Annotated in this window: 114 protein-coding genes, 1 tRNA gene and 17 pseudogenes (1 of these 132 cut by a window edge); 54 read left to right on the forward strand and 78 right to left on the reverse strand. The window is 44.8% G+C overall.

The genetic code is table 11. The annotated features are described in order from the left end of the window. Window positions 1-575, reverse strand: a 575-nt coding sequence (locus JEU20_RS02530) for a phage integrase N-terminal SAM-like domain-containing protein (RefSeq protein WP_342590443.1), incomplete at its 3' end; no start/stop codon positions are given. A 99-nt stretch (window positions 576-674) separates the two neighbouring features. On the opposite strand from JEU20_RS02530, the gene JEU20_RS02535 reads away from it, so the two are divergent. The 8 genes from JEU20_RS02535 to JEU20_RS14930 all read left to right on the forward strand — a co-directional run bounded on the left by JEU20_RS02535 (window position 675) and on the right by JEU20_RS14930 (window position 4,769). Continuing rightward, window positions 675-1,082, forward strand: a complete 408-nt coding sequence (locus JEU20_RS02535) for a GFA family protein (RefSeq protein ID WP_198243540.1) — start codon at window positions 675-677, stop codon at window positions 1,080-1,082. Between the two features lie 121 nt (window positions 1,083-1,203). After that, a complete protein-coding gene (locus JEU20_RS02545) occupies window positions 1,204-1,443 on the forward strand; it encodes a YdeI/OmpD-associated family protein (protein WP_245395065.1) in 240 nt (79 codons plus the stop codon). Between the two features lie 138 nt (window positions 1,444-1,581). After that, window positions 1,582-2,163 (forward strand): hypothetical protein, encoded by a 582-nt coding sequence (locus JEU20_RS02550; protein ID WP_198243541.1) that lies wholly within the window; start codon window positions 1,582-1,584, stop codon window positions 2,161-2,163. A gap of 194 nt (window positions 2,164-2,357) precedes the next feature. After that, complete coding sequence (locus JEU20_RS15760) at window positions 2,358-2,762, forward strand: ISAs1 family transposase (protein WP_245395066.1); 405 nt, start codon at window positions 2,358-2,360, stop codon at window positions 2,760-2,762. 19 nt (window positions 2,763-2,781) lie between these two features. Beyond that, entirely contained in the window at window positions 2,782-2,991 is a 210-nt protein-coding gene (locus JEU20_RS15765) for a hypothetical protein (RefSeq protein WP_245395067.1), read from the forward strand. Next, on the forward strand, window positions 2,984-3,364 hold the full coding sequence (locus JEU20_RS15770) for an ISAs1 family transposase (RefSeq protein ID WP_245395068.1): 381 nt from the start codon (window positions 2,984-2,986) through the stop codon (window positions 3,362-3,364). The genes JEU20_RS15765 and JEU20_RS15770 overlap by 8 nt, the downstream gene beginning before the upstream one ends. Window positions 3,365-3,468: 104 nt before the next feature. Beyond that, window positions 3,469-3,693 carry a hypothetical protein gene (locus JEU20_RS14925; protein ID WP_198245627.1) on the forward strand — a complete coding sequence of 75 codons (225 nt, stop codon included), beginning with the start codon at window positions 3,469-3,471 and terminating at the stop codon, window positions 3,691-3,693. Between the two features lie 464 nt (window positions 3,694-4,157). Next, the gene (locus JEU20_RS14930) at window positions 4,158-4,769 is read left to right on the forward strand and encodes a transposase (protein ID WP_245395069.1); all 612 of its coding nucleotides are present in this window, start codon (window positions 4,158-4,160) and stop codon (window positions 4,767-4,769) included. A 655-nt stretch (window positions 4,770-5,424) separates the two neighbouring features. Here the strand turns inward: JEU20_RS14930 and JEU20_RS02565 are convergent. Further along, window positions 5,425-5,643 carry a helix-turn-helix domain-containing protein gene (locus JEU20_RS02565; protein ID WP_198243542.1) on the reverse strand — a complete coding sequence of 73 codons (219 nt, stop codon included), beginning with the start codon at window positions 5,641-5,643 and terminating at the stop codon, window positions 5,425-5,427. Window positions 5,644-6,065: 422 nt separating this feature from the next. Between JEU20_RS02565 and JEU20_RS02570 the strand changes: the two are divergent. The 21 genes and pseudogenes from JEU20_RS02570 (at window position 6,066) to JEU20_RS15570 (ending at window position 16,384) form a co-directional block, all read left to right on the forward strand. Beyond that, window positions 6,066-6,814, forward strand: a pseudogene (locus tag JEU20_RS02570) (IS5 family transposase). Further along, window positions 6,799-7,125 (forward strand): hypothetical protein, encoded by a 327-nt coding sequence (locus tag JEU20_RS02575; protein WP_198243543.1) that lies wholly within the window; start codon window positions 6,799-6,801, stop codon window positions 7,123-7,125. Before JEU20_RS02570 ends, JEU20_RS02575 begins: the two are co-directional and overlap by 16 nt. Next, window positions 7,115-7,309 carry a hypothetical protein gene (locus JEU20_RS02580; RefSeq protein WP_198243544.1) on the forward strand — a complete coding sequence of 65 codons (195 nt, stop codon included), beginning with the start codon at window positions 7,115-7,117 and terminating at the stop codon, window positions 7,307-7,309. The genes JEU20_RS02575 and JEU20_RS02580 overlap by 11 nt, the downstream gene beginning before the upstream one ends. Continuing rightward, window positions 7,279-8,265, forward strand: coding sequence for an ImmA/IrrE family metallo-endopeptidase (locus JEU20_RS02585; protein ID WP_198243545.1), 987 nt, complete (start codon window positions 7,279-7,281; stop codon window positions 8,263-8,265). The genes JEU20_RS02580 and JEU20_RS02585 overlap by 31 nt, the downstream gene beginning before the upstream one ends. Window positions 8,266-8,368: 103 nt before the next feature. Further along, window positions 8,369-9,394, forward strand: coding sequence for an IS630 family transposase (locus JEU20_RS02590; protein ID WP_198243546.1), 1,026 nt, complete (start codon window positions 8,369-8,371; stop codon window positions 9,392-9,394). Between the two features lie 17 nt (window positions 9,395-9,411). After that, the gene (locus JEU20_RS02595; protein WP_198243547.1) at window positions 9,412-9,891 is read left to right on the forward strand and encodes a DUF4411 family protein; all 480 of its coding nucleotides are present in this window, start codon (window positions 9,412-9,414) and stop codon (window positions 9,889-9,891) included. A gap of 262 nt (window positions 9,892-10,153) precedes the next feature. Beyond that, entirely contained in the window at window positions 10,154-10,858 is a 705-nt protein-coding gene (locus JEU20_RS02600; RefSeq protein WP_245395070.1) for a hypothetical protein, read from the forward strand. Between the two features lie 326 nt (window positions 10,859-11,184). Further along, on the forward strand, window positions 11,185-11,343 hold the full coding sequence (locus JEU20_RS15555) for a DUF502 domain-containing protein (protein WP_342590497.1): 159 nt from the start codon (window positions 11,185-11,187) through the stop codon (window positions 11,341-11,343). Beyond that, window positions 11,304-11,459: a DUF502 domain-containing protein gene (locus JEU20_RS15560; RefSeq protein WP_342590507.1), complete on the forward strand. Its 156-nt coding sequence runs from the start codon at window positions 11,304-11,306 to the stop codon at window positions 11,457-11,459. Before JEU20_RS15555 ends, JEU20_RS15560 begins: the two co-directional genes overlap by 40 nt. Window positions 11,460-11,566: 107 nt before the next feature. Then, the gene (locus JEU20_RS02610; protein ID WP_198243259.1) at window positions 11,567-12,178 is read left to right on the forward strand and encodes a beta-ketoacyl synthase chain length factor; all 612 of its coding nucleotides are present in this window, start codon (window positions 11,567-11,569) and stop codon (window positions 12,176-12,178) included. 213 nt (window positions 12,179-12,391) lie between these two features. Then, window positions 12,392-12,586, forward strand: a complete 195-nt coding sequence (locus tag JEU20_RS14935) for a hypothetical protein (RefSeq protein WP_245395071.1) — start codon at window positions 12,392-12,394, stop codon at window positions 12,584-12,586. Further along, a complete protein-coding gene (locus JEU20_RS14940) occupies window positions 12,529-12,876 on the forward strand; it encodes a lysophospholipid acyltransferase family protein (protein ID WP_245395072.1) in 348 nt (115 codons plus the stop codon). The genes JEU20_RS14935 and JEU20_RS14940 overlap by 58 nt, the downstream gene beginning before the upstream one ends. A 50-nt stretch (window positions 12,877-12,926) precedes the next feature. Beyond that, a complete protein-coding gene (locus tag JEU20_RS02620) occupies window positions 12,927-13,184 on the forward strand; it encodes a phosphopantetheine-binding protein (protein WP_198243261.1) in 258 nt (85 codons plus the stop codon). Next, a pseudogene (locus tag JEU20_RS02625) lies at window positions 13,184-13,434 on the forward strand (acyl carrier protein). Before JEU20_RS02620 ends, JEU20_RS02625 begins: the two are co-directional and overlap by 1 nt. Before the next feature lie 37 nt (window positions 13,435-13,471). Beyond that, a complete protein-coding gene (locus tag JEU20_RS02630) occupies window positions 13,472-13,873 on the forward strand; it encodes a COG4648 family protein (RefSeq protein WP_245395073.1) in 402 nt (133 codons plus the stop codon). Window positions 13,874-14,151: 278 nt separating this feature from the next. Then, window positions 14,152-14,472, forward strand: coding sequence for a hypothetical protein (locus JEU20_RS02635; RefSeq protein WP_198243548.1), 321 nt, complete (start codon window positions 14,152-14,154; stop codon window positions 14,470-14,472). Then, window positions 14,445-14,690: a hypothetical protein gene (locus tag JEU20_RS02640; RefSeq protein ID WP_198243549.1), complete on the forward strand. Its 246-nt coding sequence runs from the start codon at window positions 14,445-14,447 to the stop codon at window positions 14,688-14,690. Before JEU20_RS02635 ends, JEU20_RS02640 begins: the two co-directional genes overlap by 28 nt. Before the next feature lie 45 nt (window positions 14,691-14,735). Further along, entirely contained in the window at window positions 14,736-15,029 is a 294-nt protein-coding gene (locus JEU20_RS02645; protein ID WP_198243550.1) for a hypothetical protein, read from the forward strand. A 242-nt stretch (window positions 15,030-15,271) separates the two neighbouring features. Next, window positions 15,272-15,660: pseudogene (locus JEU20_RS16010) on the forward strand (ApeI family dehydratase). Further along, window positions 15,657-16,070 carry a glycosyltransferase family 2 protein gene (locus tag JEU20_RS15565; protein WP_342590444.1) on the forward strand — a complete coding sequence of 138 codons (414 nt, stop codon included), beginning with the start codon at window positions 15,657-15,659 and terminating at the stop codon, window positions 16,068-16,070. Before JEU20_RS16010 ends, JEU20_RS15565 begins: the two are co-directional and overlap by 4 nt. Window positions 16,071-16,108: 38 nt before the next feature. Continuing rightward, on the forward strand, window positions 16,109-16,384 hold the full coding sequence (locus JEU20_RS15570) for a hypothetical protein (RefSeq protein ID WP_342590445.1): 276 nt from the start codon (window positions 16,109-16,111) through the stop codon (window positions 16,382-16,384). On the opposite strand, the pseudogene cysC reads toward JEU20_RS15570, so the two are convergent. Continuing rightward, window positions 16,346-16,983 (reverse strand): annotated as a pseudogene (cysC, locus tag JEU20_RS02660) (adenylyl-sulfate kinase). The gene JEU20_RS15570 and the pseudogene cysC sit on opposite strands and share 39 nt — an antisense overlap. A 7-nt stretch (window positions 16,984-16,990) precedes the next feature. Then, a complete protein-coding gene (locus tag JEU20_RS02665) occupies window positions 16,991-17,947 on the reverse strand; it encodes a DHHA1 domain-containing protein (protein WP_198243552.1) in 957 nt (318 codons plus the stop codon). A 78-nt stretch (window positions 17,948-18,025) separates the two neighbouring features. Between JEU20_RS02665 and JEU20_RS02670 the strand changes: the two are divergent. Then, window positions 18,026-18,316 (forward strand): annotated as a pseudogene (locus JEU20_RS02670) (sugar phosphate nucleotidyltransferase); the annotation flags it as partial. 16 nt (window positions 18,317-18,332) lie between these two features. On the opposite strand, the pseudogene JEU20_RS02675 reads toward JEU20_RS02670, so the two are convergent. After that, window positions 18,333-19,058: pseudogene (locus tag JEU20_RS02675) on the reverse strand (IS5 family transposase). A 422-nt stretch (window positions 19,059-19,480) separates the two neighbouring features. On the opposite strand from JEU20_RS02675, the gene JEU20_RS02680 reads away from it, so the two are divergent. From JEU20_RS02680 to brnA, 11 genes and pseudogenes are all read left to right on the forward strand, one after another. Further along, window positions 19,481-20,230 carry an IS5 family transposase gene (locus JEU20_RS02680; protein WP_198243554.1) on the forward strand — a complete coding sequence of 250 codons (750 nt, stop codon included), beginning with the start codon at window positions 19,481-19,483 and terminating at the stop codon, window positions 20,228-20,230. Between the two features lie 188 nt (window positions 20,231-20,418). After that, a pseudogene (locus tag JEU20_RS02685) lies at window positions 20,419-20,774 on the forward strand (DUF2846 domain-containing protein); the annotation flags it as partial. Window positions 20,775-20,909: 135 nt separating this feature from the next. Beyond that, window positions 20,910-21,202 (forward strand): annotated as a pseudogene (locus tag JEU20_RS02690) (hypothetical protein); the annotation flags it as partial. Between the two features lie 119 nt (window positions 21,203-21,321). Beyond that, window positions 21,322-21,675 (forward strand): helix-turn-helix domain-containing protein, encoded by a 354-nt coding sequence (locus JEU20_RS14945; protein WP_245395074.1) that lies wholly within the window; start codon window positions 21,322-21,324, stop codon window positions 21,673-21,675. 43 nt (window positions 21,676-21,718) lie between these two features. Then, the gene (locus JEU20_RS14950; protein ID WP_245395192.1) at window positions 21,719-22,297 is read left to right on the forward strand and encodes an IS630 family transposase; all 579 of its coding nucleotides are present in this window, start codon (window positions 21,719-21,721) and stop codon (window positions 22,295-22,297) included. Between the two features lie 144 nt (window positions 22,298-22,441). After that, window positions 22,442-22,927 carry a DDE-type integrase/transposase/recombinase gene (locus JEU20_RS02700; RefSeq protein WP_245395075.1) on the forward strand — a complete coding sequence of 162 codons (486 nt, stop codon included), beginning with the start codon at window positions 22,442-22,444 and terminating at the stop codon, window positions 22,925-22,927. Further along, window positions 22,924-23,340 (forward strand): Mu transposase domain-containing protein, encoded by a 417-nt coding sequence (locus tag JEU20_RS02705; RefSeq protein WP_198243557.1) that lies wholly within the window; start codon window positions 22,924-22,926, stop codon window positions 23,338-23,340. Before JEU20_RS02700 ends, JEU20_RS02705 begins: the two co-directional genes overlap by 4 nt. After that, a complete protein-coding gene (locus JEU20_RS02710) occupies window positions 23,337-23,534 on the forward strand; it encodes a hypothetical protein (protein WP_198243558.1) in 198 nt (65 codons plus the stop codon). The genes JEU20_RS02705 and JEU20_RS02710 overlap by 4 nt, the downstream gene beginning before the upstream one ends. Next, a complete protein-coding gene (istB, locus tag JEU20_RS02715) occupies window positions 23,521-24,261 on the forward strand; it encodes an IS21-like element helper ATPase IstB (protein WP_198243559.1) in 741 nt (246 codons plus the stop codon). Before JEU20_RS02710 ends, istB (JEU20_RS02715) begins: the two co-directional genes overlap by 14 nt. 140 nt (window positions 24,262-24,401) lie before the next feature. Continuing rightward, window positions 24,402-24,665: a BrnT family toxin gene (locus tag JEU20_RS02720; RefSeq protein ID WP_198243560.1), complete on the forward strand. Its 264-nt coding sequence runs from the start codon at window positions 24,402-24,404 to the stop codon at window positions 24,663-24,665. Further along, on the forward strand, window positions 24,655-24,891 hold the full coding sequence (brnA, locus tag JEU20_RS02725) for a type II toxin-antitoxin system BrnA family antitoxin (protein ID WP_198243561.1): 237 nt from the start codon (window positions 24,655-24,657) through the stop codon (window positions 24,889-24,891). Before JEU20_RS02720 ends, brnA begins: the two co-directional genes overlap by 11 nt. Before the next feature lie 498 nt (window positions 24,892-25,389). Here brnA and ssb read toward each other — a convergent pair whose 3' ends face one another. Further along, window positions 25,390-25,869: a single-stranded DNA-binding protein gene (gene ssb, locus JEU20_RS02730; protein WP_198243562.1), complete on the reverse strand. Its 480-nt coding sequence runs from the start codon at window positions 25,867-25,869 to the stop codon at window positions 25,390-25,392. A 2-nt stretch (window positions 25,870-25,871) separates the two neighbouring features. Then, window positions 25,872-27,311: an MFS transporter gene (locus tag JEU20_RS02735; protein WP_245395076.1), complete on the reverse strand. Its 1,440-nt coding sequence runs from the start codon at window positions 27,309-27,311 to the stop codon at window positions 25,872-25,874. 136 nt (window positions 27,312-27,447) lie between these two features. Between JEU20_RS02735 and uvrA the strand changes: the two genes are divergently transcribed. Beyond that, window positions 27,448-30,267: an excinuclease ABC subunit UvrA gene (gene uvrA, locus JEU20_RS02740; RefSeq protein ID WP_198243563.1), complete on the forward strand. Its 2,820-nt coding sequence runs from the start codon at window positions 27,448-27,450 to the stop codon at window positions 30,265-30,267. Here uvrA and JEU20_RS02745 read toward each other — a convergent pair. The 18 genes and pseudogenes from JEU20_RS02745 to JEU20_RS02825 all read right to left on the reverse strand — a co-directional run bounded on the left by JEU20_RS02745 (window position 30,264) and on the right by JEU20_RS02825 (window position 50,852). Continuing rightward, the gene (locus tag JEU20_RS02745; RefSeq protein WP_198243564.1) at window positions 30,264-30,959 is read right to left on the reverse strand and encodes a DUF2231 domain-containing protein; all 696 of its coding nucleotides are present in this window, start codon (window positions 30,957-30,959) and stop codon (window positions 30,264-30,266) included. The genes uvrA and JEU20_RS02745 overlap by 4 nt on opposite strands. A gap of 63 nt (window positions 30,960-31,022) precedes the next feature. Further along, the gene (locus JEU20_RS02750) at window positions 31,023-33,656 is read right to left on the reverse strand and encodes an ATP-binding protein (RefSeq protein ID WP_214657278.1); all 2,634 of its coding nucleotides are present in this window, start codon (window positions 33,654-33,656) and stop codon (window positions 31,023-31,025) included. A 47-nt stretch (window positions 33,657-33,703) separates the two neighbouring features. Further along, window positions 33,704-34,273: a YfiR family protein gene (locus JEU20_RS02755; protein ID WP_198243566.1), complete on the reverse strand. Its 570-nt coding sequence runs from the start codon at window positions 34,271-34,273 to the stop codon at window positions 33,704-33,706. A gap of 14 nt (window positions 34,274-34,287) precedes the next feature. Continuing rightward, the gene (locus JEU20_RS02760; RefSeq protein WP_198243567.1) at window positions 34,288-36,291 is read right to left on the reverse strand and encodes a TonB-dependent receptor plug domain-containing protein; all 2,004 of its coding nucleotides are present in this window, start codon (window positions 36,289-36,291) and stop codon (window positions 34,288-34,290) included. A gap of 109 nt (window positions 36,292-36,400) precedes the next feature. Then, entirely contained in the window at window positions 36,401-37,204 is an 804-nt protein-coding gene (gene truA, locus JEU20_RS02765; protein WP_198243568.1) for a tRNA pseudouridine(38-40) synthase TruA, read from the reverse strand. A 3-nt stretch (window positions 37,205-37,207) separates the two neighbouring features. Next, complete coding sequence (locus JEU20_RS02770) at window positions 37,208-37,684, reverse strand: L,D-transpeptidase (protein WP_198243569.1); 477 nt, start codon at window positions 37,682-37,684, stop codon at window positions 37,208-37,210. Then, window positions 37,684-39,021, reverse strand: coding sequence for a 23S rRNA (uracil(1939)-C(5))-methyltransferase RlmD (gene rlmD / locus JEU20_RS02775; RefSeq protein WP_198243570.1), 1,338 nt, complete (start codon window positions 39,019-39,021; stop codon window positions 37,684-37,686). The genes JEU20_RS02770 and rlmD overlap by 1 nt, the downstream gene beginning before the upstream one ends. After that, window positions 39,021-39,623, reverse strand: coding sequence for a YdbL family probable chaperone protein (locus JEU20_RS02780; RefSeq protein WP_198243571.1), 603 nt, complete (start codon window positions 39,621-39,623; stop codon window positions 39,021-39,023). The genes rlmD and JEU20_RS02780 overlap by 1 nt, the downstream gene beginning before the upstream one ends. Window positions 39,624-39,658: 35 nt before the next feature. Further along, complete coding sequence (locus tag JEU20_RS02785; protein ID WP_198243572.1) at window positions 39,659-41,329, reverse strand: AsmA family protein; 1,671 nt, start codon at window positions 41,327-41,329, stop codon at window positions 39,659-39,661. A 98-nt stretch (window positions 41,330-41,427) separates the two neighbouring features. Beyond that, a pseudogene (locus JEU20_RS15455) lies at window positions 41,428-42,189 on the reverse strand (IS1 family transposase). A 41-nt stretch (window positions 42,190-42,230) separates the two neighbouring features. Then, window positions 42,231-42,557 (reverse strand): hypothetical protein, encoded by a 327-nt coding sequence (locus tag JEU20_RS02795; protein WP_198243573.1) that lies wholly within the window; start codon window positions 42,555-42,557, stop codon window positions 42,231-42,233. Between the two features lie 129 nt (window positions 42,558-42,686). Continuing rightward, a complete protein-coding gene (gene cysM, locus JEU20_RS02800; RefSeq protein ID WP_198245814.1) occupies window positions 42,687-43,574 on the reverse strand; it encodes a cysteine synthase CysM in 888 nt (295 codons plus the stop codon). Then, a complete protein-coding gene (gene acnB / locus JEU20_RS02805) occupies window positions 43,574-46,150 on the reverse strand; it encodes a bifunctional aconitate hydratase 2/2-methylisocitrate dehydratase (protein ID WP_198245816.1) in 2,577 nt (858 codons plus the stop codon). Before acnB ends, cysM begins: the two co-directional genes overlap by 1 nt. A gap of 118 nt (window positions 46,151-46,268) precedes the next feature. Beyond that, window positions 46,269-47,279: an isocitrate/isopropylmalate dehydrogenase family protein gene (locus JEU20_RS02810; RefSeq protein ID WP_198243574.1), complete on the reverse strand. Its 1,011-nt coding sequence runs from the start codon at window positions 47,277-47,279 to the stop codon at window positions 46,269-46,271. A 94-nt stretch (window positions 47,280-47,373) separates the two neighbouring features. Beyond that, entirely contained in the window at window positions 47,374-49,065 is a 1,692-nt protein-coding gene (locus JEU20_RS02815) for a putative bifunctional diguanylate cyclase/phosphodiesterase (RefSeq protein ID WP_342590498.1), read from the reverse strand. A gap of 6 nt (window positions 49,066-49,071) precedes the next feature. After that, a pseudogene (locus JEU20_RS15460) lies at window positions 49,072-49,323 on the reverse strand (PAS domain-containing protein); the annotation flags it as partial. Window positions 49,324-49,403: 80 nt separating this feature from the next. Then, window positions 49,404-50,173, reverse strand: a pseudogene (gene istB, locus JEU20_RS02820) (IS21-like element helper ATPase IstB). Beyond that, window positions 50,130-50,852 (reverse strand): Mu transposase domain-containing protein, encoded by a 723-nt coding sequence (locus JEU20_RS02825; protein ID WP_198243576.1) that lies wholly within the window; start codon window positions 50,850-50,852, stop codon window positions 50,130-50,132. The pseudogene istB (JEU20_RS02820) and the gene JEU20_RS02825 overlap by 44 nt, the downstream one beginning before the upstream one ends. Before the next feature lie 48 nt (window positions 50,853-50,900). Here JEU20_RS02825 and JEU20_RS02830 point away from each other — a divergent pair. Then, a pseudogene (locus JEU20_RS02830) lies at window positions 50,901-51,648 on the forward strand (IS5 family transposase). Window positions 51,649-51,670: 22 nt separating this feature from the next. Here JEU20_RS02830 and istA read toward each other — a convergent pair. From istA to JEU20_RS02905, 16 genes and pseudogenes are all read right to left on the reverse strand, one after another. Beyond that, window positions 51,671-52,528 (reverse strand): annotated as a pseudogene (istA, locus tag JEU20_RS02835) (IS21 family transposase); the annotation flags it as partial. 231 nt (window positions 52,529-52,759) lie between these two features. Next, window positions 52,760-53,584: a DAHL domain-containing protein gene (locus JEU20_RS02840; RefSeq protein WP_198243577.1), complete on the reverse strand. Its 825-nt coding sequence runs from the start codon at window positions 53,582-53,584 to the stop codon at window positions 52,760-52,762. Further along, window positions 53,581-53,865: a cytochrome-c peroxidase gene (locus JEU20_RS14965; protein WP_245395200.1), complete on the reverse strand. Its 285-nt coding sequence runs from the start codon at window positions 53,863-53,865 to the stop codon at window positions 53,581-53,583. The genes JEU20_RS02840 and JEU20_RS14965 overlap by 4 nt, the downstream gene beginning before the upstream one ends. Then, on the reverse strand, window positions 53,865-54,554 hold the full coding sequence (locus tag JEU20_RS02845; protein WP_245395078.1) for a cytochrome-c peroxidase: 690 nt from the start codon (window positions 54,552-54,554) through the stop codon (window positions 53,865-53,867). The genes JEU20_RS14965 and JEU20_RS02845 overlap by 1 nt, the downstream gene beginning before the upstream one ends. A 57-nt stretch (window positions 54,555-54,611) precedes the next feature. Beyond that, window positions 54,612-55,205 carry a DNA endonuclease SmrA gene (smrA, locus tag JEU20_RS02850; protein ID WP_198243578.1) on the reverse strand — a complete coding sequence of 198 codons (594 nt, stop codon included), beginning with the start codon at window positions 55,203-55,205 and terminating at the stop codon, window positions 54,612-54,614. Between the two features lie 206 nt (window positions 55,206-55,411). Further along, entirely contained in the window at window positions 55,412-55,648 is a 237-nt protein-coding gene (locus tag JEU20_RS02855; RefSeq protein ID WP_198243579.1) for an FAD assembly factor SdhE, read from the reverse strand. A 1-nt stretch (window position 55,649) separates the two neighbouring features. Continuing rightward, a complete protein-coding gene (locus JEU20_RS02860; RefSeq protein WP_281066775.1) occupies window positions 55,650-56,429 on the reverse strand; it encodes a succinate dehydrogenase iron-sulfur subunit in 780 nt (259 codons plus the stop codon). After that, window positions 56,429-58,207 (reverse strand): succinate dehydrogenase flavoprotein subunit, encoded by a 1,779-nt coding sequence (gene sdhA, locus JEU20_RS02865; protein WP_198245820.1) that lies wholly within the window; start codon window positions 58,205-58,207, stop codon window positions 56,429-56,431. Before sdhA ends, JEU20_RS02860 begins: the two co-directional genes overlap by 1 nt. Window positions 58,208-58,213: 6 nt before the next feature. Then, window positions 58,214-58,980: pseudogene (locus tag JEU20_RS02870) on the reverse strand (IS1 family transposase). Between the two features lie 50 nt (window positions 58,981-59,030). Beyond that, window positions 59,031-60,218, reverse strand: a complete 1,188-nt coding sequence (locus JEU20_RS02875; protein WP_198243580.1) for a citrate synthase — start codon at window positions 60,216-60,218, stop codon at window positions 59,031-59,033. Between the two features lie 613 nt (window positions 60,219-60,831). Next, window positions 60,832-61,584, reverse strand: a complete 753-nt coding sequence (gene kdsB, locus JEU20_RS02880) for a 3-deoxy-manno-octulosonate cytidylyltransferase (RefSeq protein ID WP_198243581.1) — start codon at window positions 61,582-61,584, stop codon at window positions 60,832-60,834. Beyond that, window positions 61,584-61,775 carry a Trm112 family protein gene (locus JEU20_RS02885; RefSeq protein ID WP_198243582.1) on the reverse strand — a complete coding sequence of 64 codons (192 nt, stop codon included), beginning with the start codon at window positions 61,773-61,775 and terminating at the stop codon, window positions 61,584-61,586. The genes kdsB and JEU20_RS02885 overlap by 1 nt, the downstream gene beginning before the upstream one ends. Further along, window positions 61,768-62,751: a tetraacyldisaccharide 4'-kinase gene (lpxK, locus tag JEU20_RS02890; RefSeq protein ID WP_342590446.1), complete on the reverse strand. Its 984-nt coding sequence runs from the start codon at window positions 62,749-62,751 to the stop codon at window positions 61,768-61,770. Before lpxK ends, JEU20_RS02885 begins: the two co-directional genes overlap by 8 nt. An 8-nt stretch (window positions 62,752-62,759) precedes the next feature. Beyond that, complete coding sequence (locus JEU20_RS02895) at window positions 62,760-63,197, reverse strand: ExbD/TolR family protein (protein ID WP_198243584.1); 438 nt, start codon at window positions 63,195-63,197, stop codon at window positions 62,760-62,762. Further along, window positions 63,197-63,811 carry a MotA/TolQ/ExbB proton channel family protein gene (locus tag JEU20_RS02900; RefSeq protein WP_198243585.1) on the reverse strand — a complete coding sequence of 205 codons (615 nt, stop codon included), beginning with the start codon at window positions 63,809-63,811 and terminating at the stop codon, window positions 63,197-63,199. Before JEU20_RS02900 ends, JEU20_RS02895 begins: the two co-directional genes overlap by 1 nt. Window positions 63,812-63,874: 63 nt before the next feature. Beyond that, window positions 63,875-64,021, reverse strand: a complete 147-nt coding sequence (locus JEU20_RS02905) for a hypothetical protein (protein ID WP_198243586.1) — start codon at window positions 64,019-64,021, stop codon at window positions 63,875-63,877. A gap of 75 nt (window positions 64,022-64,096) precedes the next feature. Here JEU20_RS02905 and JEU20_RS02910 point away from each other — a divergent pair. Beyond that, window positions 64,097-65,211: pseudogene (locus JEU20_RS02910) on the forward strand (ISAs1 family transposase). On the opposite strand, the gene JEU20_RS02915 reads toward JEU20_RS02910, so the two are convergent. From JEU20_RS02915 to JEU20_RS02945, 7 genes are all read right to left on the reverse strand, one after another. Next, window positions 65,208-66,269, reverse strand: coding sequence for an MFS transporter (locus JEU20_RS02915; protein WP_245395080.1), 1,062 nt, complete (start codon window positions 66,267-66,269; stop codon window positions 65,208-65,210). The pseudogene JEU20_RS02910 and the gene JEU20_RS02915 sit on opposite strands and share 4 nt — an antisense overlap. Window positions 66,270-66,373: 104 nt before the next feature. Continuing rightward, the gene (locus tag JEU20_RS02920; RefSeq protein ID WP_198243587.1) at window positions 66,374-66,901 is read right to left on the reverse strand and encodes a hemerythrin domain-containing protein; all 528 of its coding nucleotides are present in this window, start codon (window positions 66,899-66,901) and stop codon (window positions 66,374-66,376) included. A 51-nt stretch (window positions 66,902-66,952) separates the two neighbouring features. Then, window positions 66,953-67,648: a respiratory nitrate reductase subunit gamma gene (gene narI, locus JEU20_RS02925; protein ID WP_198243588.1), complete on the reverse strand. Its 696-nt coding sequence runs from the start codon at window positions 67,646-67,648 to the stop codon at window positions 66,953-66,955. Window positions 67,649-67,656: 8 nt separating this feature from the next. After that, complete coding sequence (narJ, locus tag JEU20_RS02930) at window positions 67,657-68,184, reverse strand: nitrate reductase molybdenum cofactor assembly chaperone (protein ID WP_198243589.1); 528 nt, start codon at window positions 68,182-68,184, stop codon at window positions 67,657-67,659. Continuing rightward, entirely contained in the window at window positions 68,181-69,752 is a 1,572-nt protein-coding gene (gene narH, locus JEU20_RS02935) for a nitrate reductase subunit beta (protein WP_198243590.1), read from the reverse strand. The genes narJ and narH overlap by 4 nt, the downstream gene beginning before the upstream one ends. Before the next feature lie 11 nt (window positions 69,753-69,763). After that, entirely contained in the window at window positions 69,764-73,522 is a 3,759-nt protein-coding gene (locus JEU20_RS02940) for a nitrate reductase subunit alpha (RefSeq protein ID WP_198243591.1), read from the reverse strand. Between the two features lie 164 nt (window positions 73,523-73,686). Beyond that, complete coding sequence (locus JEU20_RS02945; RefSeq protein ID WP_198243592.1) at window positions 73,687-75,300, reverse strand: MFS transporter; 1,614 nt, start codon at window positions 75,298-75,300, stop codon at window positions 73,687-73,689. 342 nt (window positions 75,301-75,642) lie between these two features. Between JEU20_RS02945 and JEU20_RS02950 the strand changes: the two genes are divergently transcribed. After that, window positions 75,643-76,377, forward strand: coding sequence for an elongation factor-1 alpha (locus JEU20_RS02950; protein WP_198243593.1), 735 nt, complete (start codon window positions 75,643-75,645; stop codon window positions 76,375-76,377). 14 nt (window positions 76,378-76,391) lie between these two features. Continuing rightward, on the forward strand, window positions 76,392-79,136 hold the full coding sequence (gene ppdK / locus JEU20_RS02955) for a pyruvate, phosphate dikinase (RefSeq protein WP_198243594.1): 2,745 nt from the start codon (window positions 76,392-76,394) through the stop codon (window positions 79,134-79,136). 120 nt (window positions 79,137-79,256) lie between these two features. Here the strand turns inward: ppdK and JEU20_RS02960 are convergent, their stop codons facing one another. Beyond that, window positions 79,257-79,640: a hypothetical protein gene (locus tag JEU20_RS02960; RefSeq protein ID WP_198243595.1), complete on the reverse strand. Its 384-nt coding sequence runs from the start codon at window positions 79,638-79,640 to the stop codon at window positions 79,257-79,259. A 447-nt stretch (window positions 79,641-80,087) separates the two neighbouring features. Continuing rightward, on the reverse strand, window positions 80,088-80,222 hold the full coding sequence (locus JEU20_RS14745; RefSeq protein WP_214657280.1) for a SlyX family protein: 135 nt from the start codon (window positions 80,220-80,222) through the stop codon (window positions 80,088-80,090). A gap of 22 nt (window positions 80,223-80,244) precedes the next feature. On the opposite strand from JEU20_RS14745, the gene JEU20_RS02965 reads away from it, so the two are divergent. Further along, window positions 80,245-80,940: an IS5 family transposase gene (locus JEU20_RS02965; RefSeq protein ID WP_198243596.1), complete on the forward strand. Its 696-nt coding sequence runs from the start codon at window positions 80,245-80,247 to the stop codon at window positions 80,938-80,940. Here JEU20_RS02965 and JEU20_RS02970 read toward each other — a convergent pair. Beyond that, a pseudogene (locus JEU20_RS02970) lies at window positions 80,937-82,491 on the reverse strand (IS3 family transposase). The gene JEU20_RS02965 and the pseudogene JEU20_RS02970 sit on opposite strands and share 4 nt — an antisense overlap. Window positions 82,492-82,612: 121 nt before the next feature. Between JEU20_RS02970 and JEU20_RS02975 the strand changes: the two are divergent. Beyond that, a complete protein-coding gene (locus tag JEU20_RS02975) occupies window positions 82,613-83,389 on the forward strand; it encodes a hydroxypyruvate isomerase family protein (RefSeq protein ID WP_198243597.1) in 777 nt (258 codons plus the stop codon). A gap of 45 nt (window positions 83,390-83,434) precedes the next feature. After that, a complete protein-coding gene (locus JEU20_RS02980) occupies window positions 83,435-83,833 on the forward strand; it encodes a VOC family protein (protein ID WP_198243598.1) in 399 nt (132 codons plus the stop codon). A 19-nt stretch (window positions 83,834-83,852) separates the two neighbouring features. Here the strand turns inward: JEU20_RS02980 and JEU20_RS02985 are convergent, their stop codons facing one another. From JEU20_RS02985 to JEU20_RS03035, 11 genes are all read right to left on the reverse strand, one after another. Next, entirely contained in the window at window positions 83,853-84,203 is a 351-nt protein-coding gene (locus JEU20_RS02985) for a DUF2956 domain-containing protein (protein WP_198243599.1), read from the reverse strand. 3 nt (window positions 84,204-84,206) lie between these two features. Next, window positions 84,207-84,542 carry a DUF3301 domain-containing protein gene (locus tag JEU20_RS02990; protein ID WP_198243600.1) on the reverse strand — a complete coding sequence of 112 codons (336 nt, stop codon included), beginning with the start codon at window positions 84,540-84,542 and terminating at the stop codon, window positions 84,207-84,209. Between the two features lie 13 nt (window positions 84,543-84,555). Next, window positions 84,556-85,971 (reverse strand): cbb3-type cytochrome c oxidase subunit I, encoded by a 1,416-nt coding sequence (locus JEU20_RS02995; protein ID WP_245395201.1) that lies wholly within the window; start codon window positions 85,969-85,971, stop codon window positions 84,556-84,558. 56 nt (window positions 85,972-86,027) lie between these two features. Continuing rightward, window positions 86,028-86,633, reverse strand: coding sequence for a c-type cytochrome (locus JEU20_RS03000; RefSeq protein WP_198243602.1), 606 nt, complete (start codon window positions 86,631-86,633; stop codon window positions 86,028-86,030). A gap of 83 nt (window positions 86,634-86,716) precedes the next feature. After that, window positions 86,717-86,989: a hypothetical protein gene (locus JEU20_RS03005; RefSeq protein ID WP_245395081.1), complete on the reverse strand. Its 273-nt coding sequence runs from the start codon at window positions 86,987-86,989 to the stop codon at window positions 86,717-86,719. Window positions 86,990-87,258: 269 nt separating this feature from the next. Then, a tRNA-Leu gene (locus JEU20_RS03010) sits at window positions 87,259-87,345 on the reverse strand. Window positions 87,346-87,483: 138 nt separating this feature from the next. Further along, entirely contained in the window at window positions 87,484-88,203 is a 720-nt protein-coding gene (gene phoU / locus JEU20_RS03015; RefSeq protein ID WP_198243604.1) for a phosphate signaling complex protein PhoU, read from the reverse strand. 12 nt (window positions 88,204-88,215) lie between these two features. After that, window positions 88,216-89,058: a phosphate ABC transporter ATP-binding protein PstB gene (gene pstB, locus JEU20_RS03020; RefSeq protein WP_198243605.1), complete on the reverse strand. Its 843-nt coding sequence runs from the start codon at window positions 89,056-89,058 to the stop codon at window positions 88,216-88,218. A gap of 45 nt (window positions 89,059-89,103) precedes the next feature. Continuing rightward, window positions 89,104-90,756, reverse strand: coding sequence for a phosphate ABC transporter permease PstA (pstA, locus tag JEU20_RS03025; RefSeq protein ID WP_198243606.1), 1,653 nt, complete (start codon window positions 90,754-90,756; stop codon window positions 89,104-89,106). After that, window positions 90,753-93,023 (reverse strand): ABC transporter permease subunit, encoded by a 2,271-nt coding sequence (locus tag JEU20_RS03030; protein WP_198243607.1) that lies wholly within the window; start codon window positions 93,021-93,023, stop codon window positions 90,753-90,755. Before JEU20_RS03030 ends, pstA begins: the two co-directional genes overlap by 4 nt. Before the next feature lie 151 nt (window positions 93,024-93,174). After that, a complete protein-coding gene (locus tag JEU20_RS03035; protein ID WP_281066778.1) occupies window positions 93,175-94,161 on the reverse strand; it encodes a PstS family phosphate ABC transporter substrate-binding protein in 987 nt (328 codons plus the stop codon). A gap of 184 nt (window positions 94,162-94,345) precedes the next feature. Between JEU20_RS03035 and JEU20_RS03040 the strand changes: the two genes are divergently transcribed. Then, the gene (locus JEU20_RS03040; RefSeq protein WP_198243609.1) at window positions 94,346-94,879 is read left to right on the forward strand and encodes a hypothetical protein; all 534 of its coding nucleotides are present in this window, start codon (window positions 94,346-94,348) and stop codon (window positions 94,877-94,879) included. A 49-nt stretch (window positions 94,880-94,928) separates the two neighbouring features. Here JEU20_RS03040 and JEU20_RS03045 read toward each other — a convergent pair whose 3' ends face one another. The 3 genes from JEU20_RS03045 to apbC form a co-directional block, all read right to left on the reverse strand. Then, window positions 94,929-95,966 carry an MJ1255/VC2487 family glycosyltransferase gene (locus tag JEU20_RS03045; RefSeq protein ID WP_198243610.1) on the reverse strand — a complete coding sequence of 346 codons (1,038 nt, stop codon included), beginning with the start codon at window positions 95,964-95,966 and terminating at the stop codon, window positions 94,929-94,931. After that, complete coding sequence (locus JEU20_RS03050) at window positions 95,963-96,505, reverse strand: phosphatase PAP2 family protein (RefSeq protein ID WP_245395082.1); 543 nt, start codon at window positions 96,503-96,505, stop codon at window positions 95,963-95,965. Before JEU20_RS03050 ends, JEU20_RS03045 begins: the two co-directional genes overlap by 4 nt. Window positions 96,506-96,679: 174 nt before the next feature. Next, a complete protein-coding gene (apbC, locus tag JEU20_RS03055) occupies window positions 96,680-97,771 on the reverse strand; it encodes an iron-sulfur cluster carrier protein ApbC (protein ID WP_198243611.1) in 1,092 nt (363 codons plus the stop codon). A 107-nt stretch (window positions 97,772-97,878) separates the two neighbouring features. On the opposite strand from apbC, the pseudogene JEU20_RS03060 reads away from it, so the two are divergent. Beyond that, window positions 97,879-98,625, forward strand: a pseudogene (locus JEU20_RS03060) (IS5 family transposase). Between the two features lie 145 nt (window positions 98,626-98,770). Here the strand turns inward: JEU20_RS03060 and JEU20_RS03065 are convergent. From JEU20_RS03065 to JEU20_RS03075, 3 genes are read right to left on the reverse strand one after another with little or no spacing between them, the layout of a single operon-like run. After that, on the reverse strand, window positions 98,771-99,301 hold the full coding sequence (locus tag JEU20_RS03065) for a DbpA RNA binding domain-containing protein (protein WP_198243612.1): 531 nt from the start codon (window positions 99,299-99,301) through the stop codon (window positions 98,771-98,773). After that, entirely contained in the window at window positions 99,298-100,584 is a 1,287-nt protein-coding gene (locus JEU20_RS03070; RefSeq protein ID WP_198245826.1) for a peptidylprolyl isomerase, read from the reverse strand. The genes JEU20_RS03065 and JEU20_RS03070 overlap by 4 nt, the downstream gene beginning before the upstream one ends. Before the next feature lie 6 nt (window positions 100,585-100,590). Beyond that, window positions 100,591-103,215, reverse strand: coding sequence for an LPS-assembly protein LptD (locus JEU20_RS03075; protein WP_198243613.1), 2,625 nt, complete (start codon window positions 103,213-103,215; stop codon window positions 100,591-100,593). Window positions 103,216-103,303: 88 nt separating this feature from the next. On the opposite strand from JEU20_RS03075, the gene JEU20_RS03080 reads away from it, so the two are divergent. Together JEU20_RS03080 and murU are read left to right on the forward strand one after the other, a co-directional pair. Continuing rightward, window positions 103,304-104,305, forward strand: a complete 1,002-nt coding sequence (locus JEU20_RS03080; protein ID WP_198243614.1) for an aminoglycoside phosphotransferase family protein — start codon at window positions 103,304-103,306, stop codon at window positions 104,303-104,305. Next, window positions 104,302-104,964, forward strand: coding sequence for an N-acetylmuramate alpha-1-phosphate uridylyltransferase MurU (murU, locus tag JEU20_RS03085; protein ID WP_198243615.1), 663 nt, complete (start codon window positions 104,302-104,304; stop codon window positions 104,962-104,964). The genes JEU20_RS03080 and murU overlap by 4 nt, the downstream gene beginning before the upstream one ends. Window positions 104,965-105,003: 39 nt before the next feature. On the opposite strand, the gene ftsX is transcribed toward murU, so the two are convergent. Genes ftsX through JEU20_RS03110 form a run of 5 tightly spaced genes read right to left on the reverse strand, consistent with a single transcriptional unit; the run spans window position 105,004 to window position 109,959 of the window. After that, a complete protein-coding gene (gene ftsX / locus JEU20_RS03090; protein ID WP_198243616.1) occupies window positions 105,004-105,963 on the reverse strand; it encodes a permease-like cell division protein FtsX in 960 nt (319 codons plus the stop codon). Beyond that, the gene (gene ftsE / locus JEU20_RS03095; RefSeq protein ID WP_198243617.1) at window positions 105,963-106,622 is read right to left on the reverse strand and encodes a cell division ATP-binding protein FtsE; all 660 of its coding nucleotides are present in this window, start codon (window positions 106,620-106,622) and stop codon (window positions 105,963-105,965) included. Before ftsE ends, ftsX begins: the two co-directional genes overlap by 1 nt. 12 nt (window positions 106,623-106,634) lie before the next feature. Beyond that, window positions 106,635-108,626, reverse strand: coding sequence for a signal recognition particle-docking protein FtsY (gene ftsY, locus JEU20_RS03100; RefSeq protein WP_198243618.1), 1,992 nt, complete (start codon window positions 108,624-108,626; stop codon window positions 106,635-106,637). Between the two features lie 12 nt (window positions 108,627-108,638). Beyond that, window positions 108,639-109,235, reverse strand: a complete 597-nt coding sequence (locus tag JEU20_RS03105) for a hypothetical protein (protein WP_198243619.1) — start codon at window positions 109,233-109,235, stop codon at window positions 108,639-108,641. Beyond that, entirely contained in the window at window positions 109,228-109,959 is a 732-nt protein-coding gene (locus JEU20_RS03110; protein ID WP_198243620.1) for an SURF1 family protein, read from the reverse strand. The genes JEU20_RS03105 and JEU20_RS03110 overlap by 8 nt, the downstream gene beginning before the upstream one ends. Window positions 109,960-110,017: 58 nt before the next feature. Between JEU20_RS03110 and JEU20_RS03115 the strand changes: the two genes are divergently transcribed. Continuing rightward, window positions 110,018-110,281, forward strand: coding sequence for a twin transmembrane helix small protein (locus tag JEU20_RS03115; RefSeq protein ID WP_198243621.1), 264 nt, complete (start codon window positions 110,018-110,020; stop codon window positions 110,279-110,281). Window positions 110,282-110,344: 63 nt separating this feature from the next. Here the strand turns inward: JEU20_RS03115 and JEU20_RS03120 are convergent, their stop codons facing one another. The 5 genes from JEU20_RS03120 to queA form a co-directional block, all read right to left on the reverse strand. Beyond that, complete coding sequence (locus JEU20_RS03120) at window positions 110,345-111,214, reverse strand: cytochrome c oxidase subunit 3 (RefSeq protein ID WP_198243622.1); 870 nt, start codon at window positions 111,212-111,214, stop codon at window positions 110,345-110,347. Between the two features lie 24 nt (window positions 111,215-111,238). Beyond that, window positions 111,239-111,787, reverse strand: a complete 549-nt coding sequence (locus JEU20_RS03125; RefSeq protein ID WP_198243623.1) for a cytochrome c oxidase assembly protein — start codon at window positions 111,785-111,787, stop codon at window positions 111,239-111,241. A gap of 141 nt (window positions 111,788-111,928) precedes the next feature. Beyond that, on the reverse strand, window positions 111,929-113,533 hold the full coding sequence (ctaD, locus tag JEU20_RS03130) for a cytochrome c oxidase subunit I (RefSeq protein WP_198243624.1): 1,605 nt from the start codon (window positions 113,531-113,533) through the stop codon (window positions 111,929-111,931). A gap of 43 nt (window positions 113,534-113,576) precedes the next feature. After that, complete coding sequence (coxB, locus tag JEU20_RS03135) at window positions 113,577-114,737, reverse strand: cytochrome c oxidase subunit II (RefSeq protein ID WP_198243625.1); 1,161 nt, start codon at window positions 114,735-114,737, stop codon at window positions 113,577-113,579. Window positions 114,738-115,047: 310 nt separating this feature from the next. Beyond that, window positions 115,048-115,343, reverse strand: the 3' end of a protein-coding gene (queA, locus tag JEU20_RS03140; protein WP_198243626.1) for a tRNA preQ1(34) S-adenosylmethionine ribosyltransferase-isomerase QueA. It continues 724 nt past the right edge of the window; only the last 296 of its 1,020 coding nucleotides appear in the window; its start codon lies off the right edge, out of view — the gene reads right to left on this strand; it ends in the stop codon at window positions 115,048-115,050.

A 115,343-nucleotide genomic window follows, 5' to 3' on the forward strand; every position in this document is an offset into this window, starting at 1 on the left:
CCAAGATCACTTGCCTTCTTCGCCGGAAAACAAAACAAAAAGCGCCGCACCCAATGAGCATAAGTCTGCTCCGTCCGAATGGAAAAATGCCGTACACGGATTTGCTCAACCAATTTATCCATCAATGTCTGAAATTGTGGACTCAATGACTTAGAAGGTGTCAAATCATTCCCGGATGTTATTCTATCCACTTCCCGAGCAATGGTCGAATGCTCGACAGTCAACCGAGTCGCCGCCTCTCGCCAATATGCCCAGTCAAACCCTTCTGCCCAATCGGGCTTCAACACATCTACAAAATAAACTTCAACCGCTTCAACAATCTGGCTGAACAGCCAATCCGGGAGATTCTCCTCAGAAGCTCGCATCATAAAATACTGCTTCACATCCTCCGCACAAGCCTCATCCAACCGCTTATTGTTTTTCCCCAGAAAGGCAAGCAGCCCCTTCAAATGACGCACATACCAAGGCCGCGCTTTCTCCGGGATTTTTCGGTCTAACAATGCGGATAAATAAATATTCCACCCAGATTGCGGAGATTTAGCTATACTTTTCGAAGGGTTTAAATCTTTTTGCATAGGATTATCTTATTGCACTAGACAGAACTCTGTCTAGTGCTTTATTATCTGATTCAATATAGTTAACTGTTATGCGCAGAATCCAGAAAGGGGATTTGAATGATCAAGGGAAGCTGCATGTGTGGTGAGGTCACATATGCAATCAATGGAGAAATCGGTGATATTACTCATTGTCACTGCACAACATGCAGGAAGGCGCACGGGACGGCGTTTTCTTCTGTTGCAGCAGTACAAATGAAAGATTTCGAGTTCACTTCGGGTGAAGAGCTAATCAAATGTTATCGGTCCTCTCCCGATAAAGTAAGGTGTTTTTGTTCAAACTGTGGGTCACACATTTATGCACACAGGGAAGGGCAAAGCCACTATATTCTCCGTTTAGGTACCCTTGACGATGATCCTGGGGCAAGACCAGTAAATCACATTTGGGTTAGTTTAAAGGCCCCTTGGTACAATTTGGAAACTGATTGCGGTCTTCCAAAATATGATGAATGGCCGGATGATCGCTAGGATAAAAGCGCATAACAAGGCGCTCCAGCCGACCGCGAAACCGCTGCGCGGTTTCGCGTCGGCTGAGCTTGGTCGTTATGTGAGCAAAAAAGAAGATACTCATGATGAAGGAGTTTTCTAAATGAAACGGGAAAGATACCCAATGCCTGAGTATATAAGGCAAGCTCTGGATGATAATAATGTTATCTCCGATTATGAAGCCCGACCTGAATACCAAAAAAATGATTACATTGGGTGGATTGAAAGAGCAAAACGACAAGAAACAAAAGAAAAACGCCTTAAGCAAATGATCGATGAGCTTAAAATTGGTGGCATCTACATGAAAATGAAACACCCAGCGTCAATTAAAAATAAGAGCTAACCATATGGACAAATCACATAACAAGTCATTCCACCTGACCGCAAAAAGCGGCGTTCCGCTTCGCTCCACTCTGCTTTTTGCGTCAGGTGAATTCAATCGTTAGAAATCCAGATGGTGAAGTGAAGGAAAGTAACAAAATTGAAAAAATTATTATATAAGGTATTTGTTAACAATAGAGTTATTGATTCTTTAAGTTCACCTTTCATTAGTATTATTGTTCCTCCCATAGTAGGTTTGTACTATGGTGCATTGGATATATGGGGAGACGAATGGAAAATCATAAAGGATTATAAAGAAATTCATGAGGTAATATTTTCTGGATTAGCAGGTTTCACTATCATAATTTTGTTTGTCAAAGGTATATCCGAGCAATTTAAAGGTGTAGTAAACAGGAAATATCAGAATTTATTGGAATCGATTATGGTTTTCTTTAATGATTTAGTGAAAAAGAAAAAAGATCGCTTCTATCAAAAAGCAAAAAAGGTCAAACCAAATGGGGATGTTTTTAAAATTATTACCCAGCCAAAAGATCAATTGGAATTTGTTCTTGATGGTGCAAAGAGGCTTTTGAAAAATGGTTTTGATATAAGCCCAAAAAACGTGGCAATAACAATAATACAAGGGATACCGTCAGAGGAAAAATGGTGGTATGAATTTAAGTGCGATGCTCAGAAACAACATACAAAAGCAAAACATATTATGGAAGGTAATTCAACATAAGCGCCAACTTAAGCAGGGCAATCGGGTTTAAAAAAGGGTTGAAATTATAATTTAGATAAGGTATTGGTTTTATCATTTTGATTATAAATGACAGTTACCCCAACGGCCTCAATTATCCACCATTTTTCAACGATTGCTGATCAAGAGTAGATCGGCGAAAGAAGCATCAACTCACTGATATATTTTTCATCACCTTGTGTGCGACTATTTGTGGAGCCGATAACTGGGTGGCCATTGAAAAATTTGGAAAGGCTAAAGAAAGCTGGTTCACTGAACAGCTTGGTTTAGAAAATGGAATCCCTTCACATGATACGTTGGGTGCTGTTTTTGCCGCCATAGATACGGAACAATTTAGTCAATGCTTCTCAAACTGGGTGGCCGATCTAGCGGACTTGGTTGAAGAAGATATTATTGCAATGGATGGCAAATGCTTAAGGCGCAGTATTGATAAAGCCTCAAATAAGTCAGCCATCTATATGGTGAGCGCCTGGTCGCGGAAAAACAGTTTGGTTTTAGGTCAGGCGAAAGTGGATGATAAATCAATGAAATTACGGCCATACCCAAACTTCTGTCGCGTTTGGATATTGCAGGCGCTTTGATTACAATTGATGCAATGGGGTGCCAAAGAAAATAGCCAAACAGATTATCGACCAAGGCGGTGACTATGTTTTGAGTTTAAAAGGAAATCATGGCACCTTACATGAGGATGTAAAGGCCTATTTTACATCCGCTTTATCGCTCAGAAATTGCCACAAAAAACCGTCAATGGTGAGCATGGGCGAATTGAAACGCGTTCTGTTCGTGTCACGGATGAGATTGAATGGTTAAAAAGGAGCATTCCTGGTCAGGATTAAAAAGTATTATTGCCGTCACAGCCACAAGAGAAGTGGATGAAAAAATAACCGAGGAAACACGCTATTTTATAAGCAGTTTAAGCGCAAACGATCCAAACAAGTTAGAGCATGCTGTTCGCGCTCATTGGGCGATTGAAAATAACTTGCATTGGGTTCTTGATCTTGCTTTTGATGAGGATAGCAACCGAACCCGCAAAGGATATAGTGCTTCAAACTTAGCTGTCATTCGACACATGGCCTTAAATTTAATAAAAGCCGAGGAAACGGCCAAAGTCGGTGTAAAAACCAAGCGAATGATGGCAGGGTGGGATAATGATTATTTACTCAAGATTCTTGGTGTAATTTAAACCCGATTGCCCTGCCAACTTAAGCCATTAAATCATTGATTACGTGTTGAAAATAAAGGTGTGGCCACCACATAGAGTCTTTTGCCGACAAAAGTGAAAACCCTATGAAAAAGCAGCCACCTCACATAGATACTCGTTTTGAACAATTTGTGCAAGAACTTCCAGAAGATTATCAACAACAAGCCTATGAATTTAAAGCCTTCACGCGTGCGCGCAAGATCCGTTCGCCCTTACAACTGTTACAGTTGGTGATGCTCTACTGTGGTCTGGATTTCTCCTTGCGGAGTTGCGCCGGCGAGGTGGCTCACTTACAGGGCTCACTTAAGTGATACGGCGGTAAAAAAAGACTGGCGGCCTGCGTTCCTTGGGTAAAATCCTTGCTATCGGGCGTATTTGGGTTGCATCAGGTGGTTGACAGTGGTTCATTAAGCTTCGTTATTATTGATGGCTCGACCGTGCAGGAACCCGGTGCGACAGAAACCACGTATCGGCTACATATCGCGATAGATTTGATTTCACTGACATTGCGCCAGGTTGAAGTCAGTACGGACAAGATTGGCGAAAGCCTTGACCATTATGTGCTGGAATCGGGCGATGTCGTGTTGATTGATCGTGGCTACAATCAACCGAAGTCGTTGGTGCCTTTTATTGACCGAGGTGGCGATATTGTGCTGCGCTATAACGCACACAGCATGAATTTATACGAGCTTGACGAGCACGGCAAAATGATAAAAATTGACTGGGAAACGAAATTACAACGTCTCGGGAAACAAGCGGGGCTATTCCGGTTTATTTGTGCCATGATACTAAACGAATCGCCTGCACGGTACATGCGGTTCCGTTACCTGCCGAAAAAGCGGCGCAAGCCCGGCGTAAAGCGAAACTCAGAGCGCAGAACAAAGGACGTACAGCCCAGGAAAAAACGCTCTATCTCAGTGAATGGGTCTTAATTTTAACGTCCGTGCCGGTCGAGTTGCTCAGCACCGAAACGGCTGCCGCGCTCTATCGTGTACGCTGGCAGGTGGAATTGGTGATCAAACGGCTGAAAAGCCTGTTGGCGATCAATCAATTACGTGCCCGTAAAGACAGTCAATTGGCCGAATTGTATTTACAGGGCAAACTTCTGTATGCGGTGGTTACGGAAAAGATCGCGCAGCGGTGTTTTACCAAGGCCTTGACGAAAATGGATGGGCCGCGTGCATTGACACCCTGGCGTTTGTATAAAACGATTGCTGAGGACATTAAATCAGGATTGAACGCCTGTTTTCCGAAGCAAGAACGCTTTCAGCGTGATTATTTGAAAAGCGTTAGCGAACGCCCGAGAAAACGTTCGTTGCAGAGTCTACCTGAACCGATTTTGGGAATGATTCGACAATGCAGAGAGCTGGGCGTAAGTCGTGTTTAATCAAGTGGTTGGGGGCTTAAGTTGGCGCTTATGAGGTAATTCAACTGCTAAGTATTGTTATGAAACAGGGGAAAGTGTTTTTGTTTCAGATATTAGGAAGGGAATAAAGGAAAATATTTTTTTGACATCGAATAGGTCAAAGCAAGCTGATTATGGTTCTATTTATTGCAAACCAGTTCGCATAAATGTTAATTCAATAGAGTTTGTTTATATATTTACTATAGTTGTTTATGGAGAGTTCCTTTGTACTCCATATGATGAGGATGAATGTAAAGCCTGTGAACAATTGTTGGATGAAGTAGGTGATAGAGTTGAGTTGGAGCTATATTTACACTCAATTAAAAAAATATAAAGAAACTGGAGGTAAAGCCGCATGAGAAGAATACTTATGAGTACAAAAAATGAATTTAGTTATTCTACAAATAATAATTCACGTAACTTAGCCGTAAAAAATTAGCTTCTTTTTTGATGGCGTTGAAGATAAAGCTTTAAGTAAAGATGAAGTAAAAATTTCTAACAATTGCATTAACTCGGACAAAATAAAGCGTGGTTCCTAACGTCGCCACGCTTTATTTTGCCGGTTATGCACGTCGTTATCTGCTCTATCCCCCCACACGCCCACATACGCTCATGTGGCGTGTGGGGGATTCTTGACTTAAAAAGGGCGCATAGCCCTAACCAATGCTTTAAGGCGCTTATTTTCCTGCATTAACTCAACCGCAGAACCAACAACACCAGGAAAATTTCCACGATATTCCCAATTTTGATAGGTGCGAAATGGCGTATTTAACTTTTCAGCCATTTCCGAAGCGGTTAAACCAAGCTCTTTTCTTGCTTCCTTCAAAGCATAAGAACGAACGTCATTTATGGCCATAAATACTCCACTGAACGTAAAAAACAGCGAAAATATACGTTATTGACGTAAAACGCAACAATTTAGACTCAAAAATACGTCAGGTGACGTATCATCAAAATTTAAAAACCTTTTGTTTTTCAATAGCTTACAAATTACATTTTTGGTGAATTCCGTCTGTATCCCTTGTCAGACATGGCTTTGAGAGGATTTGAGAGATTTTTCCGGAAGGCCGGAGTTATGTTGGGTGTTACTAGAACCCAACATCATTTCCAAAAGGAATTTACATCATAACTATGCAAAATTTTTTTCAACATGTATACACGTACATTGAACTCCACCGTTTCTTTAAACATTAGGGGCTGTTGCCGTTTTGAAAATCCCCTTGAAATTCAATAACTCCGCCACATAGATTGTTTATTTTGACTCAAAACAAGCAAACTATGCCCCGACAAATGCTTACGGATGAACTTTGGGAGAAACTGAAGATAATTATGTTGAAAATGGGAATTTATGACAAACCTTGTCTTCGAAAACAGTCGAAGGTATTTTTTATCGCTTGCGAGTAGGTTGTCCCTGGAGAGATTTACCCACGGCTTTTGGTAATTGGAATGCGGTATATAAACGATTCAATGACTGGTCTCGTAAAGAAAAACTGATGGGTATTTTTAACGCCTTGGTTGTTGATCCAGACCTGGAATGGGAATTTATTGATGGGAGTATTGTGAAAGCACATCAGCATAGTAGTGGTGCGGCCTGTGAACAAGAAACAGCGATAGGGGAAATCTGTCGCCGGGAACACCAGTAAAATTCATATGGCCGTTGATGCCTGTGGTCTTCCTATTCATTTCTCAGTGACAGGCGGCGAAGTTCATGACTGTAAAGAAGCACCGAAATTAGTTGCAGAGCTCCCAAAAGGTGACTATATAGTTGCTGACAGAGGCTATGACAGTGAAGCATTACGTCTTCAAATTAAAGACAAAGGGGCTGTTCCTGTTATCCCAAGAAAAAAGAATTCAACTCGGGGAAATGATGAAATGGATTGGTGTCTCTACAAATATCGCCATCTCGTTGAAAATGTGTTTGCAAGACTTAAGCATTTCAGAGCGATCGCCACGCGATATGACAAACTCAAACGAAATTTTGAAGGCTCTATCGCTCTGGCTTGCGCCTTTTATGGTTACCTATGTGAAATGGCAACAGCCCCTAAGTATTGTTAAAACTGAGAGTTTTATTGAAAAAGGAGTAAAACTTATAAGGGCGCAGTTGGACAGCAGAGAATTCAAAGAAGCTTTTTTGAAAATTACATCATTGCACTCCCCCATTCCCCGAACAACAAGCCATTGTCGCCAAGGTCAAAAAGCTGCTTGCCATATGCGACCAACTGGAAGCCCAGATCAGCCAGAACCAAACCCACGCCGAAGCCCTGATGCAAGCGGTGCTAAAAGAGGCGTTTCAACACGAAAAAGCGGATGTGTGCTAGGATTTGCCCATGACGAATGAGGCGTTGATTTCTCCACAAGTATTGCGATGGGCGTGTGAGCGCGCCCGTGTGTCCGATACCATGCTGGCGGAGAAAGTCAGCAAGAAGGCGCCGCTCTGGTTGCGGGGCGAGGCAAAACCAACCTTTTACAGGCGCAAAAACTTGCCAGAATATTGCACATTCCGTTTGGCTACCTGTTTTTAAGCGAGCCACCGCAAGAAACCATGCCTTTGCCCGATCTGCGCACGCTCGGCGATGTCGCCCTTGGCGAAATTAGCGTGGATTTGCGCGATGTCATCCTTGATGCCCAGCGCAAACAGGCGTGGTACAAAGAGTATGCCATCCAGCAAGGGATAGAAATTTTGCCGTTTGTTGGTCGTTTCTCTCTGGCCGATACGCCGCAAGATGTAGCGCGGAATATCAGCCAGATTTTGAACATTGATGATGCCTTGCGCCGCAGTATAAAAAACTGGGAAGCATTTTTGTCTGCACTGGTCGAAAAGGCAGAGGGTGTGGGCATCCTGATGATGCATAGTGGCATTGTCGGCAGCAATACGCACCGCCCATTGAATGTCGGCGAGTTTCGCGGCTTTGCTATCAGCGATCCGATTGCGCCGCTGGTGTTTCTGAACTGGAAGGATGCCAAGGCGGCGCGAATTTTCACACTGGTGCATGAACTGGCGCATATCTGGATTGGGCAAAGCGGCATCTCCGATGTTGCGTTAAATCAGGAAACTACAGCTATACACATGGATAGCGAAAGGTTCTGTAATGCGGTGGCGGCGGAGGTGCTGGTTCCTGAACAAAGCTTCCGTGAACGATGGAATAAACATGCAAACCTTGCGGACAACGCATATGACCTGGTTCGTTACTATCGTGTAAGTTCTATTGTCATTGGCAGACGCGCTTGTGATTTGGGACTGGTGACATGGGATGAATTCAGGATATTTTATCAGGATGAAGCCAGACGATGGATACAGCAGAGCGGTAAAAATGGCGGTGATTATTATTTGACCGCCCGCACCCGTCTGGGCAGGCGTTTCGCCTCTGCGGTGATTGCCAGTGTACAGCAAGGCAGCCTGTTGTTCCGGGATGCCGGGCAACTTCTGGACATGAACCCCGCAAAAATCCCTAACCTTGCCCGGGAACTGAAGCTTTGATACACCCTGCTTATCTGCTTGACGCCAATGTGTTTATACTCTTCGCAAATGAGAATTTAGCATAAAAGATGACGTAATGGAGTGAAATATATAAAATAAGGCCATGTCGAATTACACCCTTCCAGAGACTGAATTAGCCGATTTGCGCGAAGCCCATGGTGAGCTTCGAGAAAAACGTGATGCAGACCGAGTTAAAGCCATCATTCTTTTAGGTTCAGGCTGGTCAGCAACAAACGTTGCCGAAGCACTTCTCATTGACCGCAATACAATCCGTACCTACTATCGAAAATATAAGAAAGGTGGTCTTGCTAAACTCCTACAAACTCAGCATGTTGGAAGTGCCAGTTTCTTATCGGTTTCAGAAGCGACCGAGTTGGATGAATATCTGCAGAAAAATCTTCACTTAACCGCTAAATCGGTTGCAGCTTACATTAAAGAGCGTTGGCAGGTTCGCTATAGTGAACGCGGTGTGACAGCCTTGCTGCATCGCTTGGGTTATGTCTATAAAAAGCCCAAGCTGATACCCGGCAAAGCTAATGCAAAAGCCCAACTGGAGTTCCTTGAGAAATATCAACAACTAAAGGAAGACAAGCAGCCCGAAGACTTGATATTGTTCATGGATGGTGTTCATCCACAACATAATCCTGTAATGGCTTGTGGTTGGATTAAGCGTGGTGTGGAATTCACGATTCAGAGTAATACCGGGCGTCAACGTCTCAATGTCAACGGTGCAGTCAATATCGATTCTCTGGATACTGTCTGCCGCTTCTATGACACCATCAATGGCGAGGCAACGATTGATCTTTGTAAGGCGATTGAAGAACGTTACCCGAAGGCTGGGACTATTTACATCATTTGCGATAATGCACGCTACTACCGATCAAAGGCTGTCAGACAATTTCTTGAAATGTCGCGAATTGAATTAGTGTTTTTACCGCCGTATGCGCCGAATCTTAATTTGATTGAACGGTACTGGCGATATTTCAAGAAAGAAATCTTATATGACCAGTATTATGAAACATTCAAAGAATTCAAAATAGCCTGCGAGACATTCTTTTCTGAGCCAGAAAAGCATGTCGACAATTTGCGCTCACTTTTAACTGAGAATTTTCAAATTATCGGTGCATGATGGTTTGCTCTATTTTCATGTGCGGAGAGTATATCGAAGCGAGTAACCGCTATTACGGCTTTGATATTGTGCCTGCTTTCTGGACATGGCTGGATCAAAAACAGCAAGCCGGCGACATTGCCTCGATTAAATATGTGTATGATGAATTGACTCGTGGCGATGATGCGCTGTCCGACTGGGCCAAAACGCGCAAAGGCTCAAACTGGTGGCTAGATGTGAGCGATACCGATGTGCAAAATGCATACAAAGAAATTATCGCCTGGGTGATGGCGAGTACACATTTCACCCAAGCCGCCAAAGATCAGTTTCTTGCAGAGGCAGATCCCTGGCTGATTGCCAAGGCGACAGCGATTGATGCGATTATTGTGACCCATGAAGGATTTGATCCCAACAGAAAAAATAAAGTGACTATCCCGATTGTCTGTCAACATTTTGGTGTGAAGTGCCTGGATACTTTTGATTTGATTCGCAGTTTTGGAGACATGCTCGGTCTGTAGTGGTCAAGTGATTTATACCCAAAGATAGCCGCCTGAAGAATATCAGCTATTGGCGGTAAGATTGGCTCGACTGGGTATAAAAATAGACACAGAATTAACGTTTGTCACGGTTTCATTCTCTGTGTTCTCACTGGTCTCTGTGTCGATAAATGAGAGGCCAGATTGTCTGTGAATAATGAGAGGTTACGGAATTTTTGTTAAGATAAGCGATAACACCCTCACCTGACTGGGATGTATCATAAAAATTTCTTAGGAGCATGCCATGCCTGTTGATATTGTCTTGACTGTCATTGCGACCAGTTTCATCCAGGCCTTGTTTGGCGTTGGCGTGTTGTTGTTTGGAACGCCTACGCTGCTATTGCTTGGCTATAGTTTTGTCGATACTTTAAGCGTGTTGTTACCGATCTCGATTGCCATCAATGCTTTACAGATCGTCAAGCATTATGCGCATATCGATCTTGAATTTGTAAAACAGGTTCTGCGTTATACCATCCCGCCGGTGGTGCTGTTTCTAGTGTTGGCCACTAAAGCCGGTATCGATATTGCGCCAATTGTCGGCATTTTTCTGATTCTGGTTGCTTTGAAATCATTTTTCCCCTTCGTGGCACAGCAATTTTCCAGATTGTTGCATTTCCAGACCATTTATTTGATCGTGATGGGGATTGTTCATGGCCTGACCAATTTAGGTGGCGCCATGCTCACTGCCATCGTGCATGGAAAATCCTATGATAAAAATACCACACGGGTAACGATTGCCGTGTGTTATGCCTTGTTTGCCCTGTTTCAACTCGTGACATTGCTTTTATCCGGTCAGCAATTCCACTTGGCCTGGTCAGAAAATGTGACTATTTTGCAAATTGGCATTATTGTATTCCTGCTGACTGAAGAGTTTGTCTACAGTGGCATTGACAATAATAAATACAGCAGGCTGTTTGCCGCTTTTTGTTGGCTTCGGGGAGTCTGCTGATCATAAAATCGTTATGAGGTAGGAAAACATGAAAAAATCTTAAATTACTTCTTGATTGGTGTTTTAGCATTCATTCCCATTGTCGTCATTTTACAGATTGTCTGGTTTGTAAAAGATCGTCTGACTGACTTGTTTACGTCGGTTTATGGCTATTCTGACAATCTTATGATTACCCTTTCCTTGTTTTTTCTGAGTTTTGCTTTGTTTGCCTATGTCGGCTATCGTGTCAGTATGGGGCGGTCATCCATTATTGCGGCGATTGATGCGATTATCCACCGAATCCCGTTATTGAATACGATTTACCGGGTGACAAAAAAGTGGTCAACATGTTTTCCGGCCATGAAACACAAAAAGCCCGTGAAGTCGTTTATATCGAATATCCGAAAGAAGGTTTGTGGGTGCCGGCCTATGTCACCAATAAAAAGAGGATCGCTATATTTTATTTGTGCCGACATCGCCTAATCCAACATCGGGATTCACCGTGATCGTGCATGAATCCAAAGTTCGAAAATCAGCCATGAACATTGAGCAGGCCACCAGCTTCATCATCAGTGTGGGTGTCGATTATGAAAAAGTCGATGAAGTTCTTGACTTGCCTTAATAAATTTACAGTGGCTGTGGCATAAAGAAGATGGCACTGAGCTGTGTTGTCGAAAATTGGGGTGTCTGTGAAGGGCACCCCGTAACGTTGATGACGCCACTAAAAAAATGTTGGCAAAACTGCCGCGATTATTGAAACGGCGGCTCACGCCATTAGCACGGACGGTATTTACAGCGATTGATCAATGTGCGCTGGAAACATACGATATGCCGCTGGTGTTCAGTTCCACACACGGCGAGCTGGCCAAATCATTTAATATGATGCGGCAAATCGAAGCCGGGGAGGAAATTTCGCCGACCCATTTCAGTTTGTCGGTGCATAACGCCATTGCCGGCCTATTCTCGATGGCTTTCAACAATCAACAGCAATGCTCGGTGATTGCGCCGGGAATGGAAGGCATTGCGCCCGGTTTCATTGAGGCGTTAGGATTGCTGCAGGAAGGTTACACTCGTGTGTTGCTGGTGTTTTATGATGAGCCATTAGTGCCTTTTTATCCAGCAGAACCGTTTCGATTGTCGGCCGATGAAATGGCACTGGCTTTATGTTTAAGCATGGATGGGAAGGGATTGAAGTTGCATTTTTCCCAGTGTGCTCAATCCGGAGAGGATGGCGAGCAGCCGTTACAATTACCATGCTTGGTTAATTTCTTAAATAATCCCGAACAGGGGCTATTGCTGCGAACAGCTTATAAAGGTTGGTGCTGGCAGATCGATGCGTAAACGATTGAATTATTTTTGGCGCTTGTTTGCAACCGGCTTGAGCTTTACGGTTTTTGGGGCCGGTGGTTTTTTTTATGGCTGGTGTTTTTCCTCTATTGGCGCTGATTCCGGGCACGCGACAACAAAAACAGGCGTGCCCAGTATTGTGTACATTGTAATTTTATTTCTTTATAGCGTTGATGCGGCACCTCGGTATCATGGATTATCATATCGATGGACTCTGATAAGCTGAACAGACCCGGTCAACTGATTGTCGCCAATCATCCCACACTGATCGATATTGTTTTTTTAATTAGTCGCATTCCGTATGCCTGCTGTATCGTCAAAGACAGCCTGTGGCATAATCCTTTATGCGTGGACCGATTGTCAATGCCGGTTACATCAGCAATGGCGATTCGGAAAAGATGATTCAAGCCTGTGTCGAATGCTTGCAAGCGGGTGGCATTGTCATTATCTTTCCTGAAGGCACTCGCAGTGTGGATGGAAAGCCGTATAAATTCCAACGCGGGGCGGCGCGTATCGCATTGAAGGCCAATACTGTCTTGACTCCGGTCACATTGCGTTGCCACCCACCGACCTTGTCTAAGCAGGATAAGTGGTACCAGATTCCAGCGCAAAAATTTCATTTGGGAATGTCGGTGGAAATGATATTGTGCTGGACAATTTTCGCAACATCACGCCGGACAGTGTCGCGGTAAGGCGATTGACGCGGCATTTACAAGATTATTTCACTCAACAACGGAGTTGCATGAGCACACTGAAACATGAACTGAAACAATTAATCATCAATGCTTTGGATCTTGAAGATTTGCGTGTCGAAGACATCGACGATGATGAGCCTTTGTTCAACGAGGGACTCGGTCTCGATTCTATCGATGCTCTGGAATTAGGGCTGGCCATCCGGAAAAAATACGGTGTCCGTATTGATCAGGAAAAAGATGATGTGGTGAAGATATTTTCTTCGGTTTCATCCTTAGCGACATTTATCGAATCGGAGCGGAAATGATGACAGACAAAGACGAAATTCTGGAGATGATTCGGTCCATTATGCAGGAAATGTTTGAAATTGAGCCGGCCGACGTCACACTGGCATCGCGGCTCTACGAAGATTTTGATTTCGACAGCATCGATGCTGTCGATATGATTGTAAAACTGAAAGAGGTTACCGGAAAAGCGGTTAAGCCGGAAGATTTCAAAACGCCAGAACTGTTGAGGATGTGGTTGAGTCTGTTTTTAACGTAATGAACAGCGATTGACAGACCGGGAAAAACCTTTGAAAAAGCTGTCAATGCATTGGTGCTGACACTGACGCTGTTATATCCCATTATCGTTTATTACGCCGTGCAAACAGTTGCAGTCTGGCAAGTTGCGTCAGGGTTGTTTGTGTTGTTACTTATACGGCTGATGCTGCGTCGGGAAAAACAGGCGGCGGACTATTGGCTGGGCTTGTTGGCGATTGCGTTGTGTCTGTATGCGGCTTGGCAGAATAGCGCGATTGCCTTGCGTTTTTATCCAGTATTGATAAATCTCGGCTTATTGCTTTGGTTTGCGACTAGCCTGCGCTTCCCGCCGACGGTTATCGAACGTTTTGCACGTTTGCAACATCCTGATTTACCTGAAGAAGGGGTGCGTTATACCCGTAACGTTACCAAGGCATGGTGTCTGTTCTTTTATTTAACGGCGTACTGGCACTGATAACCGCTGTCTGGGCAGTTTTGAACTGTGGACACTGTACAATGGCATCATTAGCTATGTGCTGATGGGGTGCTAATGGCGATAGAATATCGGATTCGTTTAAAAACACAGGCACATGTCCGTTAATTCGCTTTCCGATTTTTTCAGACAAGACACTGGTGACCAGCGAGTCAGTTTCCATGAGGGGCAATGGAGACGACGGGCCCAGTTTATCCGCGATATAAAAAATCGGCAAAGCTGGTATCAGCAGCAAACGAGTTCCGACTTTGCGCTGTATTATGAAGCGACCTATCCGTTTGCCGTCGATTTATTTGCACTGCTCTTGGCCGCTAAAAAGTTTGATTCCCGGCAATAATCGTCCCGCTACAGCCGAAAATTTACTTCGGCAGGGCTGTCGTTTAATCGGCGAATGGGAGCGGTATGGCGAGGCGCCGCTGTTGATCAATGCAGCGCCTGAATGGAATGCGTGTATTTTGGGGCAAGGACAACTGGTCATTTACACTTCGGGTTCGACTGACAGCCTAAAGCCATCGTTAAAACGGCGGCCCAGCTGGAAGCGGAAATCAATGTATTGGAACAGTGTTGGGGCGATAAGATAAAGCACGCGGCTATTGCCGCAACGGTCAGTCATCAGCACATTTATGGTTTGTTGTTCAAGCTGCTATGGCCGCTGATGACAGGACGGTGTTTTCACAGCAGTCTGTATTTAAGCCCTGAAGCCTTGTTCAAAGCCGTCGCCGGCCAAACATGCTGCTGGATTGCAAGCCCGGCGCAATTGAAGCGGCTGGATGCACAAAGCCCCTGGCATGCAAATTGAAGCTACCGCAGCAATTTTTAGTTCGGGTGGGCGCTGGCAGCAGATGTGGCAAAGAAAATTCATCAATATAGCGGACAATCGGTTATCGAGGTTTATGGCAGTTCTGAAACCGGAGGCATTGCCTGGCGTCAGCAATGTGAGGATGCTTTGTGGCAGCCCTTGCCGCAAGTTCAACTGACCCAAGTAGAACAGACGGTCGTTTGCCGTTCACCGTGGATAAACGCAGCAGTGACACTAGATGATGTCATCGAATGGCAGGGCAATACCCGCTTTAAACTTCTAGGGCGTTTGGATGAAATTGTCAAAATAGAAGAAAACGCCTGTCATTGGCAGAAATGACACAGGTTTTGCAGCAGATGGCGGAAGTCGAAGCGAGCAAATTGATGGTGCTGCCTGGCAAGCGTGAGCGACTGGCGGCGGTTATCGTACTCAGTCCGCATGGGGCAGAGCAATTGCAGCGGCTTGAGCGGCGGGGCTTGATTAAGCGCATCAGAGAGCATTTATGTCATCATTTTGAAACGGTTTTATTGCCGCGAAAATGGTTGTTTGTAAACCGCCTGCCGGAAACCCCGCAGGGGAAAATGGATACGACCTTGTTAAGAACGTTGCTCAATCAAGATAGGTTACGCTATCCGCTGATTCAGCAGATTGTTTTTGCATCGGATTCGGTCAAATTGCAAATCAGGATTCAAGCGGCATTACAGTATTTCGATGGTCATTTCCCGCAGCAGCCTATTTTGCCAGGTGTGACCCAGCTGGCATGGGCCGATTATTATGGGCATTTGTTTTTTCAATTCAGCGTGGTTTTTCCAGGTTGGAAGCGGTTAAGTTCAAAAAAATCATTGTTCCTGACACTATTGTGACCCTCTCATTGAGTTGGAAAGCCGAAACCGGCAAGTTATGTTTTGATATTGAGAATGCGAGCGACGCTTTTGGTTCGGGGCGAATGGTTTATGATGCAATAACATGAAAACCTGTATTGTGATTCCGTTTTATAACCATCCACAAGCGATTCAACAGGTGCTTGAACAGCTGGAACCGTTTGTTTTGCCGTGTATCGTCGTCAATGACGGCAGTTCAGCCGACAGCCGGGCAGTGCTGGAACAGCTGGCACAGCGCTATGCCTGGGTGAGCTTGATTCATAGGCCGCAAAATGGTGGCAAAGGGGCTGCGGTCATTGATGGCTTAAACCATGCTATCGGGCAAGGCTTCAGTCATGCCATTCAGATTGACGCCGATGGCCAGCATAATATTGCCGATATTCCCCGCTTTTTGAGCGTCAGCGAAAGCCATCCAGACCAGTTGATTCTTGGCCAGCCAGTTTTTGGCTCTGAGGTGCCGAAGAAAAGATTGTATGGCCGTCAAATAACTAACATCTGATTCATATCAATACTTTATCGAATGTCATTGCTGATGGGATGTGTGGCTTTCGCTGTTATCCATTGGCCGCTGTTGAGCGGCTGTTGCAATCGGCCCGTTTAGGACAGCGGATGGATTTTGATATCGAAATCGTGGTCAGATTGTATTGGCAGGGCGTGGGCGTCATCAACCTGCCCACGCCCGTGCGTTATCCTCTCGATGGCGTTTCGCACTTCAATATGCTGAAAGACAATGTCCTGATTTCCGCCAAGCATGCACAACTCTTTTTCGGCATGTTATGGCGCTTCCTCTGCTACTGTTGCGCTGTTGGCTGATATCAGGCCGCGTGCCAGCATCAATTGAATCACTTGGTCGACACACTCTGCCAGTGAATGACGACCGGTATTGACGATTAACTCCGGTTTCTCAGGGGCTTCGTAAGGTGAGTCGATCCCCGTGAAAAAAGGAATTTCACCAGCTCGGGCTTTTTATACAGCCCCTTTACATCACGTTTTTCGCAGATATCCAACGGACATTCGCAGTAGATTTCAAGAAAATCACCATGCGGCATCAGTTTTCGGGCGGCTTGTCGGTCTTTTCTAAAAGGCGAAATAAACGCGGTCAAGGTAACGATGCCCGCTTCCGAGAACAGCTTGGCTATTTCCGCAATGCGGCGGATATTTTCAACCCGGTCGGCATCGGTAAAGCCTAAGTCGCTGCATAAACCATGACGGACATTGTCGCCATCAAGGACAAAAGTTGAGACATTCATGTTGTACAGACGCTCTTCCACTGCATGCGCGAGCGTGGATTTGCCGGATCCGGACAAGCCAGTAAACCATAATACGGCGCTTTTATGGCCTTGACGTTTTTCGCGTGCGGCACGATCAATGGTGGCATGGTGCCATACGGTATTGCTACTTTTTTGGGTCATTGTGGTATCAGGAATAATGTTGTTTAAAGGTAGAAATAAATTGCTCTAGTTGCGACTCTGGCAGCTGGTTAATGCCGGCGGCAGCTTTTCTGCCACCACCACCTGGAAAGCGCGCGCAGAGTTCATCGGCGCCGGTTTTCAAGTTTAAAGGTGCTCTGACGCTGATTTGAAAATTGCCCGCAGGTGTGCGTGTGATAATGGCATGGGCCCTGTCTGGTGCCTGATTTGCCAGCTGATTGCCAAACACGCCGCTAATACGCCTGGCCCAGGAGGCATCGGGTAATAGATAGACGGCAGTTTTTTCATCCGCTTCTAAAGGCTGTAATGCTGCGGCCTGTTCCATATCGGATTGATAAGCCTCTTGTAATTGGCGAAATAAATCACCGCGCTGCTGAATGATATCAAAAGGTGATTTGAATTGAATCAGGATGTTGAATAATTCGGCTGGATGAATATGCAAGTCTTCGATGCTGGCGCCATAGCCATTGTAATTGATATAAATCCCAAGTTGTTTCAGCCTTTCCCGCTGCTCTGTGGATAACATCAGCGTATCGGCAAGCTGCTCTGCGCTGTGATCCAAATTGTCGCCGTATGCCGCCACGATGGCCCATTCTGGATAGGGCTGCTGTAAATACTGGTTGACCAGCAAACTGGTGCAGACTTTGGGGCTGGTATCGATAAGCGCGGTTAGGTTTGAATGTTCAGGTATCTCACCGGCCTGATGATGATCGACATATAAAATTTCTGCACCGGCACTTAAGAGGCGGCATAAATCGTCTTTATTTTTAGCCAGTGAAATATCCAGTACAGTCACCTTGTCTCCAGCTGTTGCCGTGACGCGCTGAAGTAACTGAATATCACGCTTGACACCGGTGATGAGTTTGGACTCGGCAGGCTGTGATAGGCGCAGTTGAATCAAGGCGCAGATGCCATCGGCATCACCATTAAAAACATCAATTTGCATTGCGGTAAAATGATTTTGCTAAAACCCTTATCGTAGACTAACATCTAAAGTATTGCCAATTTTGTTAAAGGAGAGAGTATGATTCCTGTTATTTTGTCAGGCGGTTCAGGAACCCGGCTGTGGCCGTTGTCGCGCAGTCAGCATCCTAAACAGTTTCTGCCGCTGGCTTCGGATAAAACCATGGTGCAGGAAACTGTCTTACGTTTGCAAGGACTGGAAAGTTTGCAACCCGTCCTGGCAGTTTGTAATGAAGATCATCGATTTATGATGGCAGAACAACTTCGGGAAATCGGTATTCAGCCCGCTTCAATTATTCTTGAGCCGGCTGGGCGTAATACTGCGCCGGCTATTGCATTGGCGGCTTTGGCTAGGGGCTGTTGCCATTTCACATAGGTAACCATAAAAAGGCGCAAGCCAGAGCGATAGAGCCTTCAAAATTTCGTTTGAGTTTGTCATATCGCGTGGCGATCGCTCTGAAATGCTTAAGTCTTGCAAACACATTTTCAACGAGATGGCGATATTTGTAGAGACACCAATCCATTTCATCATTTCCCCGAGTTGAATTCTTTTTCTTGGGATAACAGGAACAGCCCCTTTGTCTTTAATTTGAAGACGTAATGCTTCACTGTCATAGCCTCTGTCAGCAACTATATAGTCACCTTTTGGGAGCTCTGCAACTAATTTCGGTGCTTCTTTACAGTCATGAACTTCGCCGCCTGTCACTGAGAAATGAATAGGAAGACCACAGGCATCAACGGCCATATGAATTTTACTGGTGTTCCCGGCGACAGATTTCCCTATCGCTGTTTCTTGTTCACAGGCCGCACCACTACTATGCTGATGTGCTTTCACAATACTCCCATCAATAAATTCCCATTCCAGGTCTGGATCAACAACCAAGGCGTTAAAAATACCCATCAGTTTTTCTTTACGAGTACCGCATTCAATTACCAAAAGCCGTGGGTAAATCTCTCCAGGGACAACCTACTCGCAAGCGATAAAAAATACCTTCGACTGTTTTTCGAAGACAAGGTTTGTCATAAATTCCCATTTTCAACATAATTATCTTCAGTTTCTCCCAAAGTTCATCCGTAAGCATTTGTCGGGGCATAGTTTGCTTGTTTTTGAGTCAAAATAAACAATCTATGTGGCGGAGTTATTGAATTTCAAGGGGATTTTCAAAACGGCAACAGCCCCTAACACCCGGCATAACATTTCTTTATCAAGGGTTTTCGTAGTCTTACACCGCGGGATAAACCCGCGGCACTTAGACTCCGAAAACCCTTGACAAAGAAATCTTATGCCGGGTGTTAAACATGTTTAAACGGTGGAGCTGACATGTTTTGGGTTCTCATTATGGTTTGGTTCAAATAATCCATTTAGCGGACTCATAGCGCTATGTAGGCGCTTATTTTGTAAAACTGGCAGAACCTAATAAATTCAGTTAGGGGCTGTTGCCGTTTTGAAAATCCCCTTGAAATTCAATAACTCCGCCACATAGATTGTTTATTTTGACTCAAAAACAAGCAAACTATGCCCCGACAAATGCTTACGGATGAACTTTGGGAGAAACTGAAGATAATTATGTTGAAAATGGGAATTTATGACAAACCTTGTCTTCGAAAAACAGTCGAAGGTATTTTTTATCGCTTGCGAGTAGGTTGTCCCTGGAGAGATTTACCCACGGCTTTTGGTAATTGGAATGCGGTATATAAACGATTCAATGACTGGTCTCGTAAAGAAAAACTGATGGGTATTTTTAACGCCCTGGTTGTTGACCCAGACCTGGAATGGGAATTTATTGATGGGAGTATTGTGAAAGCACATCAGCATAGTAGTGGTGCGGCCTGTGAACAAGAAACAGCGATAGGGAAATCTGTCGCCGGGAACACCAGTAAAATTCATATGGCCGTTGATGCCTGTGGTCTTCCTATTCATTTCTCAGTGACAGGCGGCGAAGTTCATGACTGTAAAGAAGCACCGAAATTAGTTGCAGAGCTCCCAAAAGGTGACTATATAGTTGCTGACAGAGGCTATGACAGTGAAGCATTACGTCTTCAAATTAAAGACAAAGGGGCTGTTCCTGTTATCCCAAGAAAAAAGAATTCAACTCGGGGAAATGATGAAATGGATTGGTGTCTCTACAAATATCGCCATCTCGTTGAAAATGTGTTTGCAAGACTTAAGCATTTCAGAGCGATCGCCACGCGATATGACAAACTCAAACGAAATTTTGAAGGCTCTATCGCTCTGGCTTGCGCCTTTTTATGGTTACCTATGTGAAATGGCAACAGCCCCTAATATCAAAAGCAGATAACAAGGCGCTGAACCGGACGACAACAAGGTCACAGGCATACCAAAGCCCCTACCTAAATAGGAACGTCCTCGATAATACAGCGATATTACGATCGCCGGTTAGCTTGTCGTTATGCTACTTAAACGAAAAAGGAGATTTAAATGTTAAAAAAATCATGTTGATCGCTTTGGTTTCTACTTTATTTGCTGGTTGTGCTTCAGTACCGATGGAAGGCATTGAAAAACCACAGAAGCACAAAAGTTCAACCCTCCATCGGAAGGAAATTCTGGGCTATACATCTATCGTTCTGGTAGTTTCGGCGGAGCTTTAAAGAAAGATGTTTGGGTTGATGGAAAATGCATCGGTGAAACCGCACCGAATGTTTTTTTCTATGAAGAAGTTGAAGGTGATAAAGAGCATAAAATTTCCACAGAATCTGAATTCTCCCCTAATGACCTGCTAATTAAAACTAAAAGCGGTATGCTTTATTTTATCCGTCAATATATAAAGATGGGAGTATTTGTTGGCGGTTGTTAATGGCCATCTAAACTGACCCACTAGCGGACAACAAAAATGACCCCTTTTTTAACCTAAGGGGCAATTGTCCCGTATGCTTTCATCTTTTCTTGAGCTTTAGAAAAGGAGAAGGCTTTGAAGGAGTGGTGTATGATTCATAAAATAAAATCGTTATATGATGATGGCAACGGCTTGGGTAAAAGGCCATAGCTCGGCAACTGGGTATTTCAGTCAACACGGTGCGCAAGTATCTGGCGATGGATGAAGTGGCGATGAGTGCTTATCTGTCCAATCGGCCACGGCACAAACAGCTGGATGATTACCGGGACTACATTATCCATCTGCTGAAAACCTTTCCCCAGCTGAGTGCCGTCAAGGTACAACGTAAATTGAAAGAAAAGTATCCAGAACTGGAGGTTTCGTCCCGTTCAATCCGTCGTTATACTCTTCGCAAATGAGAATTTAGCATAAAAAGATGACGTAATGGAGTGAAATATATAAAATAAGGCCATGTCGAATTACACCCTTCCAGAGACTGAATTAGCCGATTTGCGCGAAGCCCATGGTGAGCTTCGAGAAAAACGTGATGCAGACCGAGTTAAAGCCATCATTCTTTTTAGGTTCAGGCTGGTCAGCAACAAACGTTGCCGAAGCACTTCTCATTGACCGCAATACAATCCGTACCTACTATCGAAAATATAAGAAAGGTGGTCTTGCTAAACTCCTACAAACTCAGCATGTTGGAAGTGCCAGTTTCTTATCGGTTTCAGAAGCGACCGAGTTGGATGAATATCTGCAGAAAAATCTTCACTTAACCGCTAAATCGGTTGCAGCTTACATTAAAGAGCGTTGGCAGGTTCGCTATAGTGAACGCGGTGTGACAGCCTTGCTGCATCGCTTGGAGTTATGTCTATAAAAAGCCCAAGCTGATACCCGGCAAAGCTAATGCAAAAGCCCAACTGGAGTTCCTTGAGAAATATCAACAACTAAAGGAAGACAAGCAGCCCGAAGACTTGATATTGTTCATGGATGGTGTTCATCCACAACATAATCCTGTAATGGCTTGTGGTTGGATTAAGCGTGGTGTGGAATTCACGATTCAGAGTAATACCGGGCGTCAACGTCTCAATGTCAACGGTGCAGTCAATATCGATTCTCTGGATACTGTCTGCCGCTTCTATGACACCATCAATGGCGAGGCAACGATTGATCTTTGTAAGGCGATTGAAGAACGTTACCCGAAGGCTGGGACTATTTACATCATTTGCGATAATGCACGCTACTACCGATCAAAGGCTGTCAGACAATTTCTTGAAATGTCGCGAATTGAATTAGTGTTTTTACCGCCGTATGCGCCGAATCTTAATTTGATTGAACGGTACTGGCGATATTTCAAGAAAGAAATCTTATATGACCAGTATTATGAAACATTCAAAGAATTCAAAATAGCCTGCGAGACATTCTTTTCTGAGCCAGAAAAGCATGTCGACAATTTGCGCTCACTTTTAACTGAGAATTTTCAAATTATCGGTGCATGATGGTTTGCTCTATTTTCATGTGCGGAGAGTATATGTCAATACGCTCCGGGAAACGGTTGCCTGCAAATCAAAACGGTATTATCAGCCCGTGCTGGACATGGTGCCGGGGAGCAGTGTCAGGTGGACCCTGGGGAGCTTCGGGGCGTGTTGATTAATGGCGTGGAAACCACGGTTTACTTTGTGGTGTTTGTGTTGTCCTTTTCCCGGTTGATGCATGTCAGTGTGTCGGACAAACCGATTGATACGGAGCGCTTTATCCAGATGCATGATGCGGCGTTTCGTTATTTCGGCGGTGTAACAGCCGAATGTGTCTATGATCAGACCAAGTTAGTGGTGATTGAAGAGCTGTACCGGGAATTGACGGTGAATGCGCGCTTTAATGAATATGCCACGCACGCGGGGTTCAGAATACACGCTTGTGAAGGCTATGACCCGGAAAGCAAAGGTAAGGTCGAGGCGGGCGTGAAATATGTCAAAACAATGCCCTGTACGGCGAGGTATTTGCAGACTGGGCAGAGCTTGAATCCTATCTGGCCGACTGGCTGGACAACACAGCCAATCAGCGGGTGCATGCGACGACCGGCAACGTGCCACAAGTGTATTATGATCAGCACGAACGTGCACAGATGAAACCCTATCTGTCTCCGGCAATGGTGCAGGCCGATGAGGCATTGATGACCCGCAAGGTGGACAAGACCGGGCTGATTTCCTATCAGTCCAACAAATACTCCGTCCCCATGGCCTATCAGCAAGCCACCGTGGGCATCCGTGTTGAGGGGGAATACCTGATTATCATGGACCTGGAAAAGGACAAAGAAATCGCCCGGCATCCTTTGACCACAGGCCACGGCAACATCAGCAAAAACAACCATCATTACCGCGACCCAGCGCAGCGGATTGAACAGTTAGAGCAAGCACTGCGGGCGCTTGTCGGGCAAGCTCAGGCCGATACCTTGGCCGCGCTTCTCAAGCAAAGCGAACCCAAAATCTATAAAGACCAACTGGCCGGCGTCATTCAGGAAATCAAAAACATCAACCGGTGACAGCGGCACTGCTGGACAAACTCTGCCAAAGACCCAGGCTCAGCGCCACCCAGGTTCGAGACTTCCTGGACGCCTATCAGGCGCATCCGGAACGCCTGACCCCGGCCGATGCGGTGCCAGTTCATGCCCCAGAAGGTCAACTGGATGCCTACCGTGCCCTGATCACCCAGGAGGTCAGCCATGTGTCTCATTGAACAGGTTAACCGGCAGTGTCAGCATTTAAAGCTCAGTAGCCTGACCACCGCCTTGCCGGAACTGCTGCAACAGGCCGAAACCAATGAACTGTCCTATCTCCAGTATACCGACCTACTGTTAGGGCATGAAGTCAAAACCCGCAATGACAAGCGCCTGAGTGCCAATCGAAGAAAGGCCGGCTTCCCGATCGAAAAACACCTGGAAAGCTTTGATTACCGGCATCAGACCACCATCACCAAACGCCAGGTCAATCAACTGCTGGACTTTGACTTTATCGACAATCGCCACAACCTGATCTTTATCGGGCCGCCGGGTGTCGGTAAAACCCACCTGTCTATCGGTATTAGCCTCAAAGCCATTGATGCCGGCTACAAGGTCTTGTTTGTCAATGCCTTATCACTGGTCGAAACCCTGGAAGTGGCCGAACTTAAAGGCGAGCTGAAAAAGAAAATCAGCAGCCTTTGTAAATTTGATCTGCTCATTATTGATGAACTGGGCTACCTGCCCATGAACAAACAGGGTAACTACAACCTGTTCCAGCTGATCAATGCCCTCTACGAATACCGCTCAATCATCCTGACCACCAATAAGGATTTCACTGCCTGGGGTGAGTTCTTCGTGGATGAAAATGTGGCTGTACCCATTATTGACCGGCTGATTCATCATTCAAAAATATTCATGTTAGGAGGGGAAAGCTATCGTTTAAAACAGAAAACCAACACATAATTTTTTTGATCCAAGGGGGTCAAAATTATTGTCCGAAAGGGGGTCAATTATTTTGGCCATTGACACAACAATAAGCCCATACTCGTACTCGACACCAAACATAACTTGAAAAATGTATAGAAAAGGTATATATACTAAATATGTACCAGTTTGAGTTCGATGAGCAAAAAAGCAAGTCTAACCTTGAAAAGCATGGTATAGATTTTGTTACAGCTCAAGGCCTTTGGAATGATTCTGACCTTGTAAGAGTAAAAGCAAAATCATCTACCGAGCTGCGCTATCTTGTAATCGCGCGCTTAGCGGGCAAACACTGGTCTGCTGTTATTACTTATCGAGGCCAGGCCATCAGAATTATTTCTGTGCGTCGTTCACGCAAATCTGAGGTACAGATCTATGAAAGCTAAAGATTTTGATAAAAAATTTGATGCAGATAAAGAAGACATTATAGATGATCTTGATTTATCTACATTGGAGCGCCCCAACCAAAAGCAAAAAAGGGTTAATGTAGATTTTCCAGCATGGGTAATTGAGTCACTAGACAAAGAGGCTAGTCGTATTGGTGTTACTCGCCAGTCAATAATTAAACTTTGGCTTGTCGAGAGGCTTGAAGAAAAAGCTGCTAATAAATAGCTCCAGCTGACAGGCCAAAGCGGCGTTAACTTTAAAAAAGCAACAACGCAAAAAACAACGAAACAACGGGGTCAGGTCTTTGATTTATGATTTTCTAGCTTTGAAACGAACTAAAAAAAAGAGCTATAAAATAAAATTGCTACTCAGCGCACCTAAAGAATGAAAAAACTTGCACCTCCCCTTCCCCCCTCTATCAGGGTAATTGTCGTCTAATGGATTTCACAATTGTTAGGGGAGATGGCAAATCCTGTGAACGATTACATGAATTTGCCGTGACTCGCTACCAAATATCGCTTGCAAAAAGGATAAAAAAGTTACATATCTGATGTTATGCGGTTTGGTGTTTTAACACTATATTGTAATACAAGGCAAACGCATCTGAATCGGAATTCTACACTCATAAAGCTATATAACTCATTAAATCAATAAGTTAAAAACATATAGACTTTTCCCCGTAACATCAGTGAAATAATTTACATTAATAGTCTTAGGTGCTTTTTAAAACGGAATATCATCATCAAACCCACCATCATCATAAGCTGCAGCGGGTGGTGTGTTGGGCGATTGGGCTTGTGATTGTTGTGGTGCCGGGGCAGATTGAGGGGCGTTAGCAGATTGTGTACCATTGTCAAAACTGGCTGTTCCCCCGCTCCGGTTGCCTAACATCTGCATTTCTTCAGCAATAATCTCAGTGCTATATCTATCCTGACCGGATTGATCTTGCCATTTACGTGTTTGGATGCGCCCTTCCACATAAACCTGACTGCCTTTACGTAAATATTCGCCTGCTATTTCGGCCAGCCGATTAAAGAAGACGACGCGATGCCATTCAGTTTGGTCTTTACGCTCACCTGTCTGTTTGTCTTTCCAGCGCCTGGTGGTCGCTAGTCTGATGGTTGTGACGGCACCGCCGCTAGGCATATAACGTACTTCAGGGTCTGCACCCAAATTGCCGATAAGCATGACTTTGTTTAACATGTTTACTCCATATCAGATAATGGCGTCGCCGCGTGGCTTGCCGGGTTGTTTTGTTCCCTCGCCCATTCAGTTAAAAACTGATTGATCGCTTCGGGGTTAAATTTTGAATGATCAATTTTTAAATAGGCCGTATTTTCTTCAAAATGCAGCCTGACTTCTTCTATACCGGATATTTTTAGCAATCTTCGAGAAAATTCTTGCGCCTGCCAGGCCTCTACCCCTTGTAATGGCAATAACATATTGGCTAAATAACGGGGTGGCTGCATAAACAAAGCGATAATCGCCCAACTCGCAGCCATTGCAGCGGCAAACCAGAATACGGAAAGCATGCCATATTCGCCATACAACCAGCCGCCGACCACGCCGCCAGTAAATGCACCTAAAAACTGACTGCTGGAATAAGCGCCCATCGCCGTGCCTTTCTGATCACCCGGTACGGTTTTTGAAATCAACGAGGGCAGTGTCGCTTCCAGCAAATTAAAGCCGGCAAAAAACAACCATAAGCCAGCCAGCAGCGCTGCTTTGTGCTGTGCGTAGAGTCCCAGCATAACATTCGCCAGCATGATGGCGATAATCGCGCCGACAAAGACTTTTTTCATTTGTCGTTTTTTTTCGGCCAGAATAATGAACGGTACAATAGCCAATAACGAGGTTATCATAATCGGCAAATACACCATCCAGTGTTGCGCCGGAAAAATTCCCGCATCTCTTAGCAATAAAGGCACAATGACAAAACTGGCAGTCAAAATTAAATGCAGGACAAAAATACCATAATCCAACCGCAACAATTCCGGATTACTGAGTACTTTGGAAAACTGGGATAAATTGGCCTCGGCGTCACGATGAACGATGATTTTTTCTGGATTGGGTACGATAAAAACAATCACTAAAATCGCTAACAAAGCCAGGGCGGCTGTCAACCAGAAAATACCGCTTATCCCAAAATGGGCGGCCACGATGGGACCGGTTGTAATCGCTACGCCAAATGCAATACCAATGCTAGCGCCAATGGTCGCCATAGCCTTGGTGCGGTGGACTTCCTGGGTCAGGTCAGCCAGCAGGGCCATGATGGCGGCGGCGATAGCACCACTCCCCTGCAACGCTCGACCGGCAATGATGCCATAAATATTCGTCGATAGCGCCGCCAATACACTGCCGGCCGAGAATAATAACAGACCGGCAACAATGACTTTTTTGCGGCCGATTTTGTCAGACAGTAAGCCAAAAGGGATTTGTAACAAGGCCTGAGTCAAGCCATAAATACTAATGGCAAGTCCGATTAACAACGGGGTTGAATGCGGCAGACTTTCGGTAAATAACGACAAAACTGGCAAAATCATAAACAAACCCAGCATTCTGAAGGCATAAATGCTGGCCAATGAAAAGGTTGCCCGCTTTTCCATGGCAGTCATTGGGCTGGTTATATCCTGTAACTGGCTCAATTCTAACCTCTCGTCTTAAATTAAATTCGGCATTATAACATCAGCCTCTAAAATACTTCCCGCTTTGTATTTGACTGGACTGAACAGGCTGAACAATCGTATATTATCCGGCTCTTTAAATGATTATCTTCGGTCAATGGATAGCATCAGTATTCGGGGCGCCCGCACCCACAATCTTAAAAATATCGACCTGGATTTACCGCGTGACAAGTTGATTGTTATCACCGGCCTGTCAGGTTCTGGCAAGTCGTCTTTAGCGTTTGACACCATCTATGCTGAGGGACAACGGCGCTATGTGGAATCATTATCGGCTTATGCTCGCCAGTTTTTGTCGATGATGGAAAAACCCGATGTCGATCATATTGAAGGCTTGTCACCAGCGATTTCGATCGAGCAAAAATCCACTTCGCACAATCCACGATCGACGGTCGGTACGATCACCGAAATTTATGATTATCTGCGCTTACTCTATGCTCGCGCCGGCATCCCGCGTTGCCCAAAACACGGTATTTCACTGGAGGCGCAAACGGTTAGCCAAATGGTGGACCAGGTATTGGCACAAACACCGGGCGAACGCTGGATGTTATTAGCACCGGTGGTCACTGCGCGCAAGGGCGAACATATTCAATTACTGGAGGATTTGCGCGCCCAAGGCTTTATCCGAGCGCGTATTGATGGTGAAATCGTTGATCTGGATGAGGCACCCGCGCTGGATTTACGCAAGAAACACACCATCGAGGTCATCGTCGACCGCTTCAAAATCCGCCCTGACATTGCCTTGCGTCTGTCGGAATCGTTTGAAACCGCGTTAAGAATCGCTGATAGCATCGCCATTGCGGCATGCATGGATGACAACCGGGAAATTGTATTTTCAGAGCGTTATGCCTGTTCTCAATGCGGTTACAGCATCAGTGAACTGGAACCACGCATTTTTTCGTTCAACAATCCTAAAGGCGCTTGTCCGAGTTGTGATGGTTTAGGGGTAAGACAGCATTTTGACCCTGAACTGGTTATTCATAATCCTAATATCAGCCTGGCCGGCGGCGCCATTCGGGGATGGGATCGGCGCAACGCCTATTATTATCAGCTCATCTGTGCCCTAGCGGCGCATTACGGCTTTGATCCGGAAATGCCCTTTTCAGACATTCCAAAATCCATTCAATCGGTAATTTTATATGGCAGTGGCAAGGAGAAAATCTGTTTTCGTTATACCGATAGCACGGGTAAACAGACCGAGCGTCAACATCCGTTTGAAGGTATTATTGTCAATATGGAGCGGCGCTATCATGAAACCGATTCACAAATGGTGCGAGAGGAGCTGGCTAAATATCTGACCCAGCAACCCTGCTCTGAATGCCAGGGCGCACGAATCAACATGGCGGCTCGGCATGTTTTTATCGCCGACAAACCGATTCATCATTTAACCGCAATGGCGATTAAAGATTCATTACGTTTCTTTCAAGATCTCGATCTGCCGGGTCATCGTGGCGAAGTAGCGGCTAAAATTAACAAAGAAATCCGTGAGCGGCTTGAATTTCTGGTCAATGTCGGGCTGGATTATCTGACGCTAGACCGCAGCGCCGACACCCTATCCGGCGGCGAAGCACAACGAATTCGCCTGGCCAGTCAGATCGGCGCCGGCCTGGTCGGTGTGATGTATGTTTTGGACGAACCTTCCATCGGTCTACATCAACGCGACAACCAGCGTTTATTAAATACTTTATTCCGTTTACGCGACCTCGGTAACACCGTAATCGTGGTCGAACATGATGAAGACGCCATTCGCGCTGCCGATTATGTGGTAGATATTGGCCCGGGTGCAGGCGTTCATGGTGGCGAAATTATCGCACAAGGCACGCCGAAAGACATCATGCGTCATCCTACTTCGCTGACCGGACGCTATTTATCCGGCGTTCATGAAATCAGCGTGCCCGAATCGGTAACACCGAACAACCCGGACAAACAATTAACGCTAATTAATGCCCATGGCAATAATCTAAAAAATGTGACAGTGTCCTTCCCCGTCGGTTTATTAACTTGCGTTACCGGTGTATCCGGTTCAGGAAAATCGACCCTGGTCAATGACACTTTGTACCGGTTGGCCGCCCGCCGAATCAATAAGGCATCACATATCCCGGCTCCCTGTGAGGATATCAAGGGCTTAGAGTTTTTCGATAAAGTGGTCGACATCAATCAAAGTCCGATTGGCAGAACCCCCCGTTCAAACCCTGCAACCTATACCGGTATTTTCACCCCGATCCGGGAATTGTTTGCCGCCACCCCTGAAGCTCGTTCCCGTGGCTATACGCCCGGTCGTTTCAGCTTTAATGTTAAAGGCGGCCGCTGCGAGGCTTGCAAAGGTGACGGTGTAATCAAGGTCGAAATGCATTTTTTGCCCGATATATTTGTGCCTTGCGATGTCTGCCACGGCAAGCGTTATAACAGGGAAACACTGGAAATCCGCTACAAAGGCAAAACCATTCACGATGTACTGGACATGACGGTGGAAGATGCGGCCGAATTTTTCAGCGCCATTCCGGTATTGCATCGCAAACTGCAAACGCTTGTCGATGTAGGCTTGAGTTACATCACGCTGGGACAAAATGCGATTACATTGTCAGGAGGAGAAGCGCAGCGGGTTAAACTGGCTAAGGAACTCTCTAAGCGTGATACAGGAAAAACGCTCTATATTCTGGATGAACCCACAACGGGGCTACATTTTCATGATATCAAACAATTATTGCTCGTCTTGCATACCTTACGTGATCATGGCAACACAGTGATCATTATTGAGCATAATCTGGATGTGATTAAAACGGCTGACTGGCTGATCGATATCGGCCCGGAAGGTGGCAGCGGCGGCGGCACCGTGGTTGCCGAAGGCACGCCGCAACAAATTGCCAATCAGCCGGACTCTTATACCGGCCAGTACCTTAAACGCTTTCTGACGGACTAATGCGTATGGCTATGATCATGCGCATGTCCGTGACCTGAACTGGGCGTAGGCGCTACAGAACCTGCAGGATGGTTGTGTTGCTGAAACAAGGTTTCATTCAAAGCGCGCGCAGCTTGAACAGAAACGCCATATTTATAGACCATCAACCCGCCTAAATCGGCGGTGAATATCAATACAATATTCAAGATTATGGCTAATAGCAAATAAAATACATTGGCTGCGCCTTCAATCAGCCCGCGTTTGAGCAATCGCCACAACGCCAGAAAAGCGGCAAGACTGAGCACAGTTAAGGCCAAGGTTTCGTGACGCTCCATAACCTCATGGACATTGCCACCATGGGCGACAGATTCTTCGGCGGCCAATCCTGCGGCAACGGTAAAACCCGCCATAATCACACCGAGATATAAAAACCAACTGGCCGCCTTACGCCATTCAGGCTTTTTAAGCACACTACCCAGAATGTCGATGGCGGCAAATCCTGTCAACAATGCGATGGGAAAATGGACAAACAACGGGTGAATATTTTCCATCGCAGCAATACCCGGCATCAACGTTGCAAATATCTCTGTCGGTGATTTTTCAGACAAGGCAACCAAAAAAATCAAAAACTGCTCAACGGTACTGGCGACACCGCCACTGTGGCCTGCTCCACCATGAACTTCAGGCATCCAGAAATTGATTATTTCAAACATATTTTTTCCAGGTGTGTTAAATAAGGCGCTCATCATACCACCTGCGACTAATTTCTTAAAAACTTACCCCAGCCCACTATTTTTAATTTCGTCAACGGCGTCAATAATCGGTTTCCATTGTTTGACGGCCTTGAAATATTTCCCTTGTGCAACCGTTTTTTCTAAATCAGCCAGCAACAAAACCAATTTATGCAGCTTGTATTTCATGGCAATCGCTTTAAATTGTTGTGTAGCATGCTCTATTTCCGCCATATCCTGGCTTGCCAGTGCTTTTTCAATTTGATTTATCAATGCTTCGATCTGTGCAAGCAGAGCGGTGTTGTCATGAGTCGAAACCGGCTCTACTGTCGATAGCGAGTGTTGAGTCATTTGCTCTATGGTATTCTGCGTTTTATTATCGATTATCGGTGTTAATAACCAGTGTTCAACCTTTTTCAACAGCTGTACTCTTGAAAAAGGCTTACTTAAAAAATCATTCATGCCTGCCTTAAGGCAGGCTTTTTGATTTCCAGTAAACGCATCGGCGGTCAATGCAATAATAGGAACCCGTTTGTTTTTCTTATCTTGGCGAATGCGCTGTGTTGCAGTCAATCCATCCATTACCGGCATATGACAATCCATTAAAACGAGCGAATAATCGTTGTTTTTAAATAATGCAACAGCCTGCTGCCCATTCGTAGCAATTTCCACAGACAATCCAGCCTGTATTAAAATATTTTTCGTCATCTGTCTGTTAATTTCATTGTCTTCGACCAATAACACAGGCTTCAAGCCGGTATGATGTGCGAAGGAAATTTCACCTAACTCTGTCGTAATCAGGCTATCAATATTTTCTACCAGACTTAAATGATCGTCTTTTAAATGCAAACATGGCAATTCTGGCCTGTTATGATTGATTTCAATCAATTCAGGTGTCATTACCCAACACACACAAGTGACTTTTTGAGTGGCTGTTTCGTTATGGCGCAACCAAAAATCCAGTTCATCGCGATCCTGAGCAGACAAAAGCAGTAATGCATAACGCAAGGCTTTTTCCGGCTGTTTTTGTAATAACTGTCGCTGTTCTTTATTCAATACCTCAACCGAATAGCCTAAGTCGTGTAACCGTATTTCCATAATCTCGGCATCATGGCTGTCGCTCAGTCCGATTAGTGGTATTCGTAAACTCGATAAGTGTTCGTTCTGGGTTGGTAAAATCAATGGTATCTGGCATGTGAATGTTGTCCCTTGTCCGGGATGACTGTTTACTACAATATCCCCTCCTAACAATTCAACCATTCTCTGACTTATGGCCAAACCTAACCCCGTCCCACCAAATTCACGGGTCGTTGAAGAATCTGCTTGCGTAAAAGGCTCAAACAAGTGCGGTAATTTATCGCTGGCAATCCCTATACCACTATCAGATACCGAAAATTTAAGCTGACATAATTCAGCTTGTTTTTGTTCACATCTAATATCTAGTTTCACAAACCCCTGATCGGTAAACTTAATCGCATTACTTAACAGGTTAAACAAAATCTGTTTTAGTTTTTGACAATCGCCATAAACATAACGCGGCACATCATCACTCATTGAGACGTCAAAGTGCACGGCTTTAAGTGTACAAACATGATAATGGTTTTGTTTTACGGCAATTAAAAGTGCATATAAATCAAACCAGCACGAATCCAGTTCCATTTTTCCAGCTTCAATCTTAGAAAAATCAAGAATATCATTAACTTGCATCAATAAAGCATTCGCTGACTGTTTGATGATTTGAATAAACTCCTGTTGTTTTGGATCCAGGTCGGTCGTTCTCATCAAGCCGGAAAAACCAATAATGGCATTAAGTGGAGTACGTATTTCGTGACTCATCATCGATAAAAAATCGGACTTAGCCAAATTCGCCTTTTGCGCATGCTCGGCTAATTCCATTGCCTTGTTTTTAGCATCAATCAAAGCCAAAGTCCGCTTTTCAACCATTTCTTCCAGAATTTCTTTCTGATGTAAAAGTTGATCATGCCAATAGGCTGTTTTCTCCAGCATACTGTTAAACGCTTTGCCTAAGCGCCCAATCTCATCATCGGTCTGACTGATTTCAGCGCGTTTATCAAAGCGTCCGGATGCGGCAACTTCTTCGCTAATGGACAGCAATTCCAGAATAGGTTCGACTAATTTTCGGCTGAATCTGTCCATAACCCAAAAAATAAACACCGAAGACAAAGACAAACCAATCAAAGCCAGTAATATCTGGTGACCTAACTGCTGATACACAGATTGCAAACTGACAACCAATATCAAATAGCCCTGGTTTTCATCATCTAGTACCAGCTGTTTGCACATATAAAGTTGTTGCAATGAAAATTCATAGTGTGGACATTGCTGAAGCTTCTCGTTGACGGCTAAGTCGATATTTTTTTTGTCGATAACCGCAATAGGCTTTTGACTGCCTTGTTTGAAAGCAGCGGCATAGACAATATCTTTCTGTATTTGCAGTGCATCAAGCGTTTTTCTGGCGACACGTTCATCATCAAAAATCAATGCGGGGATAATCGATTGCCCGGTGATTTCGGCCAATGCATTGACTTCATGTAAGAGGACGGCACGATTACTAAAAAAGGCATTAACCGCCAAAATACTACCAGCGACCAGCAACATGAATAAAATACACAGACTAAATAACAGTTTCAGTTTTCGGCGTATCGGAGCGGTTTTCAAATTAAACATAACAAACGCATGATTTCACAAGTGTTAAACGCGCGCTATTATTCAACAGTTTTTACATTCGGAAAAGGCGAGGTTACGATTTCAGCTAATTTTAAGATACGAGCATTGATGCTCAAGCCAGCTTGCTTTAAGGCGGAAAGATTGATCATTAACTTGGTTTTTTTGTTATACACTTCAAACGCCACCATGCCACCATTTTGAACAAACTCCCGCCCTTCTCCAACGGTTAAAATGGGTTGCTTTTTTATCTGATTTAGAACCTGCCGTAAAATATCCTGCTTCAAACCACTAATATAAAGCACATGGCACTGTTGTATTTTTCTTAACCGGGATAAATACCTTATCTGAATATTTCTTTTTCGCTTCGATTCTCTCTCTAACGCATAAAATGCGTCTCTGATGATATTGTCGCCGACAACACAGATTTGAATATTTTTTGAAATAGCCGGTAACACAAGCGGAGGCCAGCGGGTGAAGCGAGCGATATTGAACGTCAATAAGGCGAACACAGCCGGCTTATCCAAAACTTGAGCCGATACCCCGCCAATATTGCTAAAAAATAGCAACACAACCAGACAATAGTTAAGCTTTTGGGATGATTTAAGCATACATATGCAATGTCCTAAAATTGCCAACTAAATTTACCATATACCCCCCTGTCTATTTCGACCGGCTGTATAAATGCGGGATTAACATATTCCTGATGGTGGCTTTGTAATAAGTTCTGTCCAGTAACCGAAAGCTCAAAATCTTTTTGTATTCGCCAAGCCGCGCGAATATCAAGACTCATGTAATCTTTAATCGTCACCGGACGCCACACCCCAATCGCTATACTCCGGTCAACATATCGATACATGATATCCAGATCCACATCTTCGCGTAGCGATAAGGCACTACGGACAAAAAAACGATGTTGCGGACTTTGCCCTATTTCTTCTTTCGCTTCCTGGCTACTATAATCCATTTTTAACCAACTGTAATGCGCATCCCACCGCCACCAGGAAAATGGCTGCCAGACTGTTGCCAATTCAAGCCCATAACTGTGCACACTGTGCTCATTGACAAAAACCAAAGGTTGGACGATATAATTTGGCGCGTTTGATGGATCCAGCGCCAGAGGGCGAGCTGACCGCAAGCGGCTATAATCGTTATAAAAAGCGGTTAAATCAAATGAAAAATGCTTAATTGCCGTGGTTCGGTAGCCTATTTCATAACTTAAAACATGTTCAGATCCAAAATCCCTGTTGCCTTCAATACGAACCACTAGAGGAGGCAACCCATCGACATTAGTGCTGCCCGCCGTTAGACTAAGATCATGCTCTGCCCGACTAGGCGTTCTGACGGCACGAGAAATCGCTGCCCAAAGCCTGTGTTTGGAATGAAACGCCCATAATATACGGGCACTAGGCTGAACTTCAAAACCACTGTAATCATTATGCTCAAACTTACTACCCAAGGTCAGCCATAATTCATTCTCGATCAGGGTAATCTCATCCTGAACAAAACCACTAACTAATTGATCATTACGCTGGTCGGGATAAATTTGAGCAAACCCCGAATAAAAATTGAATTGGTCATGCCGAAAGCGATAATGTGCCCCCCAAACAATATCGTGCCAATCTAAAACGGAAAAACGATGCTGAAAATCAAGATCAATGGTATGCCGGTTTTCCAATCGTTGAATATTTTTTATCTGATAAAAATCATAATAAGCCTGAAATTGGTAACTCGAGGTCGGAGAAAAAATATGTTTTTGCCTAAACAGCACATTGCCACCAAAGCTATTGGCTTGGTCTTGCAAAGCCAGAATTTGCGGCTGCGTATTTTGGATAATAGGCAGAGCCATGTTATCACGCATCCAATTATAAAATGCATCCCCCTGAACCGTAACAGAATCCTGGTTTGTATAATCAGAATCTAAGCGAAACCCCGTCTGCATTTTTTGCCAGCTATCGCCTGCATCCTGGCCATTTTTCAAACTGTTTTCATCACGCACATCACCTTTAATATAGGCCCGGGCCGCAGTGGACTGATTAATCTTGCCTCCATAACGCAAGCTACCAAAACCTATTTGTTCTGTACCACCACCCGCGGTCAGTAATCCGCCTTGTGTTTTATCCGCTTGTTTCGTGATGATATTAATAACACCATTGACGGCATTCGCACCCCAAAGGGTTGCACCTGGCCCGCGAATAACTTCAATCCGTTCGATATCCGCCATCACCACATCCGTCTGCTCCCAATAGGTTCCCGAAAATGCACGCGTATAGAGATTGCGCCCATCAATCAGAACCAGGAGTTTATTGGACATACGATTATTAAACCCTCGGATTGAAACCGCCCATTGATGTGAGTTAATACGGGCAACATCAACCCCAGGAGCTAGTCTTAACGCCTCAGGGATTGAGCGTGCGCCAATGCGTCGAATATCATCCTGGCTAATGACAAAAATAGCGGCAGCGGCATCATTTAAAGACTGGGCTTTTTTAGATACGGTTGTCACTTCAACATTCAATAATTCTTCAACCGATAGTTCACTGGCCGGTTTTTCGTTGGCATAAACCGCACTCAAAAAGGCAGGAAACACAATCGCTACAGATAAGTTGAAGTTTATTTTTCTTTTCATTACAAGCTGATGAATAGTTATTCTATCTATTGGCGTTTTACATACCCCTTTTTCTGTAACGGCAATATGCAATACATCTATCTAACTCCAGTCTACCGAATTTAATCGTTTAATCAAATCGTCGGGCATCAGTGGGTAATTTATTGAACAAGGGGTGCTTTTCAATATGATAGTGCGGGGGATAAAAAACGCCGCCCAAATACAAGCCTTCGGCCGGTGCAGTCATGCCCGCCTGAGTACGATCCTTAACCGCCAGCAGATGATTTGTCCAGTCGACAGGCTGCTTTCCCTGTCCGATTTCCATCAGGCTGCCAGCAATATTACGCACCATATGATGCACAAAAGCATTGGCCGAAATATCCATAATCACCTGATCGCCCTGCCGATAAACATCGATAAAATAAACCTGTCGACAAGGACTGACCGACTGGCAACTGTGAGCTCGGAATGAGGAAAAATCATGTTCGCCAATCAAGGCTTGCGCGGCCTGATGCATTTTTTCAGCATCCAGGGGAAAATAGCACCAAGTGACCTGATTGCGGCGCAATGCCGATTTCACCTTACGATTTAAAATGATATAGCGATAAAAGCGGGCTATCGCACTGAAGCGGGCATGAAAATCACCCAGCGCCGGACGCGCCCATAAAATACGGACATCTCCCGGCAACTGGCTGTTGCCGCCCATGACCCAGGCCTGTAAATCACGCACGCTATCGGTATCAAAATGCACCACTTGTTCCAAGGCATGCACCCCCGTATCGGTGCGACCCGCACAAACAACGGTCACCGGATGATTGGCAATTTTAGCTAATGCGGCTTCCAGCACACACTGCACGGTGCGTTGCTCAGATTGGCGTTGCCAGCCATTAAAATCACTGCCGTCGTATTCAATTCCTAGAACAATCCTGGCCATAAGCTAATGAATAAACACTCTGTCACCGGTTTCAACAATATCGAATAATTGAATAATATCGGCATTTTTCATCCGGATGCAGCCATGTGATTGGGGTGATCCGTCAATAAAATGGTCGGGCGTGCCATGAATATAGATATAGCGCCAGGCAGAATCCTTGTTGCCATACCGATTTTTACCTGGCTCTAACCCCGACAACCATAAAATTCGCGATAAAATCCAGTCCCTGTCTGGAAATTTGCGAGCGACAGCGGCACTGTAAATTTCACCGGTAGGCCTGCGGCCAACAAAAACTGAATATTGCGGCTGTTCTGCACCAATTTTTGCCCGGATGACATGCCAACCTCTCGGCGTACACTCGCTGCCCATGCGCTCACCTAGGCCATTTTTTGCCGTGGAAACTGGAAAACTGACAATCAGTACACCATTATCAATTAAGCGCAGTCTCTGTTCAACTGCCGAGATGTCCAGATAGCGCATCAGTCTTTGACAAACAAGGCAATTGATTCGACATGTGCAGTCTGCGGAAACATATCCATTACACCGGCCTTAACCAGCCTATAGCCTAATTCATTGACTAGAATACCGGCGTCACGCGCGAGTGTAGATGGATTACAGGAAACATAAACAATCCGTTCCGGCTGCCAATAGTTGATATTGGGCAACACCTCAGATGCACCGGCACGGGAGGGGTCAAGCAAGATTTTATTGAAACCTTTTTTCGCCCAATCATAGTCACTGACATCTTTACTCAAATCAGCCACATGAAATTCGACATTATCGAGCTGATTTAAGCGGGCATTTTCACGCGCATGTTTCACCAGCGGCAAATCACCTTCCACACCGGTTACGAAACCGGCCTTTGTCGCTAATGGCAAGGTAAAATTACCCAGACCACAAAATAAATCCAGCACCGAATCAGTTTCATTTAATTCCAGCGCCTCGATCGCCCGTGTCACCATTTTGCGGTTAATGGCATAATTGACCTGGGTAAACATAGCGGGGCGAAATTTAAACCGAATACCTTGCTCAGGCAGTGCATAATCGGGCATGACTTCCGCCTCACCCGGCAAAGGCCGAATCGTGTCCGGACCCTTCGGTTGTAAACAAATAACAATATCATGATCACGTTCAAACTCGGCCATTATCGCAATATCATCCGGTGTTGGCGCTTCCAAAACACGAAAAGCCAGAACGCAGTCATTTTCACCAATGGCCACCTCAATCTGCGGAATTTTATCCTTGATGCTGAGTTTTCCAATCATGGCGGATAAATCCATCAACTTTTCGCCGACAATGGGGTGCATGACCTTACAGCTTTCGATTTCTGCCAAAAATGGATTTCGCCGTTCCCGAAATCCAACTAACACGCGCCCTTTCTTAGCCACATACTTCACACCCATACGGGCTTTGCGGCGATACCCCCAATGCGGCCCGGTCAAAGGTTCCCAGATTTGTGGGATATCGACTTTACCCAGCCTTGCGAACTGCTCCTCAAGCACATTCTGCTTGAACTGAATTTGCATCGCATCATCAACATGCTGAAAACTACAGCCCCCACAGACACCAAAATGCGGACATTTAGGGTCTACACGGTGTTCTGAAGTCGAAATCAGCTTATGCACCTTACCTTCGGCATAATCACGTCGACTATCCGTATAGACAAACTCCAGGGACTCACCCGGCAAGGCCTCATCAATAAACACGACTTTACCGTCAACATGCGCCACACCACGACCATCGTGCGATAACGATTCTATTGTGACGGTGACAGGCTGTTCGGGCAGCTTTTTCTTTTTAAAGCGACGACGTGCCATTATTTCTGCACCCACTGGCCGTTTGAGCGCTGATACCACCAACCTGAATGTGCATGACTGATCCAGCGTTTAGCAAAGGTCTGCTGAATCTGGCGCGTCCATTCCGGATGGCCGTTAGCATTGGCGATAGCTTGATAAAGCTGCTGGCGGTCACTGTTTTCCGCCGCCACCAGTTTATTGACACGGTTTCTCTGGCTTAGCGGCACCCCGGCACGGGTAATCAAATAACCATCGTTCTTAATACCGATCCAACCCTTATCATACGCCTGTTTCAGGCTTGAAAAGCGTTGCTGCATTCGGGCTTTAATACGACGAATATCCGGACTGTTAATATCCAGATTGGCTGCCGCATGCACCGGCTCAATCAAAAAATCAAGACCATAGCCCACCCAGACCAAGGCCTTGTTGTGCCAGTTTTCCGGTGCTGATCGTGATTGCGGTGATGTTTCTGGGCTTTGTTTTGTTTCCGGTCTATCGCCTTCTTGTTGAATCTCCTGAATAATCTGGTCGGCGACCTTTTCGGCAGCGGCAGCCGGAAAATAAATATTGATGGTGACGCAGGCAGTTAAAAACAAACCTGCGATAAAGCTTAGTGATTTCATAGCGTATCCGTTTTAAGTCAAAAAGAAGGGTATGCTTATTGCACCACAACCTCGTCTGTTGCGCTGATGCGTTTTAAGCGCTGAATCAACACATCCCAATCCAAGCGGGGATTATAGCCGATTACATCAATTCTGGGCAGACCGCCACCTTTGATCAGATAATAGCCGTTTTTCGCAGCCTCAACCCCCATCACCTGACAGACGCCATCATGTAAATAACAACCAAAGCCCAGCTTGTCATAATAAAAAGTATCAAAAAAGCGCAAAAATCCTCGGGAAATCACATCGGCCGCACCGCCGCCCCCGATACTGGCGATGTTTTCAACGGCTTTTTGGCTGATTCTATGCCGGGAATTATCGTCATCCGGCGTTCCGAACCAGGCATAAAAGGTTACAGGCTTCCAGTTTTCAAGATAAAGATCATGTACAAAGCCAGATAAGCGCCCTTCAATTTTACCGATCTGAAACTTTTGCGTAATTTGCCTTAAATCCAGATTTTCAAATTCAATATCAGTGTATAAACGTGGATAAAAACTGAACAGGCCAGAGGAAGAGAGTTTTTTGATGACAATTTCACCACCGAAGACCTGAATAGCCAACTGTCCATCCAAGCGCAAAGTTTTGTTTTGATAATGAACCGCAGGGATATAGCCACTAATCGTCCCGGACAACGGTGTTTTCCAGTCCAAGGCATCGCTCAATTTTTCCAGCGAAAGCTTATTCAAGCGACCTTCAAAAAACACATTTGTGTCATCGTTTTTTACGCCTTGAACGCTGAATTGTTTAATCGAAAATACACCATCTAGCATTTTCAAATCAGCAGGTTTAATTAACGCAACCTGTTTGTCAACCAGCTTAAAATCCAGTCGGCCAGCTTCGATCGGAATTTTTTTAATTTGTAACCGGCGCCACTCAAGAAAGGACGGCAAAACAGGTTCATTTTTTTGCCAATGCAACTGGCCTGTGATGTGTTGCCCCTGAATATGATTGCCAGGCTGCGCCAAATCAATCTGTTTTAAATCAATATGCACGGCCTGAGCCTGATTGTGATGTAGTGTTAAATCAGCTTCCAACTGTCCGGCCAGGCCTAAGTCAGAGGCTGCTGTGCCTTCAAGAAAGGGCTTTAGATACCATTGTGCTACCCGGTTTAAATCATCAATCGTCACATGCCATTGCATTCTCTGCTCGGAAGTAATCTGTCCCTGAAGGGTCAAAGCTTCGCCTTGCTGCCATAATAAATCGTTTATCACCCACTGTTTTCCCGCTACCCCATACTCACCCTGTAGCGACAGCATTAACGACTGTTGTGGCGAAAAGTCCAGATAAACCGGATCAAAAAATACCGCCCCGGCATCCAGCCGGGCTTGCCCGTGCCCATGCCAACTCGAATGCTTCCGCCGTGCCGAAAATTGTATTGCTACGGCCGTGTTGTCGGTCAGCAGTTTGTCATTTGCAACTTGAAGATTAAGCCGGCGTAATCTGCCGCTCAGTTGTATTTTCTTGATGCGCTGTTGAACACCGCTGATAACAACATTAAACGTCACTTTACCGGCTACAGAACGAATAGCAGGCTGTTTCAGTATTTTCTGTATTTTTTGTAATGCCAGGGCCTGACCTTTAATCACGGCTTTCCAACGCCATTGATTTTCCTGTACTTTGATATCGACTTCACCGCCAAACAGTTTTAAATGCCTAATATCCAGCACACCGCCTTGCTCATCGGCACGCAGAGAAAATTCAAATGCAGGCGATGCCAGGCGACTCGACGCAATGACGCCTGTTCGGTAGTGGGTTAAATCTGTGTTTATGCATGGATGTTTCTGCCAAATTCTACCTTATTTATTAACAAACCAATCACAATATCATGCATTTTTTCTAGCTTAGAGAAACAGATTGTTCGACGGGTCAATCGTTTGATCCATGTTCTAAAATTCAGGTTTTTCGTTCAATTTTTTGGGTATTTCTCTTCCCTATTTCATGTATCTCAGCATCAAGATGACGCTCATAAGCCCCCAGTCATCGGTGTAATAACGGCCAATATTTAAAGGGCTAAGTAACGCTTTTAATTCTTTGAAAACAATGTCCTTACGCTTGCCAAAAACATAAGCGAGTACCGTGTTGGTTTTATGATCAACAGCGTGCCATAGCCAGCGTTGATTGCTTTTATTGCCTACAAAAGACCACTGTTCATCCACTTCGGCCTCTTCACAGCAGACCTGCTCTAACCTGACCTCCAATGGTTTCCCTTGATCAAAGGTCTGAAAAAGAGGGTTCACCTGAACAAGACTGTTTTCTTTATTTTTTTTAAAGTGCGGGTCACTGTGTTTTTATTGATTTTAAGAACCCGTGCTGTGTCTCGAGTGCCACTACTATTGATAGCCATTTCGACAATTTTTTCTTGGATTCCAAATTCACAGGCTTTGTAACAATATTCCAACATGAAAGTGTTGGTTGGGCAGTCTGAAGTCTGGCAACGATATCGCTGTACACCACCATCGCTTCTGCCTGATTTCATCAGTTGAGTATTAGTACAGTTTGGGCAGGCGATTGCTTGATAATATTTCATGAGGGAATTATGCAATAAATCACTTTCTTATTCTACTGTTCCTAGCATAAATACAGATTTAACCCACTACCGCCTGTTCCATGACGGCATGCCATTACCCCTGGCTGCATCACAAAATCCTGACATTGAATAGTCAAGGCATGAATACCTTGAAATACGGCGGGCAAATGCAACATGCCCGCCTGCAAATTCAATTTTGGTGTTTCTGAGTTGAGCTGTGACAGCGAAAATTTAGCCTCTTCAATGCGCCATTGCCGTTGTTGAATTTTATCGACAGACAACGTGAAACGCTCAAACGCCCAAGCCGGTGTTTGATAAATCAACACGAGCAGAGCGATACGCACAATGATGTTCAGAGATTTATCCACCTTGCGTTGCGTCGTTACGACAAGGCAAATAGGCATACCCGCGTTAACCTAGCTTTGCCGTCAACAAACAATAAACCATTGATAAATATTGCATAAATAGTTTTATGGCACTACAACGGCAAGGCTGGGTTAAGAAAAAACTCCGGTTGAAAGATAACGATCGCCCCGGTCGCAAATAATGGCGACAATCAGCGCATTTTCGATCTCTTCGGCCAATTTTAATGCCGCACATACCGCACCACCTGAAGACACGCCGGCAAAAATACCTTCTTTTTCAGCCAGGGCACGGGTGGTTTGTTCGGCGGACTGCTGATCAACGTCAATAATACGATCCACCCGTTTGGCATCGAATATTTTAGGTAAATAGTCCTTAGGCCAACGCCGGATACCCGGAATTTTAGAAGCTCCTTCAGGCTGCACACCGATTACCTGTATAGCTGGGTTCTGTTCTTTCAGATAACGCGAGGTTCCCATGATGGTGCCGGTGGTACCCATGGCGCTGACAAAATGCGTGACTTGGCCCTGGGTATCGCGCCAGATTTCAGGTCCAGTGCCCTCATAATGCGCCCTGGGATTATCAGGATTGGAAAATTGATCCAGAATCCGGCCTTTTCCAGCCGCCTGCATTTCCCGCGCCAAATCAATGGCGCCTTCCATGCTTTTGGCGGCAGGGGTCAGGATAATTTCGGCGCCATACGCCTTCATCGAAGCAAGACGTTCGGTGCTCATATTATCCGGCATAATCAAGGTCATTTTATAGCCTTTGATGGCCGCAACCATCGCCAACGCAATACCGGTATTACCACTGGTCGCTTCGATCAGGCGATCGCCCGGTTTGATTTCACCCCGCAATTCAGCTTGTCTAATCATGCTCAAGGCTGGCCTGTCTTTAACCGAGCCGGCCGGGTTATTGCCTTCCAGCTTTACTAAAAGAGTATTGCCATTAGCCACCGCCAGCCGCTGTAATCGAACTAGAGGGGTATTGCCTACAAAGGCTTCAATGGTTGGAAAAGACATCATTCAACACTCGCTTCAGTGACACTTTCTGCCTTTTTACGATAGCTTTCGATCTGATCGAAGTTTAAATAACGATAGGTATCCTCTTTGCTGTCATCGAGGCTGTTCATATACTGCTGGTATTCTTCCGGTGTTGGAAGACGCCCTAACAGTGAACTAACGGCGGCCAGTTCGGCCGAAGCCAGATAAACATTCGCGCCATTGCCCAAACGATTCGGAAAATTACGTGTCGAGGTAGAAACGACGGTCGCATTGTCTGCCACCCGCGCCTGATTCCCCATACACAGCGAACAGCCTGGCATTTCAACCCGGGCACCCGCCTTACCGAAGATGCTGTAATAGCCTTCTTCGGTCAATTCGGCCTGATCCATCTTAGTTGGAGGCGCAATCCACAGACGCGTGGGCAAAGCCTCATTTTTCTGCGCCAGTAATTTGCCAGCGGCACGAAAATGACCAATATTGGTCATGCATGAGCCAATAAAGACTTCATCAATTTTTGTTCCAGCAACCTCTGATAACGGTTTGACATCATCAGGGTCATTCGGACAGGCTAGTAACGGCTCTTTGATTTCCGACATATTGATTTCGATGATTTCGCTGTATTCCGCATCGGCATCCGGCTCCAATAAAACCGGGTTTTGCAGCCATTGTTCCATCGCCTCGATACGCCGCTGTAGCGTTCGCGCGCTCTGGTAGCCTTCACCAATCATCCATTTCAGCAAGGTAATATTCGAGCGTAGATATTCAGCAATCGGTTCTTTATTCAAGCGGATAGTACAGCCCCCAGCCGAACGTTCTGCCGAAGCGTCAGATAATTCAAAGGCTTGTTCGACTTTCAGATCAGGCAAACCTTCGATTTCAAGAATCCGACCGGAGAATACATTCTTTTTGCCTTGTTTTTCCACCGTCAATAAGCCACGCTGAATCGCAGCATAAGGAATCGCATTGACCAGGTCACGCAGGGTAATACCCGGCTGCATTTCGCCAGTAAAACGCACCAACACCGATTCAGGCATATCCAATGGCATTACCCCCGTTGCCGCCGCAAACGCGACTAACCCTGAACCTGCTGGAAATGAAATGCCAATCGGAAAACGAGTATGTGAATCACCTCCGGTACCCACAGTATCTGGCAACAACATACGGTTTAACCAGGAATGGATAATGCCATCGCCGGGACGTAAGGAAACACCGCCGCGGTTAATGATAAATTCCGGTAAGGTATGCTGCATTTCCACATCCACAGGTTTTGGATACGCTGCGGTGTGGCAAAACGATTGCAACACCAAATCGGCTGAAAAACCGAGACAAGCCAGGTCTTTTAATTCGTCACGCGTCATCGGTCCTGTCGTATCTTGCGACCCTACGGTCGTCATATGTGGCTCGCAATAGGTTCCAGGACGAACACCTTCAACGCCACAGGCCTTGCCGACTATTTTTTGTGCCAGCGTATAGCCTTTGCCGCTATCTTCCTTGCTTTCAGGTCGGCGGAACACCTCAGATGGCCCAAGCCCTAATGCTTTGCGGGCGCGGTCGGTCAATCCCCTGCCGATAATCAGAGGAATACGGCCACCGGCACGGACTTCGTCCAGAATGACATCGGTTTTCAGTGTGAACGTTGTCAACACTTCATCGCTGTCATGACGCTTGATCACGCCCTCATAAGGATAAATGTCGATGACATCGCCCATCTGTAATTTGGAAACATCGCATTCAATTGGCAAGGCACCTGAATCTTCCATGGTATTGAAGAAAATGGGCGCGATTTTGCCACCGATACAAACGCCGCCGGCACGTTTGTTCGGAATATAGGGAATATCGTCGCCAATATGCCATAACACCGAGTTCGTCGCCGACTTACGTGAAGAACCGGTACCGACCACATCACCGACATAGGCCACAGGAAAGCCTTTCTCTTTTAAATCTTTGATTTGCTGCTCGGCATTGGTAATACCTTCACGCGGCATCTTCAGCATGGACTTGGCATGCAGCGGAATATCAGGCCGCGACCAGGCATCCTGCGCCGGTGATAAATCATCGGTATTGGTTTCGCCCGGGACTTTGAACACGGTCACAGTAAGTTTTTCAGGTACTTCAGGCTTGGCGGTGAACCACTCGGCATCGGCCCAAGATTGCAGTACCTGTTGAGCATATTGATTGCCTGCATCGGCCTTTTCCTTAACATCGTGGAAGGCGTCAAAAATCAGCAAGGTATGCGACAAAGCCTTCGCCGCAATCGGCGCCAGTTTTTCATCGTCAAGCAAATCAATCAATGGCGCAATATTAAAACCACCGAGCATCGTACCGAGTAATTCAGTGGCGCGTTCAGGACTTAAAATCGGTGACGTTGCCTCGCCCTTAGCAATTGCCGCTAAAAAACCCGCCTTAACATAAGCGGCATCATCCACACCAGCCGGCACCCGATTTTCCAGCAGATCCAATAGAAATTCTTCTTCACCGGCGGGCGGGTTTTTAATCAATTCGACCAGTTCCGCGACTTGTTTAGCATCCAAAGGTTTTGGCACAATGCCTTCGGCGGCCCGTTCTTCAACGTGTTTACGATATTCTTCTAACATATTCATCTGTACTGACCTTAACGTCTTGTTTCAACGTTGATAAAAAGCAAAACGCATTATCGCCGCCAACATCCCAGCGCCAATAATGCGTTTAAAACAATGTAAATAACCTGTTTCGTTAATCAAGCGCGTCGATAATCGCCTGTCCCATTTCGACCGTACCGCAACCGGAATCAGGATTCAAATCTGGTGTAACATGTTTTCCTTCGTTGATGACCTTCTCAATCGCCTTTTGCATTTTAATCGCGGCATCATTTTGCCCAAGATGCTTCAGCATCATGACGCCCGCCATCAAAACTGCGGTTGGATTGGCCAGGTTTTTACCGGCGATATCAGGTGCACTGCCATGTACGGCTTCAAACAAGGCAGCGTCCTCACCAATATTTGCGCCAGGAATCAGGCCGAGCCCACCGACCAAACCAGCCGTCAAATCCGATAAGATATCGCCAAACATATTGGTACAGACAATCACATCAAATTGAGAGGGGTCCATCACCATGTGCATACAACTGGCGTCAATTATTTTTTCATCAAACTGAATATCGGAATGTTTTTGCGCCACTTCCCGTGCTACTTCCAGAAACAGGCCCTGAGTAAATTTCAATATATTGGCTTTATGACAAACAGTGACTTTTTTACGGTTATTTTCGCGCGCAAATTGAAAAGCGTGTTCGACAATTCTTTCCGAGGCAGAACGGGTAACGACCGCCAGACTCTCGGCAATATCATGTTTACGGGTCAGAAAATGTTCCAAGCCACAATACAGACCTTCGGTATTTTCCCGTACCACGACAATATCAACATTTTCGAAGCGGGTTTTGACACCGGGCCAGCTTTTGGCTGGACGTACATTGGCATATAAATCATAGCGCTGCCTTAATTCAACATTGATACTTCTGAAACCACTGCCCACTTGAGTTGTTAAAGGGCCTTTGAATGCAACGCGTGTTTTCTCGATAGATTCTAAGGTCGCTTCCGGCAATGGCGTACCATATTTTTCAAATGCCCCCATGCCAGCTTCTGCTTCCTGCCACTGAATTTTTGCACCGGCCGCCTCAATCACACGTACCGCAACATCCATAATAGAAGGACCAATTCCATCACCTTTAATTAACGTGACGCTTTGCATTCAACTCTCCTGAAATAGTAAATAATAACGACTTATCATACACATTTTTAGCGCTTTTTTGTAGCCGATGCCCGTAAACGCATTACTTTGGATGTCATCCAAATTCAAGCATCTGGTCGGCTATTTGTATCATGTCTTCAAAAACAGTCTTAAGTTCTTCAGCCTTTGTTTCAAGCTGTTTGTATTCTGATTTCTGATAACAAACATAAACCTCATCCCTTATTTTTAGTAACTCCTCATACGCTTTTTCCATCCGTTGCAAATTTATATTAGAAAATAATTGTTGTTGTTTAATTTGATTTATCCAGTTTTCAAGCGGACAAGCTTTATTATTCATAACAGGCATTGAAGCAGACATCCGGTGCATGACATCCATTTTGTGTAAACATTCCTTCATCCAATAGCGGGCAACCAATTTAAATAAATCGATTTTACTTTCCAGTATTGAGCGCGGCCGTGACGCATATTGCAGCCAACGTAAATTAGGCTGATAGTCTTCCAGCCATGACAACACGGCTTCAGACGACATTGGCTTAGCGACGCCATATCCTTGGACTTTTTTACAGCCCATCATCAGCAACATCAAGCCGTGTTCTTCAGTTTCCACGCCCTCCGCAATCAACTCGCGGTTAAATGCAGAGGCTAAGCCAATCACACCTTCCACAATAGCCGAATCACTCGGGTCATCCAGCATATCTCTGACAAAACTTTGATCAATTTTAATCGTATCAGCCCCCAGACATCTTAGGTGAGTCAATGAGGAGTAGCCGGTACCAAAATCATCGAGTGCTACTTTTACGCCCAAATTCTTTTGACAGATTTCAATAATAGAGTCGACCCGGCGGACATCTTCCAGCGCAGATGTTTCTAAAATTTCCAGTTGCAAATACTGTGAGTCGACAATGGGATATTTAGCTAATATGGCTTCAAGGTCTGCACAAAATGTTTCACCCAGTAAATGATGTGAGGCAATATTGACACTGATTTCCAGCTTAATACCTTGTTTTATCCAATCATCAAGCTGCTTTAAAGCCTGCTCAATAACCCAATTACCAATGGTGATTTCCAACTCGGTTTTTTCAACAATCGGCAAAAAATCAAGAGGTGGAATAAGTCCCTTGTCGGGGTGTATCCAGCGAATCAAGGCCTCAGCACCAAAAACTGTCCCTGTTACCATATTGACTTTAGGTTGATAATATAATTGAAACTGTTGCGCATCCAATGCCTGCTGGATCTCAGTCAATTGTTGATTTTTCTCAATGGTTTGCAGATCTCGTTCAGGGTTAAACAGAGCATAACAGTGTTTACCAGCCAATTTAGCTTGGTACATAGCCTTATCGGCATGTCGCAATAAGGTATCAAAATCACTATTATCGTCCGGGTATAGGGTCACACCAATAGACAAACTAACCTGACAGCTTTGATGGTTAATCATAACCGGTAAAGACACAGCATTCTGGATCCGCTCCAATGTCTGTTTACATTGTTCAAAAGACATCACGTCATTGAGGATCAATAAAAATTCATCGCCGCCCAGACGGGAAACGGTGTCGCCTTCTCTGAGATGTGATTGAATACGGTTGGCGATTTCAATCAACAGCCGATCTCCCGTTTCATGGCCATAGTTATCATTGATGGGTTTAAAATCATCCAAATCCAGAAAACAAATGGCTAATTTAGTACCGCTACGTTTACAATGTGAACGCGCTTGCTTGAAGCGATCGGCGACCAGCACCCGGTTGGGTAACCCTGTTAATACATCATAATGCGCCATTTTCTCCAGCATATTCTGTTGCGTAATGTTTTCGGTAATATCCGTCCGAATCGCAATATATTGAATCGGCTTATTATCTTGCCCCAGCATTGGAACGACCGTGGTGCGCACCCAGAAATAATCCCCTTGCTTGGTTTTATTCTTAACATCGCCATGCCAGACCTTACCTTGAACAATCGTATCCCACATGGACTTGATTTGAGCCTGAGAATAGTCTTCAGCCTTGATTATTCGGTGATTATTCCCTATCAACTCCTCTTTTGAATAACCAGTTGTTTGGCAGTGTCAACGGCCAAAATAATTGAGCCAGTTTCGGCCATTAATATTGAGCCACTTTTCCAGAGAAATAGTTATTTGTTAAGTTTAGATTTCAGTCGATAACTTTCGCCTCCCAGCATAAAAATGTGTGAATGATGGATGAGCCTATCTACAATCGGCACGGCCACATTGTTGTCGAAAAAGAACTCACCCCAATTCGTAAATTCTTTGTTGGTTGTCAGGATGATTGAGCGGTATTCATAGAGCGCATTGATCAATTGAAACAAGTTGTGCATACCTTGTTTATTCATCGGTAGATAACCGAGCTCATCAATGATCAACACATCAAATTTGAGTAGCTGATTGATTTTCTTTTCAACTCGCCTTTGAGTTCAGCTAATTCCAATATTTCCATAAGAGCCAAAGCCGTGTTGAAGCTGACTTTATAGCCTGCATCAATCGCTTTAAGCCCCAGACCAATAGCCAGATGCGTTTTACCCACACCTGGCGGCCCGATAAAGACGACGTTATCTCGATTATCAATAAAGTTAAAGTCACACAGGCTATTCATTTCACGCTTGCTGATCGTGGTCTGAAAGCGATAGTCAAACTCTTCCAGGCTTTTATGCAAGGGAAAACCTGATCGCCGTCTGTTTTGTTCAATACGTTTACTGTTGCGTTGATTTTCTTCATACTCAACCAGACTTTGTGCAAACTGTAGATAAGAACTTTCATTTGCCTCAGCTTGGCTTAATAACGGCTCAAGATGTTCTGCAATGGCTGACATGCGTAGGCTTCGGAATTTCTGGGTGACCTGATCAATGGATGACATGGCTCTCTCCTTGACCGCCAGGGTGGCCATTTAGCGCAGCATAATGCGCTAATGCACTATTACCCTGATTAACTTGATCCTGTGTGACTTGCTGACTCTGTGAGTCGTTATTTTTCTCTGGGTTTTGTTGGAAAGCCAGCAGACGTTCTCTTAACCCTGTTGCTGTTAAGCGCGGTGTATTGATCAATCGTGATAAATGTTCTGCTTCAATAGCACCATATTGTTTGCAATACGCGCTGACTATTTGTTTAGCGCCCAAAAGCTGGTCTTTATATATTTTGGGTGAGGTCGTTTTAAGTAAGGCGCATAAAGCCTGAGTCTGCTCTGTGTCACCTAAAATGTGTAAAAGCTCAGCTTCTAAGTCTTTTATCCTCTGGGCTTTATCACGGTAATGATCGGTGTTCTTGATGACTTGACCTTTCTCGATGCTGATCAGGTGTTCAGCAATTTTGTTACCTGTTTCTAAATCACTGATGATTAACTGACCTGTTTCGGTTTTGACACCGACACGGGCACTTTGATAGGCCATCGGCACGGAGTATTTATTGGATTGCCAAGCGATAAGTCCTGTTTTATCGGCTTTACGTGTAGCGACAGTACTTGCTGAATAAGACGCTATACAGGAAGGTGTCAAATAAGGCTGCATATGAGCCTGTTCTGACTGATCATAGGGGCTGTTGCCGTTTTGAAAATCCCCCTTGAAATTCAATAACTCCGCCACATAGATTGTTTATTTTGACTCAAAAACAAGCAAACTATGCCCCGACAAATGCTTACGGATGAACTTTGGGAGAAACTGAAGATAATTATGTTGAAAATGGGAATTTATGACAAACCTTGTCTTCGAAAAACAGTCGAAGGTATTTTTATCGCTTGCGAGTAGGTTGTCCCTGGAGAGATTTACCCACGGCTTTTGGTAATTGGAATGCGGTATATAAACGATTCAATGACTGGTCTCGTAAAGAAAAACTGATGGGTATTTTTAACGCCTTGGTTGTTGATCCAGACCTGGAATGGGAATTTATTGATGGGAGTATTGTGAAAGCACATCAGCATAGTAGTGGTGCGGCCTGTGAACAAGAAACAGCGATAGGGAAATCTGTCGCCGGGAACACCAGTAAAATTCATATGGCCGTTGATGCCTGTGGTCTTCCTATTCATTTCTCAGTGACAGGCGGCGAAGTTCATGACTGTAAAGAAGCACCGAAATTAGTTGCAGAGCTCCCAAAAGGTGACTATATAGTTGCTGACAGAGGCTATGACAGTGAAGCATTACGTCTTCAAATTAAAGACAAAGGGGCTGTTCCTGTTATCCCAAGAAAAAAGAATTCAACTCGGGGAAATGATGAAATGGATTGGTGTCTCTACAAATATCGCCATCTCGTTGAAAATGTGTTTGCAAGACTTAAGCATTTCAGAGCGATCGCCACGCGATATGACAAACTCAAACGAAATTTTGAAGGCTCTATCGCTCTGGCTTGCGCCTTTTATGGTTACCTATGTGAAATGGCAACAGCCCCTAATATTCTCTGGGTTTTTACCTGTGCTGCCATGAACACGTTGATTAGCGGTATTATCCAACCAGTCAGAAAAATACTGTTCTAATTCATGCCAGCTGGCAAAGCTTTCACCATAGAGCCCATTGTTTTTGGCATACTTTACACCTGCTTCAACCTTGCCCTTGCTTTCTGGGTCATAGCCTTCACAGGCATGAATACGAAATCCAGCGGCGGTTGCATACTGAGAAAAAAGCTGATTAAGGTTTAATTCCCTGAAGGTTTCACTGATAACCACCAGTTTAGTTTGATCATAAACACATTCCTCAGGCATGCCGCCAAAATAACGGAAGGCGACATCATGCTGTTTGATCAACATCTCGGTATTAATCGGCTTATTTGATAAAGATACATGCATTAAACGAGAATAAGACAATACGAAGACCATTAAATAAACGGTGGTTTCAACACCATTAATCATCACGCCACGCAGTTCACCGCCATCAACCTGACATTGTTCGCCAGGCACCATATCTATGACAGGCTCATAGTAACGGGCTTGCTTAAAACTGATTTCTTGCTTCAGTGCTTGAATATAGCGTCTGACAGAACGATCTGACACGCTCAGTGTTTCAACCTTGGCCTTCAGTTTACGTAACACTTTAACCGCTGATAAATCGGGATAGGTTTGCAGCAGTTGAATAATGTAGTCCCGATATTCATCTAGTTTCTTAGTTCTATCGGTATCGGACAATATCTCAGTAATTTCTGTTTCTGGCATGTTGAGATATTTACTGACGGTATTGCGAGAAACACCCAATTGTTTGGCAATCTTACGCTTCGATAAACCATTGCCTTGATTGTGTAATGCTTTGATCTGATGAATCACGATCCACTCCTTCATAACGTTCCCTAGATAAATAGAGGGACTGTTACAGCTTTAATATAAAAAAGAAAGTCTGGAAAAGTGGCTCAATATTAATGGCCAGTTTTGGCTCAGTTTAAATGGCCATTAACAGGCAGAACTGATCATTAACATAGGTAATGTCGCCATCAACATCGGTTATTGAAACAATGGAGTGTTCATCTAACGCTCGTTTTTGAAATTCAAGTGAGCGATTCAATAATTGTTGTTTTTTAAGGCCCGTCTTAATTGATGCCAGAAAACAATAACACTGAGAATCAACATAAAAATACTGATATAAAACCATTTCTTAACCCATGCAGCCTTATCAATATCATGTTGAAAATCAGCCTCATACGCCAATAAAACCTGATCTGTGATCGTGATAATTGAGTTATCCAGCAGTTTTTTGTTTAAATCTTGTAATTTTTCAGCGTAACGAATCAGCACTTGTGCATGATTTAACAAACGCTGAAAATCATCGCGTAACGAATCGGGTAGTTGCCTCGCCTTTGTCTCAATCGATTGTATTTCTCTCAATAAAGAATCCTTTTGTTTTTGCTGTGCAAAATCCACGACAAACAATAAAACCTTTCGCTCCAATTGCATTATCGCATCGGCAAGTTCGGTTTCTTTTTGTGCAAGCAGTTGCTGTCTCAGTAATAAAGTCCCTTTAGGGAAAAATAATGAAGAGTTACGATAGACGACGTAACTTGATTTGATTTGTGAAACAAGGATTAAAAAATCGCTGATACGTTCACGAAGTTTATCCAATTGGGCTTCATGCGCTAATTGTTTTTGTAGTCGCTCTAATTTCACCTCTAATTCAGCAACCGAATCGAAATGGCTCATTTCATCGTTTTCCACCATTAACAAGCGAGTTATCAGTGCTGAAACGGTTTGTTGTACAGTTATAACCTGATGAATACGCCGCTGATGACGTTGATAATTAACCCCACTGTATAAATAAAGTTCTGTTGCAATCCCGAACAGGGATATAAAAAAGACAATAATTGCAATTTCCTTTAAGCGTTTTTTCACAGTCCCTTTCCTTGGTACTGGCCTGTCAAGGTCTTCAGAAACAGAACGATCAATGCAATATCTTTCTCCGGCGCACGCACACCAAGCTGATGTTTCATCATGATTTCAACAACTTCTTGTAAACTATCAACCGAGCCATCGTGTAAATAAGGTGCTGTCAACGCGACATTCCTGAGTCCAGGTACTTTAAACACAAATCGATCCTGTGGCTGCTGAGTTACATTGAAACGACCGAGATCAGCTACGCGTACTTTTTCCATATCGGTAAAGTATTCTTGCATCACACCCAATTTCTGAAATAGATTGCCACCCACGAGCTTCCCTGATGACAAGCTATACAGCCATATTGTTGAAACAGTCGATAACCTTCTAATTCATCGGCTGTAATGGCGTCGGCTTGTCCACGTAAATAACGATCGAAGCGGCTATTAGGCGTCAATAATGATTCTTCAAAGGCAACAATGGCCGTTTTAATATTTTTAGCCGTAATACCATCGGCAAATACATTTTGAAATACTGCGACAAGCTCGGCATCCTGTTTCAACTGATTGACAATAAACGGCCAATTAGAGGCCATTTCTAAGCCATTATGAATTGGCCCTTCGATCTGGTCGAACAAGTCACGAGCGCGGCCATCCCAGAACTGTCTGAAATTCAATGCGCAATTAAAAACGGTTGGCGCATTCACATCGCCTTTTCGCTGACCGACACCGATAGAAACCACCCTGCCATCATCCCCACCTGTGGTTAGATTATGGCAACTGGCACAAGAAACCGTGCCATCTTTGGACAGCCTGGCATCGTGAAACAGGCGCTCGCCTAATTTGACGCGTTCCGGGTGTTGATTTGAATAGGCGGGTATAGGCTGTATCGGTTCATGAGCCTGTTGTGCAAAAGCGCTCTCATAAACTGCAACAGCCACTAACAAGAAAGCGATTAAAATATGATTAATGCGTTGTTTCAGATTCATTAAGATGACGAAAAGTAGAATTGTTGGTATATCCTTATCAACACAAACCCGAAAACATTACAAATTCTGTCCTAATCGTGCCGCATGCCGTTCACGGTTTTGCTGACGTTTGGCTTCACTTTTACGCAGCAGTACATAAACGGCGGCTGAACCACCATGATGTTTCAATGCTGAATGAAAAACTTGTACCTTTTCCAGATCGACAAGCCACTGATTGAGGTAACTTTTTAGCAAACAACCATTACGGCCACGGCCAAAAACGATCAACAAACTACGCAAATTATTGTACTCACAGTCATCGATAAAACGAACCAGCTCATCACGCGCCTGAGCGGGTATTTGTTGTTGTAGGTTTAATGTGGCTTCCAATGGATACTTACCCAAACGCAAGTTTTTGAACACGCCATACTGAATGCCATCACGCTTGAAACTTAGCCAGTCATCCGCCTGGAGTTGTTTTCTAAGTACCATTGATAACGGTGCCCAAGCATCTTCTTTCGCTTTTTCAGCGGTTTGCCTACGATAATCTGAATTTATTTGTTGCTGGGGAGATTTAATCAATACCTTCTGCTCAGTATTCAGTGGGATGACATCCCCCATTTCCTGGTTGAACAGCGCTCGGTCTTGTTCGGTTATTCTTTCATTTTTCATGGCGACCTCCTGACAACATTTGTAAAACAATCGTATCTACTCACCCCCTCTAAAAATCAGGTGTAGGTTGTTGATTTATCAGGCTTGCATAACAGGGATGTTATGCAGAACTACATGGATGTATTCACGTGTCCTGATAAATCAATGACCTACTCCGGCTAAAACACAACCGGGTGAGCAGTTACAAACAATCCAATGATTACGGTTTAATCCAACCGCATTTTGGCAACCAGCGCCTTCAGCGCGGCATCATCTGGCTCTTGTTCTTCCATGAAGTAATGCAGCAATGTATTGTCTTCCAACGCCAACAGTCGAATAAAAGCCTGTTGTTCCTCGGTTGTTGCCTGACTGAATTTTTGCTCCAAAAAGCGTCGAAAAATGACATCAAGTTCCAGCGTCCCACGCCGACAACGCCAGCGCAGTCTGTTTAAATCCGCATCCACGTCACTTGCGTTCGATCAGCATTTGCTTGATACCGGCAATGGCTTTGGCAGGATTCAACCCTTTCGGGCAGGTATCGGTGCAGTTCATGATGGTATGACAGCGATATAGTTTGAACGGGTCTTCTAGTTCATCGAGGCGCTCGCCGGTATTTTCGTCGCGGCTATCGGTCAACCAGCGATAGGCTTGCAACAAGACTGCAGGCCCTAGATAACGCTCGCTATTCCACCAGTAACTAGGGCAGCTGGTAGAGCAACAGGCGCACAAAACGCATTCATACAAGCCATCAAGTTTGGCGCGTTCCTCCCGGCTTTGCAAACGTTCACGGTCGGCAGGCGCGGGCGTTTGTGTTTCTATCCATGGTTTTATAGAAGCGTACTGGGCGTAAAAATGGCTCATATCAGGTACTAAGTCTTTGACCACCTTCATATGCGGCAGTGGAAAGACTTTAATGACGCCATCGTAATCTGAAATCGCCTTGGTGCATACCAGGGTGTTTTTACCATTGACGTTCATCGCGCAAGAGCCGCAAACACCTTCACGACAGGAGCGCCGGAAAGTCAAGGTTGGGTCGATTTCATTTTTGATTTTTAAAATCGCATCCAATACCATCGGCCCGCATTGATCCAGGTCTACTTCATAATGATCGATGCGCGGATTTTCACCCGAATCAGGATCCCAACGGTACACTTCAAAAACTTTTATATTTTTGGCATCCGCTGCGGCGGAAAAGGTTTTACCTTTTGTCAATCTGGAATTTTTGGGCAAGGAAAATTCAACCATCAGTAAACCCTCTCTTTAGGTGGGATAACATCAACCTCATCGGTCAATGTGTAAAGATGAACGGGGCGATAATCTATCTTGACACCGGTATCATCGTGCCAGGTCAAGGTATGTTTCATCCAGCTCTCATCATCACGTTGCGGAAAATCTTCCCGTGCATGACCGCCGCGGCTTTCTTGCCGGTTATGGGCCGCATGAATGGCGACCGTCGCCTGCCGAAGTAAATTATCCAGCTCTAATGTTTCTACCAGATCGGTATTCCAGATCAACGAGGTATCGCTGACGCTAACATTATCAAACGATTCGACGACCTGTTGCATTTCGGTGATACCTTCAGCCAGCGTTTCCCCCGTTCTAAACACAGCAGCACGGGTTTGCATGGTTTTTTGCATAGCTAACCGAATCTCGGCTGTTTTCAGCGACCCTTTCGCATGGCGTATTTTATCGAAGCGCGCCAATGCTTTATCACAAGCATCGGACGGCAATGGTTTATGTGCCTGACCTGGCTTGATAATTTCGGCACAATGGATAGCCGCCGAACGACCAAACACGATAATATCCAACAATGAATTAGAGCCTAAACGATTGGCACCATGAACAGAAACACAGGCGGTTTCACCAATGGCCATCAAACCGGGCACCACGGTATCGGGTTCACCATTTTTCAAGGTCACTACCTCGGCCTTGTAATTGGTCGGAATACCGCCCATGTTGTAATGCGCCGTCGGAATCACCGGTATCGGCTGTTTTGTCACATCGACACCGGCAAAGATACGCGAGGTTTCGGCAATTCCAGGTAAACGTTCGTGAATAATGGCAGGGTCAAGATGTTCAAGGTGTAAATAGATATGGTCTTTATTCGGACCAACGCCACGCCCTTCATTGATTTCTATGGTCATGGCCCGACTGACGACATCTCGTGAAGCTAAATCCTTGGCCGTCGGCGCATACCGTTCCATAAAACGCTCACCCTCTGAATTGGTCAGATAACCGCCCTCTCCGCGTACCCCTTCGGTAATCAAGCAGCCTGCCCCATAGATGCCGGTCGGATGAAACTGGATAAACTCCATATCCTGTAACGGTAAACCCGCCCGCAGTACCATGGCATTGCCATCACCTGTTACGGTGTGTGCTGAGGTACATGAAAAATAACAACGTCCATAACCACCGGTCGCCAGAACAGTTTGATGCCCACGAAATAAATGCAGTGAACCGTCTTCCAGACACCAGGCTAAAACACCGCGACATTCATCGCCATCCATAATCAAATCGAGTGCGATATATTCGATAAAAAATTCTGCCTTATGCTTCAAAGCCTGTTGATACAGCGTATGTAGAATGGCATGACCTGTGACATCGGCTGCGGCACAGGTTCTCTGCGCCATTCCCTTGCCATAATGCGTTGTCATGCCACCAAAGGGACGCTGGTAAATTTTGCCATCTTCGGTGCGGGAAAAGGGTACGCCATAATGTTCCAGTTCCAGAACCGCAGCCGCCGCTTCCCGGCACATATATTCGATAGCATCCTGGTCGCCTAACCAATCTGAACCTTTGACGGTATCGTACATATGATAGCGCCAGTCATCCTCACCCATATTACCCAATGCCGCACTAATGCCACCTTGCGCAGCCACAGTATGACTTCGGGTTGGAAAAACCTTAGTGATACAGGCTGTTTTCAAGCCTTTTTCGACCATGCCAAAGGTAGCGCGCAAACCCGCGCCACCGGCGCCGACGACGACGACATCATGCTTGTGTTCAATAATTTTGTAATTAATCTGTGTTTATGCATGGATGTTTCTGCCAAATTCTACCTTATTTATTAACAAACCAATCACATCACAATATCATGCATTTTTTCTAGCTTAGAGAAACAGATTGTTCGACGGGTCAATCGTTTGATCCATGTTCTAAAATTCAGGTTTTTTCGTTCAATTTTTTGGGTATTTCTCTTCCCTATTTCATGTGTCTCAGCATCAAGATGACGCTCATAAGCCCCCAGTCATCGGTGTAATAACGGCCAATATTTAAAGGGCTAAGTAACGCTTTTAATTCTTTGAAAACAATGTCCTTACGCTTGCCAAAAACATAAGCGAGTACCGTGTTGGTTTTATGATCAACAGCGTGCCATAGCCAGCGTTGATTGCTTTTATTGCCTACAAAAGACCACTGTTCATCCACTTCGGCCTCTTCACAGCAGACCTGCTCTAACCTGACCTCCAATGGTTTCCCTTGATCAAAGGTCTGAAAAAGAGGGTTCACCTGAACAAGACTGTTTTCTTTATTTTTTTAAAGTGCGGGTCACTGTGTTTTTATTGATTTTAAGAACCCGTGCTGTGTCTCGAGTGCCACTACTATTGATAGCCATTTCGACAATTTTTTCTTGGATTCCAAATTCACAGGCTTTGTAACAATATTCCAACATGAAAGTGTTGGTTGGGCAGTCTGAAGTCTGGCAACGATATCGCTGTACACCACCATCGCTTCTGCCTGATTTCATCAGTTGAGTATTAGTACAGTTTGGGCAGGCGATTGCTTGATAATATTTCATACAGAGGCCTTGGTCGGACAGGAATTATGCACATAAATCACTTTCTTATTCTACTGTTCATTTTTGCTTCCATTTCTGCGGCATGGGCAATACGTTTGGCATCTGCCAAGGTTAATTTGTAAATAGAAATCGACATTAGGATATAGTTTACGCTCGATGAAGTATTCATCTTTCAAGGCGTATTCTTCCAGCGCCAGCGCCAATTCAAACAAAGGATCTTGCCGATTGCTGTTTTCCAGCACTTCATAGCAGGTTTGACGGATGATTGTCGCCCGCGGATCGAAATTTTTATACACCCGATGACCAAAACCCATCAGTCGAAACGGATCGTCTTTATCTTTGGCTCGGGCGATAAATTCAGGAATTCTGTCCACACTGCCAATTTGTTTCAGCATTCGTAACACGGCTTCATTGGCACCGCCATGCGCAGGCCCCCAAAGCGCGGCAATACCCGCGGCAATACAGGCATAAGGGTTAGCGCCCGTACTGCCAGTGAGTCGAACGGTCGATGTGCTGGCATTTTGTTCATGATCGGCATGTAAAATCAGCAACAGATTAAGTGCTTTTTTCTCAATGGGGTCGACTGAATAGTTCGGGTCGATATAGTTAGGGGAGGAACGCGAAAACATCATATTCAGAAAGTTTTCACAATAGCCTAAATCAAGTCGGGGATAAACAAACGGCTTACCTACCGAATGTCGATAAGAGGCTGCAGCGATAGTTGGCATTTTAGCGATCATCCGAACCGCACAGACCCTACGATGTTCAGGGTCTTTCATATTCAATTCACTATGATAAAAGGCCGACAACGAACCCACTACCCCTACCAGCATCGCCATAGGATGCGCATCATAACTAAAACCATCAAAAAAATTGCGCAGGGATTCATGCACCATGGAGCGATGGGCTACTTCTAAAGAAAAATCTTGTAATTGAGTCGCATTCGGCAACTCGCCATTCATCAACAAATAAGCCACTTCTAGATAATTACAGTGCTCAGCTAATTGTTCGATCGGATACCCGCGATACAACAACACGCCTTTATCACCATCAATAAACGTAATATGGCTTTTGCAACTGGCCGTTGCGGTAAATCCCGGATCGTAAGTAAAGCAATCTAAGTCTTTGTGAATGGCACGAATATCAACCGTTTCCTTACCTAATGTGCCTTGTAGCAAGGGATATTCAACCGTCTTCCCGGTGCGGTTATGCCTAATAGATAAACTGTCTTTTGACATTCAATCCTGCCTGTTTGGTTGCTGATAAAAATACGGTTGTCGCAGCACATCGAAAAATGTAAGGATAACCTTTTGGAATGACCGGATTATTACACAACACCTTATTTAGTCAAAGTCATTACCCGCCAAAGTTTTAACTGATGTTACGCAGCGGCTCTTCAATCTCATTCCTTCATCATTACCGTGAAAGAAAAAGTCATCTCTGGCCTCTATCTTTTATCGACACAGAGATCACAGAGCACACAGAGTGATAGTTTGTATCGTTTAATTCCATTGACTGATCTGGATTCATTCAGTTATTAACTGATGTTACGCAATTTGTATTTTAACCCTAAAATTTACATACATCACAGCTTAACAACCTTACAGTTTTACTTGACCACTACACTTGGTACAGGCGAGGAGAAAAGGTGGTCACTCCATCTATAATCGTTTTCTGATTCGTAGGGGCAATTCATCTGTGCCCCTACATGCTCTTGCCGTATAAACAAAAGTAACTTTTAAAATCAAATGGTTATGATCGATCGTACAACAAATCCCTTAGAAATATCCTGATTAGGGTTAACTCGGCTGTAAATTTATCATACAAGTTACGTCTGCGTAACATCAGGTTTTAACTTAAAATCTGATTGATTCTATGTAAGTCTTCTTCCGTATCAACCCCGGCTTCGGGTATTTTATCAACGACTTTGACTTTTATGGCGTCACCATGCCATAACACACGGAGTTGTTCCAGCGATTCTATTTCTTCAAGTGGCGACGCCGGCCACTGACAATACCGTTTTAAAAATGCCACCCGATACGCATACATGCCAATATGACGATAATACGGCAGGGCGTTATCAGGCATTGCCTCAGGAAAATGCTCTCGGTGCCACGGAATCGGCGCCCGACTAAAATACAAAGCATAATCGTCACGATCCAGGACAACCTTAACCGCATTGGCGTTAAAAACCTCGTGCCGGCCGCTCACACGGGCCGCCAATGTAGACATATCGGCCTTCGATTGCGTCATCAAAACTCTGGCAACATCGTTGATATAAGCCGCTGGAATCAATGGTTCATCACCTTGCAGATTAACGATAACGACATCTTCCGGCCATTGCATGATCTCGGCCACTTCGGCGATACGCTCGGTGCCGGATTGATGTGTTGTCCGAGTCATCACGACTTCCAGACCCAATGCCTTGACAGCCTTAAAAATCCGCGTATCGTCGGTTGCGACGACAACCTGCTCGGCATGCGCCTTAAGCGCTTTTTCACAGACATGTTGAATCATCGGCTTGCCGGCAATATCCAGCAATGGCTTACCCGGCAGACGAGTAGAACCATAACGCGCCGGAATGACGACTTTAAAACCAGCCATTACTTTCTCAGCGCATCGACTTCTTCATGACTTAATTCGCGTGCTTCATCTTCCAGCATCACGGGAATATCATCACGAATCGGAAATGCCAAACGGTCAGCCTTGCAAATCAATTCCTGCTGCTCTTTATGATAAATCAAACTGCTTTTACAAATTGGACATGCCAATATATCGAGTAATTTTTTATCCATGTGTTAAATTGAGTCGTTGTGTAAGTTGTTGAATAAAATTTGATTCGGGTTCGGCCTGTATTGGCACCGCCCAAAAGTTATTGGTGGCAAAGGCACGACATTTCACCGCATCCTTTTCGGTCATCAATACTGGCTGCCGATCGTTAAAATGCAGATCTTCGGCTGCAAAAGGGTGATGATCGGGAAATGCGTGCGGTTTTATATTCACGCCCTGGTGTCGTAACATCTGAAAAAAACGTTGTGGATTGCCGATTCCCGCGACCGCATGGCAAGATTGTGCTTTAAAATCACTCAAAGGCTTCACCATCGCCGTTTTCAGATTAACTGCCGTACTCCCGACAAATTGCATGGCATATTCAAAATCTTCTTGTTTCTGACCGTTTACGATGGCCAAGTCAACCTCGCGTAAACGTTCCACAGGCTCCCGCAATGGGCCAGCCGGTAAGCAATAGCCATTACCAAACCGACGCTCACCATCAATGACGGCAATTTCCAAATCCCGCTGCAAGGCATAATGTTGCAAACCATCATCAGAAATTAAAATATCGCAGTTTTCCTGGTCGATAAGAAACTGCCCTGCATCTGCCCGTTTTGCACAAACAGCAACCGGAACCTGTGTTTTCTCACGAATCAAAACAGGTTCATCCCCCACTTCAGAAGCCGAGGTTTGATCTGTAACCAAACGCGGCTCTTCTCTGTTTTGACCGCCATAGCCACGACTGATAACCCCGGGCTTAAATCCCCGCTGCTGCAAAAAATTTGCCAGCCAGATCACCAAAGGTGTTTTACCGGTTCCTCCTACGGTAATATTACCGACGACGATAACCGGGACGGATAAACGAGAACTTTTTAACAGCCCTTTGCGGTATAAAAAACGCCGTAACCGAATGATATCGACATAAATTAAGGAAAGTGGTGCCAGCAACACCGACAAGTACATGTCTTTATACCAAGCATCCTGTAACCATCTTGTCAATGTTGTCTTCATTGTTTCGGTACCGCATTCCGGGTTGCAAAAACTACTTTTTTAAATCCCAATCGACCGGCAACATCTAATGCGCTAATAACGGCCTGATGCGGTGTTTTACCATCGGCGTTAATAATCACCGGAATTTTTCGATTACTGCCCGCCATTTGAACCAATGCACGCTTTAATGTCGATATCTTTCGATTAATCAATTGATGAAACTTACCTTCGGCATCAGAAATAAAATAATCGCCATCGGCATTAATCATCAGGGTAATAGTTTTTTGCTTTTCTTTTGCCTCTTGCCCTTGCGCTTCGGGTAAATTGACTGTCAGCTCGGTTTGCCGGTTAAATGTGGTCGTGACCATAAAAAAAATCAGCAACAAAAAAACCACATCGATCATTGGCGTCATCGAAATTTCTAAGGGAGGTTTAGATCGGCGACGAAAATCCATCAAACCTCCTCTCTGTCACCGTGCATGATATCAATCAAGCGCAATGATTCTTCTTCCATTCTGACCACATATTCATCGACCAAGCGTTCAAAATAGCGATAAAAAACCAGACTAGGGATAGCAACAGTCAACCCGGCAGCCGTTGTAATCAAGGCTTCAGAAATACCCCCAGCCAAAATACCCGGATCACCCACACCATGGAGCATAATAGCCGAAAACACCTTGATCATGCCGATTACGGTACCTAACAAACCTAAAAGTGGAGATATAGAGGCGATTGTGCCTAATGCATTAAGATAGGTTTCCAATTCATGCACCACTTGGTGCCCTGCTTCTTCGATACTGGATTTCATGACATCCCGGCCATGTTGACTATTGGCCAGTCCCGCCGCCAAAATCGCGCCTAAAGGCGAGCTGAGCTTAATTCGGCGAATGGCCGCTTCATCCAGTTTTTGGGCCCGATACAATTTCCAGATATGTGGCACCAACTCGGGCGGCAAGATTTTTTTTCGCTGTAAAGACCAAAACCTTTCGGCGATGATGCCCATCGCGCCAATTGAACACAGGATGATTGGAATCATCATCCAGCCACCATTCTTGATCAGTTCAAACACGTATCGTTTCCCTTCACTAAAAGTAAAACGTTCATTTTAGCCGATTGAGGTAAAATGCACATCCTATACTTCACAGGATACCTTATCCGTTTTACCAATCCAGATGAAAGCGATTAAAAAAGCCACACAACAAACGCCCGCCGCCATGGAATAAACAAAAGTAGCACCCATTTCATCCCAAAAATAACCACTGAACAGACTACCTAACATGCAGGGCAATCGGGTTTAAAAAAGGGTTGAAATTATAATTTAGATAAGGTATTGGTTTTATCATTTTGATTATAAATGACAGTTACCCCAACGGCCTCAATTATCCACCATTTTTCAACGATTGCTGATCCAAGAGTAGATCGGCGAAAGAAGCATCAACTCACTGATATATTTTTCATCACCTTGTGTGCGACTATTTGTGGAGCCGATAACTGGGTGGCCATTGAAAAATTTGGAAAGGCTAAAGAAAGCTGGTTCACTGAACAGCTTGGTTTAGAAAATGGAATCCCTTCACATGATACGTTGGGTGCTGTTTTTGCCGCCATAGATACGGAACAATTTAGTCAATGCTTCTCAAACTGGGTGGCCGATCTAGCGGACTTGGTTGAAGAAGATATTATTGCAATGGATGGCAAATGCTTAAGGCGCAGTATTGATAAAGCCTCAAATAAGTCAGCCATCTATATGGTGAGCGCCTGGTCGCGGAAAAACAGTTTGGTTTTAGGTCAGGCGAAAGTGGATGATAAATCCAATGAAATTACGGCCATACCCAAACTTCTGTCGCGTTTGGATATTGCAGGCGCTTTGATTACAATTGATGCAATGGGGTGCCAAAAGAAAATAGCCAAACAGATTATCGACCAAGGCGGTGACTATGTTTTGAGTTTAAAAGGAAATCATGGCACCTTACATGAGGATGTAAAGGCCTATTTTACATCCGCTTTATCGCCAGAAATTGCCACAAAAACCGTCAATGGTGAGCATGGGCGAATTGAAACGCGTTCTGTTCGTGTCACGGATGAGATTGAATGGTTAAAAAGGAGCATTCCTGGTCAGGATTAAAAAGTATTATTGCCGTCACAGCCACAAGAGAAGTGGATGAAAAAATAACCGAGGAAACACGCTATTTTATAAGCAGTTTAAGCGCAAACGATCCAAACAAGTTAGAGCATGCTGTTCGCGCTCATTGGGCGATTGAAAATAACTTGCATTGGGTTCTTGATCTTGCTTTTGATGAGGATAGCAACCGAACCCGCAAAGGATATAGTGCTTCAAACTTAGCTGTCATTCGACACATGGCCTTAAATTTAATAAAAGCCGAGGAAACGGCCAAAGTCGGTGTAAAAACCAAGCGAATGATGGCAGGGTGGGATAATGATTATTTACTCAAGATTCTTGGTGTAATTTAAACCCGATTGCCCTGACCTAACATGCCGCCAAGCCCGAAGCTCATACTGCTATATAACGCTTGCCCTTTACCTTGGTGCTGATCGCCAAAATACTGATGCACCAAGTGAATGGCCGCGACATGTGAAGAACCGAAAGTCGCCGCATGCAAACACTGGGCAATTGCTAAAATAACAATTTGATCGGCATAATGCGCAATCAAGAGCCAGCGCACGATACTTAAAAAAATACTGATTAATAATAATGTGCGCAGAGAAATCCACCTTAAAATGGGCTTGATCACTAAAAATAAAACAATCTCAGCACAAACACCTAATGCCCATAACAACCCGATGACAGTCCCGGAATAGCCCAGTTTAGCCAGAAAAATGGAAAAAAAGACGTAATAAGGCCCATGCGCCAATTGCAGGATCATATACACCAGAATAAAAGCGATGATTTCAGGCCGCAGCAAGATACCCCAAATACCGATATTATCGTGTGAGCTTGTCGCTATCTTCGCCTCAGGCGTTATCAATGCACTCAGCCAGATAAACCCCAATAACAAAATGATAATCTGTGGTAATAATGCAATGGGATAATACTCGACAAAGCCGCCAATGCCCAAAACAGTCAAAATAAACCCCACCGAACCCCACAGTCGAATCTGGCTGTATCGATGTGGGTCCTGCCGCAGATGAAACAAGGTGACCGCCTCAAACTGGGGCAAGGCAGCATTCCAAAAAAAACTGAAAATGACCGTGAGCACGGCAAACCACAAATAGCCGGAGAAATATAGAAAGCCTGCGAAAAACAGCGTTGCAAAAAAAGAAGCCAGCCGGATAATGCGCAGACTTTTGCCCGTGTAATCGGCGATAATCCCCCATAAATTAGGGGCAATAATCTTGGTTGCTACCATCAACGCCGATAATTCGCCAATTTGCAGAGCGGAAAAACCCTGATTTTCCAGATACAGACTCCAATAGGGTAAAAAAGCACCGAGCGTTGCAAAATAGAAAAAGTAAAAACCCGACAAGCGCCAATATGGCACCTGGTTAGCAGCACTTTTATCTTGCATCATTTAGGCGCCACCCCAAGCTATCTTGTCGCTTTACACAACTTTCAGGCATGGTTATCCCTCAAACCAAAATGCCCATTGTACTTTATCCTATTGGGTATATTTGTTCAGGCGGGTGATTTTTTATGTCTGAGATGGTGTAACTTATCACCAAGCTGTTGTAATTGCGACGCTGTCAGCAGCGCTTTAACCCTGGGCGCAAAATCTTCATCTTCACGATTGATATGCGCTCTTTGCAAGCGTTCAAATTCTTCGGCTAAATGTCTTAAATAATCCGTATTGTTAATTTTATCAGGTTGCGATAAATATTCGGCAAGATTGGCCCAAGATTTCTCGATTTCCGCATGATCCAGAAGCAATCGCTCGATCATGCCATCGGTCAATGCCGATTGTCCGAGCATCATGGGAAACACGCCCTCTTCTTCATCCCGGTGGTGCAGATGATTGGCAATATTGTAATGCCAATATGCCGACATACATTGATAAGCCAGGTCTTCATCAACACCTTGCGTACTAATTTTATCCACCAGTCGCAACAAGGCCTCGCCCCGTTTTAGAAAGTCTTCATGATAGGCTTTGATGACAAACAGAGCATTGGAAAAATCCGTTGCCGGATCATTGAATTGAATTTTCATAGTGTGTAAGGTTGGCGGGAATGCGCAAAGTCACTCGCATTCCCGAATAGATTAACGGGATTTTACAAATTTTGTTCTGACCAGTTGATAAGGCCTGAACATGTATCCCAACGGTGCGCTCCAGACATGCACCAGACGACTGAACGGAAACAGAAAAAACACGCTCATGCCTAAAAATAAGTGCAACTTATAAATAAAACCGACATTATCCAATAAATGATAGTCTGGATTTAAAGTCAATATGCTTTGTACCCAATCAGCTAATGCCACCATAGTCGATGCATCACCATCAATAACATGCATGATGGAAAAAACAATCGTTATCAAACCCACAGCTAGGGTAACTAATATCCAGTCCAGAATAAAAATATCCATAAAACGGCTGTTAGCCCGGACTCGAGGATTAAACATGCGCCTACGCCACAGAATGACACCTCCCATCATACATAACAAACCAAAAACCGCGCCTAATGAGATGGCAATGATCTGATGCGCCATATCGGAAATGCCCAATCCTAAAAAGACAGTATGCGGCGTCACAAGCCCTGCAAAATGACCAAAAAACAAGGCCAGAATGCCGATATGAAACAGAATGCTGCCTTTTCTGAGTTGTTCTTTTTCAAACAGTTGACTGGAATCGGCTTTCCAGGTGTATTGTTCCCGGTCAAAGCGAATCAGGCTGCCAAGCAAAAAGGTCGTGAGTGCAACGTAAGGATATACGCCAAAAAGGGTATTTTCTATATTCATAATGATACCTATGCCGCAATAGTGGCCAAATGGCCATGTCGTTCAATCAAACGAAGCAAAGGCGCATACGGACTCTTCGCTTCTTCCAGGTTGGTGGCGATAATGTCGATCGCCTGCGTGGTTTGTTGCAGAAATTGCCGCGCGCTCTGTTCATCGTCCATGGTGGCAACATATTCCAGAATCAATGGCAGATAATCCGGTAATTCACCATCGGCAATTTCAAATCCGGTTTTTTTGTATAACTCAGACAACTCAATCAACGCAGGCCCTCTGTCCCTGTCCTGTTCATCGAATAAATGAAAGGTTAGATACAGAGAATGCTTGCTGTTTAAATCAAAGGTATCGACATAGGCCGCCTGAAATTGAGTCAACGACAAACCGGAAGTCCAGTCAATAAACTCCGTCAAGACCTTTTTATCTTCCAATGTAATCATTTGAGGGTCTGCCAGCAATTGTTTGACTTCATCCCAGTGATCGACCAATGATTTGTCCGGATACTCCAAGAGTACCGATAACAATTTGTAGACCGTAATCATACCTTTTCTCCGTCAGAACGTTTAGCTGCCGGATGATAGCGAACAAACTGCAAAATATCTTCAGTCTTCTTGCGCCGATCCGGGAACAGCGATGCCTCTGGGCTGATACTGCAACCATCGTTACCAAAGGTAAAGCCATTTTGCCCCTGAAAGCTATGGAAGTCTTCCTGGCGCAGTTCTTCATGACTGGTGGGGATAACAAAACGGTCTTCATAATTAGCGATCGCCATATAGCGATACATTTCCCGCACTTGCTGTTCACTCAAGCCCACTTCTTCCAACACAGCCAAGTCGGTTTTATTTTCGACATTCAAGGAACGATAGAAACTACGCATGGCAATCATCCGTTTCAATGCCAGCACCACCGGTTCTTCCTTACCAGCGGTAAACATATTGGCCAGGTATTTGATTGGCATGCGTAAGTCTTCAACTTTCGGAATGGCGCCATCCGGTGAAGTTTCCAGGTTACCTTGATCGATTTGTGATTGTACTGGCGACAGTGGTGGCACATACCAGACCATCGGTAAGGTGCGAAATTCAGGATGCAGTGGAAAGGCTACCTTCCAGTCTTTGATCAGCTTGTAAATCGGTGATCGTTGCGCCGCTTCCAGCCAGGAATCCGGGATACCATCCGCCTTGGCCTGGGCGATCACTTCCGGGTCATTTGGATCAAGGAACAGATCCAGTTGTGCTTGATACAAATCCTGCTCATTCTCAACCGAAGCCAGTTCAGAAATGCGGTCAGCATCATACAACATCACACCGTTATAGCGAATCCGGCCAACACAAGATTCCGAACAAACTGTTGGCAATCCTGATTCCACCCGTGGATAACAACCGGTACATTTTTCTGCCTTGCCCGATTCCCAGTTATAAAACATTTTTTTGTACGGACAGGCACTGATACACATCCGCCAACTGCGGCACTTGTCCTGATCGACCAATACAATGCCATCTTCTTCCCGTTTGTATAAGGAACCAGATGGACAAGCGGCCACACAGGAAGGGTTGGCGCAATGGTTACACATGCGCGGCAAATACATCAAAAACGACTGTTCAAATTCAGCAAAGACTTGTTTTTCCATATTCCGGAAATTTTGGTCTTCGCCCCGGTGCTTGAATGGCCCACCCAGGTCATCTTCCCAGTTAGGTCCCCATTCGATTTTTTCCATACGTCGACCATCAATCAGCGACCGAGGTTGTGCGGTGGGCGTCGCTTCCGACAATGGTGCATTTTGCAAATGCGCATAATCGTAAGTGAATGGTTCATAATAATCATCAATAGTCGGCATATTGGGATTCTGAAAAATATTCTTCAGAATGGTACGACGATTGCCCGATTTTAACTGCAACTGACCATCAACCAATTCCCAGCCACCGTTCCACTGCTCCTGATCTTCCCAGTTTTTGGGATAACCAATACCCGGTTTACTCTCAACATTATTAAACCAGGCATATTCGACGCCTTTACGATTGGTCCAGACATTCTTACAAGTGACTGAACAGGTGTGGCATCCAATACACTTGTCAAGATTGAAAACCAGCGAAAAATTAGCTCTTACTTTCATGGTATTTTCCTTTAATCCTGTTCAATACTGTAAGCTGCCTGAGGAACGCCTTCAGGGTTTAATGCGTGTTCACGTTCAGCCGTCAACGGTTTCTCCAACCAGCCAGGATTGTCGATTTTATGCACCAACACATACTCATCCCGCTGCGAACCGACTGTTCCATAATAATTGAAGCCATAACTAAGCTGCGCATACCCGCCAATCATATGAGTCGGTTTCACCGTGACCCGGGTAACACTGTTATGAATGCCTCCGCGTTTACCGGTCGTTTCTGAACCCGGTGCATTGACGTTTTTCTCCTGGGCGTGATACATCAAGGCCATGCCATCGGGCACCCGTTGACTGACGATGACCCGTACCATAGCCGCGCCATTGATATTCAATACTTCCACCCAATCATTATCTTCCAGACCGATACTGTTCGCATCGTTTTCAGACACCCAGATATGCGGGCCTCCACGCGACAAGGTTAGCATTCTAAGGTTATCGTGATAGGTACTGTGAATGCCCCATTTACCGTGCGGTGTAATCCAGTTCAGCCGCAAATGTGGTTTGCCATCCAGTTTCCGTTTCATCTCTTCGGTACTTTTCATATCGACTGCCGGACGATAAGTACAGAAACCTTCACCAAAATCACGCATCCATTGATGATCCTGATAGAACTGCGCCCTGCCCGTCAAGGTACGGAACGGAATACGTTCGTGGATATTGGTATAGCCGGCATTGTAGCTGACTTTTTCCGATTCAATACCACTCCAGGTCGGCGCGGTGATAATCTTGCGCGGTTGTGCCTTGATATCACGGAAGGTGATTTTGTCATCCTCGCGTGGCAAGGCCAAATGAGTGTGATCAATGCCGGTTTTTTGGCTCAATGCCTTCCAGGATTTAACCGCGACCTCACCATTGGTTTCTGGCGCCAACGCTAAAATGGTTTCACAAACATTGATATCATCTTCCAGGGATGGCATCCCTTGGCTGATACCCTCTTCCTGAATGGTGTAGCAAATCTCTTTTAAATGTTCGTATTCCTTTTCGGTATTCCAATCGATGCCTTTAATGTTATTGCCCTGTTCTTTCAATAATGGCCCCAGTGCCGTAAATTTTTTGTAGGTATCGGCAAAATCACGCTTGACGACTTTAAGCACCGGCAAGGTTTTACCTGGAACCGGCTCACATTCACCTTTTTTCCAGTCCTGAACACCCAAAGGTTGCGCTAACTCGACTGGAGTATCATGCAAAATCGGCAAAGCCACCAAATCTTTCTGGCTGCCCAGATGTTTTTCCGCCAATTCGGAAAAACGTTTGGCAATGGTTTTAAAAATCTGCCAGTCAGATTTAGACTCCCAACCCGGATCTACCGCCTGTGTCAATGGATGAATAAAAGGGTGCATATCAGTGGTATTGAGATCATTTTTCTCATACCAGGTCGCTGTCGGCAGCACAATATCGGAATAGGCGCCGGTAGAGTTCAACCGGAAGTTGATATCAACCAGTAAATCCAGCTTGGCGATGGGTGCCTCTTTATGCCATTTAATCTCTTTTCCTTGTGCATCCGGCAAGACATCTTGCATCACGCCGTTTTGCGCACCAAGCAAATGCTTGAGGAAATATTCATGACCTTTGGCACTGGCACCAATCAAATTAGCCCGCCAGACGAACAAATTACGCGGGTGATTTTCCGGCGCATCAATGTCTTCGGCTGCAAAAGCAATATCACCTGATTTCAGCTTGGCCACCAGATAATCGGCTACCCCTTTCTCATCGGTCGCACCGGCGGCTTCTGCCTCTTTGACAATTTCGATTGGATTTTTATTGAAATGCGGTGCGGAAGGCAGCCAGCCCAAACGCTGGGAAACCACATTGTAATCAGCCAGGTTATAACCTTTGTAAGTATCCGACGCAGAAGACGCCAATAATGCCTCGGCATCGACCGTTTCATACCGCCATTGGTCGGTATGAAAATAGAAAAACGAGGTGCCATTCATATGCCGCGGCGGTTTTTGCCAGTCCAGGGCAAAGGCGACCGGCGCCCAGCCGGCTTGCGGACGTAGTTTTTCCTGGCCGACATAATGTGACCAACCACCGCCACTTTGCCCGACACAACCACACATATGCAGCAAGTTCATAATGGCGCGGTAGTTCATATCGTTGTGATACCAGTGATTGATGCCTGCCCCCAGTATCACCATTGATTTACCCATGGTTTTCGAGGCATTATCGGCAAATTCCCGGCCGGTACGAATGATATCGGCTTGTTTGACACCAGTAATTTTTTCCGCCCAGGCAGGTGTGTTGGGAATCGCAGCATCATCATAGCCTTTAGCGCACTCTCCTCCCAGGCCACGATCAATACCATATTGCGCCATTTGCAAATCAAACACCGTCGCCACTTGGACTTCCTTGCCATTCAATTGCAGTTTTTTCACAGGAACACGCCGTTTCATCGGCTGATCATGACCCGATTGAAAATCCGGAAAAATCACTTCGGCGACATCGTCCTTGTCAAAAATCAGACTCAATCGGGGTTTGGATTCCTGCCCCCCCAGTTTCTTGGGCTGTAAGTTCCAGTGCCCCTCTTCTCCCCAGCGAAAACCAATCGAGCCATTCGGGACGATGACTTCATTGCTGTTTTCATCAATCACCACGGTTTTCCACTCAGGGTTGTTGCTTTCATGCAATGATTGATCGAAATCAGAGGCTCTGACAAAGCGTCCGGGTACTGCACCGTCAGGACTCTCATCCAGCATGACTAATAATGGCAAATCGGTATAAGCCCTGGCATATTCTTCAAAATAAGGATCTTGCTTTTCAATGTAGAATTCTTTCAGCGCCACATGCCCCATCGCCAAAAACAGCGCTGCATCGGTGCCTTGTTTAGCCGGCATCCATAAATCAGCAAATTTGACGTTTTCGGCATAATCCGGCGATACCACAACCACTTTAGCGCCTTTGTAGCGCACTTCCGAATAAAAATGCGCATCGGGCGTTCGGGTCATTGGCAAGTTGGCACCGGCGACGATCAAATAAGTGGAATTATACCAATCCGCCGCTTCTGGAACGTCGGTCTGTTCACCCCAGGTTTGTGGTGATGCCGGTGGTAAATCACAATACCAGTCATAAAATGACAAACAGGCGCCGCCAATTAACGACAAATACCGACTTCCCGCTGCATAGCTGATCATTGACATGGCTGGAATCGGTGAAAATCCGGCGATACGATCCGGGCCATGTTTTTTAATCGTGTAAACATTGGCGGCGGCAATAATTTCTGTCACCTCCTCCCAATCGACCCGCACAAAACCGCCCAATCCCCGGACGGCGGTATAACGCTGTCGCTTGGCCGCATCTTCCTGGATTGCCGCCCAGGCTTCAACCGGATCTTTACCCGACTCACGTTCAGCGCGATACATTTCAACCAATCGTTCCCTAATCAATGGGTGCTTGACCCGTAATGGACTATATAAGTACCAGGAAAAACTGGCCCCCCGCGGACAACCACGGGGTTCATGATTTGGCATATCCGGGCGTGTGCGCGGATAGTCGGTTGCTTGCATTTCAAAAGCGACCAAGCCATTTTTGACATGGATATTCCATGAACAACTGCCGGTACAATTAACCCCATGGGTCGATCGCACCACTTTATCGAAACGCCAGCGATTACGATAAGCATCTTCCCATTGGCGGTCTTCGTTGGTGACAGCACCATGACCATTGGAAAAATGACTTTTAACTTTCTTGAAAAAATTCAGACGGTCTAAAAAATGACTCATCGTGTCGTCTCCTGGAAAGAGCGTGAACGGATTATCCTTGCACCATTTCGGCACGAAAAACCGAAATGGTGCAGAAAATATAACTTTATTGTGTAAAAAACAGTGCCATCAGCAACAGCACCCTACTATCGCTGATTTAGGCAAAAATCATGCCTGAAGAGAAATCACGGATTGTAAAACTCGCCGTCTTTTCGCAAATAAAACCACCAATTGATCATGATACAAATGACATAAAATGCCGCAAACCCCATCAACGCCACTTCAGGTGTCGTTGCCTTGATCTGCTCACCCAAGACTTTAGGGATATAAAATGCACCATAGGCAGCAACGGCAGATGTCCAGCCTAACACAGGACCAACCTGCTCTTTAGGAAAGACCATGGCGATAGTTCTGAAAGTTGAGCCATTGCCAATGCCCGTCGCCGTGAACAACAGCAAAAACAATAAAAAGAACGGCACAAAATAATCTTCAGGTGTGCTGGAACTGTACGCCGCTTTCATATAATACGCCACCCCAGCCGCACTGATGACCATAACAAATGAACAAATATGCGTCACCCAAGCACCACCAAACTTATCGGCTATCCAGCCACCTACCGGCCGAATCAAGGCACCAATAAATGGTCCCATCCAGGCGTACATCAAAGCGCTCGGCCCGTTCTGATTAATCGTATCATGAGTCATTACCCCATCGACCATAATATGTTGATAGCCAAAAATCACCTTGATTGCCAACGGGAAACAGGCGGCATAACCAATAAACGAACCAAACGTCATGGTGTAAATGGTACTCATGACCCAGGTATGCTTATTGTCGAAAATCTGATATTGCCGTCCCAGACTTTCCCCAATTTGTCCCGGCAGGATTTTCAATAACGAAACCGTCAAGGCAATCACAATCACCAGTGCGATTTCTTTCGGCACATGAAAACCTGAACCATTGACACTGGCCGGCAAAATCAGCCACAAACCAAAAATGGCGGCGATAAAACCGATCAACAACATTCCGCTCATCAAGCCAAAGCTGGTGATCGGGTGAATATATTTGGGGGATACCTGCTCGGTGCGGATATTATGCATACCGAACCAGGTGAAAAATGCCAATGGAATCAAAAACACCAGCCAGATAAAACCGGCATTTTGTATATAGGTTGGTGTTCCCGCAGGGATTTTACCCACTAATGTACCCGACGGTGCTTGCAAAATCATTGGATCGCCGCCCAAAGCACCGAAAATCCCGACAGTCATTACCAGGGGAATCAACACCTGCATGGTGGTAACACCAAAATTACCCAAGCCGGCATTTAATCCTAAAGCCAGCCCCTGGACTTTTTTAGGAAAGAAAAAACTGATATTAGACATTGATGAAGCAAAATTACCGCCACCGATCCCGGATAACAACGCTAACACCTGAAAAACCCAAAAGGGCGTGTCTTTATCCTGCAAGGCAATGCCGGTTCCCAAAGCCGGAATAATCAACAAGGTGGTAGTGAAAAATATGGTGTTGCGACCACCACAAAGTCGAATAAAAAAACTGCTGGGAATCCGCAAGGTCGCACCAGTCAAACCGGCGATGGCCATCAGCGTAAACAACTCGGACTTTTCATAGGGAAAACCCAAATTCAACATTTGAACGGTAATAATGCCCCAATACAGCCAGATAGCAAAACCACACAGCAAACTGGGAATCGATATCCATAAATTCTGCTTGGCTATATATTTCCCTTCCTCTTCCCAGAAATCTTCGTCTTCTACTTCCCATTTATGTATTTCTGTCATTTTTTTGTCTCACTCTATCCATTACAGTGTATTTTATGGGTAAAGTTGGCTTTACCTTAAAAATTTGATTATGTTCATGTACAAACGTATAGCATTCAGATTTATGAGGTATAACTGGGCGATTTATTCTCCGTTTCATATGAAATAATTAGCCTATATAATAAGCCTTTTCAAACTAAACCTCATCAAATTCAGGAGATAAAGCATTGTAAATACAGACTCTTTTCCTAGGTATTTAATGATAAGAGATTGCTTTTACTGAATAACTTTATTCAGCCCTTATCGTTTCGCCGCCATGACATTTCGGCATCCACAGCCATCAACCTTATTATTTACCCTGATATGACATCTAAAATTTTCAAAACGGCATTACCTGATCTTCCTTTATCTGAAAAATTACTCTATACCGGCTATCTATTAACCATTGGCCTTGGTCTACTGATGGCTGGCGCACAAATCTTGCTCACCCATGGCATGGCCGATGGCAAACTAGGCTTATCTGTCGATGATATTGTGTACAGCTACCATGGCAACCGGAAAGGAACCACTCTGGAAGCGAAATTAAATGGCTCAATGAAAAATAACGCACCCGCACCTGTTCGTTTAGAAATCATTAAATGGGCCAGAAAAGGCGCCCCGGAAAGTGAATGGAACGACAAAATAAAACCCTATTTTGAGCGGTATTGTGTCATGTGTCATAACGCCCAATCGGCATTACCGGATTTCACCAAGCTTGAAAACATTCAAAAACAAGCCCAACCCGACCAAGGTGTCTCATTTACAGCATTGACCCGTGTCTCGCATATTCATTTATTTGGAATTTCATTTATTTTTATGTTGATGGGATTGATTTTTGTCAGGGCTGTCGGTATTCCCGAAATCATTAAAGGTTTATTGTTAATTACCCCATTCGCCTTTCTTATTTTAGACGTCATCTCCTGGTGGCTGACAAAAATTTGGCCTGGTTTTGCCTGGGTCACGATTATTGGGGGATTTGGCTATACTTTGGCCTCGACCTATATGTTATTTACCAGCCTTTATCAAATGTGGTTTTTAAAATCTGATTCTGAACGCTAACCTACCGAGTTATCATGAATACTAAATATTGCTATGCCTTTGACGAAGGCGATGGAAAAAACAAAGCCCTACTGGGTGGAAAAGGCGCTAACCTGTGCGAAATGACCCAACTGGGTTTGAATGTACCACCTGGATTTGTGATTACAACCGAGTGTTGCCGCCATTACCTGGAACAGGATGCGCTGCCTGAGGGTTTGATGGATGAAGTGCGTGCCTATATCCAGCGCATTGAACAACAAACCGGTAAACAATTTGGTGGGTTAACCGACCCCTTACTGGTTTCTGTTCGCTCAGGTTCGGCGATTTCCATGCCGGGCATGATGGATACCATCCTCAACCTGGGACTTAACAAGCAAACCCTGAACGGCCTGATCGAACTGACAAACGATCCGCGTTTTGCCTACGATGCCTATCGCCGTTTTATCCAATTATTCGGTAAAGTCGTACTGGAGATTGACGATGAAAAATTCGATAGCCATTTCGAGGCGGTGAAACGTAAAGCCGGCATCAATCTCGATGTCACGCTGTCGGCCGATCATCTGCATGACATCAGCGAGTTGTTTCTGCAAGTGATTTTGGATGAGACCGGAAAACCTTTCCCGGAAGATGTGTACGAACAACTTCAGTTATCGATACAAGCTGTTTTTAAATCCTGGATGGGTAAACGCGCTGTTGATTATCGCAAACAATTCCATATCACACCCGATATGGCGAATGGAACAGCGGTCAATATCGTGACCATGGTGTTTGGCAATATGGGCAACGACTGTGCGACAGGCGTAGGGTTCACACGTAACCCAGCAACAGGAGAAAACGAATTATATGGTGAATATCTAGTCAATGCACAAGGCGAAGATGTTGTCGCCGGTATTCGCACACCAAAGCCTGTGCAGGAAATGCGCGATGAAATGCCGGAAATGTATCGCCAATTGCAAGAATTACGTCAAAAATTGGAAAGTCATTACAAAGAAGTTCAAGATTTCGAGTACACGATCGAGCGTGGTGTGCTTTATTGCCTGCAAACCCGTAATGGCAAGATGAATGCAGCAGCCATGGTCAAAACCTCGATCGATATGGTCAATGAAAGTTTAATCACTAAAGAGCAGGCGCTGCTTCGAATAGACCCTGAATTACTGGAACAATTATTACATCCGCAACTTTCACCCAACCACGGTGTGCCGCCCCTGGCCCAAGGACTTCCCGCCTCTCCGGGTGCAGCCAGCGGTAAATGTGTTTTTGATGCTGAAACCGCCGTTCGCCTAAATCAGGCCGGTGAAGACATTATTCTGGTCAGAGAAGAGACTAAACCTGAAGATATTCATGGTTTTTTTGCATCACGTGGCATTTTAACCAGTCGGGGCGGCAAAACCTCGCATGCCGCCGTCGTCGCCAGAGGCATGGGCAAAGCCTGTGTCGCCGGAGCCGAAGCAATTAAGGTGGATGTTAAAGCACGGCTGGCCATTGTCGGTGATGTTCATATTCGTGAAGGTGATATCATCACTATCGACGGCAGCTCCGGTAATATTTATCTCGGTGCTATTCCAACCATTGATCCGGTCTTTTCAAATGACTTACGCACCTTGCTGGGCTGGGCCGATGATATTGCAGAAATTAAAGTTCATGCCAACGCCGATACGCCTGAAGGCGCGCGTCTGGCCGCTGAGTATGGCGCAAAAGGTATCGGCCTATGTCGAACTGAACGCATGTTTAATGCTAAAGAGCGTTTACCGCTGGTGGTCGACATGATTATCGCGGACACCTTGGCACAACGCGAACTCGCACTGGCCAAATTATTCCCGATTCAACGTGATGACTTCAAGCAATTATTTGAAGCCATGTCACCATACCCGGTAACGGTTCGCCTATTAGACCCTCCCATGCATGAATTTCTGCCCAATGAACAACAGTTATTAGAAGAAATTGATGCACTAAAACACTACGCTACGATATTCGAAGGCCAAAAAGTCACGCTAGAAACACTGGCTTATGACGCTGAATTGCCTACACCATTCAATCAAATTACTGAAGATGTCATCAATGAGGCAATCAATAAAAAAGAGCGAATGCTGAAAAAAGTACGTGAGCTGATTGAAGTCAACCCGATGCTGGGACATCGAGGGGTCCGACTAGGCATGAGCTACCCTGAAATTTATAAAATGCAAATCCGTTCAATTCTTGATGCGGCAGCCTTGTGTCAGAAACAACGCATACCGGTAGAGCCGGAAATCATGGTGCCACAGGTCATTACCTCCCAGGAATTAAAAAAGGTTACGGAAATCGTCGAACAGGTTAAACAAGAAGTCGAAGATCACCATCATATTGACGTGAATTTTAAATTTGGCTCTATGATTGAAACCGTGCGTGCTTGTACTCGTTCTGGAGATTTAGCACAACATTGTCAATTCTTTTCTTTTGGCACCAACGACCTGACGCAAGCCACATTCTCATTTTCACGCGAAGATGCGGAAAACAAGTTTTTGCCACTTTATAATGAACAAGGCATATTACAGGATAACCCTTTCGAAATTCTGGACGTCAAAGGCGTTGGCCAACTGATGAAAATGACAGCAAAACTAGCACGCCAGACCCGGCCAGATATTCGAATAGGAATTTGTGGCGAGCAAGGCGGACACCCGGAATCCATTCGCTTCTGTCACCACATCAAACTGGATTATGTTTCGTGTTCAGCACCCAGAATTCCAGTCGCCCGTTTGGCGGCTGCACATGCGAAATTGTTGGAAAACGATTACACGGCATAACTAAAAAGCCACCTGGAAGCGAATCCTCTAGGTGGCTTTTATCCATAAAGAGACAAGGACACAGAACATGAGGTTGTAAAATATGCCGACTTTTCCGCATAACATCAGTTTTAATACTTACTACGCTATAACGGAATTTTGCAGCTGATAGCGTACTATTGACGCAATTTCATCATCCTCATCATCAATGAAATGTGTTAAATCATAGCCTCGCTTCACCACAACAAAACGCACGAAGTCAGACGGGTCTTCTTTTAATTTATCCAACAAATGCTCTTCGCAATACATCGCAACCGTCGCCCGTACTTTCCAGTTGTCATCATGCACTAAATGCTCATGTCCGACTTTTTTACGCGCAACTGCACAACGCACTAAAGGCGATTTATCAAATATCAACTCAGATAAAGCGAAACAAAGATCTACCGATTCCAGCCGGATATATTCTTCTTTTTCCTTGATAATATCTTGCTCGGTATAACATTTACCATTGATTACCACAGCCACAGCCCTACTCCAAAATAATTTACACCAGGCTTTATAAATATCATATAACTCATTATTTTTTTAAGGCTAAATCATAAAACCATGAGCTGTTTCACCTTTTATAATAAAGGGATGTTAATCACTGATGTTACGCGGCGGCTCTTTAATTTCATTCCCATGATCCTCCGTTCACCCACCGAGAAAGAAAAAGCCATCTCTGGTCTCTCTCTTATCGACACAGAGACCACAGAGAACACAGAGAACACAGAGAATGAAACCGTGCAGCAAGGATGAAATTTAACAGGTATTTCAACAGAGTCATTGATAACATCATGGATCCAGACCACTCAAGAGCATTAAACAATACAAACGATAACTCTGTGCGCTCTGTGATCTCTGTGTCTATATTATGGGTTCCTACGCAGGAGTGTAAGAATGAGGGAAGAGTTACCGCGTAACATCAGCTAATCAGTAATGTGGTGGTGGCGGTTCTGCTTGTGTATCTAATAACGGCGATTTTGGCAGCGATTCAATCTTGCTGTTTAATAATTTACAGGTTTCTTCCAATTTGCCAATTTGCAATGGCTTTGTTGCATAAATCATAAGGATCCCCATATTATAGGGCATGGACAAGAAAAAGAAACAACGCTACAAACTAAAGAATTGGTCGAATTACAATCAAGCCTTGATCAATCGAGGTTCATTAACGCTATGGTTCGAAGAATCCATGATCAAGCAATGGCATCAGCCTGAAAAGACAGGCTATAGAGGAAGCCCGATGACGTATTCTGATACTGCTATTCAATGCGCATTGACCCTGAGAGAACTCTTTAAGCTGCCGTTGAGAGCGACACAGGGATGTTTGTTGTCGTTAGTCCAGTTATTAAAGCTGTCTATCCAGATTCCTCATTACAGTACATTAAGTCGCCGCCAGCAAACTCTGGAGGTTCGGCTGCCTCGTTCAAGCAGTCGAACGCCAAGACACTTAGTCGTCGATTCGACCGGCTTAAAAGTCTACGGTGAAGGCGAGTGGAAAGTTCGCAAACATGGTGCCAGCAAGCGCAGAACCTGGCGTAAACTCCATATCATGGTTGATGCACAAACGCAGGAAGTCGTGGCAGTTGAGATGACGGCTAATTTTGTTGGTGATTCCGAAGTCTTGCCGGATTTATTAGAGCAGCTGGATGAACACGACCAAGTTGCCAGTGTGGCGGCGGATGGCGCTTATGATACGATCCAGTGTCATCAGGCGATTCGTAACGCTAAATGTCAACCAACCTGTCGCATTTTTTGCAATAATTTACGAAATGAATTTTATTAAGCTGCTTGACATTCTGTTGTGTTGAAATTTTCCTTATCCGGATTAAGATAAACATGGCCAATGGGCGTTAAATTTCGTGTTTGTCGTCCATTCCATCGCTCTGGATTGTCTCTTTTTGCTTGCTCGATGACTCGTTTTCTTTTTTCGAGTACGGCGCTGTCTAAGCCGTTATGGCGTTGGTTGGGTGTTACAAACTTGAGCGCACTGTGTTGATGTTCATTGTTGAACCAACAAACGAAAGCTTCAACCCAGTTCCTGGCTTCGCTTAATGTTTTAAAAGGGTTTTCTGGAAAGGTATGATGATATTTGACTGTTTTAAATAACGATTCTGAATAAGGATTATCATTACTGACACGAGGTCTGCTGAACGACGTGGCAATGTCTAAATCGACCAATTTGGCCCTTAATGTTGCGCCTTTCATCGGACTGCCGTTGTCAGAATGTATCACCAATTGCTTTTTGTCGATGTTTTCCCGGCGAGCGATATCTTCGATCAAATCAGCAGCGTGTGCGCTTGATTCGGCATCATGAACTTGCCAGCCTACGATTTTCCGACTATAGATGTCCATCACCATGTAGAGGTAAAAATACTGCCCTTTGACGGGGCTTAATAAATACGTAATATCCACGAGTAGATTTGATTGGCCTGTGTGGCTTTGAGTGACTGCGGTTTATTATGCTGACCTGCGGCTCCTTTAGCTCTGTGCTTAAGCTGGTTGTGGGCTTTCATGACACGATAAAGGTTGATTCTGATGCGAGATAGCAGCCCAAATCCAATAACCTCGGAACGATTTGATGCGGCGTTAAAGCGCTGTATTCCGGTTTATTAATCACGGTGATGATTTCTTGCTTGATGGCCTCGGATAATTGATTGTGCACAGGCGCTGTATTGTGCAGTCGTAGGTCTTCTGAGAGTCCTTCTCCCCGGTTCCAACGCTGATAGGTTCGAGCTGATATACCCACCAGTTCACAGGCTAATTTCTGCCGCGCTCCATTGTCAACGGCTTCATCAATGAGTGCGCTGTAGTGTTGGCGATCTGAGTAGGCGATTAATCGGCCGCCTTTTCCCCCAGATCGCTTGGCACTTTTTGATAACACCAGTAAAGCCGCTGTTTCTGATAACGCTTTCTCTTTGCGGTTTAGCTCCTTATGCAAACGCTTGTTTTCTTGTTTGAGTTTTGTTTGCGCCTGTTTATATACGGATTCTGTTGATTTAGATTCTGACAAAAATTCCGCTTTCCAGGTATTTAGATGATGTAAGTAGATGCCTTGTTCACGACAATAGGCGCTAGCCTGATCATCGGTGAGATGATGACAATGAACAATGGCTTCAAAACGTTCTACTGTATTCCAATCTTGAGGGCTTTTTTCTTTTGACATGTTTGACTCTGTTTTTTCGAGTTGATTTTTCTTAGCTAACCGAATCCATTTTTGAAGTGTGGAGTAACCCACACCTAAAGTAACTGCAATTTGCTTTAGCGATTGTTCTGGTCTTCTGGATAATGCTTTTTCTACTGATTGTACTTTAAATTCTTGGCTAAATACGCTCATTTTTGTCTCCTGATTTAAAATTTCCTAGGCGACAGGTATGTTGACATAGGGGGTTACATGCTAGCCGAGGCTTCTCAGAACAGGATCCGTCTACCCTAATCAGCTTATTTGAGGATGATTGATGCTGCAATTCTCCTTAAATCTTAGTTTATTGTTTACCGAAAAACCGCTGATCGAACGCTTTGAAGCGGCGCGTTCGGCTGGATTTGACGCAGTTGAAATCCAGTTCCCGTACAGTCTATCGATTGAACAGATCAAACAACAATTAGCGCAACATCGACTTAAACTGGTGTTATTTAACATCGATGCCGACACCTTGTTGCAAGGCGGCGAAGGCTTGGCGGCTATTCCCGAAAAGAAAGCCCAGTTTCGCCAAGCCGTTGAGCAAACACTACGCTATGCCGAGGCATTACAACCTAAGGCTATCAATATCTTGCCTGGCTGCTGTTTTGATGCTACCCGGAAGGCCGACTATGTTGCGACATTCAAAGAAAACCTGCTCTACGCCACCGAGCGTTTTAGTCACTTAGGCATAACGACCGTATTCGAAGCTGTCAACACCCAAGACATGCCGGGGTTTCTGATCGCTTCCGGCCAGGCGATGGTCGATATTCTAGCGCAATTAAATCACTCTGGCCTGGCGATGCAATATGATATTTATCACATGCAGAAAATGGGCGAAGACTGCGCCGGTTTTTTAGCACAGCATCTGGATAAAATCGGCCATATTCAATTTGCCGATTGTCCTGGCCGGGGCGAGCCGGGTAGCGGACAGGTTGATTTTGAGCACCTGTTCGGATTGATTGAACGGTCCGCTTATCGTGGCTGGATCGGAGCGGAATATCGGCCAACAAATGATACCTTGCAATCATTACAGCGTTGGCAGCACTTTCGTTAAATCAGGTTATAATGGCGCTTACCCGGACTAAATACCTTACACTTTATGACAAAAATCGAATACAGACTTCATCACGCCAGTATGCTGGTTTCCAATACGCAAGAATCGTTAAACTTTTATGTCGATATTTTAGGTATGGAGCAAACTAATCGTCCTAAACTGGCCTTTCCTGGTGCCTGGTTGAAAGTCGGCGATTGTCAGATTCATTTATTGGAATTACCCAGCCCCGACCCTAAAACTGGTCGTCCTCCCCATGGTGGTCGTGATCGTCATGTTGCGGTGACTGTTGCCGATATTACACCCGTAAAACAGAGGCTCGATGATGCTGGTATCCCTTACACCTTGAGTATTTCAGGACGACAAGCTTTGTTTTGCAGAGATCCTGATGGTAATGCGATTGAAATTATTGCCGATGTCGAAATTGCCAATATGGCAAATGCTTAAAGTCGGTACAATTCTTAATTTAAGCGATAAAAAACAGATAAGCGGCAAAACACAGCCAGCTCAAGATCAATAAAACCCAGGCCAGTTTACTTTGTTTAACCACAATGTCTGCTGGCCGCTCTTCTGATGTTTCCTGCCCTGTCAGGTCTGCCTGCTGCAGTTGTCGACGAACTTTCTTCAGATTTTTATCGAGTTCCCGCGCTTTGGCTTTTTGTTGTTTTTTATACTGTTCAATACCTTTCTGAATGCCTTGAGCAATCAGTTTGGTTTGTTCTTTGGTTTGGCCCGGTCTTTGCGTTGCCCGCGCTATTTTCAGGGCTTGCTCCTGGGTTTGTGGCGATGATGTCGTCGTGTTGATGTGTTTTTTCATAGTCTAGTGTAGCGTGTTTGAATCCGTTTCATCCATCATTCGATACGGTTCTGTGATAATACGTTCGATTTTTTGCCCCAGTAAGGTTATCTGGCCTTGATAGCGTTCATAGCCTGTGACGGTAAACTCAAAGTTGTAGCTGCGCCAGAGCTGCCATTTTCCGCGTTGATCACGCTTAAACCAGGTCGCTGTCAACGCCACACAATCATCGAGCAAGGCGAGCTGCATTTTTCTGCAATAGCGCATCACTGCATTGAGCGCCAATTCGCGTGCTCTCATGGCAGACCACCAGAACTGGCCTGCCACGAGAATAGCAGCAATCGCGAAAATTTCAGTCATGCAAAACGATAAATCACTGACTGGCAACCTCAGCCGTACGCGGCTCGGTTTTACCGATGGTGAGCAAATCCCAAAATAGCAAAATACCACCGATAAAGGTCATCACACCAAACACCATGCGCCAGGTCATGGCTTGAATAAACCATGGATGGCTCTGGGCGGCAAAATAACCGCCCCAGCTCGATCCTTCCACCGCGCGTTCGATAAAGGATTGTTCATAGCCTGCAATCAGCAAGGCGACGGTCATCCCCACCACACCTAAGTTTAATAACACCATTGCGGCTTTCCATTTCCAGCCATTATCCGGCATATTGCCACCCATCCAACAATCATCGCGCATTTTTTGCACCGCCAAGTAGAAGAAGGCAATATTGATCGTCGCATAGGCACCGAAAAAAGCCAAATGCCCATGAGAGGCCGACCATTGCGTGCCGTGTGTATACAAATTGATTTGTGGCAAGGTATGCATAAATCCCCAGACACCCGCACCAAAGAAATTGCCAAAGGCATGCGCGATAATCCAAGCAAATGCGGGATGATTCCGGGTTTTAAAATGATGCACACCCGAATCGTATATGGAATGTACCACCATCGCCACTAATGGAATCGGCTCTAAGGCGGAAAAGAACCCCCCGATGGTCAACCAATATTCTGGCGTACCAATCCAAAAATAGTGATGTCCCAAACCCAAAATGCCTGAACCAAACATCAGCGCGACCTCAATATACAACCAGGTTTGGACGATTTTCCGGCGCACACCCAGCAGGGTCATCAGACTCCAAGCCATAATACAGCCCACCAGCACTTCCCAGGTCGCTTCAACCCACAGATGAATTACCCACCACCACCAATATTGATCAACACTGATATTCGTCGTATAAAACATACCAGCTATATACAATCCCGCCAGCGCAATTAAATCCAACGTCAAAACACCGGCTATCCCTGACCATTTGCCTTTGGAAAAGGTGGCCGCGACATTGTAAAAAAACACCAGCATCACCGCTACGATGCCAATATCCGCCCAACGAGGCGCTTCAATATATTCCCGGCCTTCGTTGATCAACCAGATACTACGCTCTGTACCACTACCGGTTTGCACCAGTAAATACACCAGCACCACAATTGTGACGGCAACCGTCAACACCCAGAAGGCGATCTTGCCCAATTTAAGGCCAACGATTTCAACACCACTTTCATCTTCCAGAAACCAGTAAATCGAACCGATAAAACCATATAACATCCACACGATCATGGCATTGATATGCACCATACGGTTGACATTGAAATCCAGCGTGTTGTACAAAAAATCCGGCATCAGGTATTGCATACCGGCGAGCAGGCCGAACAGAAGTTGTGCAATAAACAGAATCATGGCAACCGTAAAATAATGTATCGCCAGCTTTTGACCACCATTCAATTTATCCATTGAAAATGGGCGAGTTGCCAGGGTAACGCTTGAGTTGATTGCTTGACTACTCATAATTAGTCCTCCTCGGCGTCAATTGCAGCAAAATTATGTGGGAATCCATTGGTATCGATGGTCGACATCCATTTCAAGTAAGCAATAATACCTTTTGCTTCTTGCTCGGTGATCCCAAGCTGCGGCATTTTACGATTCGTACCGTAGGTTCGTGCATATTTTTCCGGGTTCTGTAGAAATTGCAGCATCAGCGCCTCGCGCGAAGCCGAAGTTCCCCAGCCTTGATCTAGCCAGGCCTTGGTTAAATCCGGTGCATAATAAGCCCCATTCCCCAATAAAGTATGGCAATTCATGCAATTTTTAGCCTGGATAGTTAATTTGCCTAAATTAATCAGTTCATACGCCTGTTTTTCGTCCAGCATTTGGCCAAATAAAGGCTCATCCTGGTCTAAAATAACCGGCTGATAACGATTTTTATTTTTATCAAATCGATAAGTCACTTTTTTGTTAATAACGCTGTAGGCTGGTACTCGACTACCACCTGCAGTAATCTGACTCATCGAATCAAAGGTTAAAAAAATTAATACGACAAAAGAGCCCGCTGTCACCCAAACAGCGACTTTCTTCCAGAAGTTCTCCGATGCCCAAACAGGATGATTCTCATTCATAACTGACTCCTGTGAGATTTTATTCAGAATAAATTTGTAAAAGAATTGTGTCGAATAAAGTAACCGTCATGATGACATTCTTTTTACCCCTCATCCTCCTCATGTGTCGCCACACATAAACGTAAAATTAATCGAGGCATCCACCAATATCCCAATGCCATTAAAACAGAGAGAATTTGCCAATAACCATTCAAATGCATAATCAGAGAGAACAACAATACGCAACCGATCAACGCGGCGTAAACGAACCAGGAGGCATATTTCACTAGGCGTTTGTGTTTAACTTCAGCCCAGGTGTAAAGCGCGACATAAACCACCGCCGTTAAAATAATCAGGGCGGCGGTAAAAAAACTCATAAAAAAATCTGCTAACGCAACGGGTTCGATCATGTATTAAGCCATGCAAGTTAATAACGCTTCTTAGAATATTGCCATTGCAATGCAAATTCAATTATACACTCACAGGTTATACAAGTTTGTCAAAATGAACTGAATCAATTGTGTTGTAGCGATTTTGAGGGAAAAAGTATGTGATGTTTTTAAACCCGACAAGCGTTTTCGTTATGATTTAAACGTGAAAAACGAGTAATCTGAAATAGAGCTAGGAATAAAAAATACAGAAGGGATGGTGCCTCAGGCCGGAATCGAACCGGCACGGTGTTTCCACCGCGGGATTTTAAGTCCCGTGCGTCTACCAATTTCGCCACCGAGGCATCAGTCTTGAATTGATGGCGGTCATTTTATACGGTTTTTACTCACTTGCCAATACATTTTTGCAACTTAGAGTTATTTTGTACACTCATGAGCAAAGCATATAAATAAACCTTCCTCGAAATAGTGATGCGGTACTATTAGCGTTTTTCAGCTAAAGCTTGTTCAAACTCTTCCTGAGTGGTATGACGAACATCCTTGCCTTTCACCATATAGATGACCTGTTCACTGATATTACAGGAATGATCGCCAATACGCTCTAAAGCTCGGGCGATCCATAAAATATCCAGTGCCCGGCTGATATGGCGCGGATCTTCCATCATCCGTGTAATCAACTGGCGTACGATACTGACATATTCCCGGTCTGCCTTCACATCCTGATTTTTTATATCCGCTACCTGACTCAGATCCATGCGAGCGAAGGCATCTAAAGACTGATGCAACATTTGTTTGACCATATCGACCAAGTGCTGAATTTCATGAAAGCCTTCATGATAATATTCCGAGTTAGCCAGCTGAATACTCATCTTTGCAATACGGCAAGCTTCATCGCCGATTCTTTCCAAATCGGTAATTATTTTAATAGTGGCCAGCAAAAGCCGTAAATCAAATGCCGCAGGCTGGCGCTTGGCTAAAATTTCGGTACATTCGTGATCAATGTCCATCTCCAGATTATTAACCACATCATCTTGCTGTATAACGGTTTCGGCTAACTCTATGTCTGCCCGGGTAAAGGCCTTTACAGCCAAAACAATCTGCTCTTCAACCACGCCACCCATGGTCAACACTTTATTTCGAATATCTTCCAGTTCATTATCAAACTGGTGAGAAATATGCTGTCCAAATCGTTTAGTATCCACCTGTTCGCTCCATTAGCCGTAACGGCCAGTAATATAATCTTCTGTTTGCTGTTTTTCCGGATTTGTAAAAATTCGGTTAGTCGCGCCAAATTCAATCAAGTCGCCCATGTACATAAACGCCGTATAATCAGAAACACGTGCAGCCTGCTGCATATTGTGGGTAACGATCACAATGGTATATTTTTCTTTCAATTCATGGATCAGCTCTTCGATTTTCAAGGTCGAAATCGGATCCAGCGCCGATGCCGGCTCATCCAACAACATGACTTCAGGCTCGATAGCAATGGCCCTGGCGATAACCAGACGCTGTTGCTGACCGCCCGACATGCCTAATGCGTTTTCATTAAGGCGATCTTTGACTTCATCCCATAACGCCGCGCCACGCAAGGATTTTTCAACGACCTCATCTAAAACCCGGCGATCATTAATACCTTGGATACGTAAACCATAGGCGACATTTTCATAAATCGACTTAGGAAACGGATTAGGCTTTTGGAATACCATGCCTACCCGACGCCGCAAATCGGCAACATTAACCGATTTGTCATAAATATCATTACCATCCAAAAGAATCTTGCCGTCTATTTTGACACTATCAATTAAATCATTCATCCGATTGATACTGCGTAGCAAGGTCGATTTACCACAACCACTCGGGCCAATGTAGGCGGTGACTTTCTTTTTTGGAATGTCCATATTGATGCCATGCAGTGCCTGTTTTTCGCCGTAAAACAAATTAAAATTTTGAATTTTGATACAAACCTCTTGTTTTGCCTCATCGTCCTGTTTTGGCTCGGCTTGCTTTTGCATCAAGGCATTGATGTCAATGGTATGGGTTTGTGTTGATGTGGTCATTATATTACTCATTAATCAGATTACTTGACTAGATGGAGAATCGGGTTAATTTTCCAACGCTTTATATCTTTCTCGCAGACTGTTACGTACATTAATGGCGAAAAGATTCAATCCAATGATCACCATAATCAATAATAACGACGTCGCGTAAACCAAAGGCCGTGCAGCTTCTACATTAGGGCTTTGAAAACCGACATCATAAATATGGAACCCGAGATGCATAAATTTCCGTTCAAGGTGCAAAAATGGATAATTTCCATCGAGCGGTAAGGTTGGTGCCAGCTTAACAACACCGACCAGCATCAAAGGCGCTACCTCACCTGCCGCCCGCGCAACGGCCAGAATCAAGCCCGTCATCATGGCAGGGCTAGACATTGGCAATACAATCCGCCACAAGGTCTCAAGCTTGGTTGCACCCAACGCCAAACTGCCTTCCCGGACTGATTTCGGGATTCTGGACAAGCCCTCTTCGGTTGACACAATAACTACCGGTAAGGTCAACAAAGCTAACGTCAATGAGGCCCATAACAGCCCCGGGGTACCAAACACAGGTGCCGGTGCCGCTTCAGGATAAAACAACTCATCAATATTGCCACCCAGAAAATACACAAAAAAACCAAGACCAAAAACCCCATACACAATCGATGGCACGCCGGCTAGATTGTTGACAGCAATCCGGATCACTCGGGTGATAAATCCTTGGCTTGCGTATTCACGCATGTAAACCGCCGCGATGACGCCAAATGGCGTAACCAATACTGCCATCAACATTACCATCAAGATGGTACCGAATATCGCTGGAAAAATACCACCTTCGGTATTTGCTTCACGCGGATCTTCGGTAACAAAGGCGTAAAACTGCCGTAAATATTCGGCCGTTTTTTGGCCAATGCTCATAGCATTCGGACGGGTTAAATTCACTACCTTTTTAAGCGGTATTTCAACGGTTTGCCCATTGCCTGTTTCGGCAACCAGGCTATCACGCATAATAGCCTGATTCAATTTGGCAATTTGGCTACGGAATTTTTGATACGACTGCTGATATTCAGCCTTTTCCCGGGCGATCTCCTGCTTGGCCTGCTCGTCTAATGCACCTTCCAGTTCCAAACGCCGTTGTTTCAAGCGCAAACGTTCGAGCGCATAGTTAATCGCACCAATTTCCTTTTTTTGCAGATGTTCGATTTGCTCATATAAGTACCGGGCGTGGTCAATGCGCGGCAATACTTCTGGATAAGCCGCATCACCTTCGGCAATAATTTTGCCATTTTCCTTGACCGCTTTCAGGCGACCATAAAAATTTCCCCACTCACGCCGCTCGATCTTGATTAAATCTTCCGGCGTTTGTTCATTTTTGATGTATTGCGCATCGATCCAGCGAAAATCCATGCCGGTAAGATCACGATTCCCGGTTTTAATCAGCCGTTGTTCCAGGTGATCGGCATTGTTCAATATCGGATAACCGGCCTCTTTAGCCTGTGCCGCCGTCAAGATGACAGTATCGACCCATTCGCCAACAATTGTTTTTTCTCCTTTGCCATCCTGATACTGAAATTGGTAAATGTCCACCGGCCAGAAATGCACCATTCCTCGCACCGCAATCAGGCCGACCAGCCCAATAACCATAATCAGACATATACTGATGGCTGCTGCATTCAACCAAACCCAAGGCGTTCCGCTTTTAAACCAGTTTTTCATCATAATGAGCTGTATTTATTACGTAAATTCTGACGAACCAACTCCGCCAGCGTATTGAAAACAAAAGTAAAAACAAATAACACCAGGGCTGCCAGAAATAACACGCGGTAATGGGTACTATCAAGTTCCGCTTCTGGCATTTCCACCGCGATATTGGCGGCTAATGTCCGCATACCCTGAAAAATACTCAAATCCATCACTGGCGTATTACCAGTTGCCATCAATACAATCATGGTTTCACCAACCGCACGGCCAAGCCCAATCATTACGGCGGAAAAAATCCCAGGGCTAGCGGTCAATAACACCACTCGGATCATCGTTTGCCAAGGTGTTGCACCTAATGCTAACGAGCCTACAGTCAGGTGTTTAGGAACGCTGAAGATGGCATCTTCAGCAATGGAGAAAATCGTTGGAATCACGGCAAACCCCATTGCAATTCCGACCACTAAGGCATTACGTTGATCAAAGCCAATGCCCCAGTTTGCTTTCATCCACATTTTAATATTGCCATCAAAAAACCAAGTCTCAAAAACCGGACTGATGATGAAGGCAAACCAGGTCGCTAGAATAATAACCGGTATTAAAATAGCCGCTTCCCAGCCGGCTGGAATCGATTGTCGTAATGATTTGGGCAAATATTGCCAACACCAGGAAAAGCACAGTACAGCCAAGGGAATAACAATAAATACCGAAAAGATTGATAATAAATGCAACTCAACAAATGGTGCCAGCCATAATCCAGCCAGAAAACCCAAAATAACCGTCGGCAAAGCTTCCATGATTTCAACTGTAGGTTTGACCAATTTCCGCATTTCCGGCGCCATAAAATACGCGGTATAGGCGGCCCCCATCAAGGCCAAGGGAACGGCAAGCAACATGGCATAAAATGCTGCCTTCAAGGTACCAAATACCAGTGGTGTCAGGCTGTACTTGGGTTCAAAGTCATTACTGGAAGAAGACGATTGCCAGATATATTCAGGCTTAGGATAGCTTTCATACCAAACTTTTCCCCATATCGACTTCCATGACACTTCTGGATGCTCATTATCCACATGCCAAAAATGAATCTTTCCATCAATGGTTTGCGCGATAAAGGCATTGGCTCTTGGCGATAATGATAACGCGCTAATCGCCGCAGGCAATGTTTGTTTAATCAATTCGCGTTCAGCCGTCGTATGATAAATGGCCACCAGCCCCGTGTTATCGGCAACCATAACGCCTTTACGACGCTGTTCCGGACTAATTTGAACAATCGGGTGGTCGGATACTTTAAAAGCCCGGATCTGCTCGAATGTTCTATGGTTATGCTCATCTTTGACCAATGACCACTGCGATAACAGCCCTTTCGAATTACCAATTAAAACCGATAATTCACCATTCAGAAATTCCATTGCAGTGATTTCACCACCGTTAGACACATGTTGTTTGTCTAAAAACTTTGGTGCTGTCTTATCAGTCAAATCAAACACCATCATATCGCCTTGGCGATTAGCTAAATAGAGATCACGTTGTTCCTTATCCAGTAACATGAACGCAATCTGGCTGGCATCAATATCCAATGCCGTATCTGTGCGCTCGAAATCACCCTCATCCGAAAATAAGGATTCCTCACGGATAAAATGGCTCAACATCAACCGTCCATCCGCCGTCGCAGCAACGATAGTGGATTCATCTTCGCCGAGGCGAAGCGTCAACAGGGTTAATGGATTTGATTGTGTATCTAACTGTATCGGCTGTTTGCCCAATGGGAATTGAATCTCGGGTGTAATTAAACGAACATCATCAGGATAAGTCACTTTATAATGCGTTTTAACCACGATGACCGAACCATCTGATAACCCATAAGCAAATACGCCTTTATCCAGACGCCCATGATTGAAACTGGTAATGGTTTGGTTTTCAGCCAACGGGATGTGTTCTTCTTTAATAGGCTGCCCATCCGCTATCCGAAAAAACACAATATGACCGGTATCGGTAAAGCGTGCGCCGATTTCATTCTGCTCTTCCATGCTCAAAAAAACAGTCTTGCCTGATGCCACAACAGGTACTGAATACGTTTTAACCGGTTCAGCAGAGGGTGCAACAAACAACGGATAAACCACATAAAGCAAATAAAAGAAAATCAGCACAATAGCCACAATTACGCCTAAGCCACCACCCGTCACGCCATATGCCGCCAGCTTGTCTTTCATTAGCCGCCATTTCTGATAGCCTGGACTTGCCATTGGGTGCTGTTTTTCTGTCATGTGTTTTTCGATGATTTCACTCATAACGCCCTTCTACATTTAAACAAAAAAACAGGCTCAAATATAACATTTGAGCCTGTCTATTCCGAACTATTCTCTTGAGGGGGAGAGAAATTAATCCGGTAACCACATCCGTGTCAACTTCCTTGTTTTTTCCATAAATTATCCCTGTCCGTTACTGCAACTTTGCTAAAGCTTTTTCAACAACTTTTTCGGGTAATGGAATATATCCATCTTTAATAACAACATTTTGTCCCACTTTTGACAAGACCATTTTGATAAACTCGCCTTCCAGCGGTGGCAATGGCTTGTTAGGTGCTTTGTTGACATAGATATACAGGAAACGTGCTAATGGATATTTACCGCTCACTGCATTTTCAGGTGTCGCCTCAATAAATGGAGTACCTTCTTTTTTAGTCAAGGCAACGGCTTTAACGCCTGATGTTTTATAACCAATACCTGAATAGCCGATACCATTCAAAGAGCTCGTCACAGATTGGACCACAGAAGCCGAACCAGGTTGTTCATTGACGTTGTTTTTGTAATCGCCTTTACATAAGGCTTTTTTCTTGAAATAGCCATAGGTACCCGAAACTGAATTACGCCCATAAAGCTGAATAGGACGATCTGCCCAAGCACCTGTCAAACCGACCTGTCCCCACGTCGTAATATCTTCTGGATAACCACATTTGCGGGTTGAAGAAAAAATAGCATCAACTTGTGGGATAGTCAGGCCTTTAATTGGATTGTCTTTATTGACATAAACCGCTAAGGCATCAATTGCGACAGGAATAGCCGTAGGTTTGTAGCCATATTTCTTTTCAAAGGCATCACGTTCCTTGTCTTTCATTTTGCGGCTCATTGGCCCTAGATTTGATGTCCCTTCAGTCAGCGCAGGTGGCGCAGTTGAAGAGCCCGCAGCTTGAATCTGGATATTGACATTCGGATACAGGCGTTTGAACTCTTCCGCCCACAAGGTCATCAAGTTTGCCAGCGTATCAGACCCGACACTGGATAAATTACCCGAAACGCCACTGGTTCTTTGATATTCTGGAACACCGGCATCAACTGTTTGCACAGCTAGTGCAGAACCGCTCAATAACAGGCTAGTTGCCAAGCCTGCAGCTTTGACAGCAGAATTAACTGAAAAAGTAAATTTCATACTCATCTCTCACTATGGGTGAAAATTAATAAGGGAATAAAAATCCTAACGCACGCTCATAATACAAAGACTATATGACAAAAATATGACAGGCAACAAAAAATCGCTGCCATTAATGCAGCTTCGTCATCGTTTTGTCATGTTTGCTTTTTAAAATAGACCTTTTTCAAATCTGGAGAATATTATGCAATTAAAATCCCGCTCTTTTTTGCTGGCAGCCGGTCTGTTCGCAAGCAGCCTAGTTGTTGCTGCACCACATTATAACGTAAACGATTACTATCAAGTCTATAAAGACGGACGCATTTATGTTTTTGATGACTACAAAACATACGATGACTTTTTAAAATTAGGCGAAACAACTTACAGGCTGACCCGCATTGGCGCTGGCCCTCACGGAGAAACTATCGTTTTTGGCCTTAGAAAAAAGGATAAAAAAATGCGCTCAGGAATAGGCGCGGTTGATTTGTTTGATGGTAAAACCGAAGCCATTGACGAAGGTTTTTACGGTGAGGTCGTCAAAGATGGCCGCATTTATGTTTTCGACCACTGGGAAGACATGAAAGCCTTCTTAAATGTAGGCGAGGCACCTTATCGCTTCACCCAGATCGGTGCTGGCCCTAATGGCGAAACCGTTGTCTTTGTATTAAACAAAAAGAACAAAAAGAAACAACCCGTTGAACTGGTCAAGCTATTTAAACAAAAACACGGACTTAATTAACTCAGAGCCGACAAGTTGGGCTGACACCAAACAGCCCAACAACTCTCCACTAAGCAGTTCTTTGCAACTTGACTGTATCCCACAGCGCCTTAATTTGTGGCAAGCTCATTTCTGATTCGCCCGACTCCAACCACTCGACTATAAATGCCGCAACATTCGGATATTCAACTTTGACAGCCTGCGCATTATCCAGCCATTCAGAAATAGCGCCCGTTTCAATCTCATCCATCACCGAACCATAATTTAATTGCTGTAATGCGGCCGCATTGGAAATTTGCTCCATTTGTCCCGCTAGAGGCTTAACCAGTATTTTTTTACCCAGTTGCAAAGCTTCGCTCAACAATTCAAAGCCGGCATTACTGATAACACCATTACAATCATCCAAATCATTCTGAAATTGCGTCCTGGATAATGGATGATAGACAATATGATCATACGGACTTTCGAAAGCTGTCGGCGAATAGACATGAAAATCAAAATCCGTTAGTGCAGCCAGAGCTTTGACAATATCGTCCGGCCATTCAAACGGTAAATATACGATTATTTTATTGGGCTTGGTCGGCTTCGTACAACTATGCGTTTCAATAATGGGTGGCAAAATAGGCTGCTCAAAATGATGCCAATGCAAACCTAGCCCAAAATTGACCGGTGCAAACAAGCGCATCACCGTTTCACTCATCCAATCGGCACCCCGCTTAGGGATCGGGTATTGAAAAGCGTATTGGTGACCTAATCCTAAAACAGGCCTACCCTGTTTTTTGGCAGCCCAAGCTGTAACTGGTTCAAAATCACAGATAACCCGGTCATAAGCAGACAAATCCAGCGACCATACATCATGGATAAAGGTAATCGGATGACTTTGAAGCACAGTTTTTACAGGATTTATTTTGCCTTTTTCGACACTGAATGTCAGGCCGGTTCGATAGTGACAATCACCAAATACGGCCATATCAAAATAATCGTCCTTTTCTCGCCCACTAAACAAAAAATCGACGTCTACACCCGCCTTCTGTAACGCTTTCACCATACAACGCGCTCGCGTAATATGTCCATTCCCTGTGCCTTGTACGCCATAAAATATTTTCATGCGACAAACCCCGTCAATACAAACATGGCAACACCAGAACCTAACACCATTCCCATCAAGGTATCGGTTGGAAAATGGACGCCTAGAATCACTCTAGAAAGGGCTACAAGCATGGCCCACAACAATAACGGCAGGAATAAAATAGGAAAAAACCAGGCCACAATCGTCGCCACCATAAAGGCGGCAGATGAATGCCCCGAGGGAAAGCTGAATAAGTCAGAGGGTACCACAAGACTTTTATACCCCCGTAACGCCTGCTGAGGCCTGTTGCGCTTGAAACTGTTCTTCAATACAAAATAAATCGGCCTTTCGATCAAAAAGGCCAAGAACAATGCCTTTAAAAACAGACTGTCAGCCCCTTGCAATACAAACAAACCCAGCCCAAGCAGAGCATATAAATGACCATCACCCGTTTTAGAGACATAAAAGGCTAAGGGGCCTAAAGTTTTATAACTTGGTGATTGAATTAAGCTATTGAATAGCTTGACATCGGCATTATGAACGGTATCAATCAGCTTCATCTCATCCTCTCTTTTCATACATTTATTCATGAAAACAGCTTAAGCTATGTTCATGACAAAACCATGACGCTAATTTGACAATATGATGTCAATCGAGAGGTAGACGCATAGATTGTACTTTATGCTATCTAAATACAAAAAAGGCTGTAGTGGTTTAACCGCTACGGCCTTTCCTAATCATCGCACTTGAATCTATGTGCCTTGGATGACAATATTGGGAAATTTATGACTATAATCTTTGCTCCTCAAGGCTAATTTAGCCGCCATTTTCCGAGCAATGCTTTTATAAATTTCAGCGGCCCGACTATCGGGGTCTGCCACGACGGTGGGCCGACCAGAGTCGACATATTGACGAATTTTAATATCCAGTGGTAACTGACCCAACAATTCAACCTGGTTTTTTTCCGCCATTGTCTGACCACCGCCTTCGCCAAAAATAGGTTCTTCATGACCGCATTGACTACAAATATGAACACTCATATTTTCAATAATACCCAAAACAGGGACATTAACTTTATTAAACATCGCCAAACCACGCTGAGCGTCAAGCAAGGCAATATCCTGTGGCGTCGTGACAATCACAGCGCCGCTGACCGGAATTTGTTGCGATAAGGTAAGCTGAATATCCCCCGTGCCGGGTGGCAGATCAATAATCAGGTAATCCACATCTTTCCAGTTGGTATCCTTCAACAGCTGTTGCAGAGCGTTAGTTACCATCGGCCCCCGCCAGATCATCGGCTGGTCTTCATCAATCAAATAACCGATAGACATGGTTTGCAGACCATAGGCTATTTTGGGCTCCATAGTTTTGCCATCTTCGCTGGCAGGGTAGCCTGTCAACCCCAGCATGGTTGGGATACTCGGACCATAAATATCAGCATCTAGAATACCGACATTAGCCCCTTCTGCAACCAGCGCCAGAGCCAGATTGACAGCGGTAGTAGATTTTCCCACTCCGCCTTTGCCAGATGCCACGGCAATAATGTTTTTAACATTCGGTAATGGTTTTAAGGATTGCTGTACACTATGTGTCGCAATATTGGACTGGATATCCAGCTCGATTTGACTAAGACCTGAAATAGCCTGAAGCGTTTTTTCAATTGCCTGCTTTAGCTCAGGGATAAAGCTTTTTGCAGGATACCCCAACTCAATTTCAACACGTGCCGTTTCACCAGTCACATCAATCGCCTTGACCGAATTGGCACTCACTAAGTCTCGACCGGTATGGGGATCGACTATGGTTTTTAATTGACTCTCGATATCCTGAGAACTGACTGCAGCCATATAAAACTCCTGTATTTTTAGGGGCTGTTGCCGTTTTGAAAATCCCCCTTGAAATTCAATAACTCCGCCACATAGATTGTTTATTTTGACTCAAAAACAAGCAAACTATGCCCCGACAAATGCTTACGGATGAACTTTGGGAGAAACTGAAGATAATTATGTTGAAAATGGGAATTTATGACAAACCTTGTCTTCGAAAAACAGTCGAAGGTATTTTTTATCGCTTGCGAGTAGGTTGTCCCTGGAGAGATTTACCCACGGCTTTTGGTAATTGGAATGCGGTATATAAACGATTCAATGACTGGTCTCGTAAAGAAAAAACTGATGGGTATTTTTAACGCCTTGGTTGTTGATCCAGACCTGGAATGGGAATTTATTGATGGGAGTATTGTGAAAGCACATCAGCATAGTAGTGGTGCGGCCTGTGAACAAGAAACAGCGATAGGGAAATCTGTCGCCGGGAACACCAGTAAAATTCATATGGCCGTTGATGCCTGTGGTCTTCCTATTCATTTCTCAGTGACAGGCGGCGAAGTTCATGACTGTAAAGAAGCACCGAAATTAGTTGCAGAGCTCCCAAAAGGTGACTATATAGTTGCTGACAGAGGCTATGACAGTGAAGCATTACGTCTTCAAATTAAAGACAAAGGGGCTGTTCCTGTTATCCCAAGAAAAAAGAATTCAACTCGGGGAAATGATGAAATGGATTGGTCTACAAATATCGCCATCTCGTTGAAAATGTGTTTGCAAGACTTAAGCATTTCAGAGCGATCGCCACGCGATATGACAAACTCAAACGAAATTTTGAAGGCTCTATCGCTCTGGCTTGCGCCTTTTTATGGTTACCTATGTGAAATGGCAACAGCCCCTAAAATATTTGAATAACTTTTAATGTACAGAATACCGCAGAAGACAACAAATAACCAAGCCTTTTACTCAGGAAATAACACCAAGTCCATTCCCTTTTTATTTTTTGCGTGAAAACGGCAATGAATCAACTTATCGCTTATAACGCCGATAGCGTCGCTGCGGCTTCAACCGCTTTAATTTAAGCTTTTGTTGCCGAATTTCGGTTTCACTGAGTAACTGAAAAATATCCGCCGGCATTCCATCCGGCAGCTCAACTACCGTATAATCTGACTTAATATCAACCTGCGTAATCCGTTTAATGTCAACACCAGACTCTTGCACCAAAACCTGCTTTATTTCATCCACGCTCACCCCATGCCGTGAACCAATATGCAACCGATAACGTACGCTTTTAGGTAAAGCGGGTCTGATACTAGGCGGCTTGATTATGTTTTTATGTTGCGTGCTCTGAGAGCACTCAGAACTTTGAAATAACCTGGGAGAGACCAGATATAACAACGCCGCCGCACAGTCTTCTTGAGATACGTTCAATTGCTCCTCAAGCTGGGCCAAAAAAAGTTTTTGCTGTTGCAAGTCCTTATTTTTAAGCACATTTTCTAGCCGCTTTTTAAGCCTTTGCTGCTTTTTTTCTCCCGCTTGCATGCCCACCTTATCCGTCAAATCCGATCCAGATAAATTTCAACAAAAGCTTCATCGCGTAAGCGCCTGAGCCATAAATTGGTTTCTTCATCCATTTTTTGTTTGCGAATTTCTGCCCTGACCTTATTCTTCTTAAATTCGAGGCTGTCATCTTGCTGCTGTCGGCCCAACACCTGAATGATATGCCAGCCAAATTGCGTTTGTATCGGCTCGCTGATTTCCCCGATTTTCAACTTATTCATCGCGGCTTCAAATGGCGGTACTAAAACACCCGGCCCCACCCACCCGAGATCGCCGCCTTTAATGGCCGAACCTTTATCATCAGAATGTGCGCGAGCAAGCGCTGCAAAATCATCACCATCTTCGATCCTATGCTTTAAGGCACGTAAACGTTTTTGCGCTTCTTTGTCATCGACCAGCTCATTGGTTTTAATTAAAATATGCCGCACATGCGTCTTGGTTATCACATGTTTATCCAATCCTTGCATATCCAGTATTTTGATAATATGAAAACCACTCGGGCTACGAAGAGGCTCTGACACATCACCTTTTTTCATTTTAGTGACGATATCGACGAACAGAGTCGGCACCTGACTCACCGTCCGCCAGCCGAGATCACCGCCTTTCAGGGCATTAGCACCATCAGAGACTGAAATGGCTTTTTGCTTAAAATCTGCACCTTCACGCAATTCTTTAACCACTCGTCGTGCTTTGTCCAACGCTTTTTGAATCGCTGTTGCCGAAGCAGCTTCCGAAATCGCAATTAAAATATGTCCCAATCGATATTTAACCTTTTCTTGCCCGACATCCCCCTGGGTTTCCAGAAAATGCGCCACCTCCCTATCGGTCACTTTAATTCGTGAGCCAATTTCCCGAGCATGAAGCTGATTGATGATAATTTCTTTACGAATAGAATTCTGAAAGTCGGCAAAACTCATGCCCTGACTTTCCAGTTGCTGACGAAATTGTTCAACATCCATCCCATTTCTGGCTGCAATATCGGCGATAGCATTCCTCAGCATTTCATCACTGACATGAATGCCGATATTTTTGGCACGCTGCAATTGCAGGCGCTCTAAAATCAGACGTTCTAAAACTTGCTTACGCAAAACAAAATCTGGCGGAATCATAACCTGATTCGCCTTAAGCCTTTGTTTTATTGCCTCAGTCTCACGGCTTAACTCACTATCGAGAATAACATCATCCTCAACCACGGCGACAATCCGGTCGAGTATTTCCGCCTGCACAGAACTGATTTGTAACAAACTCAACAATAAAAATAAGGTAATGAATATTTTTTTCAGCATTTTTTATCTTCCCCGACTACGGTATCCGGGTAAATTCTTTTCCAAAAATTGATCGACTTTATCGCCGAAACGGGTCAAACCTTTGAGTTCGAGTTGCACAAACACGGCATAATCCTGCTTGGCTGCCGTTGAATTACTGATGTTATTCAAAAACTGCCGTCCGAGTACGCTAAATCGCCAGCAACAACTCTCTTTTTCCAAGCCAATAAAACTTTCAACGGTTTTACCGTATTTTACAGAATACTGCCATCGCCCCACGGCAAACCAGTTATCATATAATGGCCATTTGATTGAAAAATCAGTCTGATTAATGGTCGTTGGCAACAGTGGGTTATCACGTCGATAACGGTACCCTAAGTTAATGATTTTACCGGGTAAATCACGATAGCGCAGGGTACCATTGAAGCGCGTAAAATCATTGCTGTATGGATTCCATTGCACACCAGAGTTTAACGATAAATGATCGCTCATTTGACTGCTGACTTCTGCAATCACATTGGATAATGCATCTGTTTCCGGCTGTGTTCCGCGTAACAATACTTCACGGTTACGAAAATAAAAGATTTCACCAATATTAAATTTCAAATATTCCCGCCCTGTCTCTTCATCCAATAAGCGCGAAGTTAATGCCAAGGTCACTTGGTTAGCATCCTGAATCCTATCTGGCCCATTAAAGCGGTTTTCCCGAAACAGACTATTGAAATTAAGATCGTACAAAGAAGTATCAAATAACGGGATATTACTCTGATTAACTTTTGGAATATACAGATAAAAAGCACGCGGTTCCAGTGTATGCCGCAAATTGCTTTGCCCTAAATTAAAATCTCGTTCAAAAAATAAGCCCGCATCTAAAGAAGAAATGGGGACCACCCGGTTGATATCAGCTTGTTGCCCCGGCGTCAGGTTTTCCAGCCTATATGAGGTATAGGCCAAGGAAAACTTAGGCTTCACAAAGCCACTGTTGGTTTGCCAAGGAAAACTAACCGATGGCCGCAAATGAATCCTGTGTCCACTGACACGGCTACTTTGGTAAAAATAGGTATATTGATTCTTCATCGCCAGTTGCAATGGCATATCATCAAACTGGTGTTGCAAATCTAACTGCACTTGCGGAAATTTTCGATAAGGCTTGGAGGTACTAGGAATACTTCTGTCGATGGTTTGATAGTTTTCAACCCGAGCGACAAAATTCAGCCAATTTTTCCGATAACGAATATCGGCGATACTGCGAAGTTGACGTGTACTGGAAAAACCTAAGGCATTGTTCAAATCATTGAAATAGTCTTTGTCTGAAACATAGTTAAGATCAATATTTGATGTCAAATTCGGCATAATCTGCGATTGCGCCTTAAACCCGCCGCCATAGCGCGACTTATCCCGCAAACGGTCATACGGGACCAATTCAAGATTGATGCGCCCTTTCGTCCAATGGGTCAAAAAGCGAAATTTTGTCCGTAGCATGCCGCCACGACGCCCCATATAACGCGGTGTAACCGTCATATCGTAATTAGGCGCAATATTCCAGTAATAAGGCACTTCGACATCCACCCCGTTTTTAGCATTACTGCCAAAAGTCGGTGCTAGAAACCCCGATAAACGACGGTCGTCCAGCGGGAAAGAAATATAAGGTGTATATAAAAAAGGCACGCCCTTGAACTCCAGCCAGGCATTTTTTGCCGCACCCTTACCTGTTCTCTTGTTCATTTTTACCCGTTCAGCATGTATCACCCAATCCTGATTACCCGGTTTGCAACTGGTGAATGAGGCTTCGCTGTAGCGCGACAAAAACCTATTATCCCGATAAACCACATTGGCTGAGCCTCGAATTGGCCCTGAGGGCGAAATAAACAAGGCATTGCGTAAACGTGCCTCATCAGTTTTCAGTTTCATGTTAATCGCATCACTATACAGCGCCAGGTCCTGTTCCGAATAATACACATTGCCTTGCGCATCAAGCGTTTCCGACATGCTGTTATAACTGGCCATATCAGCCTGAATACGTTGATCGGCACGGGTTATATCGACATTACCATAAAAACTGGTCACCTCCTTGTCGAATACTTCGGAATAATCTGCATGCACATCCATCGGTGCATTTTCACGCTGCGGTTCAGCTAGATTCCGGGCGACGGCAGGCGATGGTCCTTGACAGTTCATCCACGGATCATAAGGCAACTGGGCTTGTAGTGTTCTGAATATTTCTTCCTGCCTGAAATCATAAGCCGGGGCAAACCAACCGCTTCGCACGCCTTCATTATCAACGACACGCGCCTGCCCTTTAGGATCAAAGCCTTTCAAACTACAACGCCAGGTTTCATTTTCAGGATCGGCCTGACAACTCCAGCCTGGCCGCCGATTGATGATGCCGGGCGGCTGATGATAAACCGGCTTGAATTCGGTCTCAGCCGCCACCATCTGCTTGGCGGTAGATTTTGTTTGCGATTGCGCTTCAGCCTGATTTGGCTGTATTTTTTCAGCCGCGTTTTTGTGTTCAATTTTAGCCGCATTATCGCCCTGACAAACCCATTCGCCATCCATGCCTTGCTCACAATTCCAAACATTATTGTCGGCAATGATACTTTGCGTATTCAGCAGTAAGATTAAAATGAGTAATCGGCGAAATGACATGAATAAACGGCTTTGTGGCGTAATGGCGTAAAAATAGACTAGAATGGCGGGCTGTATTTTACCTTAGTTTAAATGGATAAAGATATAAATGTCCCGAGAGACACATGATAAGCGGCTTCAATCACTAAAACACTGGCTTCAAAATGACCTCGGGTTGGAAATTATCGACTTTCGACGGGCGTCTGAAGACGCTAGTTTCAGGCGTTATTTCAGAGTTCTACACCCTCAAGGACAACATATTGTGATGGATGCCCCGCCAACCCGCGAAAATATCCGCAGCTTTATCGATATTGCCGCAATCCTTAAACAAACGGGCATTCATAGTCCTGATATTCTGGCGTATAATCTGACCGAAGGCTTTATGTTACTGGAAGATTTAGGCCAAATCAGCTTTTTTGACCAGTTAACCACTAAAACGGCAGAAACCTTATATCAAACTGCCTTTGATTGTTTATTCAAATTACACAGCCAGCTCCCGACCACACATTTATCCTTACCCGCTTATGACGCGGCCTTACTGCAAAAAGAGCTGGATATTTTCTACCACTGGTTTGCCGAGTGTCATTGTGGCGTGCCCATCCCATCCACAATACAGCAGCAATTGAATGCCTGTTTAATCCATTCCGCCTTAGAACAACCTGTTTTCTTTGTCCATCGAGATTTCCATTGCCGTAATCTGATGGTTGTGCCCGAAAACAGTCCGGGTGTGATTGATTTTCAAGATGCAGTCACAGGACCTGTCACCTATGATTTAGTGTCCTTACTCCGTGATTGTTATCTACAATGGCCTGAAGAACAAGTGGCGGATTGGCTGAATCATTACTACCAACGCTTGCTTTCTGCCGGATTGATTCAGACGAGTGCCTCTCAATTTAAGCGCTGGTTTGATTTAATGGGCTTACAACGCCACTTAAAAGCGATTGGTATTTTCGCCCGCTTGCATTACCGGGACAACAAGCCCAGCTATCTAGCCGATATTCCGCGCACCTTACGTTATATCCGTGCTGTCAGCAAGTGTTATCCCGAACTAGCTGAATTTGACCAGTTTTTGACCGAAACCCTACTACCTCATTTTCCAGAACCGCTATGAAAGCCATGATTCTGGCCGCAGGCCGCGGCGAACGCATGCGTCAATTAACCGAAACGCAACCAAAACCACTGCTACGGGTGAATGGCAAGCCTTTAATTCAATATACGATTGAAAACCTAGTGGCCGCCGGATTCAATGATATTGTGATTAACTTGGCTTATCTTGGACATAAAATTCGTGATTTTGCCGGCAATGGCCAAGCTTTTGGTTGCCAGATCAGCTATTCTGATGAAGGCGACACGGCACTGGAAACCGCCGGCGGCGTTCGTCATGCCTTGCCATTGCTGGGCGATGCACCGTTTCTGCTGATCAATGCCGATATTGCCTGCGATTTCCCTTTAATCACACTAAAAAAACAACCGGTTAAAAAAGCACACCTGGTTCTGGTATCAAACCCTCCTCACCATCCGGAAGGTGATTTTCATTTACAGCCTGATGGCATTTTGGCTCAGCACGGCACAACTAAGTTAACGTATAGCGGAATTGGCGTATTTCACCCCTGTCTGTTTTCCAACTTGCCGCCAGGGCCGTTAAAATTAGGCGCCGTACTGCGTCATAACATGCCGTCTCCAGATATCACCGGCGAAAAACATCAAGGCTTCTGGATGGATATTGGCACTCCCGAACGCTTAAAAGTACTGGCGCAACAACTTGAGTGAGTAATGGGTTGCAAACCCTCTTCGCCTGCGGATAAGCGCTTACGCCGGTCGTATTTGTCGTAATTGATAAAACAATACAGCCCATGCACCCAGAACACCTAACAGTGCTGAAAGCGCCAACAAACCCAATGTTTCGGTCAAACTTAAGAACAACAATTCAAACTGCCCCTGATAAAGACTGGCGATGTTCTCGACCGGCTCGCTTAGCACAAATACAACCAGGGTGATCAATATCCAGGCCAATACCCCGGCAAACAGCCCCAGCCAGAAACCGGTGTAAATAAAAGGACGTTGCACAAAAGCATGGGTTGCTCCCACTAATTTGGCAATCAGCACTTCTTCGCGTCGGTTCTGCAACTCCAGCCGGATAGTATTACCCATAATAAAAATAATGGCCACAGCCAGCAGACTGTTCAACACCATGACAGTGCGCTGCAACAAGGCACTGATGCTTTGCAAGCGCTTCACCCACAGCATATCCAACTGTGCGAAATCAACGGCAGGATAACGCTCAAGTTTGTCCATCAGTCGCTTAATTGCGGCAGCATCCATAGACTTTGCCACGGGCAGCACCTGCAGAACAATCGGTAATGGGTTGTTATCTAGCGCCTCCAGTGCATCGCCGAAGCCGCTGTATGCCTTAAATTCTTCCATCGCCTGTCGCTTGCCGATCAGTTTGACCGAGACAACCTCGGGTAGCCCCTTAATCGTTGCGGCCAACGTTTTAGCCTCCCTTTCTTGCACCTTTGTTTTCAAAAAAACCGAAATTTGATTGCTAGTTTCAAGGCTACCGCTTAATTGTTGAATATTTTTGACCATCAAATAAAAGCCACCAGCCAAGGTCAACGTCACCGATAACACAAGTACGGTCATCAGAGAAGTAAAAGGCGTCTTCATGATACGGCCCAGACTTGCAAACAAGACACGTGCATGTTCTAGCAGGTAAATTTTGAATATTTCGATGACCGATTTTTGTGGTTTCCGCTGCCGCTTTACCATCACCCCTCCTGCACCAACTGGCCGTGATCGAGCTTTAATACGCGATAATTCATCCGGGAAATCAAGTCAATATCGTGACTGGCAATCAAGACCGTCACACCAACCTGTTGGAACTGCTCAAACAAATGCATGACCTCCTCAGACAATTCCGGATCCAGATTTCCGGTCGGCTCATCGGCCAGAATCAATCGTGGCTTGTTGACAACCGCCCGCGCAATTCCGACGCGCTGCTGCTCCCCCCCAGACAGGGCCAAAGGATATTTTTTTTCCTGCCCTAACAAGCCGACTTTATCCAACGCCGCGCGCACACGACGGCCTATTTCATGATGATGATAGCCTGACACCACCAATGGCAAGGCAACATTATCAAACACCGTCCGATCCAGAAGTAATTTATAGTCCTGAAAAATCAACCCCAGTTGTCTGCGAATATACGGAATCTGCCGTTCACTGACGCGATTAAGGTTTTTACCTGCTAATATAATATGACCGCGACTGCATTTTTCCATCATCGCAATCAGTTTCAACAAGGTACTTTTACCGGCACCGGAATGGCCCGTTAAAAATGCCATTTCGCCTGGTGCCAAATAAAAACTGACATTCTGTAAGGCATCGCCAGCATCCGGATAGCGTTTACTCACATGATCAAAAGTCAGCATAGTTTGCGCCCTTTAGTCTTGATCGAATAATGCATCAATGAAGACTTTAGCATCAAAGTCCTGCAAATCATCAATCCCTTCGCCAACCCCAATAAACCGAATCGGCACACCAATTTGCCGTGCCAGCGCAAAGATTACCCCGCCTTTGGCGGTGCCATCGAGCTTGGTCAAGGCGATCCCTGTCAACGTAACCGCCTCATTAAACAACCTGGCTTGAGACAAGGCATTCTGTCCTGTGCCCGCATCCAGAACCAGCAATACTTCATGAGGCGCCTTTTCATCCAGTTTGGCCATAATCCGTTTAATTTTACTGAGCTCATCCATCAAGTTAGACTTGGTATGCAAACGCCCAGCCGTATCGGCAATCAATACATCGACGCCCTTAGCCTGAGCCGACTGTACGGCATCGAAAATAACCGAAGCAGAATCTGCTCCGGTATGTTGCGCAACGACAGGAATCGAATTACGTTCGCCCCAGGTTTCCAATTGTTCCACAGCCGCCGCTCTGAAGGTATCCCCTGCTGCCAACATAACCGAATGACCCTGATTCTGTAGTCGTTTAGCCAGCTTGCCAATGGTCGTGGTCTTCCCTGCCCCGTTCACGCCAACCACCAAAATAACAAAAGGCCGGTCTTGCTCGGGAATCTGTAACGGCTGACTGCATGGTGCCAAAATTTCATAAAGATACTGTTTCAAGGCTTGTGTCAGGGCTTCGGAATCCTCTAATTGATGTTTTTCCAGATTTTCAGTTAAATGTTGCAAGATGTCCTGAGTCACATCGATGCCAACATCAGCCATTAACAAACTGGCTTCAATCTCTTCTAAAGCATCTTCATCAATTTTACGGCCAGCTAACTGTGTCAGCACCCCGCCCAAACCAGAACGTGTTTTTTGTAACTGTTTCTTCAGCCGAACCAACACATTTTCCGGTTCGACTTCAATGGTTGTAGGCGAAATAACGCGTTCAGGCGATACGGGTGTAACCTCAACGGCTTCCCGCGTTTCAACGGCGGGTGGGAGCGGTTTTTCATATGCGCTGTACACAGAGATTGCAATCAGCGGCAGCATTAACAATGCCGCGAATGCACTATGCGCAAGCGCTATCACCGGAAGGGTGTAAGGCATCACTGACATCAAAATACCGAGCGTTATTTGAATGATCAACAAGATACTAAGCAATAACCCCCAGCGCCTCAGAGGCTTAGGATTATTTGCATGCGTCGCTCTCCACATCAACACACTCAGATAAATAAACAACACCAGTGCGCAGGCCCGATGCAGCCAAAGCGCCGCAATTTTAGCCGGATAATCCAACGTGCTGATGTGTCCTGTTTCAAGTCCCTGAAAAATATTAAAGGTGGTAGCAAAATCAATCGTATCAGGCAACCACTGCCCCTGACATAATGGAAAACCAGCACATACTGTTGCCGCAAAATTGTTACTGACCCAGCCCCCCCAAAATACTTGCAGGCCAAGCAATAACATTCCAAACCAAGCCAACAAGTGCAGACTGGTTTGTGGCGTTTGTCTTGAGCATAACCCATCCCGTATTCTAAAACACACACCACTGGCGCCCCAGAATACCATCACCCCAGCAAACCATTGCAGCGTTTGCATTAAGGGCATCGCCTGCCAGGCAGCTGGCCAGATTTCCCATGCGATTAAAGCCAAAGCCAATGCCATCAACAATACAGAACTCACAACACTAAACAGTCGCGCCTGTTTTTGAAATCCACTCAGCAGTAACATCAAAACACTCAATACCGCTACCAATGCTGTACTGGTCTGATAGGCAAGTAGTAACCAATCAATCTGTTGCGGTGAGAGGATTAACAGTTGTCGCCAAACCTCAAGCAGACCGGGTGATAATCGACCTGTTATTTGTCCATAACAGGCGGGCCAGTCGGCACAGGCCAGACCAGCCTCCGTCAAGCGCAAATAACTGTTTAATAAAATAGTAATGAATGCAATAATTGCCGTAAATAATGATAATTTTCTAAACATGCGTTAACTCGTTTAACCTATTTGTGAAATTCTAAGTAATTTGGCTAAATCTTTTTTAACATCATACGGATCAAAACCAGGACGATATTTCATCATCAAATTCCCTAATGGATCCATTAAAATCAACCAACCGTTTCCCGGCTCCTCTTGAATCAAAAAACGTAATTTTTTCGCCAGCGCAGGCTTTGCTTTTAATCTTAAAATTCTTTGATCATCTTTCCAGAGCGGCGCTAAATTTTCAGAATTAACTTCGGCCAGAAAGATAACGGCACGACGAATACGGGTTAAATCCTTATTCATCATTAGACGCAGCTGCCGGGTTTTATGTATAGCTTCCAAACAATCATGTTGACACGGTTTTTTGGAGACAATATTTAACAATACCCAGTGCCCCTTTAGCTCCTTTATATTTTCGGCTGAAAAAGTATCCCTGCCTTCCAACTCGTTACGCTCTGTCGTTATCACCGGCCTAATCAACTCACCTCGATTAGTGCTCGCATTAAACCATTCAGGATGCCCAGCCAAATACCAGGCAATCATAAAAGGTATGACTGACATAGCGAATAAAATCAGAATTATATTTCGGTTATTTTTAAATGGCTTATTCATCAGTTTTTTTAAAACTCATCCAAATCATCAATAGGGTTAATGTCAACGCCAGTCCATACCACTGCATGGCATAGGCATAGTGTTTTTCGGGGGGCATTTTAGTCGCGATTCGCCACTCCCTAACGTAGCCTCCAGGAAGCTCTGCATCCATTTCAACCTGAAAATCCAGCAATGCATAGCCTAACTTTTGTGCAATCAAGCCTGTATTGACAACCTGCACCACAGTTGGCCAGCCTGGTGTTGGAATATCGGCGCCATCCAACATATATCCCACTTGAGGAAAATGATTGACTCGACCTCTTATCAACACTTCAGTTTCAGTCAACCCAATATCCGGTAACTGCCGTCGATCTTTATTCATTGGAACCCAGCCCCGGTTGACTAAAACCGCCTCTGCTTTACCTTCAATTTTTAAGGGTGTCATTACATAATAGCCAACCTTCCCCTGATACATTTGATTATCAATCAAGATTTGATGCTGGATATCAAAAACGCCTTTAACCTTGACCCTGCGGTATTGTAATTGTTTTAACGATGGGTTATGCAGAGCATTCAAATCGACGGGGAATAATTTTGATTCTGTTTGCCGCTCTTGTTGTAACTGCTCTTTTTCATGCGCGCGTCTGATTTGCCAATTTCCCAATGAAATTAACAGCACCATTATAACGATATAGCCCAAGCCTATTTTCCAATTAAACTGCAGAATGGGTTTATTTTTTTTCATAAAGATTGGCTTTTCATCATAAATATCCGAAAATGAACTTTTATCCAGGATTCAAAACATGCCTATAAAAGTCATAATTATCATCGCTTTTCTATTTATTATTTATAACCTAGCCATGGCCTTGTTCCATTTGGTTAAACGCAAGGAAAATGATATGGAAGCATCAAGAAAAACCGCTAAGGCGTTAACCTGGCGAATTGGCCTGTCTCTCGCATTATTTCTTTTAATTATTCTGGCCTATGCACTGGGTCTGATTGAGCCTAAAGGCATCGGTGCACGTATGCAACAGATCAGACACATGCAACAAATCCAATCGCCTTAAACCAAACAAAAAAAAAGCGCGGTCTATTTCAGACCGCGCTTTTTGCAGGCTATATCCGCCCGTTTACAGTAAGTAAACAAAGATAAACAAACCTAACCAAACAACATCAACAAAGTGCCAATACCAGGCTACACCTTCAAAGCCAAAGTGATTTTCGGGGGTGAAATGGCCTTTCCAGCTTCTGAACAATATTACCGACAGCATGATAGCGCCGACACACACATGAAATCCGTGAAAGCCTGTCAACATAAAAAAGGTTGAACCATAAATCCCTGACCCCAATGTCAGCCCCATTTCATGGTACGCTTCATAGTATTCAAATGCTTGCAAGCCGACGAACAGAAAGCCAAGTGCGACGGTTGCGATCAAGCCTTTGATTAACTGATCCCGTTTCTTGGCTAACAAGCCATGATGCGCCCAGGTCACAGTGACACCACTGGTTAACAGAATTAACGTATTTAACAAAGGCAATCCAAAGGCACCCATCGGCTCAAATTCACCACCGACTTCCGCAGGACCATTAGTCGGCCAAGCCGCTTCAAAAGCGGGCCACAATAAATCCTTGGTCGCACGCGCAGGGCCATCACCTATGCCGCCTAACCAGGGCACCGACAGATTACGCGTATACCATAACGCGCCGAAGAAAGCGGCAAAGAACATGACTTCTGAAAAGATGAACCACATCATCCCCATCCGATATGAAATCCCAACACTGTGATTATACATTCCGGATTCACTTTCACTCGCTTGCAGCGCAAACCAACCTGTCAGCATTAGAATAAATAGTGACAAACCAAAAATCATCATGGTTGGCCCAATCGCTGAACCATTCAGATAATTGGCAAATCCTGCCAACATCATCATCAGACCGGCTGTTCCAATAAACGGCCACACCGCCTTATGTGGAACATAATAAGTATCATTGGTAGACATAAACCTTCCCCTATCGTGTTATTTTTACTGATTGCGATCAGTATTATCAAAAAATGTATATGCTAGCGTAATCGTTTTATAGCGTTCAGGCAGTTTTGGGTCAATCACAAAACGCACCGGCATGGTTTTCTTTTCATGGGGTGCAAAAGTCTGTTGCGAAAAACAAAAACATTCTGTCTTTTTCAAGTATTCTGCCGCTAAGCCAGGCGAAACACTTGGAATGGCTTGCGCGACTAACGGTTTATCGGTTTTATTTTCAGCGACAAAGTTGACGGTATAGTATTGCCCCGGATGAATCTTCAACTTTGGCGTCACACTGTAAAAAATCATCGGTGTCGATTTATTCAACGATGTGACAAACTCTATCGTCAGCTCCCGATTTTTATCCACAGGGTATTGCGTTTCAGCCACTGCTGTTTCATTGGTTTTTCCATTCAACCCCGTCACATCACAAAGTACATCATAGAGTGGCACCAAAGCATACCCAAACCCGAACATAGCAACAGCAATCAGCACCAGCTTTTTTGCCAAATTCTGGTTTTTTTGTTGTACGTCGTTGTTATGTCTAGTCATTCGCTAATCGCTTTGAGTACAGCATTGACATAAATCGCAAAAGCAATGCCCGCCAACGCAATAGCTAACAGAATATTTTTAGTTTTTGTCGTCATCTTTACCTGGCCTCCAGCGGTATTAACCGCTGGAGCTCGCTATACCTTATAAATGTTCCGTCGGGATTTTTGCTGGAGGCGTTGTAAACGTATGGTATGGCGTAGGTGATGGCAAAGTCCATTCCAAGCCATGCTTACTCGCATCTTCCCAAACTTCGTCCGTTGCTTTCCCTGTTCCACCGCGAATCGTATCGATTACGATATAGACAAATAACAACTGACTAAATCCATAGATAAAGGCACCAATACTGGAAATCATATTCCAATCTGCAAATTGCACCGCATAATCAGGAATACGTCTTGGCATACCCGCTAATCCCAGAAAATGCTGAGGGAAGAACAGGATATTGATTGAGATTGCCGACAACCAGAAATGCAATCGACCAATGCGTTCGTTATACATATTGCCGGTCCATTTTGGCAGCCAGAAATAGCCGGCAGCCATCAGAATAAATACCGACGCTGGTACCAATGTATAGTGAAAATGGGCCACAATAAAATAAGTGTCATGGTATTGCAAATCACTTGGCGCGACCGCCATCATCAGCCCGGTAAAACCGCCTAAGGTAAACAATACAACAAAAGCAATGGAAAACAGCATAGGCGTTTCGAAGGTCATCGCCCCTTTCCACATGGTTGCCGTCCAATTAAAGATTTTAACACCCGTCGGGATCGCAATCAGCATGGTTGCATACATGAAATATAGCTCACCCGCAATCGGCATACCCACAGTAAACATATGATGCGCCCACACGATGAACGACAAAAATGCAATAAAGCCTGTCGCCCAAACCATTGAGGTATAGCCAAACAAGGGTTTACGCGCAAACACTGGAATGATTGTTGACGCCACACCAAAGGTTGGCAAAATCATAATATAAACTTCAGGGTGTCCAAAAAACCAGAAAATATGTTGATATAAAACGGGATCACCACCACCTGCCGCATCAAAGAAGCTAGTATCAAAGAAACGGTCTGTCAATAACATGGTTACCGCACCCGCGAAAACAGGCATAACCGCAATGAGCAAAAATGCGGTAATCAGCCAAGTCCAGACAAACAATGGCATTTTCATCATGTCCATACCTGGCGCACGCATATTGAAAATAGTGGCAATAATATTGATCGCCCCCATAATGGACGAAATCCCCAACAAATGTACGGCAAAGATTGCAAAGGGTAATGCTTTACCGGTTTGCAGAACCAGCGGTGGATAAAATGTCCACCCTGCCGCCGGGCCGCCACCTTCCATAAACAAAGTGCTTGCCATCAATAAAATACCGGCAACCAACATCCAGAAACTCATGTTATTCATGCGCGGTAATGCCATATCTGGCGCACCGATCATCAATGGAATCATCCAGTTTGCCAAACCAACGAAAGCCGGCATCACGGCACCGAATACCATGACCAATGCATGCATGGTCGTCATGGAATTAAAGAATTGTGGCTCGACAAACTGCATACCCGGCTCGAATAATTCAGCCCGGATGATCAGCGCCATGCTTCCGCCCACAAAAAACATGATTAGCGAAAAGACCAAATACATAGTCCCAATATCTTTATGGTTGGTGGTTGTTATCCACCTCAGGATCCCCTTCGCAGGACCATGATCATGATGTTCATCATGCTCAGCTATTACAGCAGACATATTCAATACCTCTTACATTTATAAATTCAGATCGCAAAGAAAATTACTCTTTATCCGTGTCGTCATTTGCACCCGCCGCATTTTGCATGGCTGCAATTTCAGATGGTTGAACCATATCACCTACAGAATTACCCAGTCCATTCCGGATAAACGTGGCTACGGCTGCAAAATCAACTGCATTCAACATCTGTCCGAAAGCAGGCATCATTCCTTTACCATTGAACATGACTTCAATCTGTTGCTTGATGTCACCGGTTACAATCGGACTACCTTTGATGGCGGGAAATGTTCCCGGCATACCTGAACCATCCGGCATATGACAGGATGCACAGTTATTGGTGTAAACCGTTTCACCTTTCGCAACCAATTCTTCTTTAGTCCACGACTTCTCAGCTGCACTCGCCTCAGCGGCGGCAACTTCTTTCTGCTGCTCAACCCATTGTTTATAGTCTTCTTTTTCCATCGCGACAACGACAATAGGCATAAAAGCATGATCCTTACCGCACAGCTCTGTACATTGGCCACGATAGGTGCCAGGCTTTTCGATATAGGTCCAAGCGTCGTTAATAAAACCAGGGTTAGCATCTTTTTTCCAACCTAAATCAGGCACCCACCAAGAGTGGATCACATCAGCTGAGGTGAATAAAAAGCGAATTTTGGTACGAATAGGTACCACGAGCGGATGATCAACATCCAGCAAATAGTTCGGTACCGTTCTCGGATCTATCCCCGACCCTTTCTGCCGGGCCTTATTACTGGCCTCATCCAGACTACTGAAGAAGTGAATGCCATTATCTAGATATTCATACTCCCATTTCCATTGCCATCCTGTTACCTTGATACTCATGTCGGCATCCTGAATATCATCCATTTCCAGCATCGTCTTAGTGGCGGGAATCGCCATGCCGATCAGAATTGCAGTGGGGATAATCGTCCAGATAATTTCGACCGTTGTATTGTGGTGAAACTGTTCAGCTTTATGTCCTTTCGATTTACGGTGATGATAAATCGAATAGAACATGGTTCCAAATACAGCAATACCGATAAACACACAAATCCATAAGATAAGCATATGGAGATCGTGTACATCTTTACTGACTTGTGTAACGCCCTCGGTTAAATTGAGCGTGTAATCTGCATGTGCCGAACTCAGCCCGAATATTGACAGAGCCAAGCCAGCAAACAATTGCCTTGCTTTCTTCACGGAGCAGCCTCCTGGTTTTATTTATTGATAAACTTTGGAATGTAGCGTTTTTTCTTCCTTTGCAACCTGCTCCTTCCAAAAACAGGTTTGCATTGACCTACCAGTTTTCCATCAAATGCCACACATTAACCGGGGTATATTACCGCATCATCCATTTTCAAGCTAGTCGCGACACAAGTATTTTACAAAAACAGGTTTTTTTCCTTATCGTGCGTAACGACATTTTTATCGTCATCAGAATCACACGATTTTCTGTGTATTTCAACCACTTCTAACACCGACATACCGAAAAAAGATGCCCGTAATCTAACTACGACAGAAACATGGCATCGCCATAACTGAAAAAACGATAGCGCTGTGACACCGCATGCTGATAAGCACACATGATATTATCATAGCCCGCAAAGGCCGAAACTAACATCAACAAGGTCGATTGCGGTAAATGAAAATTAGTTAACAAAGCATCTACCGAGCGAAACCGATAACCCGGTGTAATAAATAGCTCAGTGTCGCCACACCCGGCTTCAAGTTCACCTTTGCAAGAGGCAGACTCCAGCGCCCGCACTGACGTCGTCCCAACACAGATCACCCGCCCCCCCTGTTTGC

It is taken from the genome of methane-oxidizing endosymbiont of Gigantopelta aegis (assembly GCF_016097405.1).
Lineage (GTDB): Bacteria > Pseudomonadota > Gammaproteobacteria > Methylococcales > Methylomonadaceae > Methylomarinum.

Excerpts from the sequence above, each read along its gene's own strand:
- JEU20_RS02535 (WP_198243540.1), top strand. The coding sequence starts at position 675 with ATGATCAAGGGAAGCTGCATGTGTGGTGAGGTCACATATGCAATCAAT.
- JEU20_RS02545 (WP_245395065.1), top strand. The coding sequence starts at position 1,204 with ATGAAACGGGAAAGATACCCAATGCCTGAGTATATAAGGCAAGCTCTG.
- JEU20_RS15770 (WP_245395068.1), top strand. The coding sequence starts at position 2,984 with ATGGTTAAAAAGGAGCATTCCTGGTCAGGATTAAAAAGTATTATTGCC.
- JEU20_RS14925 (WP_198245627.1), top strand. The coding sequence starts at position 3,469 with ATGAAAAAGCAGCCACCTCACATAGATACTCGTTTTGAACAATTTGTG.
- JEU20_RS02565 (WP_198243542.1), bottom strand. The coding sequence starts at position 5,643 with ATGGCCATAAATGACGTTCGTTCTTATGCTTTGAAGGAAGCAAGAAAA.
- JEU20_RS02575 (WP_198243543.1), top strand. The coding sequence starts at position 6,799 with ATGGTTACCTATGTGAAATGGCAACAGCCCCTAAGTATTGTTAAAACT.
- JEU20_RS02580 (WP_198243544.1), top strand. The coding sequence starts at position 7,115 with ATGACGAATGAGGCGTTGATTTCTCCACAAGTATTGCGATGGGCGTGT.
- JEU20_RS02590 (WP_198243546.1), top strand. The coding sequence starts at position 8,369 with ATGTCGAATTACACCCTTCCAGAGACTGAATTAGCCGATTTGCGCGAA.
- JEU20_RS02595 (WP_198243547.1), top strand. The coding sequence starts at position 9,412 with ATGTGCGGAGAGTATATCGAAGCGAGTAACCGCTATTACGGCTTTGAT.
- JEU20_RS02600 (WP_245395070.1), top strand. The coding sequence starts at position 10,154 with ATGCCTGTTGATATTGTCTTGACTGTCATTGCGACCAGTTTCATCCAG.
- JEU20_RS15555 (WP_342590497.1), top strand. The coding sequence starts at position 11,185 with ATGTTTTCCGGCCATGAAACACAAAAAGCCCGTGAAGTCGTTTATATC.
- JEU20_RS02610 (WP_198243259.1), top strand. The coding sequence starts at position 11,567 with ATGTTGGCAAAACTGCCGCGATTATTGAAACGGCGGCTCACGCCATTA.
- JEU20_RS14935 (WP_245395071.1), top strand. The coding sequence starts at position 12,392 with ATGGACTCTGATAAGCTGAACAGACCCGGTCAACTGATTGTCGCCAAT.
- JEU20_RS14940 (WP_245395072.1), top strand. The coding sequence starts at position 12,529 with ATGCGTGGACCGATTGTCAATGCCGGTTACATCAGCAATGGCGATTCG.
- JEU20_RS02620 (WP_198243261.1), top strand. The coding sequence starts at position 12,927 with ATGAGCACACTGAAACATGAACTGAAACAATTAATCATCAATGCTTTG.
- JEU20_RS02635 (WP_198243548.1), top strand. The coding sequence starts at position 14,152 with ATGAAGCGACCTATCCGTTTGCCGTCGATTTATTTGCACTGCTCTTGG.
- JEU20_RS15565 (WP_342590444.1), top strand. The coding sequence starts at position 15,657 with ATGAAAACCTGTATTGTGATTCCGTTTTATAACCATCCACAAGCGATT.
- JEU20_RS15570 (WP_342590445.1), top strand. The coding sequence starts at position 16,109 with ATGTGTGGCTTTCGCTGTTATCCATTGGCCGCTGTTGAGCGGCTGTTG.
- JEU20_RS02665 (WP_198243552.1), bottom strand. The coding sequence starts at position 17,947 with ATGCAAATTGATGTTTTTAATGGTGATGCCGATGGCATCTGCGCCTTG.
- JEU20_RS02680 (WP_198243554.1), top strand. The coding sequence starts at position 19,481 with ATGCCCCGACAAATGCTTACGGATGAACTTTGGGAGAAACTGAAGATA.
- JEU20_RS14945 (WP_245395074.1), top strand. The coding sequence starts at position 21,322 with ATGGTGAGCTTCGAGAAAAACGTGATGCAGACCGAGTTAAAGCCATCA.
- JEU20_RS02705 (WP_198243557.1), top strand. The coding sequence starts at position 22,924 with ATGAAACCCTATCTGTCTCCGGCAATGGTGCAGGCCGATGAGGCATTG.
- istB (WP_198243559.1), top strand. The coding sequence starts at position 23,521 with ATGTGTCTCATTGAACAGGTTAACCGGCAGTGTCAGCATTTAAAGCTC.
- JEU20_RS02720 (WP_198243560.1), top strand. The coding sequence starts at position 24,402 with ATGTACCAGTTTGAGTTCGATGAGCAAAAAAGCAAGTCTAACCTTGAA.
- brnA (WP_198243561.1), top strand. The coding sequence starts at position 24,655 with ATGAAAGCTAAAGATTTTGATAAAAAATTTGATGCAGATAAAGAAGAC.
- ssb (WP_198243562.1), bottom strand. The coding sequence starts at position 25,869 with ATGTTAAACAAAGTCATGCTTATCGGCAATTTGGGTGCAGACCCTGAA.
- uvrA (WP_198243563.1), top strand. The coding sequence starts at position 27,448 with ATGGATAGCATCAGTATTCGGGGCGCCCGCACCCACAATCTTAAAAAT.
- JEU20_RS02745 (WP_198243564.1), bottom strand. The coding sequence starts at position 30,959 with ATGTTTGAAATAATCAATTTCTGGATGCCTGAAGTTCATGGTGGAGCA.
- JEU20_RS02755 (WP_198243566.1), bottom strand. The coding sequence starts at position 34,273 with ATGCTTAAATCATCCCAAAAGCTTAACTATTGTCTGGTTGTGTTGCTA.
- JEU20_RS02760 (WP_198243567.1), bottom strand. The coding sequence starts at position 36,291 with ATGAAAAGAAAAATAAACTTCAACTTATCTGTAGCGATTGTGTTTCCT.
- truA (WP_198243568.1), bottom strand. The coding sequence starts at position 37,204 with ATGGCCAGGATTGTTCTAGGAATTGAATACGACGGCAGTGATTTTAAT.
- JEU20_RS02770 (WP_198243569.1), bottom strand. The coding sequence starts at position 37,684 with ATGCGCTATCTGGACATCTCGGCAGTTGAACAGAGACTGCGCTTAATT.
- rlmD (WP_198243570.1), bottom strand. The coding sequence starts at position 39,021 with ATGGCACGTCGTCGCTTTAAAAAGAAAAAGCTGCCCGAACAGCCTGTC.
- JEU20_RS02780 (WP_198243571.1), bottom strand. The coding sequence starts at position 39,623 with ATGAAATCACTAAGCTTTATCGCAGGTTTGTTTTTAACTGCCTGCGTC.
- cysM (WP_198245814.1), bottom strand. The coding sequence starts at position 43,574 with ATGTCTTTTCCAACCATTGAAGCCTTTGTAGGCAATACCCCTCTAGTT.
- acnB (WP_198245816.1), bottom strand. The coding sequence starts at position 46,150 with ATGTTAGAAGAATATCGTAAACACGTTGAAGAACGGGCCGCCGAAGGC.
- JEU20_RS02810 (WP_198243574.1), bottom strand. The coding sequence starts at position 47,279 with ATGCAAAGCGTCACGTTAATTAAAGGTGATGGAATTGGTCCTTCTATT.
- JEU20_RS02815 (WP_342590498.1), bottom strand. The coding sequence starts at position 49,065 with ATGCTGGAGAAAATGGCGCATTATGATGTATTAACAGGGTTACCCAAC.
- JEU20_RS14965 (WP_245395200.1), bottom strand. The coding sequence starts at position 53,865 with ATGCAAGAATACTTTACCGATATGGAAAAAGTACGCGTAGCTGATCTC.
- JEU20_RS02845 (WP_245395078.1), bottom strand. The coding sequence starts at position 54,554 with ATGAATCTGAAACAACGCATTAATCATATTTTAATCGCTTTCTTGTTA.
- smrA (WP_198243578.1), bottom strand. The coding sequence starts at position 55,205 with ATGAAAAATGAAAGAATAACCGAACAAGACCGAGCGCTGTTCAACCAG.
- JEU20_RS02860 (WP_281066775.1), bottom strand. The coding sequence starts at position 56,429 with ATGGTTGAATTTTCCTTGCCCAAAAATTCCAGATTGACAAAAGGTAAA.
- JEU20_RS02875 (WP_198243580.1), bottom strand. The coding sequence starts at position 60,218 with ATGTCAAAAGACAGTTTATCTATTAGGCATAACCGCACCGGGAAGACG.
- kdsB (WP_198243581.1), bottom strand. The coding sequence starts at position 61,584 with ATGGCTGGTTTTAAAGTCGTCATTCCGGCGCGTTATGGTTCTACTCGT.
- JEU20_RS02885 (WP_198243582.1), bottom strand. The coding sequence starts at position 61,775 with ATGGATAAAAAATTACTCGATATATTGGCATGTCCAATTTGTAAAAGC.
- JEU20_RS02895 (WP_198243584.1), bottom strand. The coding sequence starts at position 63,197 with ATGGATTTTCGTCGCCGATCTAAACCTCCCTTAGAAATTTCGATGACG.
- JEU20_RS02905 (WP_198243586.1), bottom strand. The coding sequence starts at position 64,021 with ATGTTAGGTAGTCTGTTCAGTGGTTATTTTTGGGATGAAATGGGTGCT.
- JEU20_RS02915 (WP_245395080.1), bottom strand. The coding sequence starts at position 66,269 with ATGATGCAAGATAAAAGTGCTGCTAACCAGGTGCCATATTGGCGCTTG.
- JEU20_RS02920 (WP_198243587.1), bottom strand. The coding sequence starts at position 66,901 with ATGAAAATTCAATTCAATGATCCGGCAACGGATTTTTCCAATGCTCTG.
- narI (WP_198243588.1), bottom strand. The coding sequence starts at position 67,648 with ATGAATATAGAAAATACCCTTTTTGGCGTATATCCTTACGTTGCACTC.
- narJ (WP_198243589.1), bottom strand. The coding sequence starts at position 68,184 with ATGATTACGGTCTACAAATTGTTATCGGTACTCTTGGAGTATCCGGAC.
- narH (WP_198243590.1), bottom strand. The coding sequence starts at position 69,752 with ATGAAAGTAAGAGCTAATTTTTCGCTGGTTTTCAATCTTGACAAGTGT.
- JEU20_RS02940 (WP_198243591.1), bottom strand. The coding sequence starts at position 73,522 with ATGAGTCATTTTTTAGACCGTCTGAATTTTTTCAAGAAAGTTAAAAGT.
- JEU20_RS02945 (WP_198243592.1), bottom strand. The coding sequence starts at position 75,300 with ATGACAGAAATACATAAATGGGAAGTAGAAGACGAAGATTTCTGGGAA.
- JEU20_RS02950 (WP_198243593.1), top strand. The coding sequence starts at position 75,643 with ATGACATCTAAAATTTTCAAAACGGCATTACCTGATCTTCCTTTATCT.
- ppdK (WP_198243594.1), top strand. The coding sequence starts at position 76,392 with ATGAATACTAAATATTGCTATGCCTTTGACGAAGGCGATGGAAAAAAC.
- JEU20_RS14745 (WP_214657280.1), bottom strand. The coding sequence starts at position 80,222 with ATGATTTATGCAACAAAGCCATTGCAAATTGGCAAATTGGAAGAAACC.
- JEU20_RS02965 (WP_198243596.1), top strand. The coding sequence starts at position 80,245 with ATGGACAAGAAAAAGAAACAACGCTACAAACTAAAGAATTGGTCGAAT.
- JEU20_RS02975 (WP_198243597.1), top strand. The coding sequence starts at position 82,613 with ATGCTGCAATTCTCCTTAAATCTTAGTTTATTGTTTACCGAAAAACCG.
- JEU20_RS02980 (WP_198243598.1), top strand. The coding sequence starts at position 83,435 with ATGACAAAAATCGAATACAGACTTCATCACGCCAGTATGCTGGTTTCC.
- JEU20_RS02985 (WP_198243599.1), bottom strand. The coding sequence starts at position 84,203 with ATGAAAAAACACATCAACACGACGACATCATCGCCACAAACCCAGGAG.
- JEU20_RS02990 (WP_198243600.1), bottom strand. The coding sequence starts at position 84,542 with ATGACTGAAATTTTCGCGATTGCTGCTATTCTCGTGGCAGGCCAGTTC.
- JEU20_RS02995 (WP_245395201.1), bottom strand. The coding sequence starts at position 85,971 with ATGGATAAATTGAATGGTGGTCAAAAGCTGGCGATACATTATTTTACG.
- JEU20_RS03000 (WP_198243602.1), bottom strand. The coding sequence starts at position 86,633 with ATGAATGAGAATCATCCTGTTTGGGCATCGGAGAACTTCTGGAAGAAA.
- JEU20_RS03005 (WP_245395081.1), bottom strand. The coding sequence starts at position 86,989 with ATGAGTTTTTTTACCGCCGCCCTGATTATTTTAACGGCGGTGGTTTAT.
- pstB (WP_198243605.1), bottom strand. The coding sequence starts at position 89,058 with ATGACCACATCAACACAAACCCATACCATTGACATCAATGCCTTGATG.
- pstA (WP_198243606.1), bottom strand. The coding sequence starts at position 90,756 with ATGATGAAAAACTGGTTTAAAAGCGGAACGCCTTGGGTTTGGTTGAAT.
- JEU20_RS03030 (WP_198243607.1), bottom strand. The coding sequence starts at position 93,023 with ATGAGTGAAATCATCGAAAAACACATGACAGAAAAACAGCACCCAATG.
- JEU20_RS03035 (WP_281066778.1), bottom strand. The coding sequence starts at position 94,161 with ATGAAATTTACTTTTTCAGTTAATTCTGCTGTCAAAGCTGCAGGCTTG.
- JEU20_RS03040 (WP_198243609.1), top strand. The coding sequence starts at position 94,346 with ATGCAATTAAAATCCCGCTCTTTTTTGCTGGCAGCCGGTCTGTTCGCA.
- JEU20_RS03045 (WP_198243610.1), bottom strand. The coding sequence starts at position 95,966 with ATGAAAATATTTTATGGCGTACAAGGCACAGGGAATGGACATATTACG.
- JEU20_RS03050 (WP_245395082.1), bottom strand. The coding sequence starts at position 96,505 with ATGAAAAGAGAGGATGAGATGAAGCTGATTGATACCGTTCATAATGCC.
- apbC (WP_198243611.1), bottom strand. The coding sequence starts at position 97,771 with ATGGCTGCAGTCAGTTCTCAGGATATCGAGAGTCAATTAAAAACCATA.
- JEU20_RS03075 (WP_198243613.1), bottom strand. The coding sequence starts at position 103,215 with ATGTCATTTCGCCGATTACTCATTTTAATCTTACTGCTGAATACGCAA.
- JEU20_RS03080 (WP_198243614.1), top strand. The coding sequence starts at position 103,304 with ATGTCCCGAGAGACACATGATAAGCGGCTTCAATCACTAAAACACTGG.
- murU (WP_198243615.1), top strand. The coding sequence starts at position 104,302 with ATGAAAGCCATGATTCTGGCCGCAGGCCGCGGCGAACGCATGCGTCAA.
- ftsX (WP_198243616.1), bottom strand. The coding sequence starts at position 105,963 with ATGGTAAAGCGGCAGCGGAAACCACAAAAATCGGTCATCGAAATATTC.
- ftsE (WP_198243617.1), bottom strand. The coding sequence starts at position 106,622 with ATGCTGACTTTTGATCATGTGAGTAAACGCTATCCGGATGCTGGCGAT.
- ftsY (WP_198243618.1), bottom strand. The coding sequence starts at position 108,626 with ATGTTTAGAAAATTATCATTATTTACGGCAATTATTGCATTCATTACT.
- JEU20_RS03105 (WP_198243619.1), bottom strand. The coding sequence starts at position 109,235 with ATGAATAAGCCATTTAAAAATAACCGAAATATAATTCTGATTTTATTC.
- JEU20_RS03110 (WP_198243620.1), bottom strand. The coding sequence starts at position 109,959 with ATGAAAAAAAATAAACCCATTCTGCAGTTTAATTGGAAAATAGGCTTG.
- JEU20_RS03115 (WP_198243621.1), top strand. The coding sequence starts at position 110,018 with ATGCCTATAAAAGTCATAATTATCATCGCTTTTCTATTTATTATTTAT.
- JEU20_RS03120 (WP_198243622.1), bottom strand. The coding sequence starts at position 111,214 with ATGTCTACCAATGATACTTATTATGTTCCACATAAGGCGGTGTGGCCG.
- JEU20_RS03125 (WP_198243623.1), bottom strand. The coding sequence starts at position 111,787 with ATGACTAGACATAACAACGACGTACAACAAAAAAACCAGAATTTGGCA.
- ctaD (WP_198243624.1), bottom strand. The coding sequence starts at position 113,533 with ATGTCTGCTGTAATAGCTGAGCATGATGAACATCATGATCATGGTCCT.